The sequence below is a fragment of the Shewanella psychropiezotolerans genome (genome assembly GCF_007197555.1).
Taxonomy (GTDB): Bacteria; Pseudomonadota; Gammaproteobacteria; order Enterobacterales; family Shewanellaceae; genus Shewanella; species Shewanella psychropiezotolerans.
This window is the reverse complement of sequence record NZ_CP041614.1, coordinates 3,972,938-4,088,280: the sequence shown is the minus strand read 5'-3', so window position 1 is coordinate 4,088,280 and position 115,343 is coordinate 3,972,938. Positions and strand designations below refer to the sequence as shown.

The window sequence follows — 115,343 nt, the reverse complement described above, 5'->3', positions numbered from 1 at the left end:
CGGTTGGTGGTACAAAGCGGAATGCTCACCTCTTTCTTCATGCGTTTGGTGAGTTCGACGAAGGCGCCTCTCGGGACGCTGGTGGCTATGGTGGGAACGCGGGCTTCATGCCAGCCAACACCTGTGTTGATAATCGTCGCGCCAACCTTTTCGATGCCCTTAGCTAGCTCGACTACCTCTTGCCAGGTACTGCCGCCTTCGACTAGGTCGAGCATGGAGAGCCTGAAGATGATGATAAACGCTTCACCGACCGCTTCACGGGTTCTGCGAACTATCTCAAGGGCTAATCGGGTGCGGTTTTCATAGCTGCCACCCCAACGGTCGGTTCTGTGATTGGTGCGCTTACAGATGAATTGATTGATGAAGTAACCTTCAGAACCCATGATCTCGACGCCATCATAACCGGCTTTCTGTGAGTTAAGCGCGCAGTTGACGAAGTCCTGGATCTGCTTTTCTATGCCTGCTTCATCTAGTTCTCTGGGAACAAATTGGTTGATTGGTGCCTGCAAGGGTGAGCAACTCACCAGCTTTGGATGATAGGCGTAACGTCCGGTATGCAAAATTTGCAAACAGATCACGCCATCTTCTTTATGCACGGCTCGGGTGATTAACTTGTGCTTTTCGATATCTTCATCTGTGGCGATCATGGTGGCATTGGGCATGCCGCCGCCTTCGATATTGGGGGCAAAACCACCGGTGACTATCATACCAATGCCGCCAGCGGCCCGCGCGGCGTAGTAGGTTGCCATGCGTTCGAATCCGTTGGGGGCTTCTTCTAAGTTAGTGTGCATCGAGCCCATCAAGCTGCGATTCTTAATTGTACGAAAACCTAAATCTAGTGGTGCCATTAAATGTGGATAGGAGTTGCTCATCTCTCTTCCCTTTTATTATTTATTCTTGGTTAAAGATAGAGCGAATGATAGGATTGGCCAATGACTAAAGATTACAAATTAATGACTGTTGTTTGCATTATGAAAGGTTTTTTACATGGTGAACGAGTATGAAGCTAGGTGACATTTCGGTTTCTTATATTGAGATCATGCTCAAGGCGATGGAGCACCTTAAGGTTGAGTGCGATGAAATATTGGATAAATATTCTATTGATTCAATCTCTTTAGCATCTCCCGATGCCAGGGTGAGTATTCCTAAATTTATGCGTCTGGGTCATGACTGTATACAAGCCTGTGAATTACCTTGGCTTGGGCTGGTTATGGGAGAGGTCACCACGGCGACCAATTTAGGGATTGCAGGCTTATTGGCGCTTAGCGCCCAAGATCTCAGGCAAGCCTGCCATCAGATAGCCACCTTTGAGCTCCTCAATAAATATAACTCCAGAGGTCAATCGCAATTTTTTGTGAGTCAGGCGTTTGGCATGGAGCAGGATAAGTATCTGGCGCTGAGTCGAGAGTATGGTGTTGCGCAAGGCCAAGGGGTGTTGATGTTTTATTCCATCAAGCCCTATAACGATTATAACTATTTCGTGGTCGATTCCGTCTTGTCTGGTTGGTGCCAGATAATTCAAGATTTGAGCGGCAGAGAGGATGGGATTGAGAAAGTCTGCTTCGAGTTTCCTGCTCCGGTTTATGCAGACAAATACCATGAGCTGTTTAATTGTCCGGTACTGTTTGAACAAGCGAGCAACTATATCGTTATCAAAGCCGAAGCATTAGCTTGGTCTTGCATCAATCGAAGTGCGCCAACTTTTGAGTTACTCAGAAGAGGCGCAGATGAAGAGCTGGAAAAAGTGCGTTTGGGATTGAGTTTTCATGAGAAGGTCAGCCGTGTCATTGGCCCTCTGCTAGACGGGAGTACACCGACACTGGAACAAGTCTCGGAGCAGCTGAACATGGCTCCCTGGACCGTCAGGCGCAAACTGGTGGAGGAGGGCGGCAGCTTTCAACAAACCTTGAATGATACTCGCCGTACCTTAGCCATAAGTTATGTACAGGATACGGCGTTAACCTTAGGTGAAATCGCTTACCTGCTAGGTTTTGGCTCACCTACTGCTTTTCAGCGAGCCTTTAAACGTTGGACGGGCGAAGCGCCTGGGCGCTTCAGAACGGCAAATATAAGTCCAAATAAAGAGAAATAGAAGATAGATACGGCTATAGAAACAGACACCCTAAGCGCTCTGTTTGCTCGCTTCCTCTGTTGCTCTATTGTCATCTTTTAGTTTGCGCCGAAGAATTTTTCCCACAGGCGACATGGGCAGTTCACTCCTGAATTCAAATTGACGAGGGATTTTATAACCAGTGAGCTTGTTCTTGCAGAACGCTCTGATCTCTTCTCCTGTCAGTGAGGCATTGTCTTGTATGACAACATAGAGCTTAACCGCCTCACCGGTTTTAGTATCTTCAACACCGATAGCGGCGCAGTTAACCACATCAGGGTGAGTCGCTACCACGCCTTCTATCTCATTGGGAAAGACGTTAAAGCCAGAAACTATGATCATGTCTTTGACCCGGTCGACTATGCTGACGAAACCATCTTCATCGATAATGGCGATATCACCGGTGAGCAGCCATTGCCCGTCTTGAGTGAATGACTCTCGGGTGGCCTTAGGGCGATTCCAGTAGCCTTTCATCACCTGAGGACCTTTGACGCAGAGCTCACCGCGCTCGCCAATAGGTACTTCTTCGCCGAGAGCATTAATACACTTGAGCGCCGTGTGTTGCAGCGCTTGACCCACGGTGCCTAATCGCTCTAAACCATTAATTGGATTCATACATACGGCGGGTGAACATTCGGTCAGGCCATAAGCCTCGGAGATACCAACGCCGGTGAGCGCTTTCCAGCGCTTGGCGGTATCGTCCATCAGCGCTGTGCCACCGGACAGGGTGAATTTCATTTCACTAAAATCGATTTGTTTGAAACTCGGACTTTCCATCAAGGAAACGAAAAGGGTGTTCAGCCCCATCAGGCCATTTATTTTAAAAGGTTTCATCGCCTTGATGAAGGTTTCGGTATCTCTTGGGTTAGCGATAAGTATGCTGTGCTGACCCAGTCTGAAAAATGCCATTAGATGCACAGTAAAAGAGTAGATATGGTACAGGGGCAAAGGAGCGACCATGATCGCTTGTCCATCATCCAGCATAGGCGCGCCGTGTTCATCATGCTGATGTGTCACTACGCCGGCTTGGAGCATATTTGCGATGATGTTGGTATTAGTGAGCTCGGCGCTCTTGGCGACACCTGTAGTGCCTCCTGTGTACTGTAGGACTATGGTGTCGTCTGGTTTATCGAGATGGGCAGGGGTAAATCCCTTGCCTAAATGCTGTTTCAGGACTTTCCTGAATGATACTGCCTGAGGAAGGTGGTAATTGGGGACCATCTTCTTGATGTGTTTGACGGTGGAGTTGATCAATACGCGTTTCACTGGGGGCAGCATATCGGCAAGGCTGGTGGTGATGATCAATTCGAGACTCGTTTCTGTCTGAATGTTCTCAACCGACTTGGCGAAGATATCCATACACAGAAGGGCTTTTGCGCCTGAATCATTAAACTGATGAATCATCTCAGGTTCGGTATACAAGGGATTGGTATTGACGATACGCAGTCCCGCCCGTAATGCACCAAACACGGCGATGGGGTATTGCAGGGTATTGAGCATCTGAATGGCGATAGCATCACCCGGGACGAGTGATGTTTGGTTTTGCAGGTAATGGGCAAACGCGGCGCTGTAATGGTTAATCTCTTGATAACTGAGAGTGTGCCCCAAACTGGTAAATGCCGGATTATCTGCGTATTTGGTAAAGGCTTCTTCGATGGCTTCAATAGCCGAGCCGTATTGTTCTAAGTCTATGGAATCAGAGATCCCCGGGGCGCGTTTACCATTCCAAAACGATGCTTCCATACTTGCCTCAATGCTTGTTCGCGTTCCTGTTTTCTAGTGAGACTAGTTAACACTTCGCGTATTTTAGTTTTTATTAGCGATTATTTAGCCGCTGCCTCTCGACTATTACTTACTTTTTAGAGAATGATAAGTGAACGATAGTGACTAAAGATGACAAACTAGTATCCCTAGGTTGCAAACTCAGCTATTGCTGAGCAAAAACTCTATTACTGTTCAATTGTTAATGGCGAATGGTGAGATATCAAGTGCGGGTTATGAGGGAACAAAAAGCCCATTGCAGCGTAGACTAGCAATGGGCCTTTAAATTTTATAAGTCGGCTCGTCCAGAGCTACCGATAGAGTTAGCTAAACGAACTCCAGATCGGGGCGTGATCCGATGGTTTCTCTATAGCGCGAAGATCGTAATCCACATCTGATTCGACCAGACGTTCATTGAGTGACTTAGTCGCCAGTACCACATCGATGCGCAGGCCACGGTTATCCAAAAAACCCTTGCTACGGTAATCGAACCAGGAGTAACGCTCAGTGCGATCCGAGTGAAGCTCGCGGAAGGTATCGAGTAATCCCCAATCCATCAGAGTCTTCAGCCATTCACGTTCTTCAGGCTGGAAGCTACACTTACCGGTTCTTAGCCAACGTTTAGCGTTTGGCTCGCCTATGCCTATGTCAAGATCCACTGGTGAGATGTTGATGTCACCTATAATTGCGATATCTTCATCTGGCGTGTGGTGCTCGTTCAGGTAAGTCATCAGGTCTTTATAGAACTGACGCTTGGCCGGATACTTAGTCTCGTGGCTGATGTTGTCACCCTGAGGAAAGTAGCCATTGAGCACAGTCAACGGACGGCCATTTTCTTGGGTGAAGCTTGCCATGATCATACGGCGCTGAGCATCTTCGCTATCCGTTGGGAAGCCTTTCTGCACCTTGACAGGTTCGAGCTTAGATAACATGGCAACGCCGTAATGGGCCTTGCCACCGTGGTAATGTACCTTGTAACCCATGGCTTCGACATCGGCAGCCGGAAACACATCATCGTGTGCCTTGGTCTCCTGCAGACCTATGATATCAGGCTGGTGGGCGTCTATTAACGCCTGAAGTTGATGCAGTCTGGCACGAATACCATTGATATTGAAAGAAACTATTTTCATCTATTCAGAGTCCTTTACTAAACGTATGTTATGGCAGTACGCGCTTAAATGGCTTAACGATCACCTTGTCATATACGCCGGCGGCAATATAAGGATCCACATCGGCCCAGGCTTGAGCATCTTCTAACGATGGGAAATCGGCAACCACCAGTGAACCGGTAAAGCCCGCTTCCCCGGATTTTCGTTGTCGATAGCTGGATGAGGACCAGCCACTAGCAGACGACCTTCATCGGCCAATTGTTGTAGGCGTGCCAGATGTTCTGGGCGAGCGGCAAGGCGTTTCTCTAAACTGTTTTCAACATCTTGTGATGAGATCATATACCACATGGTTTTAGTTCCTTTTATTAGGCTAGCTAAGCGCCCAGACCTGATGTCTTGTGACTCATTATCAGTGCCGGACTACTTCTTAGTTAACTCTTTCTTATGCTCTTCAGGCATGTGTTTGAATAGATAAAATACGGTAATTACGGTGTTCAATAGGGTAAGCGCGGTTAAGCCAAATACCTTGAAATTAACCCAAGTCTCCTGAGACAAACTGAAGGCCACATAAATATTGATAAGGCCGCAGGCGATGAAGAAGGTGACCCAATACCAAGTGACATGGGCCCAAATTCTGTCTTCGACGATTAATTCTTTGCCTAGCATGCTCTTTAGGATCGGTTTGTTGATGAACTGGCTGACTGCGAGAGCGATAGCAAATAGTGCGTAAACGACGGTTACTTTCCATTTGATGAAAGTGTCATCATGAAACACTAAGGTGAGGGTACCGAAAAAGGTGACCATCACGAAGGTGACCAGATGCATTTTCTCTATCTTCTTGTAGAGGGCATAAGTGACTATCAATTGTAGCGCTGTTGCGGCGATCAAGGCACCACTGGCTACATAGATATCGAAGAACTTATAGACAGCAAAAAAGATGACTAGAGGCAGAAAATCGAGCAGTTGTTTCATAGGAATATTATCAAAATGGCTATTCAAAAATGAGAGCCCGAGTGTAACACGAGCGGCGGGTTAAACAAGTAGCATTGGCGGCTTGGCCTAGCTGGAATAAAGCATAGATGATGTACATGAAATAAGGCTGAAGTCGGTAATATCTATTGCATCTAAGGTGATTTTTAACACCATCAAGCGGTTCCCTGCTTCCTCATTGAGTGGGTGCATTAGGTCTTGATGAAGAGTTAGCCTTAGATGACGCTGTGAAGTGAGTTGCAGCTAGCTATTTGCTGCTAGTCAAAGTGCGCCAACTCTTAGGCAAGTTGGAAAAAGGTATCGATTAAATAATCAGATGACAGCCAAGAGGCTTGAGCTACTCAAATAAAAAACGTTTGAGGTCTGTTATTTTTATCTCTCTTAGTATCATTACAGCAAAATAGACTATATAGCTGCCAATCACCAGGGAGAACATGAGTGATGATGTCTGTTTTTGCTGCAGGTAATAGCCCAACATAGTGCCAAAGTAAGCAAGCATCAATAAGTTAATTTTCGACCCATCCTTAAATACCGGATGTTTGGAGGCGATATCTTTAGTGATACGAACTTGACCAAGCCAGCCAGAGAGTTTGAAGGTTATTTCTCGAATGTCACCACTGCTGTCTTTCCTCGTAGAGTAATTCGTATGGTCAAAGCCATTTTTCTCTTGATACTGCTCAAGCTTTTTTATTATGGTTTCCATTTGTAACATCCTGTCACTACTCATCTCATCCAGCTGAAATTCTGCTGCAAACTGTATTTTTCTCTTTAAGTCTCTCGCTTTTCAGGCTCAATTCATAGTGAAAGTTTATAAGGTTAATGCTCATTGAGGTTTGTTTCCGTTTTACTGTCAATGAATCTATAATGCTGCGCCAATGCAATGCGAGAGCAGCAAAATAACAATAACAATAACAATAACAATAACAACATAATTATTAGATTGGAGTTTTTACAAAATATGAAGAGACAGTTGAATGCAGTTAAACATGCTATTGCTTTATCTCTTGGCCTGTTTAGCTTTACTGCGAGCGCTAGTGATACCTTAACTGCAGAAGAGGTGATCGGCTTACAACAAGTCGCTCAGGCGCAAGTTAGCCCATCGGGTGATAATGTTGCCTTTACCCGTTATGTTCCCCGTGGGCTTTACAAAGAAGAGAATGGCCTGCACTGGGCTGAGCTTTATCTCGTCGATGACAAAGGCGTCGAGCGTCCTTATATCACGGGCCAAGTGACGGTGAATAACATTCAGTGGTCTGCCGATGGTAGCTTGATCTATTTCCTTGCCAAGATGGGCGAAGATAAGCACACCTCGCTGTACCAAATTCCCTTTAACGGTGGTCAGGCGCAAAAGACCTTAGGGCTGAAAGAGACGGATCTTGCTAGCTATGCCTTAAGTAATGACGGTAAGCAGATCGCCATCATTGCCAAGCCTGCTAAAGATAAAAGTGTTAAAGATCTTAAAAAACTCGGTTTTATGGCCGAAGTTTACGAAGAGAATCTTGAGAACAAGCAGCTGTTCGTCATCGATCTGGCGATGAGCGATAAACCACTCACGCCAGTTGCCTGGAACATCGAAGATTACGTCTCGGATGTGCAGTGGTCAGCTAATGACTCGCAGCTGTTAGTGAAAACTCAGCCAACGGCCTTGATCGATGATAAGTACATGAAGTCACAGTGGCATATCGTCAATGTGGCGAGCCAAAAGATGGTTACCTCATTTATTACTCAAGGTAAGTTAGGTGGTGCCGAGTTTTCTCATGATGGTCAGTATGTCGCCATTCTAGGTGCAGAAGATATGCACGACCCAGCTGCTGGCCGACTATATCTTGCGGAAACTAAAACTGGCAAGATCAGTGAGTGGCTGCCAAATCACTTAGGCCATGTGAGTGATTTTGAGTGGAAAAATGATAAAAATGAACTCTATTTTATCACTAATATCGATACCGACTCTGTGCTTGGCTTAATCAAGCCTGGCAGCAATGATTACAAGGTGGTGGTTAAAGCGGGTAAGTTTATCGCTTCACAGCTGAGCATCTCAGATTCTGACAAGACCATTGCACTAAGAGCTAATACGGCACAGCATCCGAACGAAGTCTACATGCTCAGAGGCAGTAAGCTTAAGGCGACGCGCTTGAGTAACTCAAATACCTGGCTCGATGACAAGCGTCTCGGTAAACAAGAATCTATCTCCTTCAAGGCCAAAGATGGCGTCGAGATCGCGGGTGTACTTATCTACCCACTCGACTATAAAAAGGGTCAACGTTATCCGCTTGTCATGTCCGTTCACGGCGGCCCTGAAAGCCATGATAAAGACGGTTGGTTGACTAATTACTCACGTCCTGGTCAGCTGGGTGCGACTCAAGGGTACGCCGTCTTCTATCCGAACTACCGTGGTAGCACAGGTAAGGGGGTCGATTATTCTAAGCTTGGTCAGAATGATTATGCGGGTAAAGAGTTCGATGACTTGGTCGAGTTTAAAGATCACCTTGTCGATATGGGTTTAGTCGATAGCAAAAAGGTCGGTATTACCGGTGGTTCATACGGTGGTTATGCCTCGGCTTGGGCGGCGACTAAACTGACTAAGCATTTCGCTGCCAGCGTGATGTTTGTCGGTGTGACCAACCAGCTATCTAAGTTTGGTACGACCGACATCTCAAACGAGATGCATCTGGTTCATGCACGCTCTTACCCTTGGGATAAGTGGCAGTGGTACCTGGAACGCAGCCCAATCTACTGGGCGGGTCAGTCTGAAACGCCACTGCTTATTATGCATGGTAAGGATGACCCTAGGGTTCACCCGGCTCAGTCCATGGAGCTATACCGCTACATGAAAGTGCAGGGCAAGGTTGTACGTCTGGTGTATTACCCGGGTGAAGGCCATGGTAACCGCAAGGCTGCCGCTCAGTACGATTATCACCTGCGCCTAATGCGTTGGATGGACCATTACCTGAAGAATGACGGTAAAGAGATGCCAGCGAATGAGCTAGATCATAAAGCTAATCTCGAGGCTGTTAAGAAGGACGCTTAATACCATTCCATATAAGTATCTGGTCAGTTCAGAGGCTCTCAGTTTTTTCAATTCAAGGCGCATTGATGAGGAAATGGTTATTCCCTTTTAAGTCAATGCAACACAGAAGTGGAAACACTGAGAGCCTCACGCAGTGCGGGTTTCAAAGCCCTTTATGCTACGTTGAATGTTCTCGATATACGACTGCATGGATGCAGGAGGTAGAGCAACGCAGGAGCTTGTTGCCGAGAATAACTATTAGCTTCAAACATTCGCCTTGCCTACAGTGCTTTGAACTCCCGCTGAATGATCAGATACTTACTCGGAATGGTATAATTCAGTCATTTCTTACCGCTAACAAATAAAAACGCCTGAGCATGTTCGGGCGTTTTTATTTGTCGTTATTACATTCTTAAATAGATTGGGATGACTAATCTCAACTATATGGTTTAGTTTTCTACATAGACATACATAAGAACAGATTTCAGTTAACAAATCAGTATCAAGTTTGCTAAAATATTAGGGGGTTCAATTCGTTGTAATATAAAGGGATTTATGAAAAATATTCTTGTGCTTTTTTCGCCATTATTTTTGGTGTGGTCTTGATAAAAGCTTGTATGCGCGGTCAGGAGGTTTCTAAATGGCCGTCTGTTGAGGGGCATGTCACATCATCTGAAATTATTAAAAAGGTTGAGCAAAAGACTAAAACACAAAATGATAGAAAAGTTAGGTATACCGAGACTAAATACGTTTTAAAATTAACTTATGAGTATGAAGTCAATGGCACGCCTTATTCTGGAAGAGACTCATCGTTTGGTGAAAGTTCAAGCTTGAGCGCTAAGCAAAAACAGCAACGTTATCCGGATGGAAAATCGGTAAACGTTAAGTTTGACCCAGAAAATCCTTACGATAGCGTAGTAAAAATATAGTTGTTGGAGTTGTGTACCAGTAAATAAGAACGCCAACTCACAGAGTTGGCGTTCTGGTGTTTATTGATTTAATACCGATAGGTATAAGTCCTACAGTTTCAGCCTTAGGTTGCGGCCTTCATATTGCGGGTAAATTCACCAAGCTTAGCTAACAATGCAGTTTCATCATCTTTATTGGCTGCAATGATCTTCACTATTGCCGACCCAGAAATGACGCCAGCAGCGCCTGCTTCAATAGCTTCTTTTACTTGCGCCGGCTCTGCAATACCGAATCCTAGCAGTGGCGGCGCACCGTTAAATTCTTTGAGGCGAGATAAGATCTCACCGATTGGCATACCCGCTTTCGATTCTGTACCTGTGACGCCGGCGCGTGAAAGTAAGTAAGTGTAGCCTTCGCCTTTCTCACTCACCATCTTTAGTGTGTCACTATCGGCATTGGGTGGCGCGATAAAGATAGGCGCGACATCATGAGCCTTGGCCGAAGCGATAAAGGGCTCGGCTTCCTCTACCGGCACATCGGCGATAAGTACCGAGTCCACGCCAGCAGCTTGGGCCTTAGCGTAGAAGGTATCGATACTCTTGGTATAAACCAAGTTAGCATAGAGCAAGAGGCCGATGGGCAGATCTGGGTATTTGGAGCGAATTGCGGTGAGCATCTCAAAACACTGAGTCGGGGTAGTGCCAGCGGCGAGTGAGCGCAGGTTAGCGGCTTGGATGACCGGGCCATCTGCCAGTGGATCAGAGAAGGGGAAACCCAGCTCAAGGGCATCGGCGCCATTTTCGACTAAACAGTCGATGATCTTCAGTGATAATTCAGGGCTTGGATCGCCTAAGGTCACGAATGGCACAAACGCGCCCTGATTTTTTTCTTTCAATGCGGCAAATACTGCCTGGTAACGGCCTGCTTGTTTAGATTCGGTCATCGCCGCTCTCCTTATCTGCTGTTAGTTGCGCTTTTTCTCGCTCTTCCAGAATATCAGCGACGGTGAAGATATCTTTATCACCTCGGCCCGATAGGTTTACCACTAATATGGTTTCCTTGGTGGCTTTTTCTGCCAGCTTGAGTGCATACGCTATGGCGTGTGATGACTCCAGCGCCGGGATAATCCCTTCACAACGAGCCAGTAACTGGAAGGCGTCCAGCGCCTCATCATCGGTTGCCGACTCGTAAGTAGCGCGGCCAGTAGCGGCAAGGTGAGCATGCTGTGGACCTACAGATGGGAAGTCGAGCCCCGCCGAGATAGAATAAGATTCCTGAATCTGCCCTTCGCTGTCTTGCATCAAGGGCGCTTTCATGCCGAAGAAAATGCCTGTCTTGCCGTGTTTAAGTGGCGCGCCATGCATGGGAGTATGGAGGCCAAGACCCGCAGGTTCGACACCGATAAGTTGTACACTTTCTTCGTCGATGAAGTCGGCGAACATGCCGATGGCGTTCGAGCCGCCACCGACACAGGCGATAACCGCGTCGGGCAGACGACCTTCACGTTCAAACAGCTGCTTCTTGGTCTCTTCGCCGATCATGCGTTGAAATTCACGCACGATAGTGGGAAAGGGATGTGGACCGGCAGCCGTGCCCAGCAGATAGTGGGCCTTTTCATAGCTACCTGACCAGTCGCGCATGGCTTCGTTACAGGCATCTTTAAGAGTGGATGAGCCTGAGGTGACCGGAATCACTTCCGCGCCCATCAACTTCATTCTAAAGACGTTAGGAGATTGGCGTTCTATGTCTTTAGCACCCATGTATACCTTACATTTAAGGCCTAATAGGGCGCAGGCGAGAGCGGTTGCTACGCCGTGCTGACCCGCGCCAGTTTCGGCGATGATCTCTTTTTTACCCATGCGCTTGGCAAGCAGGGCCTGACCCAAAACCTGGTTGGTCTTGTGGGCACCGCCGTGAAGTAGGTCTTCGCGCTTAAGGTAGATTTTTACCAGAGGATTGGGACTCAGGTTGCGGGTCAAGGTTAGCGCCGTCGGGCGACCGGCATAGTTTTTCAAAAGATCGCTGAATTCGGCTTGAAAGGCTTCATCTTCTTGCGCTTCAATAAACGCCGCTTCGAGCTGTTTCAGTGCCGGCACCAATATCTGTGGTACGTACATACCGCCATATTCGCCGAAGTAGGGGTCGAGTTTGGTCATAGTGTTATTCCTTAAATAGATCTGCTGCGCATCTCTATTAATGCCACTGCGTGGCGTAAATTAACTGTGGTTAAAGGCTTAGAGCCTTTTATCAATATTATGATGTTTAGTACTGTCTAAGAGCTGCAAAGGTTGATTGGATCAGTTGATGATCTTTCTGCCCCGGTGCGCTCTCTAAGCCTGAATTGAAATCCAGGCCGTAAAATCCTTGTTTGCTCGCGTCACTGGCATTGTCTGCATCTAAGCCGCCGGCGAGCATGGCGTCTTGTTTGTTAGGCAGAGACTGTTGCCAGTCGAAGCTAAGGCCGGTGCCACCAAATTGTTCGCCTTTTTCTTTGCTGCGCTTGCTGTCGAACAAAATGCGATCGGCATTAGTTGGCATCGATAATTCGGCATTAGCTTCGCTTATATCGACTGCGACATTAACCGCCACGGCTTTCCAGATCTGTGCCTTGCTGCCCGCGGCTGCTAAGGCGCTACGCACTTGGGCGATATCATACTCAGATTCACTGCCGTGAAGTTGAACCGCAAAAAGCTCGAGGGACGACACGAGTTCGGCGATAACCTTGGCTGACTCGTTAACAAAGACGCCGACAAAATTGAGCTGCTTACCCGAAGCTCGATGAGCCGCGAGCAGAGACTTAGCCTTGTCTGGCGTGATATGGCGAGGTGACTTTTCGGCGAAGATGAGTCCGCCATAGATGGCGCCTGCATCGGCGACGGCGTTTGCATCTTCAACCGATGTCAGGCCGCAGACTTTGTTGTGGCCGAGTGTGAGTGTACGACAAGCGAGATCTAAGTCATCAGCTGCCATCAATGAGCTGCCGACCAGGAAGCCATCGACCAGTGGACTCAGGCGGCGAACTTGCGCCTGATTGTAGATCCCTGATTCGCTGATCACCACGCGATCCGCCGGGATACGAGGTGCGAGCTTTTCCGTCGTGGCCAAGTCGGTAGATAAGTCTCGCAGGTTGCGGTTATTGATGCCGATGATGTTGGCATCGAGTGCAATGGCGCGCTCAAGTTCGGCTTCATTACTCACTTCTGTGAGTATGTCGAGCTGGTACTTGGCAGCTTCACAGGCTAGCGCACGATATTTGTCATCATCGAGCACAGATAGCATCAATAGAATGGCATCCGCGCCTTGGTGAGCGGCGAGCTTAACTTGATAGCTATCGACGAAGAAGTCTTTACAGAGAATAGGCTGCTTAACCCGGGCACGAACCTTAGGGATATAGTCCATGTCGCCCTGAAAAAACTGCTCGTCGGTGAGCACTGAGATCCCGGCGGCATAGTTATTGTAGACATCGGCAATGGCTTCGACATCGAAATCCGCGCGGATAAGGCCCTTGGATGGACTGGCTTTCTTGCACTCGAAGATGAAACCGGCATTTGGCGCGCGTAATGCTTTGAACAAGCTGCGATCTGATATTTGGGGCTTTAGGCTAGCTTCCGGGAAACGCAGTTTCAGTGCATCCATATGTGCAGCCTTAGTATCGACGATTCTGGTCAATACATTACTGGTTTCTGAAGGACTCTGCTGGCTGTCGCTGTTTTCTCTAACATTTGTTTTAATATCTGCTATTGAACTGCTCACGCTATTACTCCTAATTCTGTTTTTGATCTGGCTTTGCCGCTGCACTGGCGCTGGCAAGCTGCTCGAGTAAGTTGTAGGCCTTGCCACTGGCAAGGGTCTCGAGTGCTAAGGCTGTGCCCGATTTGACTGAGTCACACATGCCTGAGATGTAAAGCGCACAACCTGCGTTGGCCGCAACTGCGTGACTGTGGGCGGTTTGACCTTGCCCTTGTAAGATAGCGCGAGTGAATTTTGCATTCTGCTCGGGTGTGCCACCTTCGAGATCGTTAAGCTCGGCTGGGGTTATGCCTAACTCATCCGGGGTGAGCTGATATTGCTTTATTTCGCCGTCAACTAGCTCACAGACTAAGGTGTTACCGTGAATGGCCACTTCGTCCAGACCACTGCCATGGACCACCATGGCGCGCTTCATTCCTAGTACCTTCAATACCTCGGCGATGGGCTTAACCAGTTCACTGCTGTATACGCCGAGCAAGATGAAATCAGGATGAGATGGATTGATAAGTGGACCAAGTACATTAAACAGGGTGCGGGTCTTCAGTGCTTGGCGCACAGGTACCGCGTGACGCACTCCACCATGGTAATGAGGCGCGAACAAGAAGCAAAGGCCGAATTCATCGAGACAATCTCGTGCGGTTTCCGGCGCCATTGTCAAGTCGATACCGAACTGGGCAAGCAGATCCGATGACCCGGATTTGCTCGAGACACTACGATTACCATGCTTGGCCACCTTGGCGCCCGCTGCTGCGGCTACGAAGGCTGCGGTAGTGGAGATATTGATAGTGTTGTGGCCATCGCCGCCGGTACCGACAATGTCGACTATGCCTTGAGCGCGTGTCGCATCACTCGGGGAAGGAAATGGTTTCGCCGCTGCGCGCAGAGCATCTGCTGCACCCGAAATTTCATCGATAGTCTCGCCGCGCATCTTCATGGCGATAAGCATACCGGCCATGGCGACTTGGCTCATCTCACCTTGAATTATGGCGCCAACCAAAGACTTTGCCTCGGCACGCGTTGCACTTTGGCCGGCATAGAGCTTATCTAACAGAGGTTGAAGCTGGCTCATTGTGCATCTCCTGTCATTGTTGAGGCTCTGGTACCTTCATCGGTTAAGTAGCTCAGGGTTTGCGTGAGCAGTTGGCTGCCGAGCGTGGTTAAAATCGATTCCGGATGAAATTGAAAACCTACCGCCTTATGGCTCTTATGGGAGATAGCCATGGGCATCTCTTCGGTTGTGGCTATCACCTCGAGGCAATCGGGCACTCGGGTTGCCACTAAACTGTGATAACGGGCTACAGGCAGCGGCGAGGGCAGACCAGAAAAAATACCGACTCCTTCGTGGAAGGTCGGGCTGGCTTTGCCGTGAACCACCTGGGGAGCACGCTCTATTTTTCCGCCGTAGTGCTCAACCATGGCTTGATGACCGAGACAAATGCCCAGCATAGGCACCTTACCGGCAAGTTTGGCGATAAGCGCCATCAGGCAGCCCGCTTCATGGGGGGCGCCGGGGCCGGGCGAGAGTACCAGGGCCGCCTTGTCTGCTTCGTTTAGCAGTTTTTCTGCGATGAAGTCTGCGCTGAGATCGTTACGATAGATAACCACCTCGAAACCTAAGCTTCTGAATTGATCCACCAGGTTGTAGGTGAACGAATCGAAATTGTCTAACAGGTAAATTTTCATAGTCCGCCTCCAATTTTTATTGCACTTATCACGGCCTGCGCCTTTTGACGGGTCTCGTCGGCTTCGGACTGTGGATCTGAGTCAAATACGACGCCAGCCCCGGCCTGGATATGGGCGATGCCCTCTTTAACGAAGGCTGAGCGGATGACGATACAGGTATCCATGTCGCCAAGGCCATTGAGGTAACCAGCCGCGCCGCCATAGCTGCCGCGTCGGGTTTGCTCGACACCGCGAATGAGTTGCGATGCGCTCACCTTAGGTGCGCCGGTCAATGTGCCCATGTTCATACAGGCCTGGTAGGCGTGCAGGGCATCGAGATCGGTACGTAGTTGGCCTGTGACGCGACTGACTAAGTGCATGACATGGGAGTATCTGTCGACTTTCAATAATTCAGGGATCTTGCGGGTGCCGCTTTGGCTGATACGCGCCACATCATTACGGGCCAAGTCGACCAACATCAAGTGTTCAGATAACTCTTTCTTATCTAGTCTAAGTTCTAGCTCTATACGGCTATCTAGATCGGCATCTATCTGGCCATCGGCTGTCTTACCCCGTTGACGGGTGCCGGCAATGGGATAAATCTCCACCTGATTGGACTGGGTCTCATATTTAAGTGCGCTCTCAGGTGATGCACCAAACAGGGTGAAATCATCGCCCCTGAAATAGAACATATAAGGGCTAGGGTTCGTCAGGCGCAGGGCGCGGTAAGCCCCGAGTGTGTTGGGACATGGCAAGCTGAAACTGCGTGATGGTACCACCTGAAAGATATCACCGGCCACAATATGAGACTTAAGCGCGTTGACCGTGTCTTTAAACGTCTCATCGGAGATATCCACCGAGACTTGTGCGGTAACCGGGATGAGTTCGGCTGCGGACGCGACCCGTTCAATTTGTGCCTTGACTGAATCGACGCGTTTGGTGAGTACCTTGGCATATTCACCCTTGAGCGCCGGCTCTGATATAAAGTTATGGGTGACGATATTGGCGGTTTCTTGCTGACGGTCGACTGTGATAAGGGTTTCGGCCAGATAAAACAGATAGTCCGGGCAAGTGTTAGCACCATAGGGCACCTGGGGCAGAGGCTCGACGGTATCGATAAGATCGTAGGCCAGTACGCCACCTAAGAAGAGATCTTCAAATGCTGGACTCGTCCCGCAATCAATCTCCTTTACTAAGGCGCGCAGACCATCTAAGGGAGAAGTGGATTTGAGTCTGGTATCTTCATCTAGCTGCGCGGTTTGTTTTGCTAATGTCAGCTTAAGTATATTTTTTTCTAAGTTTGAACTGGCACCCTGAAAGAAAGTTTGAATCGGTGACAGCAGAGATTGGCCATTGTCGGTCAAGGCGGTGAAGGTCAGTTGATAACCTTCACAACGTATCATCAGGGCGGCATCGGTGAGGATCAGGCTCTTAATATTATCCTTGCTCTCAATTTCTGCAGATTCAAGCAACATGGTGTGAGGCGCATCTTGGGTGAGATGCTGATATAAACTTAAAGGATCATCCGGGTAGGAGATCTGCTCCTTACTCGTGGTGACTTGAGCTAGTTTCATCTGTTGTCTCTCTTCTCTATTCAATTCTTTATATAAGCGTTTAAATATCAGCTTGTTTCTAATCGGTTATTTTACTTTATTCAAAATCGGGTACAAAAAAGCCCGCATCTTGTGCGGGCTTCTTGTTGAATCTAGTCTCTTTTACATGAGCACAGAATTTCACACCACCCGCTAAGTTGGGAAGTGCCACCACCAATTGATGTTTTGTGCTTGAAAAAGTGTCTTCATCTGGAAATTGTTTCCGTTGTTAGAGTGAGAACATGTAAAAGTTAAATGCCATCAGTTATTAGATAAAAGTGCATTCGATGACTATATAAAAGCATTAGCGAGTCAATGATGTCAATTGAATATTTCTATATTTGACCTTATCTGACCAGAAGAGGGTAAATATGGTTTTTTTAGCGCTTAAATCATGAAAATTTAACAAGAGTTTTCTAGGCTATTTAACTCTTATTTATGTTTATTCCCCTTTTGCTAACAAACTCAAGTAGAATAAGCCCATGACAGATGAAATATTATTAATCGATCTCCATAGCCACACAAACGCTTCAGATGGTCAACTCAGTCCCTCCGAGCTAATTGAACGAGCGATTGGAAATGGTGTGCAGATGTTTGCGATCACCGACCACGATACCACCGCAGGATTAGCCGAAGCTCACGCCTATAATCAAAATCATGAGTCCCCCTTAACCTTAGTCAATGGTGTCGAAATCTCGACGCGCTGGCATAACCACGATATTCATATCGTGGGCCTCAATGTAAGTCTACAAGATGAAGGGTTCGAAGCTTTTCTGGCAAACCAGAGAGAGCTGCGTGAACTAAGAGCAAAAGAGATAGGCATAAGGTTAGCTAAAGCTGGCATTGAAGGGGCCTACGAAGGGGCGAAAGCTCTGGCTGGAGACGCCGCATTGAGTCGAGGGCATTATGCCCGTTGGCTTGCCAATAATGAATATGCTACCAGCATGGCAAATGTATTTAAGAAATATCTGGCTCGTGGTAAAACGGGCTATGTGCCTAATAACTGGTCAGATATGGCTACGGCTATCGAGAAGATACATCAGGCTGGCGGTGTCGCAATTTTGGCTCATCCCAGTGGCTATAAGCTGTCGGCTAAATGGGTGAAACGTCTGGTGCGGGAATTTAAAGAGGCCGGCGGTGATGCCATGGAAGTGGTTGGAAGTCGCCAGACCATAGAAGACCGTAATAATTTAATCGCATTAAGCCTGCAAAATGAGCTAGCCGCATCTCTTGGCAGTGATTTTCATTTTCCAGGCAGCTTTATTGAGCTTGGCAAGAGTATGTTTCAGCCCAAAGGCGTTAATTGGGTGTGGCAGATGGATCGTTGGAATGGTGAGCGAATCGTTTCTCAAGTATAAGCTCCTTTGGCACCGGCGGTTGCGAAAACTTGTTTGAGAGCGTTCCCCAGAACCAGCCGAGCTAAAACCCCACAGATTTGAAGTATTGGAAATAGAGTATATGAGTCAGTTTTTTTACGTACACGAAGAAAATCCCCAACCGCGTTTGATTAACCAGGCTGTCAATGCCCTTAAGAATGGCGGAGTCATAGTTTACCCAACAGATTCGGGCTATGCCCTTGGTTGCATGCTGGGTGACAAAGATGCCATGAGCCGTATGGCGCGCATTCGTCAGATTGATAACGATCATAATTTCTCCCTCATGTGTCGCGATCAGTCTGAGTTGTCGGCCTATGCCAAGGTTGATAATCAGGCATATCGAGTGCTTAAACATCATACGCCAGGACCTTACACCTTTATTTTTAAGGCCAGTAAAGAGGTGCCCAAGCGTCTGCAGAATCCTAAAAAGAAGACGATTGGTATCCGAGTGCCGGATAATGTCATCGCGCTAGCCCTGCTTGAAGCCTTGGATGAGCCTTTGATGTCGACCAGTTTGATTCTACCTGGTGAAGAGTTTACCGAGTCAGATCCTGAGCATATTCGCGATATTTTGGAGCATCAGGTCGATGCGATCATACATGGCGGCTACCTAGGTGAGAAGCCGACGACAGTGATCGACATGTCTGATGGTGATATGGAAGTTATCCGTGAAGGCGCCGGAGATATCAGCCCCTTTATCTAGCGCTAATCCCCTCAGCCGACGCCCGTTATGGTTATGGGCGTGTCACTCTCGTCATATCTGCAAGCCATATCGGCTAATTATCTGTGCAACTCATGGTGAACAAGGTATAATCGCGCGCTGGTTTGTTTGCTCGCCTTTATTTAAGGGCTCAATGAGCCTCCGAGGGTTTGTTTTATACGGTTGTGACTGGCTATAAACAAGAATATAATCAAGTATTAGAGTAGTTTAAGCTGAGGATCGCGATGCAAGGGACTCAAAAGATTTTGCCCTTGGCCATTGTCAGAGGCGAGCCGATAAAACAGCTTCCCGCCGATCTTTTTATTCCGCCAGAAGCACTGGAAGTGTTTCTTGAGTCGTTTGAAGGCCCGCTAGATTTACTCTTATATCTGATCCGTAAGCAGAAACTCGATGTTGTAGAGCTGCCAATATGGCCTGTGACTAAGCAGTATCTTGAGTATATTGAACTACTGCAAGGCGCACGAGTCGAGCTTGCCGCAGATTATTTAGTCATGGCGGCCACCCTTGCCGAGATTAAGTCTCGTTTGTTATTGCCTAGACCTGTGACCGAAGATGAAGAGGAGGAAGATCCTCGTGCTCGGCTAATACGTCAGCTTAAGGCCTATGAGGTGATTAGAGAGGCGCAGCAGCAACTCGATAATTTACCCAGACTCGAGAGAGATGTGTTTCAGGCGAAGGTCACACCGGCAGCGGATATCAAGCCTGTGCTAGTACCACCTCAAGTGTCCCTGACTGAGATAGCCTTGGCATTTGGTGCTGTCATGAAACGAATCGAGGCGACAGAGCATCACCATGTCAGGCGTGAAGTCTTGTCGACGCGAGAACGAATGACACAGATTTTGGCCAAGCTCGATGGTGAGGAATACTTGCCATTTGAAGCACTTTTTGATGCCAAAGAGGGGCGCAGTGGTGTGGTAGTCAGTTTTTTAGCCTTGATGGAACTGGTTAAAGAGTTATTGGTCGAGCTTGTGCAGAGTGACCCATTTTCAACCATACATGTTAGGGCGTATTGATTGTCTAGCCAGAAGAAGCAGCCAAAACTGCAGATAAATCCCGACCAACTTAAGCAGTTGATTGAGGCGAGCCTGTTTGTTTTAGGAAAAACGGTCAGCATAAAGAGCCTAAAAGAGACTGTGCTAGTGAGCTTTAGTGTCACTCGGGTTAAGATCAAAGCTGCGATAGAAGAGTTACAACAAGATTATCAGGGGCGAGGTGTTGAGCTAGTCAGCGTCGCCGGCGGCTATCGATTTCAAACTATCGAGGCCTTAAGTCCTTATCTTCAGCCCTTATGGCAGGAGAAGGCACCAAAATATTCACGGGCAACCTTAGAAACCTTGGCCGTAATTGCATACCGTCAACCTGTGACTCGAGGTGATATCGAGTTTGTCAGGGGCGTAGCAGTCAGTAGTCACACCATAAAAAGTTTGACTGACAGACAATGGATTAAAACGGTGGGGCATAAAGAAGTACCGGGTAGACCGGCGCTGTATGCGACTACCACCGATTTTTTAGCCTATTTTGGCTTAGAACGTCTAGCGGACTTACCGCCGCTAACCGATACTGAGTCCTTAGAGGCCCTCTTTTCAAATGTGAATTCAAGTGCGGATTCAAATGAAGAGACAGGGTCTGAAAATACATTAAACACAGAAGAGTCTACTAATGAGTGAAAAGTTGCAGAAAGTCTTGGCCCGTGCAGGCCATGGCTCCCGTCGTGAGATGGAGGCATGGATTGCTGCAGGTCGAATTAGTATAGATGGTGAGATAGCAAGTCTTGGTGATCGCATCGAAGCCGATGTAAAGATCCGTATCGATGGTCGAGCCGTTTCGATTAAATCTGAAGAAGATCTTATCTGTCGAGTGATTGCCTATCATAAGCCTGAGGGCGAGATTTGTAGTCGCAAAGACCCGGAAGGTCGTCCTACGGTGTTCGAGCGTTTGCCAAAGACACGTGATTCACGTTGGGTTGCTGTCGGTCGTCTCGATATCAACACCTCTGGTCTATTGCTGTTTACCTCCGATGGTGAGCTGGCAAACCGCTTGATGCATCCATCTAATGAAGTCGAACGTGAGTACGCAGTACGTACCTTCGGCGAAGTCAGTGATGCCTGTATTCAACGCTTGAGAACGGGCGTTACCTTAGAAGATGGCCCGGCGAGTTTCGATAAAGTGAAAGCGGCTGGCGGTGAAGGCATGAACAAGTGGTGGCATGTATCGCTTGCCGAAGGCCGTAACCGTGAAGTTCGCCGTTTATGGGAATCTCAAGAAGTACAGGTGAGTCGTCTTATCCGTATTCGTTACGGCATGATTGAGCTGCCTAAGTCACTGCCTCGTGGTGGTTGGGTTGAGCTGACCATGGAGCAGGTTAATTACCTGAGAAAAACGGCTGGCTTGAAGGAAGAGACTCGTACTGTCCTAGGTACCGATAAGCACAGTGTCGCTCGCTCGAAAGTGAAGGGCTCTAAGATCCGTCGTGCAGTGCGTAAGCATAAAGCGGTAGCAAGTAAGCCAGCACGTAAAAGAACCTAGTTAAAAATGGTTAAATAAGTTACTAGATTACTAGGATTTAGTGCCTAGGAACCTATCTAGTATGAATGAGAAAAGGCTGCTGATGCAGCCTTTTTTGTGTCAGGAACACTTATGAAATATTTCCAGGGACGGTAAAAATATTGCTTTGTGTCTGGCTCTCTCTAATAAAAAGTCTTATGCAATATTTCCATGGGCCCTTGATGTTCCTGACATCAATTGGGTATTCCCTACGTCCTTGTAGAACAAGGATAAAATATTGCTTTGCGTCCGACTCTCTGCAATAAAAAGTCTTATGCAATATTTCTATGGGCCCATGATGTTCCCGATATCAACAGGGCACTTCTTACAGACCTAATAGCTTAAGGTTTAAACCGTTTCCCACACCTGAACCATTACTGTTTTAGACTTGCTGTCTTCGCGTTAACTTATTAGATTATATACTTTCTAAGTAGGATTTAAGATTTTGTGTGGAGCTAAATGATGGAACTAATATCGGTTGAGAAAGTTTGGGATAAGGCGCAACACAACGCTTTTACCGATCTGACATGCTTTAATAATGATCTCTATATGGTATTTCGTGAAGGAGTTGACCATGTGTCAGCTGAGGGGAAACTGCGTTTATTACGTTCTGATGATGGAGGAAAGGCCTGGGTTTCTGCTGGACTTTTTGAGCTTAATAAAAGAGATTTACGTGATGGCAAACTCGCTGTATTTAACGATGAGTTGCTCGTATTTGGGGCTGGTCCAATAAGGGAGCCCGAGCCCAAAGCGCTCAGATCTTATGTTTGGCGTAGCTCTGACGGCAGGCAATGGTCTGCTCCAGTTAAGATTGTTAAAGATAACGAATGGTTATGGCGTATAACTCCATTTCAAAATAGCCTCTACGGCGTGGCGTACTTTCCTCATGAGCAGGACGGTTATGTCGCGCTTTATCAAAGCCTAAATGGCATAGATTACCAAGCTATAGTACCCAAATTAAGCCAAGCAGGTTTTGTTAATGAATCAGGTTTGATTTTCGATAAAGATAATCATGCTCATTGTCTACTCAGACGAGACCCTCTTTTTGGACCAGAACAAAATGCACTACTGGGAATTGCTAAACCGCCATATCAAGATTGGAGTTGGTGTGAACTGGATTCGCGCATAGGTGGGCCTGTTAGTTTCTTGTATAAAGACAGGCACCTTGCTGTGGTTCGATTGTATGATGAAAATGTAAGAACATCTTTAGTTGAAATACATGAAGTGACAGGCGAGATTGAAGAGCTATTGTCATTACCATCCGGAGGTGACACTAGTTATGCAGGTGTGGTGCTTGAAAAGAATATCTTGAAGGTGAGTTATTACTCATCTCATGAAGGAAAAACGGCTATTTATTTTGCGGTGATTAATCTTGAATAAGTTAGCTTCCAGACTCTCAATTTTATGATAAAGAGTCTGGAAGCTTCAGTGATTATTGGGCGTTAAACTGTTGACCATTTTCTTTAGCCGAATCATCACCCATCAGATAAAGATAAGTCGCCATGATATCTTCCGGTTCTTTGAGTGTGCTTGGGTTTTCAGCCGGGTAAGCATTAGCGCGCATTCCGGTGCGAGTCGCACCAGGGTTTATGCTGTTGACTCTCAAGCTTGAACCTTCATATTCATCGGCAATAGATTGCATCATGCCTTCGGTTGCAAATTTAGAGATGGCGTACTCACCCCAGAATGCGCGGCCCTGACGTCCGACGCCGCTCGAGGTAAACACCAGTGATGCCTTAGGCGCCTTCTTCATGATAGGTAATAGTGCTCTGGTCATCATGATTTCGGCAATGACATTGACCTGCATGACCTCTTTCACCGAATCCATTGAGATGTGTTCAAATGGGCCTAAAACACCTAGCAGACTCGCATTATGCAGGGCACCATCCAGGTGACCAAACTGATCTTCGATAGTCTCAGCCATGTCGACATAGTTTTGCTCGCTAGCCCCTTTTAAGTCCAAAGGAATAATCGCAGGCTTAGGATAACCGGCTTCTATTATTTGGTCATATACGGCTTCTAATTTCTTAACTGTCTTTCCAAGAAGAATAACGGTGGCGCCATGCTTAGCGAAACTGATGGCAGCCGCACGTCCAATCCCGTCGCCAGCGCCTGTTACGAGTATAGTTTTGTTAATAAGTAGATCTTTTGCAGCTTGATATTCCAACATGAGTCAATTTTTCCTGTCGGCGGAAAACCCCGCCACCTCTAGAGTCACTGATGTGATGAACACTTGTTTTAAACAAATGATTAATTATTGTGCGTATATTCATTGGTTGTATGTGACAAAAATGTAGCTAAGTCAATATTTTTACGTTAACTTGAGCTCAGGTAAGGACTGGTAAAAGTCCTACTTTGGTCACACGGTATTGCCTATTGTGACCAAATTTTTTGGGGAAAACAAAAATTATTACAACAAGATTTGGGGAACAAAGATGAAAAGACTCTTTTTGGGTGTTGCGATTGCATCTGCGCTAGGACTCACGGCCTGTAGTGAAGATAGTGTCGATGAGTTAAAAGATAAGGTTGAGCCTCTGATCCCTGAGTCTCATCTGGTGTTCGACCCAGCTAATGGTAAAGTGCCTTTGCCAAACGATTTACTGTTTAGCGGCACTTTAGATGGCACGATTAATATTCCTGGCGAAGCGGCCAATGGCTCCAGTGATTACACCGATCCTTCAATGGCGCTTGGCGCACTAGATGGGTGGTCGACCACGGCACCTATCTCAATCACAGTTGACCCTGCAACCGATCACGATGGCACTGTACTGAATTTAGATCTTGCATCCGTTTTTCAACCTGGTGCGGTGAGAGTATTTGAGGCCACTGTTGGTGGCGCACTATCATCCGATCCCGAATGTAAAGCTAGCCCATCCGTTTCCGCCTGTAAAGTCGGTGATGAGCTGCAATTCGGTGTCGATTTTGTCTCAAAAGGCTCAGGCAATACCATTGCCATCGTGCCTCTCAAGCCTCTTAAGGCTGGTCAGTCATATATCTATACGACGACAAATTTAATACAGGATTCTGCCGGTCGACCTATCGCGCCGTCGAGCACATACGGTCTACTCAAACTCGATATTGACACTCATCCGCTGGAGACCGAAGATCAACTGATGCTACAAACATTGGTCAATAGCTATGAGAAAGGCATTGCTGATGCGCACGGAGTGGATGCCGAGACTATCAGCTACTCGGGTCTGTTTACCACTCAATCAGTTTCAGACGTATATGAAACACTGAAACTCTTGATGGCTCAACCTGGCTCGCCTTATGCGCCACAATTCTCAGCAGCACCTGCTCCACTTGGGTATACGGTAGCCACAGCTGCTGGTCTAACAGAAGCCGATGGTTTTGCGTTTGTCCTAGCTGATATGGCCAATGTATATACTGCTGAATTAACACTGCCTATTTTCGGCGACTGCTCTTCTGCGGGCTGTTTAGACGAAAACATGCAGCCTACGATAAATGGCAGTTGGAAAGCCTTAGGTGATAGCCCCGTTTCTGTTTTGTTAGCACTTCAAGCGGGCACCATGAGTCAGCAAAATTACGGCATGCAAGCCATGGCCTATGACATTGACCCTGCGGCCGGCATTGCTAACCCTGCGCTTTTAGCTGGCAAAACCTGGTTACTCGACGATGGCACAGCAGCCGATAAAGCCAAGCATCTGACCAAGTTTAATCCTATTCCAGCCATTAAAGACTACGAGAAGGTTCCGGTATTTATTACCTTGCCCGACGCGGCTAAGTTAGCAGCCTTCAATGATGCTCAAGGTCTTCCTTTCGTGGCGCCGACATCGGGTTGGCCGACTAATATCGCACTTCATGGTCTGGGCGGCGGTAAAGAGACTGCGATGACTTTTGCCGGCACCTATGCGGCTATGGGTATCGCAACCGTTGCAATCGATCATCCATTGCACGGTGAACGTTCGTTTGATGCTAATGACGATGGTGTCTACGAAGTGTCGGCTTCTGCTCCTGAGTTCGGCGTTGCAATCGGACAACCTGAAGCTTTTGTAAATGGTGATCCTTTGGCTTTCATCAATATCGCCAGCACTTTATCTGTGCGTGATAATTTCCGTCAGAGTGTTGTCGATCATCTTGGTGTGCGTCTGGCTCTGACTGGCCTATCTATGCAGCTGGCTCAGATGGAGCTTCCTCAGGTATTTGATATTGGCAAGATCAGCTCACAAGGGCTGAGCCTTGGTGCTATAGTGGGGACTAACTTCTCTACCTATGCCAGTACTGGGCTCGTTCATCCTGAAACTGGCACTGCACTGCCAAATGTCTATGCGTTGAATGCATCCTCACTGGTTGCGCCTACGGGGGGATTCGCCGGGACCTTTATTGGCTCGCCAACTTTTGGCCCTATGTTGTTCGAAAATATCGTAACGACTGATGCCTTCCAAGCTTTGGTTGATGAGGCTAATGCTGCGGGCTATGAACCTGGTACGGATGAATATACAGCGCTTGTTCAAGCTGTCTATGAAGGTTTCTTACCTGCATTTGCCTTTGCGGTTCAGACAGCTGTAGATAGTGCCGATCCAATCAACCATGCTGCTATGCTTAAAGCAACTGCTCTTCCCGTACACTTGATTGAAATAGTGGGTGACGGAACCGAAGAGAATAAACCTGATCAGGTATTGCCAAATAGCGTCGAAGGTTTCCCTACTGCCGGTACTGAGCCACTTATCGCCGCCTTGGGTTTAGAGTGTATCGATACTACAACGGCTGGTTCAGGTGCAGTTCGGTTTGTTGAAGGCCATCATAGTTCCCTTACTGATACTTCCGGCACTGCTGCAACAGCAGAGATGCAGCAAGAAGTTGCTGTTTTTGCACTGACTGCAGCTAAAGGCTCAGCGACTATTTTGATTGAGGAGGATGATGATGTTATTCAGCCATGTGCGGTCCCTGCTGGCTAATATCCGTTAACGCTTAACCTTCTAAACCCAGCATTTGCTGGGTTTTTTATTGACTGATTTACCTGATAGCACATTTGTTATTGAGCTTATTCTGATAGAATGAGCTCAATTTTGCATTCAAGATAAAATAAGTCGGAGCATACTTTGGAATTTTTGTACGAATATGGATTGTTTTTTGCTAAAGCGATCACCATAGTGATATCGATAATTGCTGTCATCCTTGTGGTGCTTGCTTCTGCGATAAAGCAGAAAGGGGAGAAGGGAGAGCTATTGTTGATAAACCTCTCTGAAGATCTCAAAAACCTTAAGCATGATCTTAAAGAGGAGTTGCTGACTAAGAAGCAGTTCAAAGCTTATGAAAAACAGCTGAAAGCCGATGAGAAGGCCAAAGAGAAAGCCGAGAAAGAGCAAGATGAAGAGATATTAGACCCTAGAGTGTTTGTGGTCGACTTTAAGGGCAGCATAGATGCCAGTGAAGTGGCTTCTCTACGTGAAGAGATCAGTGCCATCTTGGCTATCGCCGAGAAAGGCGATGAAGTGATCGTTAACGTTGAGAGTGGCGGCGGCATGGTTCATGGGTATGGCTTAGCATCGAGTCAGCTGGACCGTCTGCGTCAGGCAGATATTCATTTGACTATTTGTGTCGACAAAGTGGCGGCTAGTGGCGGCTACATGATGGCATGTGTGGCGAATAAGGTATATGCGGCTCCATTTGCGATTGTTGGCTCGATTGGGGTTGTAGCTCAGATACCTAACTTCAATAAACTGCTTAAGAAGCACGACATCGATTATGAGCAGCATACTGCAGGAGATTTTAAGCGTACCTTGACCCTATTTGGTGAGAACACTGACGAGGGACGTGCGAAGTTTCAGACTGAGCTCGAAGAAACTCATGTGCTATTTAAACAGTTTATCGCTAAATATCGTCCTGAATTAGATCTTGAAAAAGTCGCTACGGGTGAACATTGGTATGGTCAACAGGCCATCGAATTAGGTCTTGTCGATGCCATATCGACCAGTGATGATGTGGTGATGAAGCTAGCGAAAGAGAGAACCGTGATCAAGGTGCGCTATCAGTTGAAGAAAAAGTTTGCCGATAAAATTGCGCATGGGGCATCACTGTCATTTAACGCAATATTCAATAAACTTGCCGAGAAAAATCAGCGCTTAAACTAGTCGATATTATTTGAATTACACCAGAGAAGCCTACATATGCAGGCTTTTTTATTGGTCGCTTTTGAGTGAATAGATTGGGCATAGATTGGAAAGTGAAGTCAGCTGTTTAGGTCAGGTTAGCCTAATGTGTCAGTCTTAACTCTTGTCTGTGCTCATGTTCATGATTTTCGGCGCATTGGGTGCATCTCTGTTCAACGGGATTGATGCCTAAGCGTTCGGCTTCTATCTCATTCTCACAATCAGAGCAAAGACCGTATAGGCCTATATCCAGCTGACATACTGCGGCATCGACTTGGGTTATTTGGCTAAATAATGGGTGATCACATAAGCCTGCCTGGGTTAACAGGGCTATTAGCTCGCAAAGCGAACTCGATTGAGTATCTAGGCTGATATTTTTACTCTGTGCAAGTTTACCTATCTCTATCCTTAGATTAGATTCTAGCTGTGACAATTCATGTCTGATATGGGATCTGCTCACGAGTATATGCCTGAAAAAGTTATTTCGGATATTAAGTCTAAACTGGTGAGGCATTTTGACTATGACTAAGATCAACTCTAGGTCATATTTAGGCTTACATCAGTAAGATCTAAGCGGGATGTGGGAAGTTTTGTCTACTTCCCATCACAGGTATGACCAGACAGGAGACTCTTGCTGATTTGAACGTACTTTAGATTTACACGAGTGCTCTCAGTAAAGAGAGAATTTCTGGCGTTTTTTTCAATACTCTCACTTGGGTAAACAGCTCATCGGCTTCACTGTATTGTTTTGCGATGAATTTCAGCCATTGTTTTATTCGAGCGGGATAATATTTCTCTTTCTCGCTGACGATTTCGTAGTCCGAGTATTGCAAGAGTAACAGTAATACTTCAGGCCATGGCATTTTAGCTTGGGATCCTTTGATCACATGAGCCAAATTAGGCACGGCCAATGCGCCTCGGCCTATCATGACATCATCACACTGACTCACTTGTTGGCATTTGTGATAATCTTCCCGGCTCCACACCTCACCGTTTGCGATCACTGGTATTGAGATAGCCTGCTTTATTTGTTGAATATATTCCCAGTGAGCGGGAGGCTTGTAACCTTCTTCCTTGGTTCTGGCATGCACGGTCAGTTCTGTGGCTCCAGCAGCCTCAATCGCTTGAGCTATTTCGACGCAGCGACTCTTATCATCCCAACCAAGACGTATCTTTGCGGTTGCCGGGAGCTGGTCAGGAACGGCTTCCCTGACAGCTTTAACCACGCGGTAGATGGTTTCAGGCTCTTTTAGCAGCGCCGCTCCGCCATTACTACGATTGACCATAGGGGCTGGACAGCCAAAGTTAAGGTCTACACCGAGGGAGCCAAGTTCTATGGCACGCAGGGCATTCTCTGCCATCCACTGGGGGTGTTGACCGAGCAGCTGTAATCTCACAGGGGTGCCAGATTTAGTCTTACTCTCGTTAGCCAATTCGGCGCATAGGCGATAGAAGACTTTTTCCGGCAGGAGTTGATCCACTACGCGAATAAACTCACTGATCACCAGGTCGTATCCCCCACACCAGTTAGCAGTGCTCTCATTGGCGCATCGGCAACGCCTTCCATTGGGGCGAGTATTACACGCATTTTTTAGCTCTTGTTAGGTTCATTCTTGTTTGAGTCATAGTGTTAGTTTAATTATCGGCTAGCAGCCTAGCATGGCTGAGGTATTAAAAATATTTATGAGTGGCACACAGCTGGGTGAAATCTCGTTAGCTTGGTTTACGAGTATTGAAACATCAGTCCTATAACTAGCGCGGCCAGCATTTTAGCTTATGATTAGATGGGATTCAAAAAATGTTTCTATTACTTAATTTTAACTTGGTAATGATAGCCTTATTTATTGAATTTGTTACATTATTTATCATGGTTAGACTTGCGATTTACTGAAATATGCGTCATAAATGTGATCTTGTTAAAAATTTTGAAATAAGTTTGAGTTACATCAGGTCTATTTATGCAAGCCAGCTGACATGCAGTTTAGTTGGTAACCTAAACTACTTTACTGATTTTAAAGGAATACATTATGAATTTAGTTAAAAAAACTGCTGTTGCTGCTGCCCTTGGTACTATTGTTATGGGTTCAGCATTTGCTGGTGAGGCTCAAGCTAACCCATTTGGTTTTAGCCAGATGGAAGCGGGTTACCAGCTTGTCGATGGAGAAGGCAAATGTGGCGGTGACATGAAGAAGGGCAAAGAAGGCAAGTGTGGTGAAGGAAAATGTGGCGGCGACATGAAGAAAGCCCATGAAGGCAAGTGTGGCGGTGACATGAAGAAGGGTAAAGAGGGCAAATGTGGTGAAGGAAAATGTGGCGGCGACATGAAGAAGGCCTCAGAAGGCAAGTGTGGCGGTGACATGAAGAAGGGCAAAGAGGGCAAATGTGGTGAAGGAAAATGTGGCGGCGACATGAAGAAAGCCAAAGAAGGCAAGTGTGGCGGCGACATGAAGAAAGCCAAAGAAGGCAAGTGTGGCGGCGACATGAAGAAAGCCAAAGAAGGTAAGTGTGGCGGCGACATGTAAGTGACATTTATTGTCTGTTGAGGCGCAGCCTTTACGATAGTGAATAGACATTTAAGGCCAGTGTATACTGGCCTTAATTGTTTTTATCCAAGTATAAAACTGAAATATTCTATAGTCAGCAAAGTTTTTTGGAGTGAATATGACTGAGCGAGCCAAGGTGGGATTAGGCTTAAGGCGTGAGATGTTGGATGAATTTTGTGACTCTATTCCAGATGCTATCGATTTTTTCGAGGTTGCCCCGGAAAACTGGATGACATTAGGAGGAAAGTACGGTCGACAACTTAGGCAACTTACTGAGAGCAAACCTTTCTTCTGTCATGGTTTATCTTTGTCTATCGGTGGGCCAGCTCCCTTAGATATTGAGTTCATTAAGAATGTGAAAGCCTTTTTGGACGAGCACAAGATCCAGGTTTACTCTGAGCATCTTAGCTACTGTTCGGGTGCCGGACACATGTATGATCTTATGCCAATCCCCTTTACCGAGGAGGCGGTCAAGCATGTCGTTAAGCGTGTAAAGCAAGTTGAAGATATTATAGAGAGGCCGCTTATCCTGGAGAATGTTTCTTTTTACACGGCGCCAGGTGCCGAGATGAGTGAGCTCGAATTTGTCACTGCTGTGCTCGGTGAAGCTGACTGTAAAATGCTGCTCGATGTGAATAACATCTATGTGAACTCAATTAATCATCAATACGATGCCGATGAGTTTTTAAGAGCCATGCCGACGGAGCGCGTCGCCTATCTCCATATCGCTGGCCATTTTGAAGAAGCAAAAGATATCATAGTTGACACCCATGGGGCCGATATTGTGTCGCCTGTATGGCAGTTACTTCAAACTTGCTATCGAGTGCACGGAGTACATCCTACCTTGTTAGAGCGAGATTTTAATATTCCTGAGACACAGGTGTTGCTTAAGGAGATAGGTAAAATTCATCGATACCAAGAGACTGGTTTGTCTCAGTTTTCAAGGAGCGCATGATGAATTTTGATATGATTCAACAGTCATTTATCGATTATATCAAGGAACCTTCACGGCCATTACCTGAGGGCACAGAAGCCCGGCGGATGAAGATATATCGGGATTTGTTTTTCAATAATATCAATGGCTTTGTTACCAGTGCATTCCCCGTGTTGAACAGTTTATATTCTGAAGATGACTGGCTCGCGCTGATCCAAGACTTTTTTGTGACCCATGACTGTCAGACACCGATATTTATTGAGATAGCCTATGAATTTGTCATTTTTCTTCAGTCTGAATACCAGTTAACAGAGAGTGACCCCGTATTTATTATCGAGCTGGCCCATTATGAATATATGGAGTTGGTCGTGGCAGTCGCTAAAGATAATCCATTGCATCAGGATATCCAAGGGCCGATAGCGCAAGTGGCACTGTGTTTGTCTGATACGGCTAAAGTGTTGCAATATCGCTTCGATGTTCAGCGAGTGAGTGAAGATTATCGACCCGATACACCCGCCGAGAGTCCGCAGCAATTCTGCCTATATCGCGATGTGCAAGATGAAGTGATTTTTTTGCAACTCAACCCCTTAACAGCACAAGTACTGGGTTACTTGTCCCAATATGAGGCTGTCAGTTTCGACCATCTGTTGACTTGGCTAAAACAAACCTATCCACAGATGGCTGATGACGCATTAATTCAAGGTTGTGAGCAGATGTTGGCAGCTCTCGCCGCCAAGGGAGTGGTGAAACAATACTTGGCTTAATGATTTTGATGAGTCGATTTGGCTTGGTTCATTAGGCCACACAAGATGATCTAGGTTAACAGCTATCATTTTCTTAATAAAATCATAATCAAAGACACTAAAGCCGGTAAAAGGTTAAATGCACGCTTCCTAAACTATGGGCAAGTCTCTATAATGTTGCCAAAAATTGATCTAGATCAATAAAATTACCCAAGTGATTGAGCGAGGAAGTTATGAGTCAGCCATTTAAAGATCCATTTAACATCATCTATTTCATTGGTTTCATCTTAGTCATGATGATCCCCACTTTACCGGCGACCTTATCTTGGTTGAAATTTTCCGGACTCATTTAATCAACGTAATACAAGTCTAGATACCCAGCACTTGTTTGGGTAAACTAACCACTCTTTGGAGTGGTTTTTTTTGACTTTTTTGATGCCAGCAAACTGAGTTAGCTAATGAATTAAGAACTAAATAGCTAAGTAAATAAAGCAAAGTTGGGTAAGTAGTTAAGTAATGAGGTAAGGGAAATAGTGGCTTTTAAACGTGGTTTTTATTTGATTTGTGGATTATGCAGTTTGGCGCTTGGCTTGCTGGGGATCCCGCTTCCAATACTGCCGACCGTGCCGTTTATCTTACTCGCCGCCTTCTGTTTTGCTCGCTCTAGCGACCGGCTTCACAATTGGCTGATGACTCATCCTTGGTTTTCAGAAGGTTTGAATGATTGGGCGCAGAATAGAGGGATCCGTAAAGGGCTAAAGAAGAAGGCCTATATTGTCAGTGGACTCAGTTTTGCCGTTAGCATAGCCATCGTGCCATTAATATGGGTAAAAGTGATGCTGCTTTGCTTCGCCCTAGGCCTAGGTTTTTTCCTCAAGCAGATCCCCGAACTAGACGATTAAGTCTACAATATTCTTCACTCGTCATCTTTATGCAGAAAACTCAGTATTGGCTTTTTTTTAGAAAATATCGCTAAATTGTGACCCAATGCCGTAATTCTTGTCCTATTAGTATGGGAGATTGTTGCAAGTGTGCTAAAAGACACATAAGCTTTATCCGGATTTTTTAAAGCTGGCGAGATTCGCCGGCCAAACCAAAAGATGATGGTCATGAACAAAGACAGCTTAGCATTGATAAAACAGAGCATAAAAACAATTCCTGATTACCCGAAAGCCGGGATTCTTTTCAGAGATGTGACGAGTTTGCTTGAAGAGCCTGCAGCTTATAGAGCAAGCATTGAACTCCTGGCTGAGGAGTACAAAGATCAAGGCTTTACCAAGATCGTGGGTACCGAAGCTCGCGGCTTCCTGTTTGGGGCGCCTTTAGCCTTGGCATTAGGTGTCGGTTTTGTGCCTGTGCGTAAGCCGGGTAAATTACCACGTGAGACGATTTCTCAGAGCTATGATCTCGAGTATGGTCAGGATGTACTGGAATTGCATATTGATGCCATCTCTGCTGACGATAAAGTGTTAGTGGTCGATGACTTGCTTGCAACGGGCGGTACGATCGAAGCGACGGTTAAGTTGATCCGTAAGCTCGGTGGTCAAGTTAACCATGCTGCCTTTGTTATCTCTCTGCCCGAGATTGGTGGTGAGAAGCGTCTCGAAGCCATGGATTTAAAAATTGTTACCTTGTGTGAATTTGAAGGCGACTAATTCAACGTAAATGTTGAGAATTTGACGGCGAATAATTCAACGTACAAATGCTCCTCAGTAGCGCCTTTAAACATGGCATGTTATGGTGCAGATTACTGAGGAGCGTGCTCCCAAAATTACTAAATGACACTTTGGGGAGTTCCATGTCATATCAGGTGTTGGCCAGAAAATGGCGCCCTGCCACATTTGAACAAATGGTTGGTCAGTCTCACGTTTTACTTGCATTAACCAATGCGCTCACTCAGCAAAGATTGCATCATGCTTACCTGTTTTCCGGCACTCGAGGTGTGGGTAAAACCAGTTTAGCTCGGCTATTCGCTAAAGGGTTAAATTGTGAACAGGGAATCACAGCCTCTCCATGTGGTCAATGTTCCAGCTGTGTTGAAATTGCCGAAGGGCGTTTTGTCGATCTTATCGAAGTCGATGCGGCTTCGCGAACTAAAGTCGATGATACCAGGGAACTGCTCGATAATGTGCAGTACCGCCCTAGCCGAGGCCGATTCAAGGTGTACCTTATCGATGAGGTGCACATGTTATCGCGCAGCAGTTTCAATGCTTTGTTGAAGACGCTTGAAGAGCCACCTGAGCATGTAAAGTTTCTGCTGGCGACCACTGATCCTCAGCGTCTGCCTGTGACGGTACTGTCTCGTTGTCTGCAATTTAACTTAAAAAGCCTGACTCAGGATGAAATTTCATCGCAACTGTCCCATGTGCTTACTCTGGAGCAGCTCACCTTCGATCAAGCTGCATTGACCCTGTTGGCTAAAGCGGCCAATGGCAGCATGCGTGATGCACTGAGTCTTACGGACCAGGCGATCGCTTTCGGTGCAGGTTCTGTGCAGCTGACTCAGGTACAGACGATGCTTGGCAGTATCGATGAGAAACATGTACTTTCCTTGCTTAACGCCTTGGTCCAAGGTGATATCGAGAACTTGATGCGGGTAATCGGCCAGATTTTATCCTTTGGCGCCGACCCTCAGGAAGTGCTCAGAAGCCTACTGGAATTATTACATCAAATAACCTTAAGTCAGTTCGCCCCCGCAGCGGCTCAACTTTCCATTTATAGTGAGCAGATTAAGGCTTTCGCACAGCAGCTCAGTCCCGAACAAGTACAACTCTATTATCAGTTGTTACTGACGGGGAGAAAAGATCTCCCCCATGCGCCAGATCCTAAATCAGGATTAGAGATGGCGCTGCTTAGGGCCGTCTCCTTCGTGCCTGAAACGCCGGTGACCCGTTGGGTCGTAGATAAGCCTGCTAAAGTGGCCATACCCGAAATGGTAAAGACAGAAACCGGACTGGTTAATCCCGAACAGCTGGAAGCTAAAGACCAGCTTGTGAGTCATGTTAGCCAAGAGAATTCAAATAGCCAGTTAGCAGAAGTTAAAAAAGAGTCCGTCTCTGAGCCTGTTTCTAAGCCTAAGGCCGCAGTAACTCCTCAAGCTGAGCAAGATGATGAAACCGATGATTTACTTGCGCTTAATAGCGAGCAAGCCCTCATTTTAAGTCAGGCATCGAGCCAGGGGATGGAGCAGAGCAGCCTTAACACTGCCGATCAAAGCTTTGAGAAAGCTGTAGAGCTAAGTGCTGCACCTATGAATGAGACATCGGCAGATGTCATTGAGTCCGCTCCTGCTGCGACTAGCAAAGCCGTGACTAGCCCGGCTAGTGCCGAGCCCGATAACCAAGCCGAGACGACTTGCTTAGACGATGGCGAAGCAGAAACGCTAAGTCCGCCTGAGAAAGACCCTAGTGAGGTAAATTCACTTAGCACCAACCAGTCTAATTTATCTCAGCCTCAGTTGAGCCCTGAGCAGCTAGCCCAAGATGCAGCCTTCGATGCTCAATATGGTTTTCAACAAGATGAACAAGAGCAGGGGGATTACCAGGCTTTTGACAGTCTACCGGCAGCCGACTACGCACAGCCTCAGTTAGATGTAGGCTCTGAGATGATTGCTCAAGGGACAGATTCTCAAGCTGGAACTGAGTTGGAAGACGATATCTTAGACGCCGTCTTGGCGGCGCGAGATTCATTGCTCACCGATCTGGCAAAAACGCCTGAGGAGAGTGCTGGAAAAAAGCCTGAAGCCCAGCGCAAGGACTTTGCCCCTCCTAAGCGCAAACCCCAAGCCGATAATGACGATGAAGCACCGTCTTCGTTAGACGGTCAGGCTATATTAGAAGTTAAATCAGAGCTTCAGTCAGAAGCTAAACCTGAACGTCGGCCACAGCCTGTTTTAGCCACAGGCATTGAAGACAGGCCTCCCTGGGAGGAACCTGTCGAAGCCGCAGCTACTGAGAATGTCACCTCTTCAGGTGGCAATGAGCAAGGCACAGATACTCATCCAATGGTATCGACTCAAGTAGAAGCGCCTGTACCTGTACAAGAGCAAGTTCAAAGCGGAATACAAGCTCAGTCATGTGATCCGCTTCCCCCTCTGGGTGAAGCGGAGGTGACAGGCCATGAGGTCGATCTCAAGTGGTATCGATTGATGTCTGCTATCGATGTCGGCGGAAGGGTGCGTCAATTAGCGGTGAACTCAGTATGTCATGAGTTTACCGAGCCCTTGTCTCTGTTATTAAAACCTATCCAGAAGCACTTGGCCGCAGATATTGCCATTGTGCAGTTAGAGGAAGCCTTAGGCAAAGCGTTAGGCGCCGAGAGTAAGGTCAGCATATCTGTTGGAGTTGATGGCGACAGAGAGACACCACTGGAAGTGCGACAGCGTTTTCATCGGGAGATCCAAGCTCAGGCGCACCAAGGCTTGTTAACCGACACCAATGTTCAATGGCTAATGAGCCAGATGGGAGCAGAGCTTGAAAACGATAGTTTAAGTTATGCACCTGAGCTATTGAGTTTAAAAGGAAATACCATTGAGCTCATCGATAAGTCGAACTTTAAGGCGTTACCTCAGTCATAAGTTTGTACGGCTTTGATTGATTATCGACATTATTTAAGTAAGATGAGCCAACTTTATTCGCCCCTTAATTGAAGAGAAATAGATATGTTTGGAAAAGGCGGTATGGGTAACCTGATGAAGCAGGCCCAGCAGATGCAAGACAAAATGGCCAAAGCGCAAGAAGAGATCGCGCGTATGGAAGTGATCGGTGAAGCCGGTGCGGGTCTTGTGAAAATCACCATGACAGGTTCTCACAGTGTACGTAAAGTGGATATCGATCCTAGCCTGTTAGAAGACGACAAAGAGATGCTAGAAGATCTTATCGCTGCAGCATGCAATGATGCAGCACGCCGTGTTGAAGAGAGCCAAAAAGAGAGAATGGCTGAGGTGACTGGCGGTATGCAGTTACCACCAGGCATGAAGATGCCGTTTTAATTTGAGTATTATTAGATAATGAAATTTAGTCCTCTGGTTGATGAGTTGATCCAAGCTTTGAAGTGTTTACCTGGCGTCGGCCCTAAATCTGCTCAGCGTATGGCGTTTCAGTTACTCGAGCGGGATCGAAAAGCGGGTCAATCTCTGGCTCAAGCATTAGAAAAAGCCATGAGTGATGTGGGGCATTGCCAATCCTGCCGCACCTTCACCGAAGAGGTTCATTGTCCGATTTGTGCCAGTCACAAGCGCGGGCTATCTCAGGTGATTTGTGTGGTTGAAACCCCTGCCGATGTATTGGCTATCGAAGCCGGTGGGCATTTCTCCGGGCGTTACTTTGTTCTGCTTGGGCATCTGTCCCCTTTAGACGGTGTCGGGCCAGATGAGCTTGGGTTAGCTTTGTTAGAAGAACATTTAGCTTCTGGTGAGGTAGCCGAGTTGATCTTAGCCACCAATCCTACGGTGGAAGGGGATGCAACGGCGCACTTTATTGCCGATATGGCCAAGAGCCATGAAGTGATAGTGAGTCGTATCGCTCACGGTGTACCTGTCGGCGGTGAGCTTGAGTATGTCGATAGCACCACGTTAGCGCTTTCTTTTAATGGTCGTCTCCCGCTGTAAGTTTTACGCTATTGCACGTCTCTGTTTTCCCGAGTTGAGATAATCCAGTATTTGTTACGGCAATACTGGATTTTTTTTAGCCATTTAAACGCCAGTTACCTCTTTCCCCTTGAAATGTAAAATTCCAGCCCCATCTCTATTTTCATAAAGCACTTTGCGTCGTATAAAGCTTAAGTCCATAAAGAGTTAGGCTTTGTGAAATACAATAAAGGAACAATCCATGTCACAACAAGAAACTCATGGCTTTCAAACTGAAGTCAAGCAACTACTAAATTTGATGATTCACTCTTTATATTCCAATAAAGAGATTTTCTTGCGTGAATTGGTCTCCAACGCTGCCGATGCTGCCGATAAGTTGCGTTATGAAGCCCTGACTAACGATGCCCTATACGAAGGCGATGGTGAGCTGAGTGTGCGTATCAGTGCCGATAAAGACAAAGGCACCATCACTATCAGTGATAACGGCATAGGCATGACCCGCGACAGTGTGATTGAGCATTTAGGCACTATCGCTAAATCGGGTACTGCGGAATTTTTCAATAACCTATCCGGTGATGACACCAAGGATTCACAACTCATAGGTCAGTTCGGCGTGGGTTTCTATTCTTCATTTATCGTTGCCGATAAGGTCACTGTACGTACTCGTGCCGCTGGCCACAGTGCCGATGAAGGCGTGTTATGGGAGTCAGCGGGTGAAGGTGATTTTACCGTAGAAAATATCACTAAAGAGACTCGCGGAACCGAAATTGTCTTACACCTTCGCAAAGATGAACAAGAGTTTGCCGATGACTATCGTCTACGCTCTATTATCACAAAATACTCAGATCATATCTCAGTTCCTGTTGAAATGTTCGAAGAGGGTACGCCTGCGATTGAAGCTGCAGATGATCAAGAAGCTGTGGCGGCAGTCGAAGGTTCATGGAAGCCTATGAACAAGGCTACTGCGCTTTGGACCCGTAACAAGAGCGATATCTCTAAAGAGGAGTATGAAGAGTTTTATAAGCATATTTCCCACGATTTTACCGATCCATTGTTGTGGAGCCACAACCGAGTCGAAGGTAAGCAAGAATACACTAGCCTGCTGTATATCCCAGCCAAAGCGCCTTGGGACATGTGGAACCGCGACCGTAAGCATGGCCTGAAGCTTTTTGTTCAGCGTGTGTTCGTCATGGACGATGCTGAGCAGTTTATGCCTAGCTACCTGCGTTTTGTTCAAGGACTTATCGACTCAAACGACCTGCCGTTGAATGTGTCTCGTGAAATCTTACAAGACAATAAGGTGACGACAGCACTGAGAACCGCTGTGACTAAGCGCGTACTTGGCATGTTAGAGAAGCTGGCTAAGAATGATGCTGAGAAGTACCAGACATTCTGGGCTGAATTTGGTCAAGTGCTAAAAGAAGGCCCAGCCGAAGATATGGTCAACAAGGAGCGAATTGCTGGCTTGTTGCGCTTCGCATCGACTCATACTGAAGATGCGGCACCGACGGTTTCTCTCGCCGATTACATCGGCCGTATGCAGGAAGGTCAAAGTAAGATCTACTACATAGTCGCCGATAGCCATGACGCGGCTGCAAATAGCCCGCATCTTGAGCTGCTACGCAAGAAAGGTATCGAAGTTCTCTTGATGTCTGAGCGCATCGATGAGTGGTTGATTAACCACCTTACCGATTTCGACGGCAAGCAGTTACACTCGGTGACTCGTGGCGATCTTGAGCTTGGTGATCTCGAAGATGCTGCAGAAAAAGAAGCTCAGGAGAAGTTAGAAACTGAATCTGAAGGTTTGGTGAAACGGGTTAAAGATTCACTGGGTGACAAGGTGTCAGCAGTGAAAGTGACCACACGTCTTACCGATACCCCTGCGTGTGTTGTGGCGGGTGAAGGCGAGATGTCGACTCAGATGATTAAATTGATGGAAGCTGCCGGACAAGCTGTACCGGAAAGTAAGCCTACATTTGAGATTAACCCTGAGCATCCTCTGGTTGCGCGTCTTAATGATGAACAAGATGAAGCAGTATTCACTCAGTGGACCGAGTTATTGCTGCAACAGGCCCAGCTATCAGAGAAAGGTAGCCTGGCAGATCCTTCAGCCTTCATTAAGCTGATGAATCAGATGCTGTTGGCTAAACTTAGCTAATAAATTATTGTAATTGGAAGGCAGAGCATCTAGTACCCTTGTAGTATTAGGGTTCTGCCTTTTTTATATCTGCGGTATTTATCACGCGTTCCCCTGTAGGCCCAAGTCTTATGGAGACGAGAATGAGTGATCGTATAAACAGATAACAGGATTGTTATGGAAACTGTTCTAGATCTAACGAAAGATAATATTCAGCAAATCGTCGATGCCTCGGCAGAGCAAGTTGTTGTGCTTTGTTTCTGGTCGAATCAAAGTCCGGAAAGTATCAGCTTAAGTCAGACATTGGTCTCTATGGCCCAGAAACAAGCTGGCCGTTTTGTGTTAGCAAAAGTTGATTGTGACAACGAGATGGAGATTGCCAATTATTTTCAAATTCAGAATCTCCCTACAACTTTAGTGCTCAGCGAAGGCAAGCCTATCGATGGTTTTGCAGGTGTGCAGGAAGAGAGGCAAATCACTGAGATGTTAGATAAGCATCTTCCGGCCCAGTGGCAACTTAAGCTAAACCGGGCTAAGGCATTACTCGTTGATGAAGATGTTCAAGCGGCGCTTCACTTGTTAAGGGAAGCGTATAGCGAATCGCCAAATGCTGAAATTGCTTTAGTGTACGCCGATGCTGAGCTGATGACCGGTGATCTTACCTTAGCGGGTGAGCTGTTAGACAGTGTGGGCTTAGCAGATCAGGATAGCTACTATCAAACCCTGAAAGCTAAACTAGCACTGGCTTTGGATGCTGCCGATACCCCAGAGATCCGTCAATTACAGCAGGCTTGTGACAGTGAGCCTGATAATGTCTCTCTATTGTTAGACCTAGTTAAGGCGCTTCATCAGGCAAAAAGAGATGAAGAAGCGCTAGCACTCCTGTTTGCTCCTCTATCTAAAGATATTTCGATTGAGAATGGTGATGTCAAAAAGCTGTTTCTGGAAATTTTGACTGCATTAGGTCAGGGAAATCAGCTGGCGAATCAGTATCGTCGTAAGTTGTACAGTTTATTGTATTGATATTGAGTTCAAATTCAGTACGAAAATCAAACATAAGAAACCGATCCTATTTGGTCTGATTAAACATGATTGTCTATCAGGCCAATGTCTAATGACTAACTAGGCTAAAACTGTTTCTACCCCCTTCAAAATAGCGGCTAATTATGCGAAAATCGCCGCCAATGATAAAACTATGTGAAATAAGAGGACTCTCGAGATGCGCATCATGTTATTAGGTGCCCCAGGTGCCGGCAAAGGTACCCAGGCCCAGTTCATCATGGAAAAGTACGGTATTCCACAAATTTCTACGGGCGATATGTTACGTGCGGCTGTTAAAGCTGGAACGCCACTTGGCCTGGAAGCCAAGAAAGTGATGGATGCTGGTCAGTTGGTCTCAGATGAGCTAATTATCGGTTTAGTAAAAGAGCGTGTCGCTCAAGATGATTGTGCCAAAGGCTTCTTGCTAGATGGTTTCCCTCGTACTATCCCACAAGCCGATGCTATGGCGGCCAGTGGCATCAATATCGATCACGTGGTAGAGATCGATGTACCTGACGAAGATATTGTTAAGCGTATGGCTGGTCGTCGTGTTCATCCTGGTTCTGGCCGTGTTTATCATATTGTTTTCAACCAGCCAAAGGTTGAAGGTAAGGATGATGTTACCGGTGAAGACCTAGCTATTCGTCCTGATGACGAAGAGTCTACGGTACGCAAGCGCCTGGAGATCTACCACGAACAGACTAAACCACTCGTAGAGTATTACGGTAAGGTAGCAGCCTCTGGTCAGGCTACATACAACAAGTTTGACGGTACACAGGCAGTGGCAGCAGTCAGTAAAGAGATAGTCGCTGCGATAGGTTAAAGGTATCTGATCCTTATCAGTATATGAGCTAGTTCTCATATTTTGAAAAGCTCACTTAGGTGGGCTTTTTTTATATGATTTTGAATGTTAGCTTAATATAGAGTATCGACATTATAAGAGAGTGATTTTGAGCAAAACTACCCCGGCATTCGGTGTGCTTCTGGTTAACTTAGGGACGCCTGATACACCCACGACAAAAGATGTACGTTCATTTCTAAAGCAGTTCTTGAGTGATCCAAGAGTCGTCGACCTTAACCCCCTTATCTGGAAGCCTATTCTCAACGGCGTCATACTTAATTTTCGCCCGTCTAAGGTGGCAAAACTCTATCAATCCATATGGTGGGATGAAGGGTCGCCCTTGATGGTAGTAAGTCAACGCCAGAGAGAACAATTGGCCAACCTGTTAGCGCAAACGTACGGTCAGAGCATCCCTGTCGAGCTTGGCATGACCTACGGTAACCCTTCATTGGCTCTGGGGCTAGATAAGCTCAAGTCTCAAGGGGTTGAAAGAATTATCGTACTGCCTCTTTACCCTCAATACTCATGCTCGACCGTGGCGGCTGTTTCAGATGCCATTGCCTCTGAGTACAAGGGATGGAGAGAAGTCCCTGAAACCCGTATAAACAAAGAATATTATCAGCACCCAGGCTATATTTCGGCCCTGGCCAGTTCGGTAAAAGCCCATTGGGAGCGACATGGCCAAGCCGACAAGCTGTTGATGTCGTTTCATGGGATCCCAGTCAGATATGTGACCGAAGGCGATCCTTATCAAGGGCATTGCGAGAAAACTTCTGAACTCCTGGCCAAAGAGCTGGGGTTAAATCATGACCAATGGCAGCTTTGTTACCAGTCAATATTTGGCAAAGAGGAGTGGCTTACGCCTCAGACCGACAAAACTCTAACCTCTTTACCGGCTCAAGGGGTGAAGTCTGTGGATATTATCAGCCCGGCTTTTGCGGCTGATTGTCTGGAAACACTAGAAGAGCTTTCTATCGGTGGCAAAGAGATGTTCATTGAAGCTGGGGGAGAGAGATATGAGTTTATTCCCTGTCTCAATACCAACCCAGCCCATATAGCGCTTTTAGTGGAATTGGTGAAGCAGCAGAGTCAAGGCTGGTGCTAACTTTGTGTTAAAGGCTGGTATAAATTTGTGCTAGAAGTGAGCAATCTGCATTAGGCGCTCAACATCTGTCCCTAAAAAGGATAAAATACGTTACTAGATACTGGCGTATATCACTGCGTGTGGTAGGATCTGCCGCCGTTTATATTGGCCCTGATTTGATAGGGCCAATTGTTTTGAACTATATTCCCATATGGCTGATTTGATTTAATCGGCCTCCAGTATGTTGCCAAAGGTTGAGAGCACACAATGAAGTTTCCAGGTCAACGAAAGTCCAAGCACTATTTCCCCGTCCAAAACCGTGACCCGCTATTGGCTCAACTCACTCAGCAACCGCTTCGTTTTCCAACTTATATCACAGGGATTGATCAGACCTTGGTAGACATAGAAGCTAAGGTAGCCGATGAACTACTCAAGCGATATAAACTTCCCAAAGGCAACTCGACTCTAATTGATGATGCCAGTGCCCACGCCTTGTATTCAGAATTGAAGCAGCATGGCTTAATCAGTGATGAATTCGCCGGTGGCACCATAGGCAATACGGTGCACAATTATTCGATTCTTGCCGATGACAGATCTGTCTTGTTTGGCGTAATGAGTAATAATATCGAAGTAGGCAGCTACGCTTATCGTTATCTGTGTAACACATCTTCAAAAGTCGATCTTAACTATCTACAGCCGGTAGAAGGTGCCATAGGTCGTTGCTTCACCCTGATATCTGAGTGCGGCGAGCGTACTTTTGCCATTAGTAAGGGATCGATGGATAAGTTGACCCCTGAATATATTGATAAAGATCTGGTACAAGGAGCGTCGGCATTGGTGTTAACGGCTTACTTGATGAGAGCCAGCGGCGGCGATCAGATGACAAAGGCGGCATTAACAGCAATAGAATATGCTAAAGAGGTCGGGGTCCCTGTGGTACTGACGTTAGGCACTCGTTTCTTGATTGAAGAAGATCCAAGCTGGTGGAGAGCATTCATCGAAGAGAATGTGACGATTCTGGCAATGAATGAGGATGAAGGCGAAGCCCTTACTGGTTTTAAAGATCCACTTCAGGCCAGTGAAGCCGCCCTTGAACTGTGTGATATGGTATTGACCACAGCTGGTCCTATCGGACTCTATACCGCAGGCTATACCGAAAATGCAGAGAAACGTGAGACCAGCAATACCCTGTTACCCGGCTCTATTCCTGAGTTTAACCGCTATGAATTCTCACGTCCTAAGCTGAAATCTGCCTGTGATGAGCCGATCAAGGTCTATGCTCACATCTCACCCTACATGGGCGGTCCGGAGAAGATCCGTAACACCAATGGTGCCGGTGATGGTGCACTGTCTGCACTATTGCACGATCTCGCATCGAACACCTTCCATAAGGCCAATGTGCCAGGTTCGAGCAAACACAAGCGTGATGGCTTATGTTATTCCTCATTCTCACAGATCTGTAAGTATGCTAATCGCGTGGCCTATGAAGTGCTTGCACAGCACAGCCCGCGTCTTTCTCGTGGTTTGCCTGAGCGTGAAGATAGCTTAGAAGAGTCGTACTGGGAGAGATAAGTCTCAACCACGAGATAAACCTTTTAACAAGCAAACATAAGAAAGGCGTCCAATTGGACGCCTTTCTTATGTTTGGAACACTTATGTAAGTTTGCCAAGGATGGCAAAAAACTTACGTTGTGTCTGGAACACTTATGCGCTCCAGAAGGAGCGCATATTCTTGTGCACCTATGGCTAGGCTTCTTGTCCCTTCACTTGGTCTCTGAAGCTACCCGCTGTCTTGCCTGCTTGGGTATCGTTGAAGATCTCTTCATTGAACTCACCCTCAGACTTAGCGATGACCACAGTGGCAACCGTGTCACCGGTAACATTGACTGCGGTGCGGACCATGTCGAGTAGTCTGTCGACGCCTATGATCAGCGCTATGCCTTCGACAGGAAGACCCACCTGATTAAGTACCATGGCCAACATGATAAGACCAACACCTGGTACGCCAGCGGTACCGATAGATGCAAGTGTCGCAGTAATAACCACCATGGCATAATCTGTGATGCTTAAGTCAACACCATAAACCTGAGCGATAAATACCGTGGCAACACCTTGCATGATGGCCGTACCATCCATGTTGATGGTAGCGCCAAGAGGCAAGGTGAATGAAGCGACTTTATTATCGACACCTAGTCTGTGCTCAGCTGTTTCTATGGTGACAGGCAGAGTCGCGTTTGAACTGGCTGTGCTAAAAGCAAACAGTTGCACGTCACGCATCTTACGGATGAAGGTTATCGGATTTAATCCTGAGAACACTTTAAGCAAGGTGGGATAGACAACGAACCCATGAAGCAGTAGAACACCAAGGACGACGAAGAAATATTTTACTACGCTGCCGAAGGTTTCGAGACCCAAAGTGAGTGCCAATTTTGCCATCAAGGCAAACACACCATATGGCGCAAGCTGCATTATTAGTGTAACTACACGCATAATCACTTCATTAAGGTCGTTAAACAGCGCTGCAACGCGTTTACCTCGCTCGCCTATATGCGAGATAGCAAAACCAAAAATAACCGCAAATAGGATGATTTGAAGCATATTGCCTTCACTCATCGCATGCAGTGGGTTGGTTGGGACTATGTTGATGATCACTTCTGCTAGGCTTGGGGCTTCTTTTGCATTGAAGGTGAGGCCTTCACTGACCAAGGAAGCGTTACCTGGATGGACCATGATGGCAATCAAGATTGCCATCGACAGAGCAATAGCAGTGGTGAATAGATAGAAGGCGATGGTCTTACCGCCGAGTCGGCCTAATTTCGATGGGTCACTCAATGAACATGTGCCGCAAACCAACGAAATAAACACCAAAGGCACGACCAACATTTTCAGCCCGGATACAAATATGGTGCCGATAACATGCAAGAAACCTTCGGTGATGTATTCGTCGATAAATGTACTTTCGGGGAAAAGGTTTCTGAGTAGCAATCCCAAAAGGATACCGCTACCCATACCAATAAGAATTTTACTCGTGAGTCCGAGTTTTTTTGCTTGAGTTAAAGCCATAGTGCTTCCTGTATAATTATTATGCTTTTCAATTTGCGATGTAAGCCTAGCAAGAAACGAAGATTGATGAAACTGCGCAATAGTTAAACCTTTTCGTTGTTTTAGTAAAATAAATCAAGATAGTTATGGATAAGTAGCAGGAAAATTATGTAATGTTGGCCTATAAGTAATAAGCGCCTCGCTTAAAATTACATATTGAGTAACAGGGAGTCTGGCATGAAGTCAGTTTACAAGTTTTTTATCGTATTTTTATGGTCGTTTTTCATGGTCGCCTGTAGTGGAGGGGGGATATTGCTGATCCGTTAGATCCCGATCCAACTCCAGAAGAAACCGTTTCTATTTCATTGTCAATTTCCAATGCCGACATAAGCGCGCTGACACCTGCGTCTGTATCTGCCACAGTGACAAGTTCAGAGTCAGGTTTGATGTCGGGGGTATTAGTTACTTTTACGCTCTCCGATCCAACTTTAGGCTCATTTACCCCAGGAACGGGCACAGCCCTAACTAACTCTGATGGTGTTGCTACCATTGAGCTGGCAACATCAAATGTACAAGGTGCTGGTAATGTAGAAGCCAGCGTCGCCAATACAAGCAGTGATCCGGTAACCATAGGCTTCAATATGGCGGGGGATGGTGGAGAAGCTGGCGATGGTGCCTTAGTCGTGTTAACTCTGACAGATGCAGCGGGCAATGCTACGGATACAATATCGATAACAAAGCCAGGTAAGCTTGTTGCTACAGTGACAGGAACCAGTAAGCCTGTGATTGTGACGTTTACATCTGCAAAAGGTGAGATACCAGTAGATGCAGCAGTAACCATTAATGGTGTTGCTATTGTCGATATCTATGCTGGAACTGACTTAGGTGCCGGCAAAGCGGTTGCTTCTCTTGAAACCGGTGAAAAAGGTGATGCCATTGTTGTTGTTGGTGCTACTAACGTCTTAATGGGCAGTGGCGAACCATTTGTCTCTGGAGTCGCTTCCATTTCTGCTTCTCAACTGTCTGCGGGCGGGACGGCGACGGTTTCTGTGCTGTTTCAAGATGGCGAAGGAAATCCATTTACACAACCCGTTGAAGTGAATTTCACTTCGACTTGTGCCTCTTTCGCAACTCCTCAAGCTATTTTAAGCACGCCAGTTACAGCTGTTAATGGCGAAGCATCGAGTACGTATCTGGCACAAGGTTGTAGTGGTGATGATCAAATTAACGTAACTGCAAATGCAGGTGGACTCAATTTATCTGCCAGCACGAGTATTAATTTACTACCAGCAAGTATCGGTAGCATTGTTTATATATCAGCGACACCTCAAAAAATAGGGATCGTAGGAACTGGTTTGCCTGAATCGTCAACGGTTATTTTTAAGGTTCTGGACACAAATGGCCTGCCAGTTAGTAATCAATTGGTCGATTTCAGTCTAAATACTCACGTCGGTGATATTAAATTAGACCCTTTATCGGCAACGACGAATGATCAAGGTTTAGTTCAGACTGTGGTAGGCTCTGGTTCTATAGCAACAGTTATACGAGTAAGCGGAACCATTAATGGTTCAAATCCGGTAATTTCTAGTCAATCTAGTCAGTTAGTGGTGACAACTGGGATCCCAGATCAAGACAGTTTCTCATTGTCCGCTTCAAATTTTAATCCTGAAGGTTGGAGTAGTGAAGGTACATTAGTGCAGATCACCGCAAAACTTTCCGATGCATTCAATAATAGGGTTCCAGACGGTACTTCAGTGACGTTCAGAACAGAAGGCGGTGATATTGTTGATTCATGTATCACCACTGATGGCGGTTGCACAGTAGATTGGCAGAGTAAAGATCCGCGCCCATTCGGTGCGACAGTACAGCCATTACCTTTAGATGGGCAAGGACGTCAATATTGGGATGTCCGCCAGAACTATTATCTTGGCCAACCTATGGGGGGAAGAACTACAGTTACCGCTACAGCTATAGGGGAGGAATCTTTCGCCGATACTAATGGTAACGGGCGTTTCGATGCTGCTGAGCTAACAGCCTTTTTAGGGATGAATACAGCGGGTGAGGATTTTGATCTGAATGAGCCGTTTGAAGATTACAATGAAGATGGTTTGTTTAATCCTGTAGAAGGTATTGGTGCTGGCGGCGGAAGTTTAGAAGAGCTAATCGATTTTAATTTTGATGGTAATTTTGATACTCAGGATGCTTTATATAATGGAGTCTTGTGTAGTGAACCTGCTCACGCTGGCTGTGCATCCTTTACGGCTAAAAGTACCAGCACATATGTAAGACAAAATCTTGTTTTAGTTATGTCAGGAAGCACTGCTATAGCATCACAGCCTATAGTGATAGATAGTGCAGCAGACACTGGGATACACGTGTTAGATCTAGCACCTAAATCGATCGGTTCTGTTTATATATGTATTTCAGATTTGCATAATCAACAAATGCCATCAGGTAGTGAAATTAATTCGGTGACTTCGGTTGGCAGTGTGGCGACGACTAATCCTATTATTTGGCCTAATACCAACATCAATGGTGCTCGTTGTGAAACAATCTCAGTCAAAGGGCCCGATGAACCAGAGGATGGGGTGTTGACTATTAGTGTAACAACTCCCGGCGGAGTCATTTCAACCGTTGCGGTAATTGATATAAATATGTAAAAAAATATTTTATAGTGACTTAAAGTCATTTTCATAAAAAACCACCTGTGAAAGGTGGTTTTTTATGTTCAAGGTATACTACCTTTGTATAGCTAGCTACTTCTGGAACTGGTACACGCTGCCTAACTGCATCAATTGGGTCAGTTCATCCAGTGCGGTGCGTGATTCGATCAATACCTGTGGATCGGCGAGATCTTCGACGCTGAGGCGATCGCGGTAGTGTTTGTCTACCCAGTTATTTAGCTCACTGAATAACACATCATTCATTAAGGTATGCTGGTTCACTGCAGCCACCTCAGTGTCATTCATGGCGACACGCAATCTCAGGCAAGCCGGACCACCACCATTTTGCATGCTTTGCTTCACATCGAAATAGTGTACTTGCTTGATTGGCGTGCCTAGGGTGACGACTTCCTGAAGATAAGCGTGTACCGCTTCATTCTCCTGGCAATTTGTCGGCGCTATGATCGCCATCTCACCAGATGGAAGTGTGATGATCTGAGTGTTAAACAGATAACTCTTCACCGCATCTTGAATGCCGACTTTATTGGTGGGTACTTCGATGAAGTGAAGTGGTGAGTCACCAAATTTTTGCTTTATTTCGTTTAACTTGTTCTGTGTATCCAGAAATGCCTGCTCGTGATAGAAGAGCACATTTTGGTTACCGACGGCGATCACATCGTTATGAAACACGCCTTGATCGATCACATCCGGGTTCTGCGAGATATAAACCGTGTTGTTATCATCGAGCTGATGCAAGCGAGCGATGGCTTGAGAAGCTTCTAGTGTCTGTCTTGCTGGATATTTTGTCGGCTTAGGTGCAGTTGGATTGGTCGCTTCTTGGCCATAGACAAATAGCTCTATACCCGTTTCGCCGTACTCTCCGCAAAGACGGGTGTGGTTCGCCGCGCCTTCATCGCCAAAACTGGCGTGCTCAGGCAGATGTTGATGATGGCTGAAATGCTTGTCGTTATTGAATGTCGCCGCCAGAATATTACCCGTAGTGATAGGTTCTATGCTGCGGTGTAACTTGTCTACTAGGTTAGCCGGGGTGAAATGCAGCTTTCCATCTCGACAATCGGCACTGGGTGAGACCGTTGCCGCATTCGCGGTCCACATACTCGATGCACTACAACAGGCACGTAACAAAGCAGGAGCCTGTTTAGCGGCTTTATTTAATACTTCGGCGTCAGAGCCTGTAAAACCAATTCTACGCAACGTATGAAGGTCTGGGCGCTCTTGAGGGGCTAATATGCCTTGAATCATACCCATATCGGCGAGTGCTTTGGCTTTTTTTAATCCTTGTTTCGCTGCGGCTCTTGGATTTGAAACGGCTGCAGCGTTACTCAGTGATGCCACATTACCAAAGGAGAGGCCCGCGTAATTGTGGGTTGGTCCAACAAGACCATCGAAATTCGCTTCAAAATGCTTCATTAGTTTTCCTTATCAGGGTAGCGATACCTTTTATTAACTTGTTTTATTCTTTTGGCTTTATCTATGAAATTGGCTTCTGGTGTTGCCAGTTACTCCAAATCCACTAAAGTTAAGCTAAGATGTGGTGTGAGGCTGAAATGAGCTCAGTATACTTAAGCTTCAATTGTTCACAAGTAAGGCAAAATTGGCTAAGTTTGTGATATTTGCATCGAAATGCACATGAATTCCTTGCTAGATGACTAATAATGGAATATTAGTTTTTAATTAAGCATTTATTTCTTTCACACTTTTTTAGAAATAGTTCCAAAATGGTTAAAAATGGCTCACCAGCACAAATAAAAGAGGGATTAGCTTGAAAAAATTGAGACAAACCTCTATATATGGAGCCAAATTACAGCATTTTGAGACTTTTTGGCGCAGATCATTCTATGGGTAAATCGCTAGTTATTGTCGAATCACCGGCCAAAGCCAAGACTATTAATAAATATCTCGGCAAAGATTACATTGTTAAATCGAGCGTAGGTCACGTAAGAGACCTACCAACATCATCCAGTCCTGACTCTAAAGTGGCGACTAAAACGCCTGCAGAAGTTCGGAAGATGGCTCCTGAAGAGAAAGCCATCTATAAGAGCAAGAAAGCGAAACAAGCGCTTGTTGCTCGTATGGGAGTGGACCCTGAGAATGGCTGGAAAGCCAAGTATCAGATACTCCCCGGTAAAGAAAAAGTGGTTAAAGAGCTGCAGGCTCTAGCCGAGAAAGCTGACAAAATCTATCTCGCAACCGATTTGGATAGAGAGGGAGAGGCCATTGCATGGCACTTGCAAGAGATCATAGGTGGAGATGAGTCACGCTATCAGCGCGTTGTCTTCAACGAGATCACTAAGACCGCTATTCAAGACGCATTCAGTAAACCCGCGCATTTAGATACCAATATGGTTAATGCCCAACAGGCTCGTCGATTCCTCGACCGCGTCGTTGGGTTTATGGTATCGCCTCTGTTATGGAAGAAAGTCGCCCGTGGATTATCCGCCGGTCGAGTTCAATCTGTGGCAACGCGTTTAGTGGTCGAGAGAGAAGGCGAAATTAAGGCTTTTGTTCCCGAAGAGTTTTGGGATATTCATGCGCAATTGAATACCCCGGCTAATGATCTGCTTAAAATGCAGGTGGTTAAGTTTCAGGGCAAGGCATTTAATCCTGTTAATGAGAAGCAAACCTTAGAAGCGGTTTCTTTTCTGTCTCAGTCAAGCTTTGTGGTTGCTGCTCGTGATGACAGAGCGACCCAGAGTAAGCCTTCGGCACCTTATATCACATCGACCTTGCAACAAGCGGCGAGTACCCGTTTAGGTTTTGGCGTCAAGAAGACCATGATGATGGCTCAGCGTCTCTACGAAGCCGGTCATATTACCTATATGCGTACCGACTCGACCAACTTGAGTCAAGAAGCCTTGGACAATGTGCGCGAGATGATAGGTAAAGAGTTTGGCGATAAGTATCTGCCAGATGCCCCTATTCGTTACGGCAGCAAAGACGGGGCTCAAGAAGCTCACGAAGCCATTCGTCCATCAGATGTCAAAGTGCATGCCGCTTTGATGAATGACATGGAGAGAGACGCACAGCGCTTGTATGAGCTGATTTGGCGTCAGTTTGTCTCTTGTCAGATGACACCAGCAAAATATGATGCGACTCGCTTAACGGTTAAGTCCGGTGAGTACGAGCTCAAAGCTACTGGTCGTACATTACGTTTCGACGGTTGGACTCGAGTTCAAACTAGCATTAAGAAGAAAAATGAGGAAGACAATACGCTGCCTCATGTCGATCAAGGTGATAAGCTAGATCTTAAAGAGCTGGATCCCAAGCAACATTTTACTAAGCCGCCGGCGAGATACAGTGAAGCGTCTCTGGTTAAAGAGCTCGAAAAACGTGGTATTGGTCGTCCATCGACCTATGCGACAATTATTTCGACTATTCAGGACCGTGGTTATGTGCGCGTCGAAAGCCGTCGTTTCTATGCCGAAAAGATGGGTGAGATTGTCAGCGAAAGTTTGGTCGGCAGCTTCAAGGAGCTGATGAGCTATGACTTTACTGCGGGTATGGAACAGACACTCGATGATGTCGCCAAGGGCGAGTTAGAGTGGAAGAAAGTGCTCGATGGTTTCTATAAATATCTCACTAAGCAGATAGATCAGGCCGAGCTGTCACCGGAAGAGGGCGGAATGCGCCCGAACGAGATGGTGTTAACCGACAACATCAAGTGTCCGACTTGTGAGCGTCCTATGGGGATCCGCACCGGTACTACCGGTGTGTTCCTTGGTTGTTCCGGCTATGCCTTACCGCCTAAAGAGCGCTGTAAGACCACCATGAATCTGACTCCCGGTGAAGAAGCCGTGAGTGAGAACAGTGAAGATGCTGAAACAGATGCATTACGTGCTAAGCATCGTTGTGACATCTGTGGCACTGCCATGGACAGCTATCTTATCGATGAGACTCGTAAGCTGCATGTTTGTGGTAATAACCCGATATGTGATGGTCATGAAGTTGAACTCGGTCAGTTCAAGATTAAGGGTTATGAAGGCCCGATTATTGAGTGTGACCGTTGTGGCAATGACATGGAGCTCAAGAATGGTCGCTTCGGAAAGTACTTTGGTTGTACTAACAGCGAGTGTAAGAATACCCGTAAGTTGCTAAAGAGCGGTGAAGCTGCGCCTCCAAAGGAGGATCCGATTCATCTTCCAGAGCTTAAATGTACTAAGTCTGATGGCTACTTCGTGCTTAGAGATGGTGCCGCCGGGATATTTATGGCTGCCAGCACTTTCCCTAAATCACGTGAAACTCGTGCACCATTAGTGGAAGAGTTGGTTAAGTATCGTGAGCTATTATGGCCTAAGTACGCTTATCTAGCCGATGCACCAGTTAAAGATAGCGATGGTAATAAGGCATCGGTTCGCTTCAGCCGTAAGACTAAGGAGCAATACGTTGCTACCGATGTCGATGGTAAGGCAACTGGCTGGACCTCTAAGTTTATCGACGGTAAGTGGGTGACTGAGGCGAAGAAGAAAGCCAAGCCAAAAGCGAAAGCGGCTACGGCAACTAAAGCTACGGCCAAAGCTAAGCCAAAAGCGGCTGCAAAGACTAAAGCATAGAGCAGTGTGCTTCAGTCAATGTTAGTCCATAGATAGCTAGTCCATAAAAAAGCCTCGATGATTCGGGGCTTTTTAATGTCTGCTGTTTACGAGACTCGAGGTTATAGAACCTAGGTTTAGCTCCTGTTTGACAGGAAGGTAACGGGGTGACTCTATTTTATCTATTTGGAAAGGAATGCTAAATAGCGTGCAATAAAAAAGCCCCAATATTATATGTAGGGGCTTAGTTTGATCAAACTTTCTATCTAGCATCTAGCATCTAGCATCTAGCATCTAGCATCTAGCATCTAGTATCTAGTATCGATTACCATTTCTTCTTCGGCTGGAACAGTACATCGATATCTTCTTCTTCTTTCACTGGTGTAACCTCTGGAGATGCAATTTTCTGTGCGCCTATGATTTCATCTAACATGGCTTTTGCTTCATCGACTTTTTTAACGATGAATGGGTCATTGGGGGTCTGAGCCTTGATGGCATGTAAGGTCGAAAGGGCCTTAGTCACCATCTGCTTTGAGGAGCCGTATTGCTTCATAAAACAGGCTGCTCTTGCTCGGGATAACATAGAATCAACATTAATCCTCAATTGGAGGCTATCTATTCTGCCTTCCTCTTCACTAAATATTGTGGGGTCGACCTTGCCCTTGTTATGCTCTGCGCGAAGAATGGCTTTTAGCTTCTTAAGTACTTGTACCAGGGTCAATATTTGCTGATCGTTATCGGGCAAACGGAAGCTTTCTATTGAAGGAGCCTGTTTAGGACTCGCAGCTAAGGTCTTGACCTGAGCACCTATGTCGGCCTGTCTTCTTTTGTAATCGCCGGCTTGACTTGCGGCATAGTTAGCGGCTAAGCCAAGAGCATCTTCGACACGCTTATATAGCACCAGCACTATCTGCGAGGAGCAGGGAAACATACCTGTGTGAGAAAGAACCTCTTCGGTTTCATCAATAATGGCTCTCTGTCTGGCCAGTTCAGTTCTGCGCTCAGCCTCGGCACGTTCTTTCTGTTGCTGTATGACATTAATTCCGATTACGAGTAATAAGAGTGCGCCAATACTGATCAGAACCAAAGTAAATATCATAGGTCTACCGTTAATTATGCAATTCTATTAATGCTACTATAAATCAACACTCTAGCATAGTTATCTTAGTCCAGCTTTTCACTTATGTCGTGTGAATGGTGTGAACTCTATGTTATATTCCATATTGATTTAATTTTCACGTTGTACTATAACTATTTCTTATACTTAATCTCCCATTCCAGACCCATTAAAAGCATTAAACTGAGGTCGAATTGAAGGATAAAAGATGAAGCTGCAGCAACTCAGATACATTGCAGAGGTGGTGAATCATAACCTCAACGTTTCGGCTACTGCTGAAAACCTCTATACATCCCAGCCAGGGATCAGTAAACAAGTTCGCATGCTCGAAGATGAACTTGGTATACAAATCTTCGGCCGTAGCGGCAAACATTTAACTCATGTGACTCCAGCTGGTGAGCAAGTCATAAGTATAGCAAATAATATTTTAGGTAAAGTCGAGAGCATCAAGAAAGTTGCCGAAGAATACACTAAGCCTGATCAGGGTGAGTTGAATATTGCAACCACAGATACCCAGGCGAGATATGCGCTGCCTAAAATCATTCGTGGCTTTATCGACCGTTATCCTAAGGTTAATTTACACATGCACCAGGGGACGCCTTCTCAAATCAGTGAGCTGGCGGCGAGAGGCGCTGCCGATTTCGCTATTGCGACCGAAGGTATGCATCTTTATTCCGATCTGATTATGTTACCTTGTTACCATTGGAATCGCTCGATTGTAGTGAATCGAGATCATCCTTTGGCGACTCGCAGTAATATTACGATTGAAGATCTCGGCCGTTTTCCTTTAGTGACTTATGTCTTTGGTTTCGACCGCGAATCTGAGATTGAAAAATCATTTAATCGTGCGGGATTAGAGCCCAGAGTGGTGTTTAGTGCAACCAGTGCCGACGTGTTGAAGACCTATGTGAGACTCGGTTTGGGGGTTGGAGTGATCGCGTCTATGGCTATCGATCCTACTATGGACAGAGACTTAGTGGCTATCGATGCCAGCCACCTGTTTGGACATAGCACCACTAAAATAGGGTTCAGAAAGGGGAATTTCTTAAGAACTTATATGTATGAGTTTATCGAACATTTTGCTCCGCATCTGACTAAAGAGGTGGTCGAAAAAGCTGTCGCGCTTAGGGACCCTCAATTGATAGAAAATATGTTTGCCGATATTGACTTGCCGGTAAGGTAACACTTATCTGAGTATTTCTTACTGGGTAAAAGACATAAAAAAACTCGCCTAAGCGAGTTTTTTTATGTTTGATGATAAATTATTCAGAATTGTTTAGCATTCAACGATATTAACAGCCAGACCACCCTTTGCGGTTTCCTTATACTTGCTGCGCATATCTTTACCAGTATCCATCATGGTCTTGATCACTTTATCCAGTGATACCTTATGATTACCGTCACCACGTAGCGCCATACGAGAAGCGTTAATGGCTTTTACCGCGCCCATGGCATTACGTTCGATGCAAGGAACCTGGACTAGGCCGCCCACAGGATCACACGTCAATCCTAGGTTATGCTCCATGCCTATCTCGGCCGCATTTTCCACATGTTCGACTGTGCCGCCCATGATCTCGGTTAAGGCCGCGGCCGCCATCGAGCAGGCTACCCCGACTTCACCCTGACAGCCGACTTCGGCACCTGAGATAGAGGCATTTTTCTTATAGAGAATACCTATGGCTGCTGCGGTTAACAGGTAGCGGCAACAGATATCGCTATCGACTTCTTGAACAAACTTGTCGTAGTAGCATAAAACAGCCGGAATGATCCCTGCGGCACCATTGGTTGGGGCGGTGACGACTCTATCGCCGGCCGCATTTTGTTCATTAACTGAGAGGGCAAATAGATCGACCCAATCTAATGCGGTGAGAGGATCGACACTGTTTTTTCCTTCCGCTTTTAGTCTGCGATACATGGCCGGCGCTCGGCGTCTGAGTTTTAGTCCACCAGGCAGTAAGCCCTCTTTGTGATAGCCTCGTTCGACACAATCCTTCATTGTCTGCCAGATATGCCACAACTGCTCCCTGATATCTGCATCTTCGGCGATACTCAACTCATTTTCCATCATCAAGGCAGAAATACTCAAGCCATTGCTATTACAAAATTCGAGCAGCTGAGCCGCGCTGTTAAAATCAAAAGGTGCAGACTCAATCGGCAGGGCTGGGGATGCATCCTGAGCTTTAATTTCATCCTGATCTAAGATGAAACCGCCACCCACAGAGTAGTAGGTTCTGTCATAGATACATTCACCGGCAGAATAGGCGTATAAGGTCATGGCGTTCGCGTGGGCAGGTAAGCTTTTACGTCTGTGGTAGATAACGCCGGAATCACGACTGAAAATAACGTGTTTGCCATTTGCCATCAGCAATTGCTGATTTTGACTCACGTCCTTTAATATTCCATCTATGCTGTCTGTATTGACAGTATCCGGAGCCTCGCCCATTAAACCTAAGATAACGGCTTTACCTGTGCCGTGGCCTTTGCCCGTTTGTCCCAGGGAGCCGAATAACTCTGAGCGTAATTCATCTGTACGTTCAAGCAGGCCTGCTTTATCGAGATCGTCGATAAAGATGTTACCCGCTTTCATTGGACCCACTGTATGTGAGCTTGACGGTCCAATGCCGATTTTGAACATATCAAATACACTTATCATGCTTAACACCCTGTTTGTTATTGTTGTTTTACAATACTATCTACTATTAATATTAGTCTAAAATCCATTGGACTCATCAAGTTTCAATGGATCAAAGCCCTGATATGTTATTCTTCTCTTGCTTGTTTAAATCTATTCTACTGAATTTAAATCCATGATCTGAAAGTATCCCATACTTTCTTAAATGACTTATCATGAGTTTTTTTAATAGAAAGTTTCAGATTAGCTTAGCTAAGGCAATGATTTCATGTTGGTAGCTGTCGGCTGAGCATCTTGTACTGTGTTTATTTGGATTATTTCTTATGGATAAAGATAAGAAATTCTTGTTATTAGGTCTCTTGAGGAGTAAGCGTGAGCTATTTAATGTTAGATCTTTTATCGACCCAAGCTAGTGAAGCCGAGCTTGAACAACTTAAGCATCCCATGGTGGGTGGCCTGATCCTATTTACGCGCAACTTTGTCGATAGAGAGCAATTGATCGCGTTAATAAAATCGATAAGAGAGGTGAGATCCGATCTTATCATAGCCGTAGATCATGAAGGTGGGCGAGTGCAGCGGTTTCGAGATGGTTTCACTCTAATACCTGCCATGGGCGATATATTGTCTCATGCAGGTGGCGATGTATCTAAGGCCCAGACTTGGGCTGTTGAATTAGGTTTTCTCATGGCAATTGAGCTATTGGCGTGCGATATCGATCTTAGTTTCGCGCCTGTGCTGGATCTGGACAGAGTCAGTAGAGTCATAGGCAAGCGGGCATTTGGCTCTGAGCCGGAAATCGTGATCAGTTTAGCCGAGAGTTTTATCTCAGGTATGAATCAAGCTGGCATGGCTGCTGTGGGCAAACATTTTCCAGGTCATGGCAGTGTAGAAACTGATTCACACTTGGCCCAAGCGGTAGATGAGCGCTGTGAGGCCGAAATCCGTAATCTGGATATGCTCCCTTTTAAGACGCTTATCGAGCAGCAGAAGCTTCAGGGCGTGATGCCTGCCCATGTTATTTATCCTAAAGTCGATCCTAATCCTGCAGGTTTCTCACCATACTGGCTCAAGCAAGTGTTGAGAGGCGAACTGGATTTTCAAGGCGTTATCTTCTCGGATGATCTCGGCATGAAAGGTGCTGGCGTCGTGGGAGGTTATAAGCAGAGAGCGAAAGCGGCATTAGATGCCGGTTGTAACATGATCTTGGTGTGTAACGACGCTGCTGGCGCAGCAGAGGTACTCAATGAACTCGATTGGCCTAGCGAGAAGCCAGATAGAGCGGCTAACTTGTTAAAACCCGATGCCTATTTAGTCGCCCAAGCATTACAGCAAGAAGAGCGTTGGAAAAAGGCTAAGGCTTTGGCTGAAACATTCAATCAGTAAAACTTACTTTCTTTTACCTGAGTATTTGATATAGCTCAACTCATTGACGAGTTAAGTTAGCTAAAGTGAATATTCTACATTATTACAGGTAGCACAATGATCCTCTATTTACATGGCTTCGATGCGACGAGCCCAGGTAATCATGAAAAGATGCGTCAATTGCAATTTATCGATAAGGATGTGCGTCTGGTGAGTTATAGCACTCAGCATCCCAAACATGATATGCAGCAGTTGCTAAACGAAGTGAGTCGTCAACTCCAACAATCAGATGATACTGCACCCTTAATTTTAGGGGTGGGCTTAGGCGCATTTTGGGCCGAGCGTATTGGATTTTTAAATGGGCTAAGAGCAGTGTTAATTAACCCTAACCTGTCACCTGAGATTAACATGGTTGGCCAGATAGACAGGCCCGAAGAATATGCCGATATTACCAGTAAATGTGTTGACAAATTCAGGTCTAAAAATGAAGGTAAAGCCTTAGTTATTCTCTCTCGTTCAGATGATGTGAATAACAATGCTCAGGTTTATGACGAACTGAGTGAGTATTACCAAGTGATTTGGGATGAAGACCAGCCCCACAAATTCCCGGTGTTGGCGAGCCAGCTATCAACAATTGCTTCATTTAAGCTGGGCTAGTTTGTTATACCGTTAGATAATTATCTTATCAGCCGCTTTCGAGCGGCTTTTTTACGCCTGCCATCGAGTCATCTTAGACAATATTGGGTTTACATTCAAAATAGCTAACTGGTACATCAGTATAAGATACTGATTTCTTCCACATTACAGGTGATCTTGATCACATGTAATGTGGAAGTTAGATGAAAAAGCTGGTTTTTGTTTGAATGTTATCTTTGTCAGTGTAAAGTGTCGAGCACAGTAACAAGTGATACAAATTGATACGACTAAAGAATTAGTCTTTTTTAGACTCACCAATTTGCGTATGTCGCCCGATGCAGCTAGCCAACTTTAGTTAGCTGTTTTTTTTGCCTATATTTTGCCTAGTCGACGGGTTTACGTTATCTTCAAAAGAGGGAATTTGAGGATTTTAGCATGAAAAGAGTCAAGATAAACGTTCAAGGAAAGGTTCAAGGTGTTTGTTATAGGCGTTACGCTTTATCGAAAGCCAAGGCCTTAGGCTTAACTGGTTATGTCTCAAATGACGATGATGGTAATGTCACTATTTTAGCTCAGGGAGCCTTTCCCGCGGTGGATAACCTGATCGATTGGTGCCAAATCGGCTCACCTCAATCCAATGTTTCTCAAGTCTTTGTTGAAGAAGATGAAGCCGATGAGATCTATTTAGATTTCTCGATTGTTCAATCTTAATTAGAAAAGTTATCTAATATTGAAAAGACCCGAAGCCAAAGGGCTTAGGGTCTTCTTGTGTATGAATTTAGCTGGACTTTATACCAATAGGTATTATTCCAAGATCTGGGTATTAAGCCTGTCTATGGGTTGCTGCATCTTTCTTATCTGAAGAATCATTCCCATTCTGGGATGATCGAAGTAATGAACTTCATCGCTTCTGACCCGTCTGTTTTGCTTCATAGGGAAGGAATACAGGAAGGGTGTAGACAGATTGACTTCACTCGAATTGTATCGAGTGTTATCCCGCATCACGTCTAAGGTTTTAGTGCCTTCTTCTCTTAAATTTAATGCCGTTTCAACATAAAGGTAGTGATCCAGATAGATGTTGATTGTGCCATCGAGCTTCCAGACCGCTTTATGTTCAACGACGCCAAAACTTCCTCCAAGAAAGTCAAACTCAGGCACATCCGACTGAGTTGTTTGGCTGAGAGTCGATTGCCCATTTAGCTCAAAACGTGAAGAGTAATCTTTTCCCGAGAAGATTCTAACGGGTTTGGCTCTGCGTCTGGGTTGCATGGCTTGCTGCCAAGTCATGTGCAGCAGACTCTTAGTGCCTCTTTCTCTGGAGAGTTTACTTATGATGTCTTTGAACTGATTTTGACTATTGGCTAGCAGTACGGGAGCGCCACCCGGTACACCATATTGCGTCGATGGGGCAGCTATACTCCATGGGATCTGAGAAGGGTGATTCATTTGGGCGGATGAACTGAGTTGTTGGTTACATTCATCGGCTTTAGTGGCCCAATCATGTGCTGAACAGGCATCTAAACCTAGGCTGGCACCGGTAATATTGGTGCTGAACAGTGGCGAGATCAGATCCACCATCCTCTTGGGGTTTTGAAAAGAAACCTGGGCCGGTGCTTGCTCTTGAGATTGTCCATTGCTTCTTTCGAACAGATAGACCTCAACTTCAAACCAGCGCTCATTCTGGGCGTAGGCCTGCTGAGAGATAGAGAGTAGGCCTGCAATGATTAAAAAAGTTTGTCTTAACACATTATTCTCCAAGACGATGTTGAGATAATTGCCCTAATAGCAATTTTACCAGTGCCAGTCTATCCTTGTGTGACTCGGCTGGGATGAGGAATTTTAACTTACTCGGGCCATCCATTCGATAGTTTTGTGGCTGACTTTGCAGTAAACCAATAATAAAGCCCGGATCGACGCAGTGATCGTCGTTAAATTCCAGGCTACCACCCTTGGCATGCATCTCAAGTTTCTTAATGCCGAGACGGGTGGCCATATGTTTGTACAGGGTTAACTCCATCAGGTTTTTAGTGGCGTCAGGTAGCATGCCAAAGCGATCGATAAGTTCGACTTTAAGTTCATCGATGGCATTCTCAGAGTCACAGTTGGCAATGCGTTTATACAGAGACAAGCGAATATTGACGTCATGGACGAAATCATCGGGCAGCAAGGCCGGAATTCGCAGTTCTATCTCACACTGACGTCTAAGCATCTGACTGAGAGAGGGCTCTTTTCCCTCTTTAAGCGACTTAACCGCATCTTCCAGCATCTCCATATAGAGGGTGAACCCTATCTTGGATATGTGGCCAGATTGTTCATCGCCTAACAGCTCGCCGGCACCGCGGATCTCGAGATCTTGGGTGGCCAGCATAAATCCAGCACCTAAATCTTCCAAGGCTCCGATGGCTTCAAGACGTTTTCGTGCATCGGATGAGATGCTTTTGGGGGGCGGCGTCATCATGTAGGCATAAGCCTGATGATGGGAGCGACCGACTCGTCCTCTCAGTTGGTGCAGCTGGGCTAAACCAAAGTTATCGGCTCTCTCTATGACTATGGTGTTAGCCGAGGGCACATCGATGCCGGTCTCGATAATGGTGGTACAGACGAGTACGTTGAACTTTTGATGATAAAAGTCAGACATGACTCTTTCTAAGTCGCGTTCCCGCATCTGGCCATGAGCCGTCACGACTCTAGCTTCCGGCAGGAGCTCACGTATTTCGTTGGCGCGTTTCTCTATGGTTTCGACCTTGTTGTGGAGAAAATAAGCTTGTCCGCCACGGAGAATTTCACGCAGTAAGGCTTCTCGAATTGTGGTGGGGTCGTACTCCCTGATGAAGGTCTTTACCGCGAGCCGCTTGGCCGGTGGTGTGGCAATAATTGACAGATCCCGCATGCCAGACATCGCCATATTGAGTGTTCTGGGAATAGGCGTCGCCGTTAAGGTTAAGATATCTACATTAGCCCGCAGCGCCTTAATCTTTTCTTTCTGCCTAACACCGAATCTGTGCTCCTCATCGATGACCAACAAGCCTAGATTTTCAAAATCACCCTCTGAATGCAGTAATTTATGGGTGCCTATGATGATATCGACTTTACCATTACTTAGCTCATCCATGATCAGCTTCTGTTCTTTAGCCGTCTTGAAGCGAGATATCACCTCAATCTTAACCGGCCAATCGGCAAATCTGTCTTTGAAGTTCTCGAAGTGTTGTTGGGCCAGTAAGGTGGTTGGCACTAAGATGGCTACTTGCTTGCCATCGTTGACCGCGACGAAGGCGGCTCTCATTGCCACCTCTGTCTTACCAAAGCCGACATCGCCACAGACAAGTCTATCCATGGAGATGGGAGAGCACATATCTGTTAACACAGCATTGATAGAGGTCTCTTGATCGACGGTCTCTTCGAAGGGAAAACTATTGGCGAACTGTGCATACTCTTGTTCATCGACTTTACACGCCGTGCCTGGCCTCGCCTGTCTCCGTGCGTAGACATCGAGCAGTTCGACGGCGACATCGCAGATCTTCTCTACCGCTTTCTTCTTAGCCTTGGCCCATGTTTCATTGCCAAGTTTGTTTAAGTTGGCTTCTTCGTCCGGCCCGACACTGTAACGGCTAATGAGGTGAAGTGATGACACAGGTACATAAAGTTTATCACCGCCGGCATATTCTAACTTGAGGTATTCGGCGACAAGGCCGCCGGTATCTAAGGTTTCCAGTCCCTGATATTTTGCGACTCCATGATCTAAGTGGACTATGGGTTGGCCGACTTTCAGCTCGGCTAAGTTTTTGACGAGGGCGTCACTGCTTATCTGTTTCTGTCTGTCCCGGCGACGTTTTTGAGATATACGATGACCGAATAGTTCGGTTTCACAGACCAGGCTAAATTTTCCACCTCGGCTTTTCTCTATGATGCAGCCGTTAGAGAGAGGGGAGACTATGAGTCCAAGCTTAGTCTTCGAGGCGGTAAATTCCTCTAAGCTGCCGAATCGTTTTGGTTTGATATCTATCTTACCGAGTAGCTCGAGTAAGGCTTCCCGGCGACCCTCTGATTCCGCACTGAAGAGTATGCTGGTCTCTTTAGTCGCATATTCTTGAAGCTGGAGCAGTGGTTGTTTTAACTTGTGATTGGCTGTCAACTCAGGCAGTTTTTCTAGTTTAGCCTGATGACCCTTGTCCGAGACCTTATCCGAGTCTTCGCCAATCTTGAGCTGGCTCCTTGGCAAGGTCTTAAAATGAGCGAAAATCTGCTCCGTGAGTAGATAGAGCTCTTTAGGTTCCAGTAACGGGCGTAAAGGATCCACGCGTCTATCTTCATATCTCAGCTCAACTTCGGCTAAATGGGCCTTAGAGGCGGCCTCAAGGTCGCCGATATTGACCAGTTGAGCATGTTCAGGCAGATAATCGAACAGGCTGGCAGTCTCGTCGAAAAATAGTGGCAGATAGCTCTCGATCCCAGCAGGAAAAATTTTTCGACTGACCATCTGATAGACAGATTCAGGTTCTTTAACCAAGCGTTCGAAACGTCGACGGTATCTCTGTCTAAAGCCTTCAATTGCCTTATCATCGGTTGGGAACTCTTTTGCCGGCAGCAAACGTATCGAATCAATTTGCCCACTGGATCTCTGGCTCTCTGGCTCGAAGTGTCTGATGGACTCGACTTCATCATCAAATAACTCGATACGGAAGGGTTGCTCCGAGCCCATGGGGAATAGATCGATTATCGAGCCTCTGACGGCAAACTCTCCATGTTCATACACCTGCTCGACCAGATGATAACCTGTGTTCACCAGTTGCTGTTTGACATCCTGAAGACAATAATTATCGCCTTTTTTCAACATGAGCACATTGCCGGCTAAGAAGGATTTAGGCGGTAAGCGTACCATCAAGGTGCTTAAGGGAACGATAACCAGTCCCTGTTTGGCATTGGGCAGCCGAGATAAGGTCTCTAATCTTTGGGATACCAGATCTTGGTGGGGAGAGAAACTGTCATAGGGCAAGGTTTCTCTGTCCGGGAAAAGCCACACCGGAAAATCGGTACCTTTGAGCAGATAATCCAGTTCAGATTCAAGCAACAGGGCTGTGGGTGTGTCGTGAGTCACAGCAACTGTTATGCCGACATGGTGTTGAACCAGGTTCGCTAAGGTGATGGCTTGAGAGGCACCACCTAATGTATATAGTGTTTGCGCTTTTGATGCACTTTTGACTGCGGGGGGAGTCAATATTGAGAAAGATTTCATTCAGATGTGGCAAAAGAGTAGCGTCAAAGATGCCTGATATTGTAGAGGCTTACAGCCTCTTGTGCTAGAGAAAACTTATGAGTTGGTTTTCGCCTGTTTACGCAATTTAAGCTGCTTTTGTTGCACGCTTAGACTGGCTTTGACCAATTGTTCCACATCAGTCTCCAATATTTGAGTAAACTCAAGACTGCTGATGTATTGGCAGCTAGCTTGATTGTCATCTGTATCTAACGGCTCAGAGACTGTGACTGTTACGAAGCATAACAGGGCGACTAACTCATCTCGAATGTGCAGAGTGATCTTAAATTGGTCATTTTCAACAAGCTGAGTATCGCTGATTATCCGTATGCCACTGCCGCCAAAGTGGGCGCCCCGATATTGTTTTCCTTCATGCTGCTCACGCTCTAACACATACTGCAGAACCAGATCTATCTTACGGGACTGGAGTTTGAGGTAATCCACCACAGTCTTAGCATCGTCGTCTAGGTGTCTCAGTTGCAATAAACAGTCAGATTCAAGGGTTTTGACTTCGTTGATGAGCAGCAAACCCGTAGGTAACATGGCTCTTAATTCGTATTCAGTGGGCAGAGCCTGTTCTTTCGGCCAAGGAGAAAGATAGGCGGTAAAGTCATGCTTCACACTAAAATAGGGAGTTGAGTCTGTGAACAAGGGATTTCCTCTTGTTTTTATATAGCTATTACCCCTATTATCGTGCGCATCTTAATGATTTAGCAAGGCTGATTATTTATTGGGCCTGTAGGACACTATGAATCTTGCGTTATCTTCACATATAGGCTTTCGTTATTGGCGTGCGAGAAAGGCTAATGGCTTCGCCTCTTTCATCACTTTTTTTGCGGTTTCCGGTATCTTACTCGGCGTGGCAGCGTTGATCATCGTCAGCTCTGTGATGAATGGACTCGAAGGTCAGTTGAAACAGCGCATATTAGGCGCTGTTCCTCAGTTGACGGTGCATTCGACAACACCTATCGAGCAGTGGCAGAGTAAGATTACCGAACTGAGCAAACTTCCGGGTGTTATCGGTGTCACTCCCAGCATATCCAATCAGGCCATGATCCAATCTAGCAGCAACATAAGTGCAATTCAGGTCTACGGCATTTACCCCAATTTTGAACATGATCTTTTAGCCAGTATGCAGCGCAGTTTTAACGGCAGTTTCGAACAGCTTGAAGCGGGCAAGTATCGCATCGTTTTAGGCTCATTGCTTGCGAGACGCCTGGATGTATCATCCGGTGATAAGGTGAGACTATTGAGCGGCGAAGGCGTCATCTATTCTCCCTTAGGTCCGGTGCCGAGTCAGAGAAGTTTTGTGGTTGCCGGTGTGTTTGAGATGGGATCTCAAGTCGATGCGAATCTGGCTTATGTCCATTATGAAGATGCCCAGAGACTGATGCGGCAAAAGCCCGGTGAGGTAAAGCATCTGAGGTTCTACCTCGATGATCCCTTCGATGCCGCCAATCTGAGTGCTGACGTGGTAGCCGAATTTAGCAAAGATGATCTTAAGGTCACGACCTCGGATTGGCGTGAAACCTATGGTCATCTTTTCGGTGCGGTGAAGATGGAGAAGAATATGATGTCTCTTATGCTAAGCCTCATCATCGCCGTCGCTGCATTTAACATTGTATCCGCCCTGGTGATGATGGTGGTCGACAAGACTAGCGACGTCGCCGTGCTCAAGACTCAGGGATTGATGACATCCGATGTGATGGGGATATTTATGATCCAAGGCTCGCTCAATGCCATCATAGGACTCGTTTTCGGTTTGGTCGTTGGGATCGCAATCACATTGAATCTCAATACCATCTTAAATACATTTGGCATCTCGGTGCTTGGGGCGGGTCAGTCTCTGCCTGTGCAACTGGAATGGAGCCAGATGAGTCTGATAGTCTTAGGCACCTTACTTATCTCATTTTTTGCCACCGTCTATCCGGCGATGAGAGCCGCCGGGGTACAGCCAGCCAATGCGCTAAGGCATGAATAAACACATTTTATGGATGCTAAGTTTAAGACATCTTAGATGCTACGTGGTCAATGACGTGGCTTGAATGAATTGAAAAATTAATGAATTGAAGAGCTAAAAAGATGCAAGAGTTATTACTGGAAGTAAAAGGTGTGACTAAGCGCTACCAAGAGGGCAGCGTCGATACTCAAGTGCTTAACAATATGGATCTACAGGTATTTAAAGGCGAGCAGCTGGCTATCGTAGGTACATCGGGTTCGGGTAAGAGCACGTTACTGCACATTATGGGAACCTTAGACAAGCCTTCGAGTGGCAGCGTGACTATGTTAGGAGAAGACCTCTATGCATTATCGAGTCGGCGACAATCGGAGATACGCAATCAAGATCTAGGTTTCATCTATCAGTTCCATCACCTGCTTCCGGAATTTACCGCATTGGAGAATGTTGCCATGCCGGCGCTAATTCATGGCGTGAAACGAGAATTGGCGCACCAAGATGCTAAGGCGCTACTCGAGCGAGTGGGGCTAGGCCATAGGCTAGATCACACTCCGTCGGAGATGTCTGGCGGTGAACGACAACGCACAGCCATTGCCAGAGCCTTGATCAATAAGCCCAAACTCGTGTTAGCCGATGAGCCTACGGGCAATCTGGATGCCGCAAGCGGCGAGGCGGTTTATGAGCTTATCCAGGAATTGGCGACTCAGTTAGGCACGGCATTTGTCGTGGTGACCCATGATAGTAAGCTCGCGTCCAGAATGGACAGACAGTTACACATGAAAGATGGCAACTTGTGTGTTTTAGACATAGCTCACCTCGCAAGTGAGGCTTCATGAGTCGTTTATTGTTATTTTGTGTGGGATGGCGCTTCTATCTCGCTGGTCAATCTGATCACGCCATAGGTGAAGCTTCATGAGTCGTTTATTGTCAATTTGGGTGGGGTGGCGCTTCTATCTCGCTCGTCAATCCAATAGCTTCATCAGCTTTATCTCCTTTGCATCTACCGCTGGGATAGCCTTAGGTGTTGCCGTATTAATCGTAGTGTTATCGGCGATGAATGGTTTCGAGCGAGAGTTAGAGAACCGATTACTCGGCGTGGTGGCCCATGGCGAGCTTACTGGCGTGAATGAGCCCATCGCTCATTGGCAGAAAATTGCCAATGATGCCGAGAAGATACCGGGTATATTGGCCTCGGCTCCTTTCATTCGACTCCAGGGCCTGGTGCAGAAGCCCGGTGGATTTCAAGGTCTGAGCGTCTTAGGCATAGACACAGAGAAAGAACAGAAGGTCTCTGTTATCTCGGACTTTATGTCTAAGGAAACCTGGTTGAAATTAGCCAAGGGTGATGAAAATAATATCGTGCTCGGTAAGGGGCTGGCCGACAGTCTGGGCTTGAGTGTCGGGGACTCCTTGAGTCTCTATATGCCAGATGTCTCACATCAGAGCCGAGAAAGCAAAAGGATTGCCTCGGCTAAGAGTCATCGCTTCGTGGTGGCTGGGGTGTTTGAACTCGGAGGTGAGCTGGATCTTACCACTGCCTATATTCCCATGAAGTATGCAGCTTCGATTTTAGGCATGGGGCAGGGGGTATCTGGGGTCAGAATTAAGGTTGAGCAGGTATTTGAAGCGCCTAGATTGATCAGGGAGCTTGGCTACAGCCAAGAGCAATATCTCTACCTCAGCGATTGGACTCGAACCCAAGGTAACCTTTATCAGGATATTCAGTTAGTCAGAGTCGTCATGTATTTGGTGCTTGCCCTGGTTATCGCTGTGGCCTGTTTCAACATAGTATCGACTCTGGTGATGGCGGTTCGCGACAAGCAGTCTGAGATAGCAATATTATTGACTATGGGCATGAAGCGGGCCTCTATCATGATGATATTTATCGTACAGGGTGCCCTTAACGGTGTTCTGGGTTGTGTTTTAGGCGGTGTGTTTGGAGCCATAATCGCAGATAATCTGAGCAGCATAGCCAAAGGTATCGAACACATCTTAGGAATAAAACTACTGTCCGCCGATGTCTATTTTATCGATTTTCTGCCTTCAGAGCTGCTCTTGTCAGATGTGTTTACTGTGTTGCTGCTCGCCTTCATCATGAGCCTGCTGGCAACTATTTACCCTGCCTGGAAGGCGAGTAAGACTCAGCCTGCAATAGCGCTAGCGGGACGATAAATAAATATCCTCCCAGGAAGGCGAGTGAAATACATGCACAATGGCACTCAAGGGGCGATAACAAGCCGTGATAGTGATAATTTCATGGTGATCATCGTATTGGGGGCGCCCAATGACGATGAGGGTAATCTCTCTCATGTCTCCCTTGCCCGGTTCAATGATGACAGGTCATTGAACTTTATCTGCACTTCAATTTTCACTTCAAACTGTTTCTGCTCTTCCATTTGAGCAAGATGGAATATCTCCACAGCGTCTTGATCAGGAAATAGCCAATTAAGGCAAACACACTTCCTAATACCAGGCAGCCCAACATGAAGGGCGGACCTATGGTAAATACGGATGCTTCCACCCATCTCCATGTTGCCTCGAATGCAAATTCTTGGGGCGGGTGGCTGAGTATCTTGGCTCCCAACAGGTAGGCTGCATAAAACATGAAGGGCATGGTAACCGGATTGGTTATCCATACCAGTGCGACAGCTATAGGTAAATTACAATTGAAAACAATGGCGAGCGCCGCCGCGAGTACCATCTGAAACGGCATTGGGAGCCAAGCGACAAAGAGGCCTACGGCGAAGGCCGTTGGGGCAGAGCGACGATTGAGTGCCCATAGATTCTCTTTATGTAACAGCTTGCCGAACATCTGCAAGTGTTTGTGATTCCGCAGAGTCTCAGGTTTAGGCATAAACTTTTCGATGAATTTTTTTGGCATAGATTGCAATTACTGTCTTAACTTATTCAGTATGAATCGATTTATGTTTGGCTTCAGCATTACCATTTTATCCAGTCTCTTGTGGCCGGTGTTACCATCAACTTCAGTATATATAGCCTCAGTCGTGGTTGGTATCATTGCGCTGAAACGAACTCCTGTTATTGCTGGAGTACTACTCGCGGTCGGGTGGATTTCACTTTTTGTTCAACTCTTATTGGTTGATGAACCACCTAACTCAGTACAAAACATCATCGTGAGGGGCGAAATCATAGCACTAGTTGGTTCAAACGGCGACTGGCTTAGTATGGATATTCGCCAATCAAATTTAAAAAGTGCATTTTTGCTATCTAAAGTACTCAGGTTGAGTTGGAAACAGCCCCCTAAATTGGCAATTGGTGAGCAATGGGAGTTGGTGGTAAAGCCCAAGCCCATCACCAGTGTATTAAACCAGGGGGGCTACAACCAGCAACGAAGTTTTTTTAGTCGACACATAGTGATGAAAGGCAATGTAAAATCAGGCATTAAGCTCGGAGAGGCCTTGTCCTTTCGCAGTAAAATAATCAAGAGCTTGAAACCTGAGTTGGCACATTTTGCTCACGGGGATCTGATGTTAGCGCTCTTGCTCGGGGATAAGAGCTTGATCGATAGCGAAAGATGGCGCTCATTAAGAGTTTCAGGCTCTGGACATCTGATAGCCATCTCTGGCTTGCATCTTTCTGTAGTCACCACCTGGGTATTTTTTCTCTCTCTGTTTTTACTGACACGTTTTAAGCCTAGCCTGAGTAGGAAAAACATATTGATAGCGGGCTTGTTATCGGCCGTCGCCGCCATCTTTTATGCTTACCTTGCGGGTTTTTCCCTGCCGACACAACGTGCCCTCATCATGTTACTCCTCTTGCTTACCATGGGTCTGATGAAGCGTTTCTCATCTTCTTGGGAACGTCTGCTTTATGCCCTGTTCCTTATTTTGCTCTTCGACCCTTTGGCTTGCATGAGTGCCGGTTTTTGGTTGTCATTTTCAGCCCTTGGGATCATTTTTCTTACGCTATCTTACTGGACAAGGCGCACACCGAATCATGAAGCTGACACTGGAACCCGGCTGAATGTGAAAAATAAACTCGCTATATTCTGGTCTGTGCAGTGGCGTTTAAGTTTAGGCTTAGGCCTTATCCAGGCTTTACTTTTCGGGGGAATTTCTGTTTATGGCTTGCTGTTCAATCTTGTCTTAGTACCTTGGTTTAGCCTGGTGGTTATCCCTCTTTCATTCCTATGCTTTTTAATATGGGCTGGTGGACACGTTTTTTTCGTGGAATTTCCGCAAATTTTTACTTTAGTCGATCTGAGCTTAGTGCCCATGAGCATGGGGTTTAGCATGATTGAATCTTTGCCCGGTGCATGGATAAGTGTTTCGGGCCAGACCATAGCTTGCCTCATTTTTTTTATGTTGGGGCTACTCCTGTTTCGGGTTTCACAGCAGAGATGGCGATTGGTCTCAATAATCTTATGTATGCCCCTACTGCTCAGTGTGCTGTTTGGGTTGCTTACTCCGGCCCGGAGTGAGTGGCGACTTCATCTATTGGATGTGGGGCAGGGGCTTAGCGCTGTTATTGAAAAATCAGGTAAGGCGCTGATATATGACACAGGCGCTGCCTATGGCACTAATTTCAGTTATGCCGAGAGGGTTATTCTCCCATTTCTGAGATATCGAGGCCTGGACTCTGTCGATTATCTGGTGCTCAGTCATAGCGATAACGATCATGCGGGCGGCGCTAAGCTATTGGTGGACAACTTTCCCCACGCCCGAGTCATTACTGATATGCCTGAGTATTCGCAGCTCGATTGCAGACCTAAGTCTTTGCTATGGCAAGGGCTCAAGCTAGAGATATTGGCACCAGAGATCCCTGAAGATGGCAATAATGGGTCTTGCGTGTTAAGAGTAAGCGATGGTAAACATCAATTGATGTTATCCGGTGATATCGAGAAAGAGGGAGAAGTTTTTGCTCTTAGATAGCCAGCAAACCTTGCTGAGTGAAGTTTTAGTGGTTCCTCACCACGGTAGCCGTACCTCTTCCACTACAGCTTTTATCAATCGAATTTCCCCACAATTAGTTCTGTTTCCTGCAGGGTTCAATAATCGTTATGGTTTCCCAAAGAAAGACGTGGTCGAGCGCTACTTGTCGAAGGGGGCACAGGTGTTGGTGACCGGGAGTGAGGGGCAGATTAGTGTGCTTTTTCGCCATGATGAACGGCGTGTCAGCACTTACCGCGGCGATCTGGCGCCTTTTTGGTACAACAGCTTGTTTAGGTTTGGTGAGAATAACAATACAGAGTAGAATGCCTCTTTTGAATTATGAATAGACTCGTTAATGACAAACTCTTCAAATCAAGAAGTCTGGACCGTATTTAAGCGCTTAATGGGCTATATTAAGCCATTGAAAGTCGTGTTTGGCTTCGCTGTTCTTGGCTTGTTCATGTACGCCGCAGTAGATGCCACCTTTATCGCCGTGATTAAACCCTTTATCGATGGCGGCTTCGGTGGTCAGGTAAGTCAGGTCACTTCATCATCGGGTGTTGCCAATATTGATCTGGGTACAAGTGATGGTTTTGGCGCATCGAGTGATGTGCTGATGATGGCACCCATCGTCGTCATCGTACTGTTTAGCCTACGTGGCTTGGCAAATTTCCTGTCTACTTATTGCATCTCTTTCATGAGTGCACGCCTCATCATGGATCTGCGTCAAGAGGTGTTCGAGCATTACCTCACCCTTCCTGTGAGTTACATTGATAGGGAAAACTCAGGTAATCTCATCTCCCGAGTTACCTATGATACCGAGCAGATAGCTCGTGCTACAGGTAGCGCGCTGATCACCATAGTCAGAGACAGCATCACTGTGGTCGGCATGCTTGCTATCATGTTCTTCTATTCCTGGAAGCTATCTCTTTGTATCTTTGTCATCGGCCCTATCATAGGTTTGATCATCTCCATCGTCAGTAAACGTTTTCGTAAGGTGTCTAAACGAATACAAGCCGCGATGGGCGGTGTGACCGCGGCAACTGAGCAGATGATCAAAGGTCATAAAAATGTATTGGCATTTGGCGGACAGGAAGCCGAATCTGAGCGTTTCGCTCTGGTTAATGAGCAAAACCGATACCAAAATATGAAACTGGCTCTGGCGCAATCTATCAGCCAGCCACTGGTTATGGTGATTGGCTCTTTTGCTCTGGCCTTTGTTCTGTATGCTGCAAGTTTCGAGGGGATGCAAGAGGAGCTAACGGCGGGAACATTCGCCACGATTCTCGGTGCCATGCTGGCCATGTTACAGCCGATCAAGAGTCTGACGCGCGTCAATGCCGAGTTTCAGCGAGGTATTGCCGCCTGTACCACAGTGTTTGAACTCTTAGATACTAAATCCGAAGTCGACAATGGCACCTATCAAGTCGAGCGCGTCAAAGGTGAGCTTAGATTTAATCAGGTGAGCTTTCGCTACCCCACTCAAGAGAAGCTTGCGCTGAATAAAATCGACTTTTCTGTCAAGCAGGGCCAGACCATAGCCTTAGTCGGGCGCTCCGGTTCGGGTAAGTCGACGATAGCGAGTCTGATCACCCGTTTCTATACTGGCCTCGAAGAGGGAAGTATAGAGCTTGATGGTGTTAACATCGATGACTTCGGGCTCAAGAGTCTTCGCAGTCAAGTTGCCTTGGTTTCGCAGCAGGTGACCCTGTTTAACGATACCATAGGGAATAACATCGCCTATGCCTACCCAGGGGAAGTGACACAAGAGCAGATAATTGAGGCGGCAACCTTGGCACACGCCATGGAGTTTATCGAGTTGCTGCCAGAAGGGCTCGATACTCAAGTGGGCGAGAATGGTGTCTTGCTCTCTGGTGGTCAGAGACAAAGAATTGCCATCGCTCGGGCTATCTTGCGTAACTCACCGGTACTCATACTCGATGAGGCAACGTCGGCCCTGGATACCGAGTCAGAGAAAGCCATTCAATTGGGACTGGATAACTTGCGTCATAACCGAACCTCGATAGTGATTGCTCACAGACTGTCGACTATCGAATCTGCGGATCAAATTTTAGTGATAGATCAAGGTGTGGTAGTAGAGCGGGGCGATCATCTGTCTCTGCTAGCTCAAGATGGCGTATACGCGAACTTGTATAAAATGCAGTTTAGCAGTTAAGTCATGCAAGCATTTGCCAATAAACTTTGGTATCCGGACAAGGATGCTCATCCGGTGTTTAGACTGCTTAAGTATCTTTTATTGCCATTGACCTTACTGTTTTGGGTGGTGAGCCTTATCAGGCGCTCACTGTTCAAGTCGGGCCTGAAACAGAGCCATAGCCTCCCAGTGCCAGTTATCATTGTCGGTAATATCACAGTAGGAGGCAGTGGTAAGACGCCCACAGTCCTTTATCTTATCGAGGTGCTACGGAAACATGGCCTAAAGCCAGGCGTGATCAGTCGCGGCTACGGGGTTAAGTTTGAAGGCGTAAAGAGAGTCGAGCCACAGATGCAAGCAGCGGAAGTGGGGGATGAGCCTGCCATGATAGTCGCCAGAACTGGCGTGCCTATGGTGATCGGGGCCGATAGAGTGAAGGCGGCGGAAAAGTTGCTTGCCGATACCCATGTTGATGTGATCATCAGTGATGACGGTCTGCAGCACTATCGACTCGGGCGGGACATAGAATTACTCATTCTCGATGGTGAGCGCAGATTTGGTAATGGCATGCTGTTACCTTCGGGACCTCTACGAGAGGGACGCTGGCGAGCTCAGTCTGTTGACTTTATCTTAGTCAACGGCCAAGCAGGGGATAATGAGCTTCAGATGGAGCTCCTGCCTCAAGGTATCTTTCCTGTATCGCCATCTTCCAAGCATACTTATGAGCCTACACCTGTGGTTGCCGTCGCTGGAATAGGTAACCCGCAACGCTTCTTCAATACTCTAGATGAGCAAGGGCATACCGTCATTAAGACACATGGTTTTGAAGACCATCAGAAGTTCACTCTCGATGCCCTGATTCAGGTGGCGGGTGAACAGCCCATATTGATGACAGAGAAAGATGCAGTTAAGTGTCGCGGTTTTGCAAAAGATAACTGGTGGTATCTTGCGGTTGATGCCAAGCTACCCACAAGATTTGAAGCGGATCTCATGGACAAGGTTCATGGAGCCATGAAAAAGAAACAAGGAAAATCAGATGGCGTTTGATAGAAAATTATTAGAAATTGTTGCTTGTCCGGTCTGTAAAGGAAAGCTGGATTACGATAAAGCCAAGCAACAGTTGATCTGTAAGGCTGACCGTCTGGCCTATGCCATTAACGATGGCATACCTGTACTGCTGGAAAACAAGGCTGAGCCTTGGCAAGACGAGGCATAAACTTAATAAGCCATTGTCTATGCAATATTAACGCTCCTATAATGGAGCGTTTTTTATGGTGCTTCCTTCACTCTAAGCCCGTTTAGATGTTGCTTGCTTGAGCTGTTACACCTCATTTCACTAATTCAGATTGCTTTAATTAACCCATATCTCCATAATCATCTGTCACTTTTTTGGAGCTATCGCGTGCCTGAACAAACTTTCGAAGCTGTCGTTGGAAAAATATTGAACGATAACCAAGGGACCCGAGTTCTCAAGTTTGAACATCAAGGTCAATTCTATTGGCTTAAACAAGCGGAAAAACTGACGGGTGCGATGCGATTTCTCAAGCAGAGTCCTGCTAAGGCATTGAAAATTGAAGTTGAAACATTAGCCATGCTCGCCAGTAAAGGTGCACAGGTGCCTCGGCTTATGTGTTCATCAGCAGATTATTTTGTTATTGCCGATGTCGGGCCGACGATCAGTTCCTGGCTCAGTGATAAGACCTTGACTCAGGAAGAAAAACAGCAGATCTTGAATGATAGTGCCACTGCTTTGGCTAACCTACATACGCTAGGACTCGCTCACGGTCGACCGGCCTTGAGAGACATCAGTTGGAGTGAAGGCCTGGTACATTTCATTGATTTTGAAGCCAGTCAGAACAGTAAAGATATCGCCTATCAGCAGAGACGCGATCTACTCGTGTATATTCATAGCCTGTATCGATATATGGGACCGGAACACGAGATGATAACCCCGGCTATCCAAGCCTATCGAGATGCGGGTGGCGAAGCTATCTGGCTGAATGCAAAACAATGGCTCACTCCCTGGCAGTGGATTTATCCAGGCTTGAGACTGTTTAAAGATATCGGCGGCAAAGATCTGCGGCCCATGTACTGGTTGTTATGGCACTTTAGGCAGGTAGCATAATTTCCCTGTTCCATTTCACGGCTTAAGTTTCTAGCCCAATTTCCCGACTCAGCTTCCCTGCTTAGTATTAGGGGGGATGTCATGATTCCCCCAACTCACTCCACCAATCGTGTCGAATTTACCGAGCTCGACATCAACAATCTTCCTTGAATTAATCATTTGTGCCCTAAGCTATTGTCCTGATGGGGGCGATATCCTAAACTTGCTTTTTCTGATAAATAAAAAATATAAAAGGACTATTGGTGAAAAAATACATTTTAGGGGCCGCGATTTGTTCGTCTTTGTTAGCGTTTCCCGCCATATCACAGCAAGATGAGTTCTCGTTTGACCCAATACAGTATCGAGAAGATGTTCGGGTGCTTGCTAGCGATAAGTTTGGCGGCAGAGCGCCCTTGTCTGAAGGAGAGGCCTTAACCTTAGATTATCTGGTTAATTCATTTAAGAAGATAGGATTGGAGCCGGGTTATAAGGGCAGTTATTTGCAAGCTGTTCCCTTGGCCGAGATCAGCGCCGATGCGGATATGACTCTCAGTATAGAGGGGATGACGTTTAGCCAAGGCGATCAGTTTACTGCCAGAACCCAGAGAATAGTCGATCAAGTTGAACTCAAGAGTAGTGAACTGGTGTTTGTTGGTTATGGCATCAATGCTCCCGAGTATGCTTGGGATGATTATCAAGGTATAGATGTGAAGGGTAAAACTGTCATCGTCTTAGTCAATGACCCAGGTTTTGCGACTCAAGATGACGACTTGTTTAAAGGCAATGCCATGACCTATTACGGCCGTTGGACCTACAAGTATGAAGAGGCTGCCAGACAAGGCGCCGCTGGCGTATTTATCGTTCATGAAACCGCTCCGGCAGCCTATGGCTGGGGGTGGTGCAAAATTCGAATACCGGCAGTAAATTTACCTTAATTGATGATAATAATAATCAGGGTCAAGTCGGGGTCATGGGCTGGGTACAGCATGACGTTGCCAGGCAAATTTTTGCTAAGGCAGATCTCAATTATGAAACCTTGAAGCTAGCTGCCAGCAAGCCAGGTTTCAAAGCCGTCGATCTCAAGATGAAGGCAAATCTGCTGCTGAAAAATACCTTAGTGATGGCCGAGTCTTTTAATGTTATGGCCAAACTGCCCGGCAGCAATAAGAGTGATGAGACGCTTGTCATGCATGCCCATTGGGATCATCTGGGCACTAAGCTAGATGCAGAAGGAAATAAGCAGATATTTAATGGCGCTGTTGACAATGCTTCTGGCGTCGCCGGGGTACTCGCTTTAGCCAAGGCCTTTAAGGCAAAGGCTGATAAAACACCTTTTAAACGAGATATTTTATTTACCAGCTTCACGGCAGAGGAAACCGGACTCATCGGCGCTCAGCATTTTGCCCAAAATCCACCGGTACCCACTAAAGATATCGTTGCTTTTCTCAATATCGATGGCATGAATGTCAACGATGGCGTGGATTATATCTTAGGTTATGGCCAAGGTGTATCTGAACTAGAAAACTACTTAAAAGATGCCAGCATGGCGCTGAAACGCCATGTTAAAGCCGATCCTCGTCCGCAAAATGGCTTGATGTACCGTTCTGATCATTTTGCATTGGCTCAGCAAGGCGTTCCTGGCCTGCTGTTTATGAGTTTAGGCGATACTGATCCCGATTATATCGTTCACAAATACCATAAAGGCGAAGATGATTATGATAATACTTGGTCTCTTGGGGCGTAAGACAAGATTTACAGCTAATCGGTGATATTTTGGCGCGTCTCGCTAATGATCAAGATTGGCCTGGTTGGCTCGAAGACTCTGATTTTAAAGCCAGGCGCGCAGAAGATGGTCGATAAGCTGCCTAGCTCAAGTTTATAATCCATCAAGAAACACAGAAGCTTGTGTTTCTTGATTACTGTTTCAGCCCTTCGTATAGAGTGTTGATCCATTTATCCTCGGTGATGAAAGACCAGCTCCAGTCAATTTTACCTTTTGGGATGCCTTCAAGCTGTATCTGTTCCAGACTCATCCCCGATGAAAGCTTGCTCTCCATCCAATTAATCGACTTGTCTAGCATATGCTTGAAGCGAACCAGATCGTTTTTAGTGGCCAGTTCGCCGTGACCCGGGATGACCTTAGTGTCCTTGTTTATCTTGCGGATCATGCTGGCTACATTGTCACGATAGCCTTTCACCGAGCCTCCGGTTGTCAGATCTATGTAAGGAAACCTGTTTTTGAAGAAAAGATCCCCCATATGGATCACGCTCTTATCTTCCCATAAGACTACGCTGTCTCCATCTGTGTGACCGGGCCCCATATGGATCAAATGCAGTGTGTCACCATTAAAATGTATGCTGGTTCCCTCATGATAGGTGACCGAAGGTAATCCTGCCGTCTTATAGCTGGTGTCTCCTGTGAGGCGTTTCAACACGTTGTGATGGGCGAAGATAACGCTATTCATGCCGAACAGGTTATTGCCGCCAGTGTGATCGCCGTGATAGTGGGTATTCACCACATACTTAGGCAGGCCAGGTTGAATGCCTGATAGGGCGGCAATAATTTTACCGGACAGGGGGGCAAATTGATTATCTATGATCAAGAGTCCGTCTCTGCCTGCAGAGACTCCTATGTTGCCCCCGAACCCGTCAACATATAGCTGGTTTCAGAGAGCTTTATTTTGTTGATTTCCACATCACTGAACCTATCAGCGAAGGAGAATTGAGATAGTAAGAGGCCCAATATCAGAGCGTTGGCCTTGAGTAGGTTTGTTGGTAGTGCCATCTGTTACCTCTGTTATTATTTTCATAAGTTAACTGTTTGTTGTTATTGTTAATAAGATACCTGTAAAAGTAAGGGGCTGCAATTGCAGCCCCTTATTCAATTTACTCGCAAATCTCATTTTATAAATGGTTTGCTCAATATGCCCAAGGCATGAGCCTTCTCGAAAGGCTATTTGCACGACCTAAGCGTACGGCTGCGTTGTAGCGCATTCTATATAGGGCTTGATAACACAGGGGCACCAGATAAAGACTGGTCACGGTAGAAAATGTTAAGCCGCTTATGATAGCAATGGCCATGGGTGAATATGATGGACCCCCTCCACCTAGCTGAGTATCACCCAGTGCCAGCGGCAGTAAACCCAGTACTGTGGTGCCGACAGTCATAAGCACAGGGCGAAGACGTGAAATACACACCTGACTGATTTCTCCCGATAGCTTGTCGAGTGCCGGCTCTTTCTGATTAATCTGATCCACCAGTACTATGCCGTTGTTCACCACGATACCCATTAAGATCAATATGCCTATCATGACCATGACGCCCATAGGTGTGCCGGTAAATAGCAAGCCCCAAAACACGCCTGTGATGGAAAACAGGATCGAGGTGATGATGGCTGTCGGTAGCAGTAAAGATTCGAACAGAGCCGCCATCACTATGTAGATCATGGCTAAGGCCAGCAGCATGTTGGTCGCCATTACCGCCTGATCTTCATCTTGTTTCTCGAAGCCTCCCCTGAGTGAATAGCCATATCCCGCAGGGAAATTCACCGTCTCCATCACTTGAGTTATCTTTTCCTGTGCCTCTTCTGTGGTGAGATCATCTAAGTTTGCGCCGATAGACAAGGCCGTCTGTCTGTCATAGTGGCGAATGGTATCGAATCTTGGCGAGATGGTGATACTCGCTAAGCTATCTAAGGTATAGACCCGGTTATCGATTCTGATCACAGGAAGCTGTTTTAATCTCTCCAGCGACAGGCGCCATTCTTGCTCGAAGGACATCTCGATGCGTAACTCGCCATTGGGATCATGACGAAAAGATCTAAGTTGGCTGCCTCTTAAGGCCATAGAGATACTGGAAGCGATTTCGTTGAGCTTGAGATCGAGTCTGGCAGCCATCTGCCTGTCAATCTGGATCACCACCTCCTGCTGAGCCCCGCTGAGTTCTGACCTCACATCCGTTAAGCCTTCAATCTCAGACAGAAGCGGGATCACTCTTTGACTTATCTCGATAAGATCACTGGTGGAGCGTCCGGTCAGGGTCACTCTTAAGCCATTGTTACCGCCGCCCCAACCAAATTGGGGCTTGGCGATGGAGAACTTAGGGAAGCCTTCACGTATGACTTGCTTTAGATCCTTCATGTCGACTTGGGTATCTTGTTTCAGGATTAGGGTCGATTGGCCGCGGTCGGGTGCGTAGTAGCTATAGACAGAGTCGATATGGAATTTATCTTTATTGGCATAGAGATAGGTCTCCATTTTAGTGATCATCGCCTCGGTGACGTCGAGATTGTGTCGTCCCTCAACCTGATAGTTGATGTAGAGTTTATTGTTGCCCTCACCATCGGATTGATCTTGATTGACCATGCTTAAGGGCAGGGCAGTGGATGCCAAAATGATGAGAGATATTACACCTGAGGTACGTGGCCTGGTTAAGATCCAATCCAGACTCTTGTGATAGTAGGTCTGCAGTTTGCTCTCTTTATCTTTGGTTTCGACCTCTATGTTCATCTTACTGAGCATCAGTGGCAGTAAGGTTTTCGCGACCAAAAGTGACGCTGCCAGAGAGATACAGATAGCGATGGCCACATGCTCCAGGAAGATGGTCAATTCGACTTTTACGCCGAAGATGTTGGGCAGAAATACGATGCCAGTGGTGAGTGTACCGGCGAGGACCGCCAGTGACACCTTGTTCACCCCGGTCAGTACCGCAGAATCAGACTCTTTGCTGGAGCTTGAGCCCTTGGCTTGTTTCTCCTGTAATACGCTCTCGGTGACGACCACGGCATTATCTATAAGCATGCCGACGGCGAGTAACAAGCCCATCATGGAGAGAATGTTGAGGCTATACCCTAACAGGTACATGGCGGCCAATGTCATACAGATAGAGATGGGGACAGAGGTCACCACCACTAAAGTCATCTTCAGGTTTCTGAGAAACAGATACAGGACAGCAAAAGAGAGCAGGCCACCTATTAGGCCGGCGGTCAGGAGATCGTTCAATGACGATGTGACCCCATAAGCCTGATCTTCCATGACGAATAACTTGATGCCGTCAAACTGCTCGTCTTGCTTGGCAGCCTCGATGACCTTCATCACTCTTGCAGACACATCGACCAGGTTAGCGCCCGACTCCTTGAAAACGTCCAAGCCTACCGCGTAGTTCTTGTCTAAGTGCCTGCCATCTAAACGCTCGGGAAGCGAGAAGCTGATAGTGGCGATATCGCCAAGCGTGATACCAGGTTTAAGCACAACGGCGTTAATATCATCTAAGTTTCTAAATTCTCCCTTAGGAGAGACTTGATAGACTCGCGAGTTGGCTCTCAAGATCCCCGCGCTGACGATAAAATTTTCCTGTTGCAGGCGCTGCTGAAGATAGGGGATAGAGATCCCACTGGCCGACAACTTATCGGCATTTATCCTGATCTCAATCTGCTTCTGTTCGACGCCGTATAGCGTCACCTGAGAAACACCTTCGACTCGCTCCAGCGGACGTTTAAGCTGCTTATCGAGCAGGTCAAATGCTCCGGATAGCTCGCGGTCGCTGGATATTCTTAAATTTAGCACCGGCATATCTGCGGTTGAGAACTGCCTGATAAAGACACGCTCAACATCTTTTGGCAGCAGGTGTCTCACTGCATCGATTTTTTCTCTGGCCTCTAAGCTTTTAGTGGCGACGTTCTCTCCCCACTTCATTCTGAGCTCAATTTCGGCGCCATTTTGTGAAGAGCTGGATCTCAGCTCTTCTATTCCGCCCATGGTGGCTAACGATTCCTCCAAAATACTGGTGATATCACGCTCGACTTCGGCCGGAGTGGAGCCCTTGTAAGGCACCTCTATGTTCACCTGAGGCATATCTATGCCAGGAAACATCTCTAAAGGCAGCAAGCGACTCGAAGCCAAACCAAATAAGAGAATGGCGACGAAAAACATGCTGGTGGTTACCGGCCTTGAAATGGCTAATCGGGTGAGGTTCATGCCTGACCTCCTTCACTCGCGAGCTGTGCGTCTTGCGCCTCTTTGCTCTCTGCTGGGGCATATTGCTTACGATCGAACAGGGCGTACAGCACAGGTATCACCACTAAGGTGAGTAGAGTCGATAAGATCAGACCGAATATTACTGTGATCGCCATAGGTGCGCGGACCTCAGATCCATCGCCCAATCCGAAGGCCATGGGGGACAGGCCTAAGGCTGTCGTCATGGTGGTCATGATAATGGGACGTAAACGAGACTTGGCCGCTTCAGATATGGCCGCCATCTTCTCTTTGCCCTCCTGGCGTAGCTGGTTAATGCGATCCACCAGTACGATGGCATTGTTGACCACTATGCCGGCCAGCATGATGAGTCCGATGAACACCACCACACTCAAATGGGTACCAGTTACATACAGGCCCAATATGCTGCCACCGACCGCCATAGGCACGGCAAACAGAATAAGCAGAGGGTGCAGCAGTGATTCAAACTGACTGGCCATGACCAGATAGACTAAGAATATGGCTAACACTAAGGCTATCTGCAGCGACTGGAATGAGTGTTCCATCTCCTCATTCTGGCCACCAAATCTGGCCTGAATCGAGGTTGGCAGTGTCTGCTTGGCTAAGATGTTTCTGGCTTCCAATACGGCTTCATTGAGATCCCCATAGGCTAAATTCGCTGAGACAATGGCGACCCTTTGCTGGCTGATTCGATTGATGGCCGAAGGACCTAGCTTGAGTGTCACATCGGCAACGGCACTGAGTGCTATTGGGTAGCTGCTATCTGGGTTGATGATCATGGCGCCGATATCGCTTATCTGATCGCGCTCATCTATCTCGCTTCTTACCAGGATATCGACTTTACGATCTCTCACCGTGTATTGGCTGGCAACGGTACCACCAATTCTCTGAGCGATACGATTTGCCACGGTTGGTGCATTCATGCCCAGTGCCGCCAAGCGCTGATGGTCGAAGCGAATACTGATCTCAGGTTGGCCATCTCTTAAGCTGGACTTAAGATCTGCAAAGCGGTCTGAGTCTGATAATGCGTCGACTAAGTCATTAGCCGTTTGCTTTAATTGAGTCAGATCATAACCAATCAGCTCAATTTCCAGTGGCGTCTTGAAACTAAAGAGCTCAGGGTGTTGTATCTGAGCCTCCAGCTCAGGAATACGCATCGCTGTGGTACGTAGTACAGATGCGACGGCATCGAAGGCATCAGGATCTGCTAGCACGACTTGCAAGCGTCCCCAGTTTTCACCACCACGAGAGGTATCCGATGTCATCAAGCCGCCACTTCCCGCCTGACTATAAGCATGCTTAACATCTTCCCTGCCTTTTATCGAAAGGGCGAGTCGACGCAGTATCTTGTCAGTCTCTGATACTTCGGTTCCTGGTGGCAGAAGGATCTCGACATAGAATTCACCTTGGTTCATTGGGGGAATAAGCTCCATTCCCAATTTAGGCACTAATGAGGCCGCCCCTAAGGTGACTAGGATAGCGATTGACAGAGTCATGACTTTGAATCTAAGCGCCAAGGCGAGTAGGAGATGATAGAGGATTTCCAGTTTATGATAACACCAGTTAAATCCTTGGCTCAGGGGGCGCATAAACAGCCCGGTGAACCACGACAGTAGGCGACCAAACATAAGCGCTAAGGTTAACAGGGCACTGGGTAAGTAACTGAATAAGACGATAAAGGGAAAAGAGAAAACCGTGGCACTGTAGTGTGTTAACTTGCCCATTTTAGTCTCAGGTGTTGGCTTCTTCTCTTTAGCGAGTAGAGGAGGCAGAGACTTTATGCCTTCTCGAGATGCCAACATAGGAATGGTGGTAAGCGCGACCAGAAGCGAGGCTAACAGCGCGAAGGTGACTGTCAAAGCCTGATCCGAGAACAGGGCGCCAGCAACACCATCGACGAAGACCAGAGGGACAAAGACGGCGAGTGTGGTCAGTGTCGAAGCAAATATCGCCCCGGAGACCTCTTTAGTTCCAGTTACAGCCGCTTCGAGCTTACTCATGCCAAGCGAGCGACAGCGATCTATGTTTTCGAGTACCACAATAGCGTTGTCGACAAGTAACCCCACAGCCAGTGCTATTCCGCCCAGTGACATGATGTTTAAGCTGATATCGGCAAAATACATCATGTTAAATGTGGCGATGACCGAGAATGGAATCGAGATAGAGATGATCAAGGTAGGAATAATATCTTTCAGAAATAGATAGATGATCAACATAGAGAGCAAGCTACCTATCAGTGCGGACGATGTCACTTCACTCACTGCACTCTCAATAAATTCCGATTGATCGTAGATAACGGTTAATTCTGATTTTACCTGGTTAGCATTTAACTCTTTGAGCGCCGCGTTGACTTTTCTGGCCACGGCTACGGTATTCGCATCTCCTTCCTTGTAAATTGCTAGCTCGATAGATTCTTGATCACCAATGCGGGTGATATCGTTACGCTCCTTATGGGCATCGACAATGTCGGCAACCTCAAATAGCCTGACCAATGTCTGAGCGTCGCGATACACGATGATCTCACCCAGCTCTTCCAGAGAGTTGAACTGGTTAAGGGTGCGCACCAAATATTCTTTATCTCCCTGGACCACTTTACCCGCAGACAGATTAATATTTTCTTCGGCGATACGATTACGTATTTTATCGGCGTTTAGATTGAGCTGAGTCAGTTTTTCTTGATTGAGCAGAATGTGCACTTCTTGCTGTAGACCGCCCGAGAGTCTGACGGCGGCAACACCGGTTAAGGACTCGAGTTGGCGTTTTAATTCCTCTTCGGCGTAAGTGCGCATCTGCTTGAGCTCGTTATCGCTGGCGTCGGGAACCGATAAGGCGAGGCGAACGATAGGATCAAGGTTTGGATTAAATCTAAGCAGTAGCGGTTTCTTTACATCGAGAGGCAAGATAATCGTGTCCAGTTTTTCCCGAACATCCAGGCTGGCCATGTCCATGTCAGTGCCCCATTCGAACTCAAGCACCACATCAGACATACCTGAACGTGATATTGAACTGATTTTTCTTAAGCCCTTTACGATACCCGCCGCTTCTTCGATGGGTTTAGAGACTAGCTGCTCGATTTCGACTGGGGCCGCGCCCACATACAGAGTTCGTATGGTTATCGTGGGGTAACTCAAGTCAGGCAGGAGTTTGACTGCCAGACGTGAGAAACCCACCATGCCGAACAGGATCACTGCCAACATGAACATCCATACTGTGACCGGGCGTCTTACCGATGTTGTTATTATAGACATAGTTCGGTTTCCTTACTTCTCGACTGAGGCTAGATCTAATGAACTGATCACTTCTACAAGTGACTGATCTTTTAGATTTTGCTGACCGCGGATCACTATCTGCTCACCGGGTTCAATGCCGGCAATAATCTCAACGGTATCGGCTTCACGATACCCTAGGGAGACTTCACGGCGATTCACATTAGTACCGTCGATGACATAGAGGGCAAACTGATTATCTTGGTTGACCACAGCGTTATAAGGCACAGTGATCACATTATTGTGGGTGTCATACCTGAGTTCGACTCGGGTAAACATGCCGGCTTTTAGCTTGGCATTGTCGTTGGGTACAGATAGGGTGACCTTGAAGGTACCACTCTGGGCATCGACGATGGGGCTGATACGCAATACTTTTGCATGAACCGTATCTTGGGAATGCTTATTGGCGAACACTTGTGCGTCCTGACCCAGACGTAAGCTCTGAAGTTGTTGTTCGGGAAGATGGACGATACCGTGCAGTTCGTCTTGATTAACGATATAAAACAGCTCGTCGAACTCTTTTGCCATATTGCCTTTTTTAACGAAGCGAGTGGCGACAACGCCCTCGATGGGGGAGCGAACCATGCTCTCTTCGACCTGCAGGCTTGCCAAATCGCGTTTAGCGATAGCGGCCTGCATGTTGTATTCGAGTTTGGCCATGGAGTCTGCGCTGATGAACTCCCTATTGCCCATCTTCTTTAATCGGTTGAGTTCCTGTTCGATTATTTCCACTTCGGCCTGTGAGCGGGCGAGATCGTATCTCTGTCTCTTAGCATCGATAACCGCCAGTAATTGACCCTTGGTGACTCTGTCACCCTCTTCGACCTCGATGGCTTCAATCAAGCCTGCGATGCGAGTGACCACCTTGGCTTCTTCCGGGGCTTCGAGTGTGGCAGTTGTGCTGTAGAAAGAAGAGACATCTCCCTGAATGACAGTGGTCGTTTCGACTGGAACGGCATACTTCTCCTCTTCTTTAGGAGGCTCTTCACCGCTACAAGCTGAGAGCACAGATACCAGAAGGAGGGGGAGTGCAAACTTGAAACCATTGAGTGGGCGAGTCTGAATGCCGGATTTTTGTGAGTGAGTTACTTGAGTGTTAGCGAGTGTATTTAAAGAGTCCATGTAAAAATACCTAAGTTATTTGTTCCAATTATCACTAACTAAGCACAAGCCATGCCAACAAATAAAACATGTTAAATACAATGGCTTAATGTTTACAGTGTCCACCAAGTTAAACTTGTTAAACACAATGTAGCGAAAAGGTTTAAAAATTGATGCTTTTGACTAATAGGGATTTAACGATTAATTTTGTAACAATTCAAACACCTTTTGATACAAGATGTATCAAAGGTGGCAGTTCATTTGTTTTGTTAATAACCTTAATGCATCAAGTGGCGTTCATTTACTGGGATTGGAAGGAGATAATGAGTAGATAACTCTTATGGAAGACACTCTTATGAAATTCACTCTGATGAAAAATGTAGTCGTTATGGCCTTGATGTCAGTGTTCTTATTCTCACCAAATCTGCATGCACAGAACTTATTGAAAGATGCAGTTCGCATGAATCGTGACATTAAAGACAACAAATATAAGTACAAGCACGAATACAATAAGACTAAGAATAAGGTCAATAGAGCCACAGGCAATGCTCGGGATCTGGCCGATGGCAGCTATGTCGACAAGAAACTGGATAAAATGGAGCACAATGCCTCCAGGAAGATAAACAGGGCAAAAGATAGATTGGACTCCCGCGATGAGATTGCCGAAGAGATGCGCCGTGATATTAAGCAAGGTAAGCGTGAAGCAGTCGATAAATGGTTAGCGGACTAATACCAATCCTTCTAATCTGAGTCAGTCCGGTTATTATATCGCGCTCATCTGGCATAAAGCTGGATTTAAGTCATAACCGTAAAGGACTGGCATGATACAGATACGAAAGTTTAATCAAGCTGAACAATCAGATGATCCAGTCGTCCTGTGGCAGATTAAATACGATACCATTCACAGAGTCAATATCAGAGACTATAGCCTGCTCTAGGTATCAGCCTGGGCACCGACACGATCTTTACCTGATACTTGGCCTAAGCGTATCCAAGCCATGGACCCTTTCATTGCCGAATCTGAAGGCAAGCAGCTAGGTTTTGCTGATCTTCAAAGTGATGGCTATATCGACCATTTTTTCTGTCATGTGGATCACCAAGGGCAGGGGGGAGGTAAAGCTTTGATGAATACTCTGTTCAATGAGGCAGCATTTAAAGGTATATGTCGTTGCTATTCCCATGTCAGCATAACTGCAAGACCATTTTTCGAGCATTTTGGTTTTACTCTGGTTAACTCGCAGGAAGTAGAAGTTCGGGGACAAGTGCTAACAAACTTTGTGATGGAGAAGTGGGTCTAATACCAATTGGTATAAGTTCATAGTGTCTAGGCATTAGTTTTAGGAACGATTTCATCGTAACACTTGCAATAAAAAAGGCACTCGATGAGTGCCTTCCTGTGGTTCCTGCTTCCTAGATTTTAAGTTCTAGGTCCTAGAATCATTAAGATTCACGTTTGTCTTGTGAGACAAAACTACGCTCAGGTGCGCCGGTATATAATTGACGTGGACGGCTGATCTTATGACCAGGTTGATCCAACATCTCTTTCCAATGAGCAATCCAACCTACAGTGCGCGCTAAGGCGAACCATAACAGGGTGAACATGCGGTGGCGGGCAATAAAAAAGGCACTCGATGAGTGCCTTCCTGTGGTTCCTGCTTCCTAGATTTTAAGTTCTAGGTCCTAGAGTCGTTAAGATTCACGTTTGTCTTGTGAGACAAAACTACGCTCAGGTGCGCCGGTATATAATTGACGTGGACGGCTGATCTTATGACCAGGTTGATCCAACATCTCTTTCCAATGGGCAATCCAACCCACTGTACGCGCAAGGGCGAACAGTACGGTGAACATGCTAGTCGGAATACCGATAGCCTTCATGATGATACCTGAGTAGAAATCGACGTTTGGATATAGCTTCTTGGAGACGAAATAATCATCTTCAAGGGCGATACGTTCGAGTTCCATGGCAACATCGAGCAGTGGGTCGTTAACATTAAGCTCTTTAAGGACTTCATGACAGGTTTCACGCATAACTTTAGCGCGAGGGTCGAAGTTCTTATAGACGCGATGTCCGAAGCCCATCAAACGGAAAGGATCTTCCTTGTCTTTAGCGCGAGCGATGAACTCAGGGATACGATCCACTGTGCCAATCTCTTCGAGCATGTTCAGACACGCTTCGTTAGCGCCGCCGTGAGCAGGTCCCCAAAGTGATGCAATACCCGCTGCAATACATGCAAATGGGTTAGCACCTGAAGAACCAGCCAGGCGTACTGTCGATGTCGACGCGTTTTGCTCATGATCCGCATGCAGAATAAAGATGCGATCCATGGCACGTTCAACAATCGGGTTAACCTCGTATTCTTCACATGGCACAGCAAACATCATGCTGAGGAAGTTACCCGCGTAGCTCAAGTCATTACGTGGATACACGAATGGCTGACCGATTGAGTACTTGTAGCACATGGCGGCAATTGTCGGCATCTTAGAGACTAGACGGAAAGCGGCGATTTCGCGGTGACGCTCATCGTTAACATCTAGTGAATCTTGGTAAAATGCAGAAAGTGCACCCGTAACACCACATAGCATTGCCATGGGGTGAGCATCACGTCTGAAGCCTTTAAAGAAGGCGACTAGCTGCTCGTTAACCATGGTGTGATTTTTAACTGTATGAACAAATTGTTCGTACTGAGTTGTGGTTGGAAGCTCTCCGTACAGCAATAAATAACACAGATCTAAATAATCTGAATTTACGGCTAATTCACCAATAGGGTATCCGCGATGAAGCAGTATCCCTTGTGCGCCGTCGATATAGGTAATCGCAGATTCGCAGGAGGCTGTCGCGAGAAATCCTGGATCGAAGGTAAAGTGACCTTTACTACCTAATTTGCTGATGTCGATGACATCGAAGCCTGCCGTGCCTTTTTTTATTGGCAGATCGATTGAGTCATTCCCTGGCAGTTCCAACTTGGCTATATTATCAGCCATACCCGTTCTCCTTACTTCATTCTTATGTGAGTGCGGCTTATCAAACGCCAATACTTTACAGTGAATCCAGATCACATTTCAATTTAAATAAGCGTTTAAATTTCTTAGACCATGGTCTTATTTTGCCCAAACCCCATAACAGAACAGGAACTTGGCAGATTTTTTTACCAAAAAAACAAAATTTGCATAATGTGATGTTTGTATTTGACATTTGCCGCGCGTATACTTGCTTCGGCTCAGAAGAGCCACAGACATTGCCATTTAGAGTGCACTTCATTAGTCACCTGATAAGTTGCTTCTAAAGCGTTAAATGTCTGTTTAAACTTTTCTTTTGTAACGATATCGAAGTGTGAACTCATTCTCGGTTCGATGTTTGAACAAAAGTGGTTCGTATAACAAAAATATAGCTCAATTGAGCAGAGTGAGCAGAACGTGAAAAAGCAAAGACCTGTCCATCTAGATCTGCAGACCATACGCTTTCCTGCAACAGCGATCGCGTCTATTCTCCACCGTGTCTCCGGTGTCATCATGCTATTTGCTGTTGGCATTCTCATCTGGTTACTGAATGAATCTTTAGTATCCCCAGAGAGTTTCGCAGGCGTACAATCTCTTTTTGATAACTTGCTGGTTAAGTTTGTCATCTGGGGAATTCTTACCGCACTGGGTTATCACCTTATCGTTGGCATACGTCATCTGATAATGGATGCCGGTTGCTGGGAAGAATTGCCAGCTGGTATCGCTTCGGCAAAAGCCGCATTTGCATTGTCAATTGCGTTTTCTATCATTGTAGGGGTTTGGGTATGGTAACTAATGCAGCGAGTCTTGGACGCAGTGGTGTTCATGACTTTATTCTAATACGCGCAAGCGCAATCATCTTAGCCCTATACACTATTTTTGTGGTTGGATTTATTGCCCTTAGCTCTCCACTAACCTACGACGCATGGCATGGCTTGTTCAGCGCTCTGCCGATGAAAGTATTCACCTTGCTAGCCCTGGTCGCGATTCTGGTTCACGCTTGGATCGGTATTTGGCAGGTGCTAACTGATTACGTTAAGCCATTAATGCTTCGTGGTTTACTTCAGTTCGTTGTAGTCGTAGCAGCCTTTTCATATTTGGCAGCAGGCATTTTGATTGTGTGGGGTGTTTAAGTGAGTATTCCAGTACGCGAATTTGATGTGGTCGTTATCGGTGCCGGTGGCGCAGGTATGCGAGCAGCATTACAGATTTCAAAAGAAGGTAAGAGCTGTGCGCTTTTATCTAAAGTGTTCCCGACTCGTTCTCATACGGTTTCGGCTCAAGGCGGCATCACAGTAGCCTTAGGCAATGCCCATGAAGATCACTGGGAACAGCATATGTACGATACGGTTAAAGGTTCCGATTTTATCGGTGACCAAGAAGCGATCGAATTCATGTGTAAAACCGGTCCCGAGGCGGTTATCGAGCTTGAGCACATGGGTCTGCCGTTTTCTCGTTTCGAGAATGGCAAGATATACCAGCGTCCGTTTGGTGGTCAGTCTAGAAACTTTGGTGGCGAGCAAGCGGCTCGTACCGCAGCAGCTGCCGATCGTACCGGTCATGCATTGCTACATTGTCTTTATCAGCAAAATGTTAAGCATAAGACACAAGTCTTCTCCGAGTGGTATGCACTTGATTTGGTGAAGAACGAAGACGGCGTGATTGTCGGTTGTACCGCTATCGATATCGAGAGCGGCGAAATCGTCTATTTCAAGGCCAAGGCTACCGTGCTCGCTACTGGCGGCGCGGGTCGTATCTATGCTTCTACTACCAATGCACATATTAATACTGGCGATGGTGTCGGCATGGCAATGCGCGCTGGCATACAGATGCAAGATATGGAGATGTGGCAGTTCCATCCTACGGGAATCGCGGGAGCCGGTGTTCTGGTGACCGAAGGTTGTCGCGGGGAAGGCGGATATCTGCTGAACAAAGACGGCGAACGTTTCATGGAACGTTATGCGCCTAACGCGAAAGATTTGGCCTCTCGAGACGTGGTTGCACGTTCTATGATGACCGAAATTCGTGAAGGTCGTGGTCTAGATGGTCCTTTAGGTCCGCACTTGCTACTCAAGCTGGATCATTTAGGCAAAGAGACACTGGAAGCGCGTCTTCCAGGTGTGTGTGAACTGTCTCGTACATTCGCCCATATCGATCCGGCCGATGGCCCAATCCCTGTATTACCCACGTGTCATTACATGATGGGTGGTCTGCCTGCTAAAGTGAGCGGCCAGGTCATTCGTAAGAGTGAAGATGGCTCCGAGACTGACGTAATAGGCCTGTTTGCCGTCGGTGAGATTGCCTGTGTATCGGTACACGGCGCTAATCGTTTAGGTGGTAACTCACTACTGGATTTAGTGGTATTTGGTCGTGCTGCGGGTCAGCATCTGGGTAAAGCCCTGGATGAGACTCCTAATCCGAAAGATGCTACTGATGCCGACATCGATGCGTCTCTAGCACGTCTGAACCGTTGGGAAAGCAACAAAGACGGTGAAGATCCGGTGCAGATCCGTAAAGATTTACAGCTTTGTATGCAGCTGAACTTCTCAGTATTTCGCCGTGGCGACTCTATGGCTGAAGGTTTGGCTGAGCTCAAGCAGATCCGTGAACGTCTGGCCAATGCTAAGCTTTCTGATAACTCGAAAGAGTTCAATACCCAGCGTATCGAATGTTTAGAGCTGGATAACTTGATGGCGACTGCGATTGCAACGGCTTATGCCGCCAATTTCCGTACCGAGAGCCGTGGTGCTCATTCACGTGAAGATTTCCTCGAGCGTGATGATGAGAACTGGTTGTGTCACAGCCTGTTCGACCCGGTTACTGAAACAATGGATCGTCGTGCGGTTAACATGGAGCCAAAGCTTCGTGCAGCCTTCCCACCGATCAAGCGTACTTACTAAGGAGATACAGAGATGAATTTGAATATCGCAGTTTATCGCTATAATCCCGATGTAGACGCTAAGCCGTATATGAAGGATTACACATTAGAAGTCGCAGAAGGCACCGATATGATGGTTCTGGATGCACTGATACTGCTGAAAGAGCAAGATCCTACCTTGGCATTTCGTCGTTCATGTCGTGAAGGTGTTTGTGGCTCAGATGGCCTAAACATGAATGGCAAGAACGGTCTGGCTTGTATCACGCCAGTGTCTACCTTCAAGAGTAAGAAAATTGAGATTAGACCTCTGCCGGGTATGCCAGTCGTGCGTGACATTATTGTAGACCTATCTCAGTTCTACACTCAGTATGAGAAGATCAAGCCTTATCTGATTAACGATGAGAAAACGCCTGCGCGTGAACATCTGCAATCACCTGAGGAGCGTGAACATTTAGATGGTTTATATGAATGTATCATGTGTGCTTGTTGTTCTACCGCTTGTCCATCTTTCTGGTGGAACCCTGATAAGTTCATCGGTCCAAGTGGCTTGTTACATGCCTATCGCTTCCTAATCGATAGCCGTGACACAGCAACCGAAGAGCGTTTATCGGAACTTGATGATGCATACAGCGTATTCCGCTGCCATGGCATCATGAACTGTGTGGATGTATGTCCTAAGGGACTCAATCCGACTAAGGCAATTGGACATATTAAGTCCATGTTGTTGAAGAGAGCAGTGTAAATGCAAGACAAAGAGCTGATAGTAATAATTAGATAGCTCGAATTGAGTCACTTCTCTGTAGAGAAGTGGCTCTTTTGTGTAATGGAACTACAATAAGCCGTGAATTCTGGAACATCAGAAATCTAGGGGCGGCAAAAACTGTGTACCTCTCGTCAGTCTATTTTTATCTACGACGAAGGGTGCATTTACAAAACTTCGGCTAAACACGTGTATAAAGTTTGAAAGGAATAGAAATGCACCAAGGCATCATGAAAGCCTGGCTCGAATCATCACACCTAAACGGTGCTAATTCGACCTATGTAGAAGAGATGTATGAAGCCTATCAAGAAGACCCTCAGTCTGTTTCCGAAGACTGGCAAGTGGTGTTTGATAACCTCCCTCATGCCAACGGCGCATCGGCTGATGTACCCGAAGCAGCCCACTCTAAAGTACGTGATTATTTTCGTAGTTTAGCGCTCGAAGGACGTCATAAGGGCTCAGCCCGTGTGACAGATCCTGAAGTCGACGCTAAGCAAGTTAAAGTCCTGCAGATGATCAACGCTCATCGATTCCGTGGCCACCAGAACGCTAATCTCGACCCTCTGGAATTGTGGAAACGTGATAAGGTTTCTGAACTGGACCCGGCCTTCCATGGCTTAACAAGCGAAGATATGCAGCGTGAATTCAATACAGGCTCATTTGCTCATGGTGGCGAAACCATGAAGCTAGTGGATCTTGTACACGCATTGAAGGCCACATATTGTGGCGCTATCGGTGCCGAATACATGCACATGATAGATACTGACGAGAAGCGCTGGATCCAGCAAAGGTTAGAACCTTCTTTAGGTAGAGCTAATTACGACAAAACCGCTAAAACCCGTATCCTACAAGGCTTGAACGCCGCTGAAGGTATGGAGAAATACTTAGGCGCGAAATTCCCAGGAGCAAAACGTTTCTCACTCGAAGGTGGCGATGCGCTGGTTCCTATGATGCGCGAGATCATCTATCGTGCGGGCGAAGCCGGCACCAAAGAGGTCGTCGTGGGCATGGCTCACCGTGGTCGTCTGAACTTACTGGTTAATATCTTAGGCAAGAAACCTGCTGAGTTGTTTGACGAATTCGCCGGTAAGCATAGCGACGCACTCAATGGTTCGGGTGATGTTAAGTATCATCAAGGTTTCTCCTCCGACTTTAAGACGCCCGGTGGCAATGTTCACTTAGCCCTCGCGTTTAATCCATCACACCTGGAGATCGTTAATCCGGTCGTCATGGGCTCGGTGCGTGCTCGTCTGGATCGTCGCGGTTGTAATGATGGCCTCGAAGTCTTGCCTATCACCATTCATGGTGACTCGGCTATCACAGGTCAGGGCATAGTCCAGGAGACATTCAACATGTCTCAGACTCGCGGCTTCAAGGTCGGTGGCAGCATACGTATCGTGATTAATAATCAGGTAGGTTTCACCACCTCGAATCAGGACGATGTTCGCTCAACAGAGTATTGTACTGATATCGCTAAGATGGTGCAGGCACCGATTTTCCACGTTAATGCCGATGACCCGGAGGCTGTTGCCTTCATCTCTCAGCTGGCCGTCGATTATCGTAACGAATTTAAGCGAGATGTGGTTATCGATCTGGTTTGTTATCGCCGTCATGGCCATAACGAAGCCGATGAGCCGAGCGCGACTCAACCGCTGATGTATGCCAAGATCAAGAAGCATCCTACGCCGCGTAAGATCTATGCCGATAAGTTGATTGCCGAGAATACCTTGGCCGCCGATGAAGTCACTGCGATGATCAACGCTTATCGTGATGCCTTAGATCACGGAGATTGTGTGGTCGATGAATGGCGCCCTATGACACTGCATTCGGTCGACTGGTCACCTTACATCAACAGAGAGTGGGATGAAGAGTATCCGGCTCAGATGTCGATGGATCGTATTCGCAATCTTGCGGATAAGATCAGTTACGTGCCTGAATCTCACAAGTTGCAATCTCGCGTGGCTAAGATCTACAAAGATCGCGCCCTGATGGCAAAAGGTGAGAAGCTGCTCGATTGGGGTTTCGCCGAGACTCTGGCTTACGCGTCTATTCTCGAAGACAAGAAACGTATCCGTATCACGGGTCAGGACTCGGGTCGTGGTACCTTCTTCCACCGCCATGCGGTTCTGCATAATCAAAATGATGCATCGGCTTATATGCCGCTACGCAACATTGCCGACGAGCAAGGCCCGATTGACCTGACTGATTCTGTCTTATCTGAAGCTTCTGTACTGGCTTTCGAATACGGCTACGCTACGGCTGAGCCGGGGGGATTGACCTTATGGGAAGCTCAGTTTGGTGATTTCGCCAACTGTGCCCAAGTTGTCATCGATCAGTTTCTCTCGTCTGGTGAGCAGAAGTGGGGCCGCTTGTGTGGTCTGACTATGTTGCTACCCCATGGCTATGAAGGTCAGGGCCCAGAGCATTCGAGTGCTCGTCTGGAGCGTTTCCTGCAATTATGTGCGAATCACAATATGCAGGTCTGCGTACCATCGACACCGGCTCAGGTTTATCACATGCTCAGACGTCAGGTTGTACGTCCTATGCGTCGTCCTCTGATCGTGATGTCTCCTAAATCTTTGCTGCGCCATCCATTAGCTGTTTCCAGCATGGAAGAGCTTGCAGAGGGAACATTCCAGAATGTTATCCCTGAGATGGACAGCCTGAATAGCAGCAAGGTGGATCGCGTGGTCTTCTGTAGCGGTAAGGTCTATTTCGAACTGCTAGAGAGACGTCGTAAAGAGAATATCACTAATGTCGCCCTTATCCGTGTGGAGCAGCTTTATCCGTTCCCGCGTGAAGAGATGCTAGAGACATTAGCCCAATACCAGCATGTCAAAGATTTTGTCTGGTGTCAGGAAGAGCCGCAAAACCAGGGCGCTTGGTATTGTAGTCAGCATCATTTCTGGGGTTCAATCCCAGCCGGTGCAGAGTTAACCTATGCCGGTCGTGAAGCATCAGCTGCCCCTGCGTGTGGTTATCCTGCGTTGCATGCTCAGCAGCAAGACTCTTTGATCAAAACAGCATTAAAACTGTAGTAACAGACAATTTATAAAAAGGATAGCTCATAATGAGTATCGAAATTAAGGTACCCGTACTGCCAGAATCTGTTGCCGATGCGACCATTGCCACTTGGCATGTGAAAGCTGGCGAACAAGTCACTCGCGATCAGAACCTCGTCGATATCGAGACTGATAAAGTTATACTCGAAGTGGTTGCTCCCGAAGATGGTTCAATCTCCGAGTTCTTGGCCGAAGAGGGTGACACAGTGCTTGGTGAAGTCGTTATCGCCAAGTTTATTGCGGGGGTGGTAGCGGGCCAGGAAGTGACTAAAGCCGAAGCCGAAGCCGCAACTCCTGAAGCGAGTGATGAGTCAAATGACGCCCTTAGCCCATCGGTTCGCCGTTTGATTGCAGAGCATAATATCGATGCCAGTAAGCTTAAAGGCACTGGTGTTGGCGGACGTATCACTAAGGAAGATGTCGAAGCCTTCGTTAAGAATGCCAAGGCTGCACCGGCTCCTGCTGCAAGTGCACCAGCTGCTATAGCGCCTCTGGCTGAGCGTAGCGAGAAGCGTGTGCCTATGTCACGCCTACGTAAGACGATTGCTAAACGTCTTCTGGAAGCTAAAAACTCTACAGCCATGCTGACGACGTTCAACGAAGTCAACATGCAGCCTATCAAGGATATCCGTAAGCAGTATCAGGAGATCTTCGAGAAGCGTCATGGTGTCCGTTTGGGCTTCATGTCTTTCTACATCAAGGCAGTGACAGAAGCGCTGAAGCGTTTCCCTGAAGTGAATGCCTCTATCGATGGCGATGACATCGTTTATCACAACTATTTCGATATCAGCATCGCGGTTTCTACACCACGTGGTCTGGTTACGCCTATACTGCGTGATACCGACACCATGAGCCTTGCCGATATCGAGCGTAATGTGCGTGAATTGGCAGTCAAGGGTCGTGATGGCAAGCTAACCGTTGCAGACATGACTGGCGGTAACTTCACCATTACTAACGGTGGTGTGTTCGGCTCATTAATGTCGACACCTATTTTGAACCTGCCACAGAGCGCGATCTTGGGCATGCATGCCATCAAGGATCGTCCTATGGCAGTCAATGGTCAGGTTGAAATCCTGCCCATGATGTACCTGGCACTTTCTTACGATCATCGTATTGTTGATGGTCGTGAGTCAGTTGGCTTCCTGGTTGCCATTAAGGACTTCCTCGAAGATCCAACTCGTCTACTGTTAGATTTATAAAAAAGTACAGTGACACCATACCAGTCACGTCTCAGGATGTGATTGGTATTACCCTCGTTACTGGCCCAGAAAGAGCCAGTTAAATTTGATAAGAAGTATATGGATAGATCATCATGAATTTGCATGAGTATCAGGCAAAAGCTCTATTTGCCGAATATGGTTTGCCAGTGTCAGAAGGTTTTGCTTGTGATACACCACAAGAAGCCGTTGAAGCTGCTGGAAGGATTGGCGGTGACACTTGGGTTGTTAAGTGTCAAGTACATGCAGGTGGCCGTGGTAAAGCTGGTGGCGTTAAAGTTACTAGCTCTAAAGACGAGATCCGCGCGTTTGCCGAACATTGGTTAGGTAAAAATCTGGTAACGTACCAGACAGATGAGAAGGGTCAGCCGGTTGCTAAGATTTTAGTAGAAACCTGCACCGACATCGCCAACGAATTGTACCTAGGTGCCGTTGTCGATCGCGCTTCACGTCGTGTGGTATTCATGGCTTCTACCGAAGGCGGTGTTGATATTGAGACTGTGGCTGAAAATACGCCAGAGTTGATCCACAAGGCTATCATAGATCCATTGACAGGTCCTCAGTCATTCCAGGCTCGTGATCTTGGCTTCAAGTTGGGCCTAAACCCGACTCAGATGAAGCAGTTCACTAAAGTCTTCATGGGCTTAGCTAAGATGTTTGAAGACCATGATTTCGCACTTCTAGAGATTAACCCGCTGGTTATCACCGACGAAGGCAACATTCACTGTCTTGATGGCAAGATTGGTATCGACGGTAATGCTTTGTACCGTCAGCCTAAAATCCGTGACATGCACGATCCATCACAAGATGATGCACGTGAAGCACATGCTGCTAAGTTCGAGCTTAACTATGTCGCACTAGACGGAAACGTCGGTTGTATGGTTAACGGCGCAGGTCTTGCCATGGGTACCATGGACATAGTTAACCTACACGGCGGCAACCCTGCTAACTTCCTCGATGTTGGCGGCGGAGCGACTAAAGAGCGTGTAGCTGAAGCGTTCAAGATCATTCTGTCTGACGATAACGTTAAAGCAGTATTGGTTAACATCTTCGGTGGTATCGTGCGTTGTGACATGATAGCTGAAGGTATTATCGGTGCAGTTAAAGAGGTCGGTGTAACCGTACCTGTTGTTGTCCGTCTTGAAGGTACTAACGCAGAACTTGGCCGTGAAGTATTGGCTGGTTCAGATCTCGATATCATCGCTGCCACGAGTCTTACTGACGCGGCTCAGCAAGTTGTTAAAGCTGCGGAGGGCAAATAATGTCTGTCTTAATCAATAAAGATACTAAAGTTATCTGTCAGGGCTTTACCGGCGGTCAAGGTACATTCCACTCTGAGCAAGCTATCGATTACGGTACTCAGATGGTTGGTGGTGTATCACCTGGAAAAGGCGGTAAAGTTCATCTTGGTCTGCCAGTATTTAACACAGTTAAAGAAGCTGTCGCTGAAACCGGTGCTACTGCATCTGTTATCTATGTACCTGCTCCTTTCTGTAAAGATGCCATTCTTGAGGCTATCGACGGTGGCATCGAGCTTATCGTTTGTATCACAGAAGGCATCCCGACTCTGGATATGCTTCAGGTTAAAGTTAAGCTTGAAGAGACTGGCGTGCGTATGATCGGTCCTAACTGTCCAGGTGTTATCACTCCTGGTGAGTGTAAGATTGGTATCATGCCTGGTCACATCCACAAGCCGGGTAAAGTCGGTATCGTTTCTCGCTCAGGTACGCTGACCTATGAAGCGGTTAAGCAGACTACCGATGAAGGTTTCGGTCAGTCTACTTGTGTTGGTATCGGTGGCGATCCAATTCCTGGTACTAACTTCATCGACGTTCTTGAGTTATTCCAGAACGATCCACAGACCGAAGCGATTGTCATGATCGGTGAGATCGGTGGTACTGCTGAAGAAGAAGCGGCCGAGTACATCAAGGCTCACGTGACTAAACCTGTTGTTTCATACATTGCCGGTGTAACAGCACCTGAAGGTAAGCGTATGGGTCATGCCGGTGCAATCATCGCCGGTGGTAAAGGTACAGCTGAAGATAAGTTTGCCGCGCTTGAAGCTGCAGGCGTAACGACAGTTCGTTCACTTGCCGATATCGGTAAAGCACTACGTACAAGAACTGGTTGGTAATTAGTCCTTCCGATTTAAAAAGGCGCCTCGGGCGCCTTTTTTGTTGCCATTTTTTACTGATGCTTTGAGTTAATTATGTTTATCGTATCCGTTATTTTTCCGTTGATTTTCATGGTGGGTTTGGGCTACCTGCTGACTCATATCAAATACTTCAGCCGTGAGCATCTAGCTGGTATAGGTAAATTTGCCTTTAATATCAGTATTCCGGCCTTTTTGTTCCTGAATATGTATAAAGCACCCCTAGAGCAGAGTCTGAACATCACCGAGCTGGTGGCATTTTATCTGCCTGTTCTTGCCGTGTATGGCATAGGTTTTGTGGCCAGTAAATTCTTTAGCCGGAGTAGTAAAAATCAGGCCCAAAGTGCCGTCTACGCTTTAGGCTGCAGTTATTCCAACACGATTCTAGTGGGTCTGCCCATCATCATCGCGGCGTTGGGTGAGTCTATGATGGGTAATGTGTTTGTCATCATCACCTTTCATAGTGCGCTCTTGTTTGCTATGACCTTCTTACTTTCCTCTAGAGCGTCAGGACAAGCTTTTTCATGGTCCAGCTTCACCCGCTCAATTTTATTTAATCCTGTTGTGATGAGTATCTCTCTGGGAATGATCATTAATGCTTTGGGGCTCAAGCTGCCCGATGAGCTGATGTCCGGACTCAGTCTGCTGGCTGAGCCAGCATTGGCCTGCGCCTTGTTCGTCTTGGGGCGAACCTGAGTTTTTATAGCATCAGTCAGGAGTGGGTATTTTCGGCCTTGGCATGCGCAATTAAATTGCTAGTGTTGCCGGCTCTGGTATACGGTTTCGGACATTATGGCTTGGGCATGGTAGGGGATAGTTTGGCGCTAGTAGTGCTGCTCAGTGCCTCACCGCTGGGTGTGAATGCCTATCTGATTGCCACTCAGCTTAAGGTGCAGCAATCAGTATTGGCCAGCACAGTCGTCTTATCGACTGTGCTCTGTGTGTTTAGTTTCGGATTTTGGTTGTGGATCTTGTTATAGGCCTAGACGCTTAAATATTAGTTTTTAGATGCTTTAGGCCTGATGCCTGAATTCAGGAGGCTGGAGGAAGAACACATCTTCGGCGTAGAACTGTTCTGCTCGGCTGGTCTTCCACCAGATCTGCCAGGCATCATCCAGTTCACCGTTTTCAATCAGCGCATTCGGCGCTACGGGTTTGATTAGGCTACCCATAGACATCAGTAGGCCATAGGGGGAGCGGCGTTTTATCATCTGGGGGAGCAGCTTAGCGGGATCATCTAAGCCCATGCTGCCGACGAGTTCGTAGAAGCTCTTTAGGGTATTGTGATGGAAGTTTTTAATCCTTAAACTCTTCTCCTGCACATTGATTGCTTTGGCCCTGGCGGGATCTTGGGTGGCGACGCCAGTGGGGCACAGATTGGTGTTGCAGTGACGGGACTGAATACATCCCAGAGCCAACATCATGGTGCGCGCGGCGTTAACCGTATCGGCGCCTAGGGCAATTTTCGTGAGCAGATCGAAACTCGAGGCGGTTTTCCCCGAGGCTATGATGCGGATTTTGTCTCTTAATCCCACGCCGATTAAGGCGTTGTGAACAAAATACACGGCTTCGAGACACACCATGCCGAGTCGGTTCGTGAATTCAACTGGTGCGGCTCCGGTGCCACCCTCAGCGCCGTCGACTGTGATGAAGTCCGGGGTGATCCCTGTCTTCAGCATAGCCTTACAGATCCCGAGAAATTCGGCGGGGTTGCCGATGCAAAGTTTAAAACCGACGGGTTTACCGCCACTGAGTTCTCTTAATCGCGCAACAAAATTAAGCAGATCTATGGGAGTGGTACATTCTGGGTTTACTGCCGGAGATACGCAGTCTCTGTCCATGGGGATATGACGAATTTCGGCGATTTCCCGGGTGATTTTAGCCTTAGGTAGCACGCCTCCGTGGCCAGGTTTTGCACCTTGGCTGAGCTTTATTTCAATCATCTTTATTTGTGGTCGCTTAGCCATGGTTTCGAAGGAGTCTGGGTCAAAATTGCCTTCATCATCACGGCAACCAAATAGTCCTGAGCCTATCTGCCACACTATGTCGCCACCGTGTTTTAGGTGGTAGGGGCTTGCGCCGCCTTCTCCCGTATTATGAAAGCAGCCGGCCTGTTTGGCACCAAGGTTCAAGGCTTCGATGGCATTTGCGCTTAATGAGCCAAAACTCATGGCTGATATATTTAAATAAGATGCTTCATAGGGTTGAGTGCAGTCGGGTCCGCCGAATTTGATGCGTTTCACCTCATCGCTTATTTTTTTTGGGGACAGTGAATGCCAGAGGCTAAGATAGTTCTCTTCCAGCAGATCTCTCTGGGTACCGAAGGCGATGGTGTCACGGATATTCTTGGCTCTCTGATAAACCAAGGATCTCTGCTCTCGATTAAAGGGGCGCTCTTCTGTGTCATTTGCGATGAAATATTGTTGGATCTCGACCCGATAGGACTCGAGGAAATAGCGAAGGTAGGCGACTACAGGGTAGAGTCTGTTTAAGTTGTGGGAGCTAAATTTGAGATCATAAAAGCCGATTACTGTGTAGCAGGCTGTGAATACTAATAGCAATACGGATAGGGGGCTTGTACTTAAAAAAAAGAGGGCTAACAGGTTACCTACACTGGCAATTAGCCAGTAAATCAATTGCATTATTGTCATATTGCTTCCTTGTTAATCGTGCGGAACCGAGCAAAATATACGCTTTATTATGGGATTATATTGATAAAAAACTAACAGGTATATAAATTGGTTACTAATTTAGATTCGCTGCACTAAATTGTGTTTAGATGTACTGGGTTCAAACATTAGCCTCAAATTAAGGGATTATATGATCATTGCTGAAACGGATAGGTTGATTTTACGACAATTTGAAGCTAAGGATATTCACACCCTATTCTTGCTTAACAGCATACCAGAGATCTTGACTTACATTCCCGGCGAGCCGATGACCTCGGTCGATCAAGCTGAGCAGATTCTTTCAGATATCATCATTGCCAACTACGAAGAGTTTGGTTACGGCCGTTGGGCCGTAGAGCATAAAGCGGATAAGAAAGTCATTGGATTTTGTGGACCTAAGTATATTACTGAATTTAGGGAAGTCGAGCTGGGTTACCGTTATCTGCCAGAATATTGGGGCCAAGGTTATGGCTTTGAAGCGGGGAAGTCGGCATTAGAGTCGTTTCCAGACTTTGGAGTCCATGAAGCGATTGCTCTCATTTTATTGGGTAATAAAGGGTCTGAAAACCTGGTCAAAAAGCTTGGGATGGAGCATAGAAATAGAGACCGTTTTATGGGGCACAAGGTGAATGTGTTTCACAAGCATCTTTAATAGGCACAAAAAAACCAGCTCGAGGGCTGGTTCTTTTAGGATGAAACTTAGTGTGTCTTAAGCGTCGTTGTGTTCACACTCATCATTAGTACACACACCGTATAGGTATAGGCTGTGGTTGGTGAGTTTTATGTTGTGTTTCATGGCAATCTCATCTTGTCGAGTCTCGATCAGATCATCTGAAAACTCGATGACCTTGTTGCATGATAAGCAAACGAGGTGATCGTGGTGATGTTTAGTCGCCAATTCGAAAACTGCCTTGCCGCTCTCGAAGTGATGGCGGGTAACGATACCTGCATCATCGAATTGGTTGAGTACACGGTACACGGTGGCAAGACCGATCTCTTCACCTAACGCGAGTAATCTTTTATACAGATCCTCAGCACTGATGTGTTGATTTTCGGGTCCTTGCATCAGTTCTAGAATCTTGACTCGTGGTAAGGTAACTTTCAAACCCGCTTTTTTTAGCGCCTGATTTCCATCTGTCATTACTAATCTCTTGATTGCAGAACCATCAGTTTAACTATCGGTTCAATAGTGGATATTAAGATCTATTATAGAGGTAAAATTAAAAACTTAAACCTTTGAAGGTCTTTATCTCACCTTTATCAAAGCAAATACAATAAATCGCTATAAATCAGAGATAAAGCATGCGATTTAAGCTTACATTTTGTATTGTTATTATTGTATTTATACTAATGCATAATATCGTGTGTCAGATATTTGAGTCAGGCTTGTCGGGTTATATTTAATAAGAATAAAAAGAGTATGGAAGGAATGAAAATGTATCGGCAGATAGTGATTTTAACCGGCGCTGGAATTTCAGCAGAATCAGGCTTAAGAACGTTCAGAGATCAAGATGGTCTATGGGAAGAACATAAAATTGAAGATGTTGCGACGCCGGAAGGTTATGCGCGAGATCCCGAGCTTGTGGATCGATTCTACAATGCCCGTTGGAGTCAGCTGCATAGTGGAGATGTGGAACCGAATGCAGGGCATAATGCCTTAGCGCGCCTCGAGAGAGAATTTGATGGTGAGCTATTGATAGTCACTCAAAATATCGATGACCTACACGAACGAGCGGGATCACACCGTTTATTGCATATGCATGGGGAGTTGTCGAAAGGACGTTGTCCGCGTTCCCGTCAAACCTTTTTACTCAAAGACCCATTTGGCCCCGAGCATACGTGTACTTGCTGTATTCCGGCCCAGAGGCTAAGGCCCCATGTGGTTTGGTTCGGTGAAATGCCCATTGGCCTAGACCGCATTCAACATACTTTAGATAATTGTGATCTGTTTATCGCCATAGGGACTTCAGGCACCGTTTATCCGGCCGCAGGCTTTGTTGATACTGCTAATCACCATGGCGCTCAAACCGTTGAAGTCAACTTGGTCGAAGCAGACCGTCACAGTCAATTTCAATATCATCTGCAGGGTAAGGCCAGTGAAATAGTGCCAGACTTGGTCGATAATATCTTGTCGGGGACTGTGATCAGTAATCGCTAAGAAATTGGGTTGAAAATAGAATGTCGTAATAGCCGAGGTAGTTAAAGATGGAAGAAGCCCTGAGTCGAACTCTGCCAAAAGAGGAAGATAAACAAGGTCAGAATTTGAAAAAGTTAGTGATAATCATGCGCGGTCTTCCCGGCAGCGGTAAGTCTCGTTGGGTCGATGAGTTTATTGGCAGTCAAACACTCGAAGTCGCCATGAACATTCGGAGCAAGGGCTATTTCTCGACGGATAGTTTGTTCTATGTAGGGGATGAGTACAGGTTCGATGCTAAATGTTTGGCCGAGTTTCATCAGCGCAACTTAAGTGGATTTATTCATGCGCTATCGGTTTCTCAGCCTCTAGTTATTTGTGATAATACTAATATGGCTTACTGGGAGTTTATGGCCTACGAAGCCGCGGCGAAGGCCTTGGGCTATCAGGTTCGCATCGTGTTAATAGGTGAACCTCATGACCCTGCTCATCAAGCTGAATGCGCCAAGCGAAATAACCATGGCGTACCGTTAGCCCAGATACAGAGAATGGCCAGACAGTTCGAAGTCTTCTAATTCTAGTAAATATCAGTCGGATGTTGCGACCGTAAATGGGTTAGAATTTCCTGCTCCAAATAGAGCATTAATTGGCGGGAATTTTCATCTGCTAAGTTTAGTCCTACCCAGCCATCTGTGCCCATAAATTCGATAGCAGATATCTCCAGTGTCTGAGCCCAGTGGCCGCTCAGCCTGAAAATACCTCTTGATGTATGTATTCTGGTGATATGAAATGCTGTCATGACTTAACGCTAACAAATAGCGTCCTAGGTTACAATTGATGATTCGAGGTAAGGTTTTTAAGTTGTCAGTATCTTTGAATGACTAACTTAAAATGGGTTAATCGCTAGACAGTGAGTTAGCATCTCAGGCCGATATGATCAGGGTGACCTTGCCTATGACTCTGCCACTTCTTATGGGGCCCATCTCTTGGCTGGATATACTGGTATCGTTTTCTCCTTTGAACCAGAGGTTACCCGCACAGTCTATTTTGACAAGGGTCTTGATCAGCTCACCTAGTCTGGGGTGATCGAAAAGGTATACTGCACCTAGTGTTAAACGAGTTCGAGAAAAGGCGCTCATGCAGAGAACGAAACTGCCGGCAGGAATACGCGGCTGCATACTGACTCCGGCAATACGGTATAGATTGATCCCAAACATGAGTGCTCCTTAAGCTTAATCGCTATGTTAATTGTGGGTAAATCAAGGTCTCTGCGGGCGGATAAGGGCAGGTGGCCTGATAAGTCTTAACCCCTTTGGTCTCCCAGAATATCTCGGCGAAGCGATTGACCTTTTCCAGCAGTAGCAGAGTCGCATCACGATCGATATGCTGTTTGGCTTTAGATGCCGCCAACATGATGCTGTGACTCAGCTCATGGAGCTGCGGGAATTGATCCAGCTGAGGCTGCTTGATGTAGTCGCCCCAGATAATAGTGATCTCATCTTTTACCTTGTGGCCATGGACTTCTTTTTCGGCGACTAAACGGCCGAATTGAGCCTGTTCATTGGGCGTCAGAGATGACTTAGCATTGAGTTCTTCGAGTAAGTCGACCATGCGGATCATAGTCAATACCGCCAGCTGAGCCGTGATAGGATCGTAAATCTTGCACGGAATATCACAGTGGGCCGAGGCACGCTTAAAAGACGCTTTACTGTCGAGTTTATTCAATAAATTATAAAACATGTTAGCCCCCTTATTTGCTGTCTGATCGAGTCGCGGCTTTCTTTCGACGGTACATAGTGATGGCGAGTCCCAGGGCCGCCACGGCGGGCAAAATCCACAGCAGATGGACCATAGACGATGACCAATGAGCATGATCATGTCCCGGATGTGCCAAGGCCGTTGGGGCGATAAGCAGGGTGGATATGAATGTGAATACTGCTGAGAATCTTTGCTTCATGGGTACTTGACCTTAACTATTAAGTGGGTTTCAGATGTCTGGTTTGAGATAGGCTTGTTACTAGTGAATGACCGGAGCCAAAGCGTTCATATCGATACATTTAGATCCCTGTAATTGGCTCTTTTGGAATAGGTATAACTCTTTGCAGCTAAGCTTCAATCCATGCAGGATCGCGGCATAGATGGGCTTATTATCTGCTTGAGTGATGAGTCGATTTCTTAATTGGTGATAAGGGATCATGATATTGCTAAGTTGAGCGTCGGCTTTTCCCTGTCTGCCATAGAGCTCAGACAGGTTATGGTAACTGGCTAACCAGGCCATCATGACCTGTTCATTGTTGGTGTATTCGGCATAGAGGTGATTAATTCTCGACACGGCGACCAAATATTGATGTTCGGCATCCTGCCAATCACCAGCCTGAAAAGCTTGGTTGGCCTCAAAAATCAGCTGTTTCCATGTATCCATACCCTCACTCCTTCAATATCTATAAGTGATAAATGCAAATAAGAATCAATATCATTATGCTCGTGAGAAGGGATTTGTAAAGGGCGGTACAATAGATAAATCTAACATTTACATTTGTTGCACAGTAATATGAGGGCGAATGGGCAGCGGGGTTAGAGACTGAGGATATCTGGATGTTGAGCCTGAGGAAGCTTAGTCTCTGTTCAGATGCTTAACAGAGATGTTTAATTGCTTTCGTTTTCTTTAGTATGGCGCGAACCACGGCTCTCAAGGACATATTTTCCTACTATCAGAAATAAGATCCCGCCTAAGATCATCGCAGAGGCGAGTATCAAGCGCATCGATATTGATTCACCCGCAAATATGATACCGCCAATAGCCGCGATAACAGGCACCACTAGCTGTACCACTGCCGCTTGTATCGAGCTCAAACCTGTCAGTGCAATATACCAGATGGTGTAGCCGATCCCCGAGGCGAGCCCGCCGGACACTATGGCTAATGCCAGGCCGGTATTTGATAGTTGAGCATCTTGAAATGTGACCAGGATTAAGAGGATAACGAAAGGTAAGGTACGCAGAAAATTATAGCTGGTATCTCCAAGTGCGCTTGCGGAGCCTCGCCCCATCAGAGTGTAACCTGCCCATGCAATGCCAGATATTGTCATCAGGATAAAACCTGACAGTGAAGGTGTCGCGAGTGTCGGCATCACCAGGTAAATGAACCCGCAAAAAGCCATTATCAGTCCGATCCACTCAGTATAGTGGAGTTTTTTACCGCTGAGCAGACTGGCTATAACCATAGTGAGTTGCACCGAGGCAAACAAGATGAGGGCGCCCATGCCTGTGGCCAATGATATATAGGCGAAGGAAAAGGTTATCGCGTAGATAAATAACAATATAGCGGCTCGCCAACTGCCTTTTGCTTTCGACTTCGACAGACTCAAAGCGTCGGCCGCAGATGTCCCTTGCAGGTTATCTTGTTCATCTTGGCTCGGGCTCTTACTCTCAGTGCGGCTAAAGCTAGATCCTAAGCTTGAGCGAGTGAAAGCTAAGATAATGATTAACACTAACATTCCGGATAGTAGCCGAACCCAAGTAAAGCTCGCCGCATCTATGGTGTTATCGCCTAATGCCAGGCGGCACAGGACTGAGTTAGCCGCGAACGCTATTAGGGCCAAAATCGTGTAGAGGCTGATGTTAAGTCTACTCAAGAGTTAATCAGATCCTTGTTGATTCGAATGAGTGTTTACCTTGGTTATAAGGCTTATGTTCTAAGTGGTTTAGCTAGAATATACCATTCGATAGTAGATAATCGAGAATAAATGAGCCAATCATCAGACCAGGACTGTTAGAGATAAATTGCTGTTTGCCCGGAGAAAGGCTCTAAGGAGTAAGTGAAGGGTAAAATGCCAGCTTAGCTAGCTGGCATTTATGTATGGGGAATTAGTCACTAATGCGTGTAGTGAAATGTATAACCAATATTGGGTGCTAATTATTCACTCATTAGCTTTGAGGTGCTGAATTGGCTCTCAACCGCCCAGACTCGATATCTTAGTTCGCTGCCTTCGGGCAGATAAAATACCTTATTCAGACGACTGTCATACCTGATTTTCAGCTCTGTACTGATTGGCACAAAAGCCTCTTTTTTGGCTTGTTTGAAACACGCCATCATTGTCGTTGGTCCCTGAGTGATCGAATCAACTTGGTAATAGTTATATCCCCACCCTTGAACCGAATGTTGTTGCAAGTCACCCGACAGGCTCCCGCCATTACAGTCCACCATCTGAGTTTGGCCTATCTGTATCTCGACCATGTAGTTCGACTCATCATCTAGTTTAGGCAGAGTGAGTATGTGTTGCACCATGCCTATTTCTGGTGCAGGAAACATCTTAGTCACGTCCTGGACTTGGTAATTGGATGAAGAGAAGGCCTGAGATGTGATGATATTTTGGTTGTGACCACTAGAGTTAAGATCCGTTGGATGAGCAGGGCTGGTGGCCGCTGCATTAAAAGATAATAGCGACACGGCTAAGATACTTCCTGCTGAAAATGTGATGGTCAATGCTTTCTTAGCGGCGTTGAGTGTCGATGAATTCATAAAATCTCCAAGAAAAAAATGGCTGTTTCTGTTTTAGATACCCTTATAAACGACCGGAAAATGAAAAGGGGTTAACTATTTTAATTTATTTTAAAACCAGAAGTGCACCACTTTAAAGCGAAAGCACCGAAAATGTACATCAATCGAAACTGAATTATATCTATTTAATTGATTTTATTGGTTTAATATTTTGGCATGAGGGCTGCATTGTTATGATCATTGCTGAGATAAAGCAAAAATAAAATAGAATCTATTCAATGTGGGGCGAATTTTATGCTGTTTGGTCGTAAAAAAAGAAAGCCTATCGTGATACCCAGCAAGAAAGTTGCACAGTGGAAGTACACCACCTGTAATTATTGCTCTACGGGGTGCTCTATCGAGATAGGCTTAAACGAGCAGAACAAGATTGTCACCACCCGAGGCCATGCTGGCGCCGATGTGAATCGGGGTAAACTCTGTATCAAGGGGATCTTAGAGCACGAGTTGTTCGAGAGTCCGGGCAGGGGAACAGAGCCTCTTATAAGAGACAAGCATTTCGAAGACTTTGAGCCTACTTCCTGGGATCACGCTCTGGATACCACGGCCGATAAGATCAAAGATATTCAAGCCAAGTATGGCCGCGATTCTTTTGCCATCGTCTCTTCCGGCCAGTTGTTGACCGAAGAGTTCTATACGTTAGGCAAGCTTGCCCGCGGTGTGATCGGTACTAATAACTACGACGGCAATACCACCTTATGTATGGCGTCCGCGGTCAGCGGCTATAAGCGCTCCTTCGGCGCCGACGGTCCGCCGGGGTGTTACGATGATTTCGAGCATACCCACTGTCTGATGGCTTTTGGCTCCAACCTTCCCGAGCAACATCCTATCATCTATTGGCGCCTGAAAGAGGCGCTGGAGAAGCGACATTTTCCTTTGATCGTGGTGGATCCCAGAGTGACCATGTTGGCGCAATTTGCCGATATTCACCTGCCGATCACTCCAGGTACAGATTGTGTGCTGATCAACGCCATGCTGCATGTGATCATCAATGAAGGCTTGCAAGATCAGGCCTATATCGACGCCCATACCCAAGGCTTCGAGGCGGTTAAGGCACTGGTGCAGGACTATAATCCTAAGCAAGCGCAACACATTTGCGGCATAGACGAAGATACCATACGTAATGTGGCGAGAATTTATGCTAAGGCACCGACGGCCATGAGCATCTGGACCATGGGGATAAATCAATCTACCCATGGCTCAGATGGTGTGGCCAACATCAATAACCTGAATATGATAACCGGTAATATAGGTAAGCCAGGTGGCACCAGCTTATCGATAACCGGTCAGTGTAATGCAATGGGCACCCGAGAGTGGTCATCTTGCTCGGGCTTACCCGGATATCGTTATCTGGAAAATGAAGCCGACAGAAACGAGATAGCCGATTTTTGGGGCATAGATCCTGAGTTCTTTCCCAAGAAACGCGGCCTGGCCGAGACCGATATCTTTCCAGCCATCGAGACTGGAGAGATAAAAGGCCTGTGGATCGTGGCCACTAATCCCATGACCTCAATGCCCAACACGGCGCGTATCCGTAAGGCGCTTGAGAAGCTAGACTTTCTGGTTATCCAAGACGTCTATAGCGATGTTGAGACTAACCAGTATTCTCATGTGTATCTGCCTGCATCAGTCTGGGCCGAAAAAGAGGGCACCCACACTAACACTGAGCGCAGGGTTAACCTGATCTGTAATGTCTTGCCTCCCTTTAAGAATTCTAAGCCAGATTTTTGGATCTTTAATCAGCTGGCCAAGCGCTTCGATAACGGTCAGATGATCCATTTTCCCGCGACACCGGAAGGGGCGTTCGAAGAGATGAAATACCTGTCTAAGGGCAAGTTGTCCCATGGCGGTCCGCGTCACTTAGATATTTCTGGCATGACCTATGAGAAAATCGAGGCAGCCAGAGGCATTCAGTGGCCATTTAGAGAGCAAGATGAAGGTCTCAAAGGCACAGCCAGGCTCTACAGCGATGGCCTGTTTCCGACTCAGTCAGGTAAGGCAAATCTGCTGCCCATTAATTTTTATAACAACAACGAGCAGCCCTGTGACGAGTATCCCTTCTGGCTTAATAGCGGCAGGGTGGTGGAGCATTTTCATACCCGTACCCGTACGGGCAAGATAGGCAACTGCAACAAGTTCAGCCCAACGGCGTACATGGAGATGAACCCAGACGCGGCTAAAGAGCTTGGGGTCGAACACCAGAGCTATGTGCGCCTCACGAGTCGTCGCGGCGATGCCGTAGTGATGGTGCAGTTGACCCACAGGGTGCCGCGTAACATGGTGTTTATCCCGTTTCATTACCACGATTGTGTCAACCGTCTCACCTTAGGTTTACTCGATCCCTATTCACGTCAGCCAGCATTTAAGCAGTGCAGCACGCGAATAGAGCCGATCGATCAAGATGAAGCGGCGCGGATCAACGTCGAGCGTCGTGCATTTTAGGGTGACGGAATAATTTTGCGAATTTGAAGCCTGAGATTTAAGGCTGGGGACGAGATAATGACATCACAGATAACTGAAGGCAGCAAATTGCACAGTGGCAATGACAAGGCGGGGGTAGGGCTATTTACCCCGGAGACCGGCTCAAGCATAAAGGTGGCCAAAGCGAACGCTTTGCCTAAGAGAGGCGAAGAGCAGCTGGGTCGCTCAAATCATTGGGAAGTTCGCACCGAGGAACAAGCTTATGCCTATCTGCCTAAGACCGACAGCGAGATAGAGAACCGCTACGGCAAACGTATCGATTTGGTGGAGTTGACCGACAATCCGGTGGGCCGTTCCATGTTTATCAACGATAATCCGGCAGTCGGCACAAATCCGGATCGTAACAAGCAGCATGGTTTCTTCTTTACCGCAGACAACTGTATCGGTTGTCATGCCTGTGAGTCGGCCTGCGCCGAGAAGAATGACACGCCAGCTCATCTGGCATTTCGCTCGGTTGGCTATGTGGAGGGGGGCTCATATCCAGATTATAAGCGGATGAACATCTCCATGGCCTGTAACCACTGTGACGATCCCGTCTGTCTCAAGGGCTGTCCGACCCGGGCTTATACCAAGCATGCCGAGTATGGCGCCGTGTTGCAGGACCCTGAAACCTGTTTCGGCTGTGGCTACTGCACCTGGGTGTGTCCCTACAATGCGCCTCAGTTGGATCCGGTTAAGGGAAGAGTGTCTAAGTGCAACATGTGTGTCGATAGGTTGGAAGTGGGCCTCAAGCCTGCGTGCGTCTCAGCCTGTGTGGGTAATGCACTGGATTTCGGTGTGATTGAGAATACGCCGGAGAGCCGTGAGCAATGTAAGACCAGCATTCCTGGCTTCCCGTCACCGGAAATCACGCGGCCCAACATACGTTTCCAGCAGACCAAGTCTATGCCGGAAGAGATGACGCGTACCGACTCCATGCCAATAAAATATCATAAGGGAAGTGATGGCCAATATAAGCCTATTCTTGATAAGAAGGGGGATCAAAAAGTGGGCAGGCAGCAACACTGGAATCTGGCCAAACTCAACAGTCGGGAGAATCCTCTGGTGCTGTTTACCCTGTTTGCTCAGGCTGCCCTGGGTACCTTTATGGTCCCCTTCTTGGCGGCCTTGGCCGGGGTCGAGCCGTTTGAGCTGTTTATGGCCTCAGACATGATGTTAGTACTGGTGGTTACATCGCTCTTTATGACCTTTTTTGGCCTGTTTATGAGCGTGACTCATCTAGGTAAACCTTTTCGTTTCTATCGTGGGTTTAACAACCTGCGTTACTCACCCATGAGCCGTGAAGGATTAGGCCTGGCTTTGTTCAGCGCCGGACTCGGCTTGATGGCCGTGTGCCTGCTAGCCACGAATACCTGGTTTAATGAGCTGCTGGTATCGGGCTTCGACATCGAACTCCCCGGGCTTACTGGCGCCTTGCCCTTGGTTAACCTGGCCCTGGGGGCGGGAATTTTTGCCGCTATCGCCGGCGCCACGGGCCTGTATTACATGAATCAGTGTTATCAGATCAAGGCGCGTCCGTTCTGGAATCATTGGCAGACGGTGACTAGCTTTGTGGGTAACAGCGTGTCCTTGGGGGCCATGGTGAGCGGCGTGATGATATTGAGCACACTCGCCGCATTGTCTCTGCCACTCTTGCCCGCCTTACAGCTACTGGGAGGTGTGTGGTTATTTGGCGTAGTGCTCGAAGCCATAGGTCTGATAGGTCACAACCGTGATCTCAATGCCAGTGAGAATGAGGGCGGCGCGGCGCACTATATTCAGTGCACTACCTTCGGCAAGACTTACAAGCTACGTAACCTGATGTTGACCTTGATTATCTTTGCCGGCCTGACATTACTGGCCCTGGGTGAACTTGGCTTGTTCAATACCCAAGGGCTAGCCTCAGAGCCGGTAGGCGTTAACCTGTGGGCATTCCTTGCCTGGTCAGTTATCGCCCTGATTAACTGTATCAGTGCCGTCATAGGTCGCGCGCTGTTTTATAACCTAGTGATACCTACCACCATGCCCGGCGCCTTCTTCTGGAAGAACAAGGGATTCGAGCAACATGCCAGAGACATAGGTTTAGCGGATAATCCGGCTTGTGGTGTGGCGCCGCTGGCCCATTAACTTAGCTCATTAGCAAATGCTTCTTGCCCTAGAGCTAGGGCAAGATAATAACAGCTGATTTCAGAGTTAAAAGAAGAGCCAGAACAATAAATATAGCCATGATAAGAATAACGAGTAGACACGAGGTGAGTATGCTGACATTGGACATGACCATAGAGAAGACCTGCTTGATTGGACTGACCTACTTTACTGCCGAAGGGGAGATGCTCAAGCAATCTCTGTTGGCGGGAAAGGTAAGCTCTTGTGATGCAGAAAAAGGCATCGGCATAGCCCTGTTCGAAAAGGAGAGTTCGGGTCAGGGAAGTAAGCAGTTCCTAATCCCCACAGATTTGTCATGTTGGTTTACAGCTCCCAAAGGACAATTCCACACCAGTGTCGAGGGCGTCACTGTGACCGACCCAAACTACCTGATCACCTGGGATATTTATCAGACCCGCTCCTATAAGCAAGAGTCTGATGAGAGAGAGGCTTCTAAACTGGTATCGGATAAGCAGCCAGGCAAACAAGGTGACGAGCAGATGCAGTGGTGGGAATGGAAACCTAGGACGGAGCAACCTAAGGTAGGTTAAGCGCAGGCTTGTCAGTGTTTAACGAACAAGACGACACAGATGAGCTTTGGCTTTCAGTGTCATCTTGTTAGCCCTGTATCTAGATCAAATGCAGATGTTCCATCATCTGCTTATTATCGGCTCTTCCCCAAAGCGTAGCGGAAGCTGAAGACATGCAGCCCCTGTTAAAGCTAAATCCGTCAGCTCTGTCATTGGCCAGTAATAAAGGGCCATCGAGATCCACGAAGGATGAGTAAGCGCCGATAAGGTAGGCGGGAGCCATGGCGAGAGACGTACCCACCATGCAGCCTGTCATTATGATAAATCCTCGCTGCTTAGCTTGTTGCATCAAGTTAACGGCCTCGGTAAGTCCACCTGTCTTATCTAACTTGATATTGACCGCCTGAAACTTATTCTGCAGATGTTTGAGATCGGCTGCCACATGACAAGATTCATCGGCGCAAAGAGGGATTGCCGGCTTAAATCCTGTGAGTAATTCATCTTGCTCGCTGGGTAGGGGCTGCTCGATGAGGGCGACGTTGAGTGGCACTAATTTGGGCAGAATGTCGGTTAAAATATCGATATTCCAGGCTTCATTCGCATCTATGATAAATTGGCTATTTGGAGCCGAGTGATGGATTTGCTGCATTTTTCCCAGGATATCATCCGCGTCTAACTTGATTTTTATCAGAGGATTCGTTTTCAGTTCACCGGCGGCTTTGGCCATTTTATCCGGGGCATCGAGACTCAAGGTTTGCGCCGTATTGAGCTCAGTTTTCAATGCCAGTGAAAGCAGTGTGTGCACATTGGTTTGAGCCTGCTTAGCCTTTAAATCCCATAGGGCACAGTCGATGACATTCCTCGCCGCCCCAGCTGGCATTATGGTCAGTAATTCGCCACCAGTCAGCTCGCTATGGACTGAGGGCATGATGTGTTCAATTTGAGCCACAACAGAGGCAAGAGTCTCACCGTATCGGGCGTAGGGTACGGATTCAGCCCAGGCTGTGTGTTTTCCATCTGTTAGCATCAGCACGACCACATCGGCTTGTGTCTTTGCGCCTCGGGAGATCCTGAATTCTTTCGCCAGTGGCCAGGCTTGTGTATGGATCTTGTAATTGAGGCTCATAGTAAACACTCTATGATGTTATCGACGCCGTGACGTAAAGGGTCGACGCAAGGCTGGTGGAATTCTTTGGCTATTTTCTCGCAGACTCTTATGGCCTCATCTTCACTCACGCTTGAGGTATTAACTGCGATACCTATCACTTTCGCTGCCGGGTTGGTTAACTTTGCAGCGTTTAAGTTGAGCGTTAATGTGTCAGAAATTGATGGGGGTAAACACTTGCTCAATCCTCTCATGGACTCGCGGCCTAAAGCGTGGCAAATCACTAAAGTATCTGGCTGTGAGCCGTGTAATAACCCTAAGCTAACGCCGGCAAAAGCCGGATGAGACAATGAGCCCTGACCTTCAATGATATCCCAATGGTCATCATGGTTATCAGGAGAGAGAGATTCACTCGCTCCGGCGATAAAATCGGCCACAACACAATCGATAGCAACGCCATGACCTGCGATCAAAATTCCGCATTGGCCTGTCGCTCTGAAATCGACATCGAGACCTCGTTGTAACATCGCTTTTTCTAAACAGAGTGAGGTGTACATTTTACCCACAGAGCAGTCGGTGCCCACAGTCAGCAGACGCTTACCTGTGCGCTTGACACCGTTACCTGTGGTGAACTTTTGTTGGGGATGCCTGATATCGATAAGCTGCAGGTTTTTCTCATCCGCGACTCGTTTGATATCGGCAATGTCAGTCAATTTATCGTGCAAGCCACTGACGATATGGAGACCGGCGTTCAGTGCCTTAATTATATAGGGGACCCAACTGGTGTCTATCGTGCCGCCGCAGTTGGCAAAGCCGAGTACAAAGGTATTGGCCCCCTTATCTCTGGCTTCCTCTATGCCCATATCCTGCAGACCAGCGGAGACTTCACAGCCTACTAACCTTAGTTGGCCGACACACAGATCCGGACGCCAATCGGCAACGCCCTGAGCCATTTTGATGGAGAGTTTATCTGTGGCATCACCAAGGAAGAGTAAGTATGGTGCTGTTATTTTCATATTAGCCTTAAGGTTATTTAGCACATGACTTAACGCTAAGCGATCAACTCCGAGGTGGAAAATACTATCTATTAGTAACGATATAACTCAAGGTTATGGGTGCTGTTTTAATGACCACTTATTAGTCATTGTTTTCACCTCTTGCAGGAATTCGCTGGCAATTTTTGACAGGCTCTTATTCTCCAGATGCAGGGCCGATAACGTAAAGTTAAGCGGTGGAGAAAATGTCGCCATAGATACATTGTCATTATGGTTACCTGCCGCCGTATATTCATCGACGACACACAAACCTATCTTCTGAGCGACCAGACGAGCCGCAATAAAGTAGGTCTGCACCTGTATATTACTCTCGACCGATATTCCCTCTTGGTTGATGCGGTTCCACA

General features: G+C 46.8%; 90 protein-coding genes, 7 pseudogenes and 1 other annotated feature (2 of these 98 running past the window's edge). Of the genes and pseudogenes, 56 read left to right on the top strand and 41 right to left on the bottom strand.

Annotated features, from left to right (window positions below):
• Positions 1-872, bottom strand: partial view of an NADPH-dependent 2,4-dienoyl-CoA reductase gene (locus FM037_RS18155; protein ID WP_144047139.1) — the beginning only. 1,147 nt of this gene lie to the left of the window's left edge; the window shows 872 of its 2,019 coding nt (coding positions 1-872); the start codon lies at positions 870-872; the stop codon falls past the left edge of the window.
• 128 nt (positions 873-1,000) lie between these two features.
• On the opposite strand from FM037_RS18155, the gene FM037_RS18150 reads away from it, so the two are divergent.
• Positions 1,001-2,092, top strand: a complete 1,092-nt coding sequence (locus FM037_RS18150) for an AraC family transcriptional regulator (protein WP_144047138.1) — start codon at positions 1,001-1,003, stop codon at positions 2,090-2,092.
• A 30-nt stretch (positions 2,093-2,122) separates the two neighbouring features.
• Here the strand turns inward: FM037_RS18150 and FM037_RS18145 are convergent, their stop codons facing one another.
• The 5 genes and pseudogenes from FM037_RS18145 to FM037_RS18125 all read right to left on the bottom strand — a co-directional run bounded on the left by FM037_RS18145 (position 2,123) and on the right by FM037_RS18125 (position 6,673).
• Complete coding sequence (locus FM037_RS18145; protein WP_144047137.1) at positions 2,123-3,853, bottom strand: AMP-binding protein; 1,731 nt, start codon at positions 3,851-3,853, stop codon at positions 2,123-2,125.
• A gap of 341 nt (positions 3,854-4,194) precedes the next feature.
• A complete protein-coding gene (gene xthA / locus FM037_RS18140; protein ID WP_144047136.1) occupies positions 4,195-5,001 on the bottom strand; it encodes an exodeoxyribonuclease III in 807 nt (268 codons plus the stop codon).
• Between the two features lie 28 nt (positions 5,002-5,029).
• Positions 5,030-5,328, bottom strand: a pseudogene (locus FM037_RS18135) (YciI family protein).
• A 72-nt stretch (positions 5,329-5,400) separates the two neighbouring features.
• The gene (locus tag FM037_RS18130) at positions 5,401-5,952 is read right to left on the bottom strand and encodes a septation protein A (RefSeq protein WP_144047135.1); all 552 of its coding nucleotides are present in this window, start codon (positions 5,950-5,952) and stop codon (positions 5,401-5,403) included.
• Positions 5,953-6,307: 355 nt separating this feature from the next.
• Entirely contained in the window at positions 6,308-6,673 is a 366-nt protein-coding gene (locus FM037_RS18125) for a hypothetical protein (RefSeq protein ID WP_144047134.1), read from the bottom strand.
• Between the two features lie 255 nt (positions 6,674-6,928).
• Here FM037_RS18125 and FM037_RS18120 point away from each other — a divergent pair, with 255 nt between their 5' ends.
• Together FM037_RS18120 and FM037_RS18115 are read left to right on the top strand one after the other, a co-directional pair.
• The gene (locus tag FM037_RS18120) at positions 6,929-8,998 is read left to right on the top strand and encodes an alpha/beta hydrolase family protein (protein ID WP_144047133.1); all 2,070 of its coding nucleotides are present in this window, start codon (positions 6,929-6,931) and stop codon (positions 8,996-8,998) included.
• A gap of 596 nt (positions 8,999-9,594) precedes the next feature.
• Positions 9,595-9,906, top strand: a complete 312-nt coding sequence (locus tag FM037_RS18115; protein WP_144047132.1) for a DUF3592 domain-containing protein — start codon at positions 9,595-9,597, stop codon at positions 9,904-9,906.
• A gap of 104 nt (positions 9,907-10,010) precedes the next feature.
• Here the strand turns inward: FM037_RS18115 and trpA are convergent, their stop codons facing one another.
• The 6 genes from trpA to FM037_RS18085 form a co-directional block, all read right to left on the bottom strand.
• Positions 10,011-10,829, bottom strand: coding sequence for a tryptophan synthase subunit alpha (gene trpA / locus FM037_RS18110; protein WP_144047131.1), 819 nt, complete (start codon positions 10,827-10,829; stop codon positions 10,011-10,013).
• Positions 10,816-12,042, bottom strand: a complete 1,227-nt coding sequence (gene trpB / locus FM037_RS18105; protein WP_144047130.1) for a tryptophan synthase subunit beta — start codon at positions 12,040-12,042, stop codon at positions 10,816-10,818. The genes trpA and trpB overlap by 14 nt, the downstream gene beginning before the upstream one ends.
• A gap of 106 nt (positions 12,043-12,148) precedes the next feature.
• Entirely contained in the window at positions 12,149-13,639 is a 1,491-nt protein-coding gene (trpCF, locus tag FM037_RS18100) for a bifunctional indole-3-glycerol-phosphate synthase TrpC/phosphoribosylanthranilate isomerase TrpF (RefSeq protein ID WP_144047129.1), read from the bottom strand.
• Positions 13,640-13,649: 10 nt separating this feature from the next.
• On the bottom strand, positions 13,650-14,705 hold the full coding sequence (trpD, locus tag FM037_RS18095) for an anthranilate phosphoribosyltransferase (protein ID WP_144047128.1): 1,056 nt from the start codon (positions 14,703-14,705) through the stop codon (positions 13,650-13,652).
• On the bottom strand, positions 14,702-15,319 hold the full coding sequence (locus FM037_RS18090) for an aminodeoxychorismate/anthranilate synthase component II (RefSeq protein ID WP_144047127.1): 618 nt from the start codon (positions 15,317-15,319) through the stop codon (positions 14,702-14,704). The genes trpD and FM037_RS18090 overlap by 4 nt, the downstream gene beginning before the upstream one ends.
• Positions 15,316-16,872, bottom strand: coding sequence for an anthranilate synthase component 1 (locus tag FM037_RS18085; RefSeq protein ID WP_144047126.1), 1,557 nt, complete (start codon positions 16,870-16,872; stop codon positions 15,316-15,318). The genes FM037_RS18090 and FM037_RS18085 overlap by 4 nt, the downstream gene beginning before the upstream one ends.
• A gap of 92 nt (positions 16,873-16,964) precedes the next feature.
• Positions 16,965-17,073: a sequence feature (Trp leader region), on the bottom strand.
• Positions 17,074-17,372: 299 nt separating this feature from the next.
• On the opposite strand from FM037_RS18085, the gene rnm reads away from it, so the two are divergent.
• From rnm to FM037_RS18055, 6 genes are all read left to right on the top strand, one after another.
• Positions 17,373-18,248, top strand: a complete 876-nt coding sequence (rnm, locus tag FM037_RS18080; RefSeq protein WP_144047125.1) for an RNase RNM — start codon at positions 17,373-17,375, stop codon at positions 18,246-18,248.
• Between the two features lie 100 nt (positions 18,249-18,348).
• A complete protein-coding gene (locus tag FM037_RS18075; protein WP_144047124.1) occupies positions 18,349-18,969 on the top strand; it encodes an L-threonylcarbamoyladenylate synthase in 621 nt (206 codons plus the stop codon).
• Between the two features lie 242 nt (positions 18,970-19,211).
• Complete coding sequence (locus FM037_RS18070) at positions 19,212-20,000, top strand: segregation and condensation protein A (RefSeq protein ID WP_144047123.1); 789 nt, start codon at positions 19,212-19,214, stop codon at positions 19,998-20,000.
• Positions 20,001-20,027: 27 nt separating this feature from the next.
• Positions 20,028-20,654: an SMC-Scp complex subunit ScpB gene (gene scpB, locus FM037_RS18065; protein WP_144049031.1), complete on the top strand. Its 627-nt coding sequence runs from the start codon at positions 20,028-20,030 to the stop codon at positions 20,652-20,654.
• Entirely contained in the window at positions 20,647-21,513 is an 867-nt protein-coding gene (gene rluB, locus FM037_RS18060) for a 23S rRNA pseudouridine(2605) synthase RluB (RefSeq protein ID WP_144047122.1), read from the top strand. The genes scpB and rluB overlap by 8 nt, the downstream gene beginning before the upstream one ends.
• A 480-nt stretch (positions 21,514-21,993) precedes the next feature.
• The gene (locus FM037_RS18055; protein WP_144049030.1) at positions 21,994-22,911 is read left to right on the top strand and encodes a beta propeller repeat protein; all 918 of its coding nucleotides are present in this window, start codon (positions 21,994-21,996) and stop codon (positions 22,909-22,911) included.
• 52 nt (positions 22,912-22,963) lie between these two features.
• On the opposite strand, the gene FM037_RS18050 is transcribed toward FM037_RS18055, so the two are convergent.
• A complete protein-coding gene (locus FM037_RS18050; protein ID WP_144047121.1) occupies positions 22,964-23,701 on the bottom strand; it encodes a YciK family oxidoreductase in 738 nt (245 codons plus the stop codon).
• Between the two features lie 265 nt (positions 23,702-23,966).
• Here FM037_RS18050 and FM037_RS18045 point away from each other — a divergent pair, with 265 nt between their 5' ends.
• Entirely contained in the window at positions 23,967-26,450 is a 2,484-nt protein-coding gene (locus tag FM037_RS18045) for a VolA/Pla-1 family phospholipase (RefSeq protein ID WP_144047120.1), read from the top strand.
• Positions 26,451-26,594: 144 nt separating this feature from the next.
• A complete protein-coding gene (sohB, locus tag FM037_RS18040) occupies positions 26,595-27,626 on the top strand; it encodes a protease SohB (RefSeq protein WP_144047119.1) in 1,032 nt (343 codons plus the stop codon).
• Positions 27,627-27,747: 121 nt separating this feature from the next.
• Here the strand turns inward: sohB and FM037_RS18035 are convergent, their stop codons facing one another.
• Entirely contained in the window at positions 27,748-28,104 is a 357-nt protein-coding gene (locus FM037_RS18035) for a TraR/DksA family transcriptional regulator (protein WP_144047118.1), read from the bottom strand.
• A gap of 196 nt (positions 28,105-28,300) precedes the next feature.
• Positions 28,301-29,232: pseudogene (gene dusC / locus FM037_RS18030) on the bottom strand (tRNA dihydrouridine(16) synthase DusC).
• 439 nt (positions 29,233-29,671) lie between these two features.
• Between dusC and FM037_RS18025 the strand changes: the two are divergent.
• The 13 genes from FM037_RS18025 to FM037_RS17965 all read left to right on the top strand — a co-directional run bounded on the left by FM037_RS18025 (position 29,672) and on the right by FM037_RS17965 (position 44,126).
• On the top strand, positions 29,672-30,166 hold the full coding sequence (locus tag FM037_RS18025; protein WP_144047117.1) for an HvfA family oxazolone/thioamide-modified RiPP metallophore: 495 nt from the start codon (positions 29,672-29,674) through the stop codon (positions 30,164-30,166).
• Between the two features lie 139 nt (positions 30,167-30,305).
• Positions 30,306-31,142, top strand: a complete 837-nt coding sequence (locus tag FM037_RS18020) for an HvfB family MNIO-type RiPP peptide maturase (protein WP_144047116.1) — start codon at positions 30,306-30,308, stop codon at positions 31,140-31,142.
• The gene (locus tag FM037_RS18015) at positions 31,142-31,885 is read left to right on the top strand and encodes an HvfC family RiPP maturation protein (RefSeq protein ID WP_144049029.1); all 744 of its coding nucleotides are present in this window, start codon (positions 31,142-31,144) and stop codon (positions 31,883-31,885) included. The genes FM037_RS18020 and FM037_RS18015 overlap by 1 nt, the downstream gene beginning before the upstream one ends.
• A 512-nt stretch (positions 31,886-32,397) precedes the next feature.
• The gene (locus tag FM037_RS18010) at positions 32,398-32,766 is read left to right on the top strand and encodes a YbaN family protein (protein WP_144047115.1); all 369 of its coding nucleotides are present in this window, start codon (positions 32,398-32,400) and stop codon (positions 32,764-32,766) included.
• Between the two features lie 201 nt (positions 32,767-32,967).
• Positions 32,968-33,519, top strand: a complete 552-nt coding sequence (apt, locus tag FM037_RS18005) for an adenine phosphoribosyltransferase (protein ID WP_144049028.1) — start codon at positions 32,968-32,970, stop codon at positions 33,517-33,519.
• A 143-nt stretch (positions 33,520-33,662) separates the two neighbouring features.
• Entirely contained in the window at positions 33,663-36,440 is a 2,778-nt protein-coding gene (gene dnaX / locus FM037_RS18000; protein ID WP_144047114.1) for a DNA polymerase III subunit gamma/tau, read from the top strand.
• A gap of 84 nt (positions 36,441-36,524) precedes the next feature.
• Positions 36,525-36,854, top strand: coding sequence for a YbaB/EbfC family nucleoid-associated protein (locus FM037_RS17995; protein WP_144047113.1), 330 nt, complete (start codon positions 36,525-36,527; stop codon positions 36,852-36,854).
• 18 nt (positions 36,855-36,872) lie between these two features.
• Positions 36,873-37,472, top strand: coding sequence for a recombination mediator RecR (recR, locus tag FM037_RS17990; RefSeq protein ID WP_144047112.1), 600 nt, complete (start codon positions 36,873-36,875; stop codon positions 37,470-37,472).
• 220 nt (positions 37,473-37,692) lie between these two features.
• The gene (gene htpG / locus FM037_RS17985) at positions 37,693-39,609 is read left to right on the top strand and encodes a molecular chaperone HtpG (protein WP_144047111.1); all 1,917 of its coding nucleotides are present in this window, start codon (positions 37,693-37,695) and stop codon (positions 39,607-39,609) included.
• Between the two features lie 156 nt (positions 39,610-39,765).
• Positions 39,766-40,611 (top strand): tetratricopeptide repeat protein, encoded by an 846-nt coding sequence (locus FM037_RS17980; protein ID WP_144047110.1) that lies wholly within the window; start codon positions 39,766-39,768, stop codon positions 40,609-40,611.
• Between the two features lie 196 nt (positions 40,612-40,807).
• Positions 40,808-41,452, top strand: a complete 645-nt coding sequence (gene adk / locus FM037_RS17975; RefSeq protein WP_144047109.1) for an adenylate kinase — start codon at positions 40,808-40,810, stop codon at positions 41,450-41,452.
• A 121-nt stretch (positions 41,453-41,573) separates the two neighbouring features.
• Positions 41,574-42,575, top strand: coding sequence for a ferrochelatase (gene hemH, locus FM037_RS17970; RefSeq protein WP_407695603.1), 1,002 nt, complete (start codon positions 41,574-41,576; stop codon positions 42,573-42,575).
• A gap of 246 nt (positions 42,576-42,821) precedes the next feature.
• Entirely contained in the window at positions 42,822-44,126 is a 1,305-nt protein-coding gene (locus FM037_RS17965) for an inosine/guanosine kinase (protein WP_144047107.1), read from the top strand.
• A 174-nt stretch (positions 44,127-44,300) separates the two neighbouring features.
• On the opposite strand, the gene FM037_RS17960 is transcribed toward FM037_RS17965, so the two are convergent.
• Positions 44,301-45,617 (bottom strand): dicarboxylate/amino acid:cation symporter, encoded by a 1,317-nt coding sequence (locus FM037_RS17960; protein WP_144047106.1) that lies wholly within the window; start codon positions 45,615-45,617, stop codon positions 44,301-44,303.
• Between the two features lie 344 nt (positions 45,618-45,961).
• On the opposite strand from FM037_RS17960, the gene FM037_RS17955 reads away from it, so the two are divergent.
• Entirely contained in the window at positions 45,962-48,256 is a 2,295-nt protein-coding gene (locus tag FM037_RS17955; RefSeq protein ID WP_324617079.1) for a hypothetical protein, read from the top strand.
• A 96-nt stretch (positions 48,257-48,352) separates the two neighbouring features.
• Here the strand turns inward: FM037_RS17955 and astB are convergent, their stop codons facing one another.
• Entirely contained in the window at positions 48,353-49,690 is a 1,338-nt protein-coding gene (gene astB, locus FM037_RS17950) for an N-succinylarginine dihydrolase (protein ID WP_144047105.1), read from the bottom strand.
• Between the two features lie 428 nt (positions 49,691-50,118).
• On the opposite strand from astB, the gene topA reads away from it, so the two are divergent.
• Entirely contained in the window at positions 50,119-52,830 is a 2,712-nt protein-coding gene (topA, locus tag FM037_RS17945) for a type I DNA topoisomerase (RefSeq protein WP_144047104.1), read from the top strand.
• Between the two features lie 304 nt (positions 52,831-53,134).
• Here topA and FM037_RS17940 read toward each other — a convergent pair whose 3' ends face one another.
• Positions 53,135-53,908 (bottom strand): hypothetical protein, encoded by a 774-nt coding sequence (locus FM037_RS17940; protein WP_144047103.1) that lies wholly within the window; start codon positions 53,906-53,908, stop codon positions 53,135-53,137.
• Positions 53,909-54,134: 226 nt separating this feature from the next.
• Between FM037_RS17940 and cysB the strand changes: the two genes are divergently transcribed.
• The gene (gene cysB, locus FM037_RS17935; protein ID WP_144047102.1) at positions 54,135-55,109 is read left to right on the top strand and encodes an HTH-type transcriptional regulator CysB; all 975 of its coding nucleotides are present in this window, start codon (positions 54,135-54,137) and stop codon (positions 55,107-55,109) included.
• Positions 55,110-55,202: 93 nt separating this feature from the next.
• Here the strand turns inward: cysB and FM037_RS17930 are convergent, their stop codons facing one another.
• Positions 55,203-56,579, bottom strand: a complete 1,377-nt coding sequence (locus FM037_RS17930; protein ID WP_144047101.1) for an L-serine ammonia-lyase — start codon at positions 56,577-56,579, stop codon at positions 55,203-55,205.
• Positions 56,580-56,930: 351 nt separating this feature from the next.
• On the opposite strand from FM037_RS17930, the gene nagZ reads away from it, so the two are divergent.
• From nagZ to FM037_RS17915, 3 genes are all read left to right on the top strand, one after another.
• Positions 56,931-57,941, top strand: a complete 1,011-nt coding sequence (gene nagZ / locus FM037_RS17925; protein WP_144047100.1) for a beta-N-acetylhexosaminidase — start codon at positions 56,931-56,933, stop codon at positions 57,939-57,941.
• Positions 57,942-58,037: 96 nt separating this feature from the next.
• Entirely contained in the window at positions 58,038-58,577 is a 540-nt protein-coding gene (gene ycfP, locus FM037_RS17920) for an alpha/beta hydrolase YcfP (protein WP_144047099.1), read from the top strand.
• A gap of 414 nt (positions 58,578-58,991) precedes the next feature.
• A complete protein-coding gene (locus FM037_RS17915; RefSeq protein ID WP_144047098.1) occupies positions 58,992-59,267 on the top strand; it encodes an acylphosphatase in 276 nt (91 codons plus the stop codon).
• 93 nt (positions 59,268-59,360) lie between these two features.
• On the opposite strand, the gene FM037_RS17910 is transcribed toward FM037_RS17915, so the two are convergent.
• From FM037_RS17910 to FM037_RS17900, 3 genes are all read right to left on the bottom strand, one after another.
• Positions 59,361-60,302, bottom strand: a complete 942-nt coding sequence (locus FM037_RS17910) for a peptidoglycan binding protein CsiV (RefSeq protein ID WP_185976850.1) — start codon at positions 60,300-60,302, stop codon at positions 59,361-59,363.
• A 1-nt stretch (position 60,303) separates the two neighbouring features.
• Entirely contained in the window at positions 60,304-63,789 is a 3,486-nt protein-coding gene (mfd, locus tag FM037_RS17905) for a transcription-repair coupling factor (protein ID WP_144047096.1), read from the bottom strand.
• A gap of 75 nt (positions 63,790-63,864) precedes the next feature.
• Positions 63,865-64,458: a hypothetical protein gene (locus FM037_RS17900; protein WP_144047095.1), complete on the bottom strand. Its 594-nt coding sequence runs from the start codon at positions 64,456-64,458 to the stop codon at positions 63,865-63,867.
• 97 nt (positions 64,459-64,555) lie between these two features.
• On the opposite strand from FM037_RS17900, the gene FM037_RS17895 reads away from it, so the two are divergent.
• The 3 genes from FM037_RS17895 (at position 64,556) to lolE (ending at position 67,936) form a co-directional block, all read left to right on the top strand.
• Positions 64,556-65,788: a lipoprotein-releasing ABC transporter permease subunit gene (locus tag FM037_RS17895; RefSeq protein WP_144047094.1), complete on the top strand. Its 1,233-nt coding sequence runs from the start codon at positions 64,556-64,558 to the stop codon at positions 65,786-65,788.
• Positions 65,789-65,889: 101 nt separating this feature from the next.
• Entirely contained in the window at positions 65,890-66,600 is a 711-nt protein-coding gene (gene lolD, locus FM037_RS17890; RefSeq protein ID WP_144047093.1) for a lipoprotein-releasing ABC transporter ATP-binding protein LolD, read from the top strand.
• Between the two features lie 76 nt (positions 66,601-66,676).
• On the top strand, positions 66,677-67,936 hold the full coding sequence (gene lolE / locus FM037_RS17885; protein ID WP_144047092.1) for a lipoprotein-releasing ABC transporter permease subunit LolE: 1,260 nt from the start codon (positions 66,677-66,679) through the stop codon (positions 67,934-67,936).
• A 196-nt stretch (positions 67,937-68,132) separates the two neighbouring features.
• On the opposite strand, the gene FM037_RS17880 is transcribed toward lolE, so the two are convergent.
• The gene (locus FM037_RS17880; RefSeq protein WP_144047091.1) at positions 68,133-68,645 is read right to left on the bottom strand and encodes a DUF2062 domain-containing protein; all 513 of its coding nucleotides are present in this window, start codon (positions 68,643-68,645) and stop codon (positions 68,133-68,135) included.
• A 31-nt stretch (positions 68,646-68,676) separates the two neighbouring features.
• On the opposite strand from FM037_RS17880, the pseudogene FM037_RS17875 reads away from it, so the two are divergent.
• The 6 genes and pseudogenes from FM037_RS17875 (at position 68,677) to FM037_RS17850 (ending at position 76,775) form a co-directional block, all read left to right on the top strand.
• Positions 68,677-70,978: pseudogene (locus tag FM037_RS17875) on the top strand (DNA internalization-related competence protein ComEC/Rec2).
• Between the two features lie 33 nt (positions 70,979-71,011).
• Positions 71,012-72,832 (top strand): lipid A export permease/ATP-binding protein MsbA, encoded by a 1,821-nt coding sequence (gene msbA / locus FM037_RS17870; protein ID WP_144047090.1) that lies wholly within the window; start codon positions 71,012-71,014, stop codon positions 72,830-72,832.
• 3 nt (positions 72,833-72,835) lie between these two features.
• Complete coding sequence (gene lpxK / locus FM037_RS17865; RefSeq protein WP_144047089.1) at positions 72,836-73,858, top strand: tetraacyldisaccharide 4'-kinase; 1,023 nt, start codon at positions 72,836-72,838, stop codon at positions 73,856-73,858.
• Positions 73,848-74,027 (top strand): Trm112 family protein, encoded by a 180-nt coding sequence (locus tag FM037_RS17860; protein ID WP_144047088.1) that lies wholly within the window; start codon positions 73,848-73,850, stop codon positions 74,025-74,027. The genes lpxK and FM037_RS17860 overlap by 11 nt, the downstream gene beginning before the upstream one ends.
• Positions 74,028-74,213: 186 nt before the next feature.
• On the top strand, positions 74,214-74,936 hold the full coding sequence (locus tag FM037_RS17855; protein WP_144047087.1) for a BUD32 family EKC/KEOPS complex subunit: 723 nt from the start codon (positions 74,214-74,216) through the stop codon (positions 74,934-74,936).
• A gap of 242 nt (positions 74,937-75,178) precedes the next feature.
• Positions 75,179-76,775 (top strand): annotated as a pseudogene (locus FM037_RS17850) (M28 family metallopeptidase).
• A gap of 56 nt (positions 76,776-76,831) precedes the next feature.
• On the opposite strand, the gene FM037_RS17845 reads toward FM037_RS17850, so the two are convergent.
• From FM037_RS17845 to FM037_RS17830, 5 genes are all read right to left on the bottom strand, one after another.
• Positions 76,832-77,518 carry an MBL fold metallo-hydrolase gene (locus FM037_RS17845; RefSeq protein WP_324617078.1) on the bottom strand — a complete coding sequence of 229 codons (687 nt, stop codon included), beginning with the start codon at positions 77,516-77,518 and terminating at the stop codon, positions 76,832-76,834.
• Between the two features lie 26 nt (positions 77,519-77,544).
• The gene (locus tag FM037_RS30200) at positions 77,545-77,700 is read right to left on the bottom strand and encodes a hypothetical protein (protein ID WP_324617077.1); all 156 of its coding nucleotides are present in this window, start codon (positions 77,698-77,700) and stop codon (positions 77,545-77,547) included.
• Positions 77,701-77,834: 134 nt separating this feature from the next.
• Entirely contained in the window at positions 77,835-80,891 is a 3,057-nt protein-coding gene (locus FM037_RS17840) for an efflux RND transporter permease subunit (protein ID WP_144047086.1), read from the bottom strand.
• Positions 80,888-84,157: an efflux RND transporter permease subunit gene (locus FM037_RS17835; protein ID WP_144047085.1), complete on the bottom strand. Its 3,270-nt coding sequence runs from the start codon at positions 84,155-84,157 to the stop codon at positions 80,888-80,890. The genes FM037_RS17840 and FM037_RS17835 overlap by 4 nt, the downstream gene beginning before the upstream one ends.
• Before the next feature lie 12 nt (positions 84,158-84,169).
• Complete coding sequence (locus FM037_RS17830; RefSeq protein WP_227992521.1) at positions 84,170-85,297, bottom strand: efflux RND transporter periplasmic adaptor subunit; 1,128 nt, start codon at positions 85,295-85,297, stop codon at positions 84,170-84,172.
• A 334-nt stretch (positions 85,298-85,631) separates the two neighbouring features.
• Between FM037_RS17830 and FM037_RS17825 the strand changes: the two genes are divergently transcribed.
• Together FM037_RS17825 and FM037_RS17820 are read left to right on the top strand one after the other, a co-directional pair.
• Positions 85,632-86,006 (top strand): hypothetical protein, encoded by a 375-nt coding sequence (locus tag FM037_RS17825; RefSeq protein ID WP_227992523.1) that lies wholly within the window; start codon positions 85,632-85,634, stop codon positions 86,004-86,006.
• 253 nt (positions 86,007-86,259) lie between these two features.
• Positions 86,260-86,574 (top strand): annotated as a pseudogene (locus FM037_RS17820) (GNAT family N-acetyltransferase); the annotation flags it as partial.
• A 142-nt stretch (positions 86,575-86,716) separates the two neighbouring features.
• Here the strand turns inward: FM037_RS17820 and FM037_RS17815 are convergent.
• Positions 86,717-86,878: pseudogene (locus tag FM037_RS17815) on the bottom strand (citrate/2-methylcitrate synthase); the annotation flags it as partial.
• Positions 86,879-86,965: 87 nt separating this feature from the next.
• Positions 86,966-88,258, bottom strand: a complete 1,293-nt coding sequence (locus tag FM037_RS17810) for a citrate synthase (protein ID WP_144047084.1) — start codon at positions 88,256-88,258, stop codon at positions 86,966-86,968.
• Positions 88,259-88,669: 411 nt separating this feature from the next.
• Here FM037_RS17810 and sdhC point away from each other — a divergent pair, with 411 nt between their 5' ends.
• The 9 genes and pseudogenes from sdhC to FM037_RS17765 all read left to right on the top strand — a co-directional run bounded on the left by sdhC (position 88,670) and on the right by FM037_RS17765 (position 99,322).
• Positions 88,670-89,065: a succinate dehydrogenase, cytochrome b556 subunit gene (gene sdhC, locus FM037_RS17805; RefSeq protein ID WP_144047083.1), complete on the top strand. Its 396-nt coding sequence runs from the start codon at positions 88,670-88,672 to the stop codon at positions 89,063-89,065.
• Positions 89,059-89,406: a succinate dehydrogenase, hydrophobic membrane anchor protein gene (gene sdhD, locus FM037_RS17800; protein ID WP_144047082.1), complete on the top strand. Its 348-nt coding sequence runs from the start codon at positions 89,059-89,061 to the stop codon at positions 89,404-89,406. The genes sdhC and sdhD overlap by 7 nt, the downstream gene beginning before the upstream one ends.
• The gene (gene sdhA / locus FM037_RS17795) at positions 89,407-91,173 is read left to right on the top strand and encodes a succinate dehydrogenase flavoprotein subunit (protein WP_144047081.1); all 1,767 of its coding nucleotides are present in this window, start codon (positions 89,407-89,409) and stop codon (positions 91,171-91,173) included.
• 12 nt (positions 91,174-91,185) lie between these two features.
• Positions 91,186-91,893, top strand: coding sequence for a succinate dehydrogenase iron-sulfur subunit (locus FM037_RS17790; protein WP_144047080.1), 708 nt, complete (start codon positions 91,186-91,188; stop codon positions 91,891-91,893).
• A gap of 233 nt (positions 91,894-92,126) precedes the next feature.
• Positions 92,127-94,949: a 2-oxoglutarate dehydrogenase E1 component gene (gene sucA, locus FM037_RS17785; protein ID WP_144047079.1), complete on the top strand. Its 2,823-nt coding sequence runs from the start codon at positions 92,127-92,129 to the stop codon at positions 94,947-94,949.
• A 32-nt stretch (positions 94,950-94,981) separates the two neighbouring features.
• Entirely contained in the window at positions 94,982-96,172 is a 1,191-nt protein-coding gene (gene odhB, locus FM037_RS17780; protein ID WP_144047078.1) for a 2-oxoglutarate dehydrogenase complex dihydrolipoyllysine-residue succinyltransferase, read from the top strand.
• Positions 96,173-96,285: 113 nt separating this feature from the next.
• Positions 96,286-97,452, top strand: a complete 1,167-nt coding sequence (gene sucC, locus FM037_RS17775; RefSeq protein ID WP_144047077.1) for an ADP-forming succinate--CoA ligase subunit beta — start codon at positions 96,286-96,288, stop codon at positions 97,450-97,452.
• Complete coding sequence (gene sucD, locus FM037_RS17770) at positions 97,452-98,324, top strand: succinate--CoA ligase subunit alpha (RefSeq protein ID WP_144047076.1); 873 nt, start codon at positions 97,452-97,454, stop codon at positions 98,322-98,324. Before sucC ends, sucD begins: the two co-directional genes overlap by 1 nt.
• A gap of 75 nt (positions 98,325-98,399) precedes the next feature.
• Positions 98,400-99,322, top strand: a pseudogene (locus FM037_RS17765) (AEC family transporter).
• A 33-nt stretch (positions 99,323-99,355) separates the two neighbouring features.
• On the opposite strand, the gene FM037_RS17760 reads toward FM037_RS17765, so the two are convergent.
• Positions 99,356-100,993 (bottom strand): FMN-binding glutamate synthase family protein, encoded by a 1,638-nt coding sequence (locus tag FM037_RS17760; protein WP_144047075.1) that lies wholly within the window; start codon positions 100,991-100,993, stop codon positions 99,356-99,358.
• Positions 100,994-101,162: 169 nt separating this feature from the next.
• Between FM037_RS17760 and FM037_RS17755 the strand changes: the two genes are divergently transcribed.
• Positions 101,163-101,663 (top strand): GNAT family N-acetyltransferase, encoded by a 501-nt coding sequence (locus tag FM037_RS17755; protein ID WP_144047074.1) that lies wholly within the window; start codon positions 101,163-101,165, stop codon positions 101,661-101,663.
• 57 nt (positions 101,664-101,720) lie between these two features.
• On the opposite strand, the gene fur is transcribed toward FM037_RS17755, so the two are convergent.
• Positions 101,721-102,152 carry a ferric iron uptake transcriptional regulator gene (gene fur / locus FM037_RS17750; protein ID WP_144047073.1) on the bottom strand — a complete coding sequence of 144 codons (432 nt, stop codon included), beginning with the start codon at positions 102,150-102,152 and terminating at the stop codon, positions 101,721-101,723.
• 294 nt (positions 102,153-102,446) lie between these two features.
• Here fur and cobB point away from each other — a divergent pair, with 294 nt between their 5' ends.
• Together cobB and FM037_RS17740 are read left to right on the top strand one after the other, a co-directional pair.
• On the top strand, positions 102,447-103,169 hold the full coding sequence (gene cobB / locus FM037_RS17745) for a Sir2 family NAD+-dependent deacetylase (protein ID WP_229380937.1): 723 nt from the start codon (positions 102,447-102,449) through the stop codon (positions 103,167-103,169).
• 125 nt (positions 103,170-103,294) lie between these two features.
• On the top strand, positions 103,295-103,720 hold the full coding sequence (locus tag FM037_RS17740) for an AAA family ATPase (RefSeq protein WP_227992557.1): 426 nt from the start codon (positions 103,295-103,297) through the stop codon (positions 103,718-103,720).
• A 348-nt stretch (positions 103,721-104,068) separates the two neighbouring features.
• Here FM037_RS17740 and FM037_RS17735 read toward each other — a convergent pair whose 3' ends face one another.
• The 6 genes from FM037_RS17735 to eco form a co-directional block, all read right to left on the bottom strand.
• Positions 104,069-104,362 (bottom strand): S24/S26 family peptidase, encoded by a 294-nt coding sequence (locus tag FM037_RS17735; protein ID WP_144047070.1) that lies wholly within the window; start codon positions 104,360-104,362, stop codon positions 104,069-104,071.
• A gap of 22 nt (positions 104,363-104,384) precedes the next feature.
• Complete coding sequence (gene sodN / locus FM037_RS17730; RefSeq protein ID WP_144047069.1) at positions 104,385-104,885, bottom strand: superoxide dismutase, Ni; 501 nt, start codon at positions 104,883-104,885, stop codon at positions 104,385-104,387.
• A gap of 10 nt (positions 104,886-104,895) precedes the next feature.
• Entirely contained in the window at positions 104,896-105,102 is a 207-nt protein-coding gene (locus tag FM037_RS17725; RefSeq protein WP_144047068.1) for a hypothetical protein, read from the bottom strand.
• 60 nt (positions 105,103-105,162) lie between these two features.
• Entirely contained in the window at positions 105,163-105,567 is a 405-nt protein-coding gene (locus tag FM037_RS17720; protein ID WP_144047067.1) for a hypothetical protein, read from the bottom strand.
• Positions 105,568-105,791: 224 nt separating this feature from the next.
• On the bottom strand, positions 105,792-106,778 hold the full coding sequence (locus FM037_RS17715) for a DMT family transporter (protein ID WP_227992526.1): 987 nt from the start codon (positions 106,776-106,778) through the stop codon (positions 105,792-105,794).
• Between the two features lie 281 nt (positions 106,779-107,059).
• Positions 107,060-107,665 (bottom strand): serine protease inhibitor ecotin, encoded by a 606-nt coding sequence (gene eco, locus FM037_RS17710; RefSeq protein WP_144047066.1) that lies wholly within the window; start codon positions 107,663-107,665, stop codon positions 107,060-107,062.
• 273 nt (positions 107,666-107,938) lie between these two features.
• On the opposite strand from eco, the gene FM037_RS17705 reads away from it, so the two are divergent.
• From FM037_RS17705 to FM037_RS17695, 3 genes are all read left to right on the top strand, one after another.
• Positions 107,939-110,143, top strand: a complete 2,205-nt coding sequence (locus tag FM037_RS17705) for a molybdopterin oxidoreductase family protein (protein ID WP_144047065.1) — start codon at positions 107,939-107,941, stop codon at positions 110,141-110,143.
• Positions 110,144-110,200: 57 nt separating this feature from the next.
• A complete protein-coding gene (locus FM037_RS17700; RefSeq protein WP_144047064.1) occupies positions 110,201-112,288 on the top strand; it encodes a DmsC/YnfH family molybdoenzyme membrane anchor subunit in 2,088 nt (695 codons plus the stop codon).
• Between the two features lie 131 nt (positions 112,289-112,419).
• Positions 112,420-112,857: a hypothetical protein gene (locus tag FM037_RS17695; RefSeq protein ID WP_144047063.1), complete on the top strand. Its 438-nt coding sequence runs from the start codon at positions 112,420-112,422 to the stop codon at positions 112,855-112,857.
• Positions 112,858-112,936: 79 nt separating this feature from the next.
• On the opposite strand, the gene dgcA is transcribed toward FM037_RS17695, so the two are convergent.
• The 3 genes from dgcA to FM037_RS17680 form a co-directional block, all read right to left on the bottom strand.
• Positions 112,937-113,962 (bottom strand): N-acetyl-D-Glu racemase DgcA, encoded by a 1,026-nt coding sequence (gene dgcA, locus FM037_RS17690; protein ID WP_144047062.1) that lies wholly within the window; start codon positions 113,960-113,962, stop codon positions 112,937-112,939.
• Positions 113,959-114,957, bottom strand: coding sequence for an N-acetyltransferase DgcN (gene dgcN, locus FM037_RS17685; protein ID WP_144047061.1), 999 nt, complete (start codon positions 114,955-114,957; stop codon positions 113,959-113,961). Before dgcN ends, dgcA begins: the two co-directional genes overlap by 4 nt.
• 93 nt (positions 114,958-115,050) lie before the next feature.
• Positions 115,051-115,343: the 3' end of a LysR family transcriptional regulator gene (locus tag FM037_RS17680; RefSeq protein WP_144047060.1), read on the bottom strand. It continues 610 nt past the right edge of the window; the window shows 293 of its 903 coding nt (coding positions 611-903); the start codon falls outside the window, past its right edge — the gene reads right to left on this strand; the stop codon is at positions 115,051-115,053.

Excerpts from the sequence above, each read along its gene's own strand:
- FM037_RS18150 (WP_144047138.1), top strand. The coding sequence starts at position 1,001 with ATGAAGCTAGGTGACATTTCGGTTTCTTATATTGAGATCATGCTCAAG.
- FM037_RS18145 (WP_144047137.1), bottom strand. The coding sequence starts at position 3,853 with ATGGAAGCATCGTTTTGGAATGGTAAACGCGCCCCGGGGATCTCTGAT.
- xthA (WP_144047136.1), bottom strand. The coding sequence starts at position 5,001 with ATGAAAATAGTTTCTTTCAATATCAATGGTATTCGTGCCAGACTGCAT.
- FM037_RS18130 (WP_144047135.1), bottom strand. The coding sequence starts at position 5,952 with ATGAAACAACTGCTCGATTTTCTGCCTCTAGTCATCTTTTTTGCTGTC.
- FM037_RS18125 (WP_144047134.1), bottom strand. The coding sequence starts at position 6,673 with ATGGAAACCATAATAAAAAAGCTTGAGCAGTATCAAGAGAAAAATGGC.
- FM037_RS18120 (WP_144047133.1), top strand. The coding sequence starts at position 6,929 with ATGAAGAGACAGTTGAATGCAGTTAAACATGCTATTGCTTTATCTCTT.
- FM037_RS18115 (WP_144047132.1), top strand. The coding sequence starts at position 9,595 with ATGCGCGGTCAGGAGGTTTCTAAATGGCCGTCTGTTGAGGGGCATGTC.
- trpA (WP_144047131.1), bottom strand. The coding sequence starts at position 10,829 with ATGACCGAATCTAAACAAGCAGGCCGTTACCAGGCAGTATTTGCCGCA.
- trpB (WP_144047130.1), bottom strand. The coding sequence starts at position 12,042 with ATGACCAAACTCGACCCCTACTTCGGCGAATATGGCGGTATGTACGTA.
- trpD (WP_144047128.1), bottom strand. The coding sequence starts at position 14,705 with ATGAGCCAGCTTCAACCTCTGTTAGATAAGCTCTATGCCGGCCAAAGT.
- FM037_RS18090 (WP_144047127.1), bottom strand. The coding sequence starts at position 15,319 with ATGAAAATTTACCTGTTAGACAATTTCGATTCGTTCACCTACAACCTG.
- FM037_RS18085 (WP_144047126.1), bottom strand. The coding sequence starts at position 16,872 with ATGAAACTAGCTCAAGTCACCACGAGTAAGGAGCAGATCTCCTACCCG.
- rnm (WP_144047125.1), top strand. The coding sequence starts at position 17,373 with ATGACAGATGAAATATTATTAATCGATCTCCATAGCCACACAAACGCT.
- FM037_RS18075 (WP_144047124.1), top strand. The coding sequence starts at position 18,349 with ATGAGTCAGTTTTTTTACGTACACGAAGAAAATCCCCAACCGCGTTTG.
- FM037_RS18070 (WP_144047123.1), top strand. The coding sequence starts at position 19,212 with ATGCAAGGGACTCAAAAGATTTTGCCCTTGGCCATTGTCAGAGGCGAG.
- rluB (WP_144047122.1), top strand. The coding sequence starts at position 20,647 with ATGAGTGAAAAGTTGCAGAAAGTCTTGGCCCGTGCAGGCCATGGCTCC.
- FM037_RS18055 (WP_144049030.1), top strand. The coding sequence starts at position 21,994 with ATGGAACTAATATCGGTTGAGAAAGTTTGGGATAAGGCGCAACACAAC.
- FM037_RS18050 (WP_144047121.1), bottom strand. The coding sequence starts at position 23,701 with ATGTTGGAATATCAAGCTGCAAAAGATCTACTTATTAACAAAACTATA.
- FM037_RS18045 (WP_144047120.1), top strand. The coding sequence starts at position 23,967 with ATGAAAAGACTCTTTTTGGGTGTTGCGATTGCATCTGCGCTAGGACTC.
- FM037_RS18025 (WP_144047117.1), top strand. The coding sequence starts at position 29,672 with ATGAATTTAGTTAAAAAAACTGCTGTTGCTGCTGCCCTTGGTACTATT.
- FM037_RS18020 (WP_144047116.1), top strand. The coding sequence starts at position 30,306 with ATGACTGAGCGAGCCAAGGTGGGATTAGGCTTAAGGCGTGAGATGTTG.
- FM037_RS18015 (WP_144049029.1), top strand. The coding sequence starts at position 31,142 with ATGAATTTTGATATGATTCAACAGTCATTTATCGATTATATCAAGGAA.
- apt (WP_144049028.1), top strand. The coding sequence starts at position 32,968 with ATGGTCATGAACAAAGACAGCTTAGCATTGATAAAACAGAGCATAAAA.
- dnaX (WP_144047114.1), top strand. The coding sequence starts at position 33,663 with ATGTCATATCAGGTGTTGGCCAGAAAATGGCGCCCTGCCACATTTGAA.
- FM037_RS17995 (WP_144047113.1), top strand. The coding sequence starts at position 36,525 with ATGTTTGGAAAAGGCGGTATGGGTAACCTGATGAAGCAGGCCCAGCAG.
- recR (WP_144047112.1), top strand. The coding sequence starts at position 36,873 with ATGAAATTTAGTCCTCTGGTTGATGAGTTGATCCAAGCTTTGAAGTGT.
- htpG (WP_144047111.1), top strand. The coding sequence starts at position 37,693 with ATGTCACAACAAGAAACTCATGGCTTTCAAACTGAAGTCAAGCAACTA.
- FM037_RS17980 (WP_144047110.1), top strand. The coding sequence starts at position 39,766 with ATGGAAACTGTTCTAGATCTAACGAAAGATAATATTCAGCAAATCGTC.
- adk (WP_144047109.1), top strand. The coding sequence starts at position 40,808 with ATGCGCATCATGTTATTAGGTGCCCCAGGTGCCGGCAAAGGTACCCAG.
- FM037_RS17965 (WP_144047107.1), top strand. The coding sequence starts at position 42,822 with ATGAAGTTTCCAGGTCAACGAAAGTCCAAGCACTATTTCCCCGTCCAA.
- FM037_RS17960 (WP_144047106.1), bottom strand. The coding sequence starts at position 45,617 with ATGGCTTTAACTCAAGCAAAAAAACTCGGACTCACGAGTAAAATTCTT.
- astB (WP_144047105.1), bottom strand. The coding sequence starts at position 49,690 with ATGAAGCATTTTGAAGCGAATTTCGATGGTCTTGTTGGACCAACCCAC.
- topA (WP_144047104.1), top strand. The coding sequence starts at position 50,119 with ATGGGTAAATCGCTAGTTATTGTCGAATCACCGGCCAAAGCCAAGACT.
- FM037_RS17940 (WP_144047103.1), bottom strand. The coding sequence starts at position 53,908 with ATGATATTTACTTTGGTTCTGATCAGTATTGGCGCACTCTTATTACTC.
- cysB (WP_144047102.1), top strand. The coding sequence starts at position 54,135 with ATGAAGCTGCAGCAACTCAGATACATTGCAGAGGTGGTGAATCATAAC.
- FM037_RS17930 (WP_144047101.1), bottom strand. The coding sequence starts at position 56,579 with ATGATAAGTGTATTTGATATGTTCAAAATCGGCATTGGACCGTCAAGC.
- ycfP (WP_144047099.1), top strand. The coding sequence starts at position 58,038 with ATGATCCTCTATTTACATGGCTTCGATGCGACGAGCCCAGGTAATCAT.
- FM037_RS17915 (WP_144047098.1), top strand. The coding sequence starts at position 58,992 with ATGAAAAGAGTCAAGATAAACGTTCAAGGAAAGGTTCAAGGTGTTTGT.
- mfd (WP_144047096.1), bottom strand. The coding sequence starts at position 63,789 with ATGAAATCTTTCTCAATATTGACTCCCCCCGCAGTCAAAAGTGCATCA.
- FM037_RS17895 (WP_144047094.1), top strand. The coding sequence starts at position 64,556 with ATGAATCTTGCGTTATCTTCACATATAGGCTTTCGTTATTGGCGTGCG.
- lolD (WP_144047093.1), top strand. The coding sequence starts at position 65,890 with ATGCAAGAGTTATTACTGGAAGTAAAAGGTGTGACTAAGCGCTACCAA.
- lolE (WP_144047092.1), top strand. The coding sequence starts at position 66,677 with ATGAGTCGTTTATTGTCAATTTGGGTGGGGTGGCGCTTCTATCTCGCT.
- FM037_RS17880 (WP_144047091.1), bottom strand. The coding sequence starts at position 68,645 with ATGCCAAAAAAATTCATCGAAAAGTTTATGCCTAAACCTGAGACTCTG.
- msbA (WP_144047090.1), top strand. The coding sequence starts at position 71,012 with ATGACAAACTCTTCAAATCAAGAAGTCTGGACCGTATTTAAGCGCTTA.
- lpxK (WP_144047089.1), top strand. The coding sequence starts at position 72,836 with ATGCAAGCATTTGCCAATAAACTTTGGTATCCGGACAAGGATGCTCAT.
- FM037_RS17860 (WP_144047088.1), top strand. The coding sequence starts at position 73,848 with ATGGCGTTTGATAGAAAATTATTAGAAATTGTTGCTTGTCCGGTCTGT.
- FM037_RS30200 (WP_324617077.1), bottom strand. The coding sequence starts at position 77,700 with ATGGCACTACCAACAAACCTACTCAAGGCCAACGCTCTGATATTGGGC.
- FM037_RS17840 (WP_144047086.1), bottom strand. The coding sequence starts at position 80,891 with ATGAACCTCACCCGATTAGCCATTTCAAGGCCGGTAACCACCAGCATG.
- FM037_RS17835 (WP_144047085.1), bottom strand. The coding sequence starts at position 84,157 with ATGTCTATAATAACAACATCGGTAAGACGCCCGGTCACAGTATGGATG.
- FM037_RS17830 (WP_227992521.1), bottom strand. The coding sequence starts at position 85,297 with ATGGACTCTTTAAATACACTCGCTAACACTCAAGTAACTCACTCACAA.
- FM037_RS17825 (WP_227992523.1), top strand. The coding sequence starts at position 85,632 with ATGAAATTCACTCTGATGAAAAATGTAGTCGTTATGGCCTTGATGTCA.
- FM037_RS17810 (WP_144047084.1), bottom strand. The coding sequence starts at position 88,258 with ATGGCTGATAATATAGCCAAGTTGGAACTGCCAGGGAATGACTCAATC.
- sdhD (WP_144047082.1), top strand. The coding sequence starts at position 89,059 with ATGGTAACTAATGCAGCGAGTCTTGGACGCAGTGGTGTTCATGACTTT.
- FM037_RS17790 (WP_144047080.1), top strand. The coding sequence starts at position 91,186 with ATGAATTTGAATATCGCAGTTTATCGCTATAATCCCGATGTAGACGCT.
- sucA (WP_144047079.1), top strand. The coding sequence starts at position 92,127 with ATGCACCAAGGCATCATGAAAGCCTGGCTCGAATCATCACACCTAAAC.
- odhB (WP_144047078.1), top strand. The coding sequence starts at position 94,982 with ATGAGTATCGAAATTAAGGTACCCGTACTGCCAGAATCTGTTGCCGAT.
- sucC (WP_144047077.1), top strand. The coding sequence starts at position 96,286 with ATGAATTTGCATGAGTATCAGGCAAAAGCTCTATTTGCCGAATATGGT.
- sucD (WP_144047076.1), top strand. The coding sequence starts at position 97,452 with ATGTCTGTCTTAATCAATAAAGATACTAAAGTTATCTGTCAGGGCTTT.
- FM037_RS17760 (WP_144047075.1), bottom strand. The coding sequence starts at position 100,993 with ATGACAATAATGCAATTGATTTACTGGCTAATTGCCAGTGTAGGTAAC.
- FM037_RS17755 (WP_144047074.1), top strand. The coding sequence starts at position 101,163 with ATGATCATTGCTGAAACGGATAGGTTGATTTTACGACAATTTGAAGCT.
- fur (WP_144047073.1), bottom strand. The coding sequence starts at position 102,152 with ATGACAGATGGAAATCAGGCGCTAAAAAAAGCGGGTTTGAAAGTTACC.
- cobB (WP_229380937.1), top strand. The coding sequence starts at position 102,447 with ATGTATCGGCAGATAGTGATTTTAACCGGCGCTGGAATTTCAGCAGAA.
- FM037_RS17740 (WP_227992557.1), top strand. The coding sequence starts at position 103,295 with ATGCGCGGTCTTCCCGGCAGCGGTAAGTCTCGTTGGGTCGATGAGTTT.
- FM037_RS17735 (WP_144047070.1), bottom strand. The coding sequence starts at position 104,362 with ATGTTTGGGATCAATCTATACCGTATTGCCGGAGTCAGTATGCAGCCG.
- sodN (WP_144047069.1), bottom strand. The coding sequence starts at position 104,885 with ATGTTTTATAATTTATTGAATAAACTCGACAGTAAAGCGTCTTTTAAG.
- FM037_RS17725 (WP_144047068.1), bottom strand. The coding sequence starts at position 105,102 with ATGAAGCAAAGATTCTCAGCAGTATTCACATTCATATCCACCCTGCTT.
- FM037_RS17720 (WP_144047067.1), bottom strand. The coding sequence starts at position 105,567 with ATGGATACATGGAAACAGCTGATTTTTGAGGCCAACCAAGCTTTTCAG.
- eco (WP_144047066.1), bottom strand. The coding sequence starts at position 107,665 with ATGAATTCATCGACACTCAACGCCGCTAAGAAAGCATTGACCATCACA.
- FM037_RS17705 (WP_144047065.1), top strand. The coding sequence starts at position 107,939 with ATGCTGTTTGGTCGTAAAAAAAGAAAGCCTATCGTGATACCCAGCAAG.
- FM037_RS17700 (WP_144047064.1), top strand. The coding sequence starts at position 110,201 with ATGACATCACAGATAACTGAAGGCAGCAAATTGCACAGTGGCAATGAC.
- FM037_RS17695 (WP_144047063.1), top strand. The coding sequence starts at position 112,420 with ATGCTGACATTGGACATGACCATAGAGAAGACCTGCTTGATTGGACTG.
- dgcA (WP_144047062.1), bottom strand. The coding sequence starts at position 113,962 with ATGAGCCTCAATTACAAGATCCATACACAAGCCTGGCCACTGGCGAAA.
- dgcN (WP_144047061.1), bottom strand. The coding sequence starts at position 114,957 with ATGAAAATAACAGCACCATACTTACTCTTCCTTGGTGATGCCACAGAT.